The organism is Virgibacillus tibetensis, assembly GCF_036026595.1.
Classification (GTDB): domain Bacteria; phylum Bacillota; class Bacilli; order Bacillales; family Amphibacillaceae; genus Virgibacillus_P; species Virgibacillus_P tibetensis.
In genome coordinates this window covers 57672-173014 of the sequence record NZ_JARZFX010000003.1, presented here as the reverse complement: position 1 = coordinate 173014, position 115343 = coordinate 57672, and the positions used below count along the sequence as shown (strand labels likewise).

General features: G+C 38.0%; 112 protein-coding genes, 1 tRNA gene, 2 pseudogenes and 3 other annotated features (2 of these 118 cut by a window edge). Of the genes and pseudogenes, 75 read left to right on the top strand and 40 right to left on the bottom strand.

Features of this window, described 5'->3' with window-relative positions:
- The 7 genes from addB to QGM71_RS09115 all read left to right on the top strand — a co-directional run.
- Window positions 1-666, top strand: partial view of a helicase-exonuclease AddAB subunit AddB gene (addB, locus tag QGM71_RS09145; RefSeq protein WP_327607235.1) — the final stretch only. The gene continues 2841 nt to the left of window position 1, outside the view; 666 of the gene's 3507 nt are visible here — the last part of the coding sequence; its start codon lies beyond the left edge, outside the window; it ends in the stop codon at window positions 664-666.
- A complete protein-coding gene (gene addA, locus QGM71_RS09140) occupies window positions 650-4375 on the top strand; it encodes a helicase-exonuclease AddAB subunit AddA (RefSeq protein WP_327607234.1) in 3726 nt (1241 codons plus the stop codon). The genes addB and addA overlap by 17 nt, the downstream gene beginning before the upstream one ends.
- 691 nt (window positions 4376-5066) lie before the next feature.
- Entirely contained in the window at window positions 5067-5222 is a 156-nt protein-coding gene (locus QGM71_RS09135) for a hypothetical protein (RefSeq protein ID WP_327607233.1), read from the top strand.
- Window positions 5223-5242: 20 nt separating this feature from the next.
- Window positions 5243-5710, top strand: a complete 468-nt coding sequence (locus tag QGM71_RS09130) for a cytochrome c oxidase subunit II (RefSeq protein WP_327607232.1) — start codon at window positions 5243-5245, stop codon at window positions 5708-5710.
- A gap of 17 nt (window positions 5711-5727) precedes the next feature.
- Entirely contained in the window at window positions 5728-7407 is a 1680-nt protein-coding gene (locus tag QGM71_RS09125; RefSeq protein ID WP_327607231.1) for a cbb3-type cytochrome c oxidase subunit I, read from the top strand.
- A 97-nt stretch (window positions 7408-7504) separates the two neighbouring features.
- Window positions 7505-8137 carry an SCO family protein gene (locus QGM71_RS09120; protein ID WP_327607230.1) on the top strand — a complete coding sequence of 211 codons (633 nt, stop codon included), beginning with the start codon at window positions 7505-7507 and terminating at the stop codon, window positions 8135-8137.
- Between the two features lie 2 nt (window positions 8138-8139).
- On the top strand, window positions 8140-8697 hold the full coding sequence (locus QGM71_RS09115) for a hypothetical protein (protein WP_327607229.1): 558 nt from the start codon (window positions 8140-8142) through the stop codon (window positions 8695-8697).
- Between the two features lie 52 nt (window positions 8698-8749).
- Here the strand turns inward: QGM71_RS09115 and QGM71_RS09110 are convergent, their stop codons facing one another.
- The 6 genes from QGM71_RS09110 to QGM71_RS09085 form a co-directional block, all read right to left on the bottom strand.
- On the bottom strand, window positions 8750-8968 hold the full coding sequence (locus QGM71_RS09110; protein WP_327607228.1) for a spore germination protein: 219 nt from the start codon (window positions 8966-8968) through the stop codon (window positions 8750-8752).
- A 64-nt stretch (window positions 8969-9032) separates the two neighbouring features.
- On the bottom strand, window positions 9033-9401 hold the full coding sequence (locus QGM71_RS09105) for a spore germination protein GerPE (RefSeq protein ID WP_327607227.1): 369 nt from the start codon (window positions 9399-9401) through the stop codon (window positions 9033-9035).
- 12 nt (window positions 9402-9413) lie between these two features.
- Window positions 9414-9590, bottom strand: coding sequence for a spore gernimation protein GerPD (locus QGM71_RS09100; protein ID WP_327607226.1), 177 nt, complete (start codon window positions 9588-9590; stop codon window positions 9414-9416).
- Window positions 9587-10171, bottom strand: coding sequence for a spore germination protein GerPC (gerPC, locus tag QGM71_RS09095; RefSeq protein WP_327607225.1), 585 nt, complete (start codon window positions 10169-10171; stop codon window positions 9587-9589). Before gerPC ends, QGM71_RS09100 begins: the two co-directional genes overlap by 4 nt.
- 78 nt (window positions 10172-10249) lie before the next feature.
- The gene (locus QGM71_RS09090) at window positions 10250-10453 is read right to left on the bottom strand and encodes a spore germination protein GerPB (RefSeq protein WP_327607224.1); all 204 of its coding nucleotides are present in this window, start codon (window positions 10451-10453) and stop codon (window positions 10250-10252) included.
- 17 nt (window positions 10454-10470) lie between these two features.
- Window positions 10471-10683, bottom strand: a complete 213-nt coding sequence (locus QGM71_RS09085; protein ID WP_327607223.1) for a spore germination protein — start codon at window positions 10681-10683, stop codon at window positions 10471-10473.
- A 356-nt stretch (window positions 10684-11039) separates the two neighbouring features.
- Between QGM71_RS09085 and QGM71_RS09080 the strand changes: the two genes are divergently transcribed.
- The 8 genes from QGM71_RS09080 to QGM71_RS09045 all read left to right on the top strand — a co-directional run bounded on the left by QGM71_RS09080 (window position 11040) and on the right by QGM71_RS09045 (window position 19027).
- A complete protein-coding gene (locus QGM71_RS09080) occupies window positions 11040-11576 on the top strand; it encodes a TetR/AcrR family transcriptional regulator (protein WP_327607222.1) in 537 nt (178 codons plus the stop codon).
- A 280-nt stretch (window positions 11577-11856) separates the two neighbouring features.
- Entirely contained in the window at window positions 11857-12750 is an 894-nt protein-coding gene (locus QGM71_RS09075; RefSeq protein WP_327607221.1) for a BKACE family enzyme, read from the top strand.
- A gap of 8 nt (window positions 12751-12758) precedes the next feature.
- Window positions 12759-13694: a 3-hydroxyacyl-CoA dehydrogenase NAD-binding domain-containing protein gene (locus tag QGM71_RS09070; RefSeq protein ID WP_407703014.1), complete on the top strand. Its 936-nt coding sequence runs from the start codon at window positions 12759-12761 to the stop codon at window positions 13692-13694.
- Window positions 13695-13726: 32 nt separating this feature from the next.
- The gene (locus QGM71_RS09065; RefSeq protein WP_327607219.1) at window positions 13727-14197 is read left to right on the top strand and encodes a thioesterase family protein; all 471 of its coding nucleotides are present in this window, start codon (window positions 13727-13729) and stop codon (window positions 14195-14197) included.
- 67 nt (window positions 14198-14264) lie between these two features.
- Entirely contained in the window at window positions 14265-15467 is a 1203-nt protein-coding gene (locus QGM71_RS09060) for a quaternary amine ABC transporter ATP-binding protein (protein ID WP_327607218.1), read from the top strand.
- Complete coding sequence (locus QGM71_RS09055; protein ID WP_327607217.1) at window positions 15464-16294, top strand: ABC transporter permease; 831 nt, start codon at window positions 15464-15466, stop codon at window positions 16292-16294. Before QGM71_RS09060 ends, QGM71_RS09055 begins: the two co-directional genes overlap by 4 nt.
- 29 nt (window positions 16295-16323) lie before the next feature.
- A complete protein-coding gene (locus QGM71_RS09050; RefSeq protein ID WP_327607216.1) occupies window positions 16324-17187 on the top strand; it encodes a glycine betaine ABC transporter substrate-binding protein in 864 nt (287 codons plus the stop codon).
- 109 nt (window positions 17188-17296) lie between these two features.
- Window positions 17297-19027 carry a CocE/NonD family hydrolase gene (locus QGM71_RS09045; RefSeq protein WP_327607215.1) on the top strand — a complete coding sequence of 577 codons (1731 nt, stop codon included), beginning with the start codon at window positions 17297-17299 and terminating at the stop codon, window positions 19025-19027.
- A 174-nt stretch (window positions 19028-19201) separates the two neighbouring features.
- Here QGM71_RS09045 and QGM71_RS09040 read toward each other — a convergent pair whose 3' ends face one another.
- Window positions 19202-20398, bottom strand: coding sequence for an ornithine--oxo-acid transaminase (locus QGM71_RS09040; RefSeq protein WP_327607214.1), 1197 nt, complete (start codon window positions 20396-20398; stop codon window positions 19202-19204).
- A 161-nt stretch (window positions 20399-20559) separates the two neighbouring features.
- Between QGM71_RS09040 and QGM71_RS09035 the strand changes: the two genes are divergently transcribed.
- On the top strand, window positions 20560-20922 hold the full coding sequence (locus QGM71_RS09035; RefSeq protein WP_327607213.1) for a YisL family protein: 363 nt from the start codon (window positions 20560-20562) through the stop codon (window positions 20920-20922).
- A gap of 205 nt (window positions 20923-21127) precedes the next feature.
- Window positions 21128-22621, top strand: coding sequence for an alpha-amylase family glycosyl hydrolase (locus QGM71_RS09030; protein ID WP_327607212.1), 1494 nt, complete (start codon window positions 21128-21130; stop codon window positions 22619-22621).
- A 228-nt stretch (window positions 22622-22849) separates the two neighbouring features.
- Here the strand turns inward: QGM71_RS09030 and QGM71_RS09025 are convergent, their stop codons facing one another.
- The 5 genes from QGM71_RS09025 to QGM71_RS09005 form a co-directional block, all read right to left on the bottom strand.
- On the bottom strand, window positions 22850-23722 hold the full coding sequence (locus tag QGM71_RS09025) for an SDR family oxidoreductase (RefSeq protein WP_327607211.1): 873 nt from the start codon (window positions 23720-23722) through the stop codon (window positions 22850-22852).
- A 103-nt stretch (window positions 23723-23825) separates the two neighbouring features.
- A complete protein-coding gene (yppF, locus tag QGM71_RS09020; RefSeq protein WP_327607210.1) occupies window positions 23826-24011 on the bottom strand; it encodes a YppF family protein in 186 nt (61 codons plus the stop codon).
- 69 nt (window positions 24012-24080) lie between these two features.
- The gene (locus tag QGM71_RS09015; RefSeq protein ID WP_327607209.1) at window positions 24081-25298 is read right to left on the bottom strand and encodes a hypothetical protein; all 1218 of its coding nucleotides are present in this window, start codon (window positions 25296-25298) and stop codon (window positions 24081-24083) included.
- 368 nt (window positions 25299-25666) lie between these two features.
- Window positions 25667-27880 (bottom strand): beta-propeller domain-containing protein, encoded by a 2214-nt coding sequence (locus QGM71_RS09010; protein WP_327607208.1) that lies wholly within the window; start codon window positions 27878-27880, stop codon window positions 25667-25669.
- 906 nt (window positions 27881-28786) lie between these two features.
- Window positions 28787-29647, bottom strand: a complete 861-nt coding sequence (locus QGM71_RS09005) for a DegV family protein (RefSeq protein ID WP_327607207.1) — start codon at window positions 29645-29647, stop codon at window positions 28787-28789.
- A 164-nt stretch (window positions 29648-29811) separates the two neighbouring features.
- On the opposite strand from QGM71_RS09005, the gene QGM71_RS09000 reads away from it, so the two are divergent.
- Together QGM71_RS09000 and QGM71_RS08995 are read left to right on the top strand one after the other, a co-directional pair.
- Window positions 29812-30654, top strand: a complete 843-nt coding sequence (locus QGM71_RS09000) for a YitT family protein (protein ID WP_327607206.1) — start codon at window positions 29812-29814, stop codon at window positions 30652-30654.
- A 16-nt stretch (window positions 30655-30670) separates the two neighbouring features.
- A complete protein-coding gene (locus tag QGM71_RS08995) occupies window positions 30671-31129 on the top strand; it encodes a hypothetical protein (protein ID WP_327607205.1) in 459 nt (152 codons plus the stop codon).
- 79 nt (window positions 31130-31208) lie between these two features.
- Here the strand turns inward: QGM71_RS08995 and QGM71_RS08990 are convergent, their stop codons facing one another.
- The 4 genes from QGM71_RS08990 to QGM71_RS08975 form a co-directional block, all read right to left on the bottom strand.
- Window positions 31209-31472, bottom strand: coding sequence for a NifU N-terminal domain-containing protein (locus QGM71_RS08990; RefSeq protein WP_327607204.1), 264 nt, complete (start codon window positions 31470-31472; stop codon window positions 31209-31211).
- A gap of 182 nt (window positions 31473-31654) precedes the next feature.
- A complete protein-coding gene (locus QGM71_RS08985; RefSeq protein WP_327607203.1) occupies window positions 31655-31924 on the bottom strand; it encodes a DUF3813 family protein in 270 nt (89 codons plus the stop codon).
- Window positions 31925-32074, bottom strand: a complete 150-nt coding sequence (locus QGM71_RS08980; protein WP_327607202.1) for a hypothetical protein — start codon at window positions 32072-32074, stop codon at window positions 31925-31927.
- Between the two features lie 146 nt (window positions 32075-32220).
- Window positions 32221-33054 carry a Cof-type HAD-IIB family hydrolase gene (locus QGM71_RS08975; protein WP_327607201.1) on the bottom strand — a complete coding sequence of 278 codons (834 nt, stop codon included), beginning with the start codon at window positions 33052-33054 and terminating at the stop codon, window positions 32221-32223.
- Between the two features lie 139 nt (window positions 33055-33193).
- Between QGM71_RS08975 and QGM71_RS08970 the strand changes: the two genes are divergently transcribed.
- The 4 genes from QGM71_RS08970 to QGM71_RS08955 all read left to right on the top strand — a co-directional run bounded on the left by QGM71_RS08970 (window position 33194) and on the right by QGM71_RS08955 (window position 35426).
- Window positions 33194-33955, top strand: coding sequence for a prolyl oligopeptidase family serine peptidase (locus QGM71_RS08970; RefSeq protein WP_327607200.1), 762 nt, complete (start codon window positions 33194-33196; stop codon window positions 33953-33955).
- Between the two features lie 87 nt (window positions 33956-34042).
- Window positions 34043-34354 carry a metal-sulfur cluster assembly factor gene (locus QGM71_RS08965; RefSeq protein WP_327607199.1) on the top strand — a complete coding sequence of 104 codons (312 nt, stop codon included), beginning with the start codon at window positions 34043-34045 and terminating at the stop codon, window positions 34352-34354.
- Between the two features lie 75 nt (window positions 34355-34429).
- Window positions 34430-34963, top strand: coding sequence for a molybdopterin-guanine dinucleotide biosynthesis protein B (gene mobB, locus QGM71_RS08960; RefSeq protein WP_327607198.1), 534 nt, complete (start codon window positions 34430-34432; stop codon window positions 34961-34963).
- A complete protein-coding gene (locus tag QGM71_RS08955) occupies window positions 34953-35426 on the top strand; it encodes a molybdenum cofactor biosynthesis protein MoaE (RefSeq protein ID WP_327607197.1) in 474 nt (157 codons plus the stop codon). Before mobB ends, QGM71_RS08955 begins: the two co-directional genes overlap by 11 nt.
- Before the next feature lie 51 nt (window positions 35427-35477).
- On the opposite strand, the gene QGM71_RS08950 is transcribed toward QGM71_RS08955, so the two are convergent.
- The 5 genes from QGM71_RS08950 to QGM71_RS08930 all read right to left on the bottom strand — a co-directional run bounded on the left by QGM71_RS08950 (window position 35478) and on the right by QGM71_RS08930 (window position 38358).
- Complete coding sequence (locus QGM71_RS08950) at window positions 35478-35774, bottom strand: metal-sulfur cluster assembly factor (protein WP_327607196.1); 297 nt, start codon at window positions 35772-35774, stop codon at window positions 35478-35480.
- Between the two features lie 22 nt (window positions 35775-35796).
- On the bottom strand, window positions 35797-37041 hold the full coding sequence (locus tag QGM71_RS08945; RefSeq protein ID WP_327607195.1) for a hypothetical protein: 1245 nt from the start codon (window positions 37039-37041) through the stop codon (window positions 35797-35799).
- A 1-nt stretch (window position 37042) separates the two neighbouring features.
- Window positions 37043-37258, bottom strand: coding sequence for a DUF2249 domain-containing protein (locus tag QGM71_RS08940; RefSeq protein WP_327607194.1), 216 nt, complete (start codon window positions 37256-37258; stop codon window positions 37043-37045).
- Between the two features lie 5 nt (window positions 37259-37263).
- The gene (locus tag QGM71_RS08935) at window positions 37264-37506 is read right to left on the bottom strand and encodes a DUF2249 domain-containing protein (protein ID WP_327607193.1); all 243 of its coding nucleotides are present in this window, start codon (window positions 37504-37506) and stop codon (window positions 37264-37266) included.
- A 159-nt stretch (window positions 37507-37665) separates the two neighbouring features.
- Window positions 37666-38358, bottom strand: coding sequence for a Crp/Fnr family transcriptional regulator (locus tag QGM71_RS08930; RefSeq protein WP_327607192.1), 693 nt, complete (start codon window positions 38356-38358; stop codon window positions 37666-37668).
- A gap of 211 nt (window positions 38359-38569) precedes the next feature.
- On the opposite strand from QGM71_RS08930, the gene QGM71_RS08925 reads away from it, so the two are divergent.
- Together QGM71_RS08925 and QGM71_RS08920 are read left to right on the top strand one after the other, a co-directional pair.
- A complete protein-coding gene (locus QGM71_RS08925; protein WP_327607191.1) occupies window positions 38570-38809 on the top strand; it encodes a DUF2249 domain-containing protein in 240 nt (79 codons plus the stop codon).
- Between the two features lie 173 nt (window positions 38810-38982).
- Window positions 38983-40113: a TIGR04053 family radical SAM/SPASM domain-containing protein gene (locus tag QGM71_RS08920; RefSeq protein ID WP_327607190.1), complete on the top strand. Its 1131-nt coding sequence runs from the start codon at window positions 38983-38985 to the stop codon at window positions 40111-40113.
- Window positions 40114-40482: 369 nt separating this feature from the next.
- Here the strand turns inward: QGM71_RS08920 and QGM71_RS08915 are convergent, their stop codons facing one another.
- Window positions 40483-41304: an undecaprenyl-diphosphate phosphatase gene (locus QGM71_RS08915; RefSeq protein WP_327607189.1), complete on the bottom strand. Its 822-nt coding sequence runs from the start codon at window positions 41302-41304 to the stop codon at window positions 40483-40485.
- 97 nt (window positions 41305-41401) lie between these two features.
- Here QGM71_RS08915 and QGM71_RS08910 point away from each other — a divergent pair, with 97 nt between their 5' ends.
- A complete protein-coding gene (locus QGM71_RS08910; protein WP_327607188.1) occupies window positions 41402-41761 on the top strand; it encodes a hypothetical protein in 360 nt (119 codons plus the stop codon).
- Window positions 41762-41859: 98 nt separating this feature from the next.
- On the opposite strand, the gene QGM71_RS08905 is transcribed toward QGM71_RS08910, so the two are convergent.
- The gene (locus QGM71_RS08905; protein WP_327607187.1) at window positions 41860-42039 is read right to left on the bottom strand and encodes a DUF2929 family protein; all 180 of its coding nucleotides are present in this window, start codon (window positions 42037-42039) and stop codon (window positions 41860-41862) included.
- Window positions 42040-42158: 119 nt separating this feature from the next.
- On the opposite strand from QGM71_RS08905, the gene QGM71_RS08900 reads away from it, so the two are divergent.
- The 6 genes from QGM71_RS08900 to QGM71_RS08875 all read left to right on the top strand — a co-directional run bounded on the left by QGM71_RS08900 (window position 42159) and on the right by QGM71_RS08875 (window position 47586).
- Window positions 42159-42764 carry a hypothetical protein gene (locus QGM71_RS08900; RefSeq protein WP_327607186.1) on the top strand — a complete coding sequence of 202 codons (606 nt, stop codon included), beginning with the start codon at window positions 42159-42161 and terminating at the stop codon, window positions 42762-42764.
- A gap of 94 nt (window positions 42765-42858) precedes the next feature.
- A complete protein-coding gene (locus QGM71_RS08895) occupies window positions 42859-43818 on the top strand; it encodes a BMP family ABC transporter substrate-binding protein (protein ID WP_327607185.1) in 960 nt (319 codons plus the stop codon).
- 193 nt (window positions 43819-44011) lie between these two features.
- Window positions 44012-44950 (top strand): beta-ketoacyl-ACP synthase III, encoded by a 939-nt coding sequence (locus QGM71_RS08890; protein ID WP_327607184.1) that lies wholly within the window; start codon window positions 44012-44014, stop codon window positions 44948-44950.
- A 41-nt stretch (window positions 44951-44991) separates the two neighbouring features.
- Window positions 44992-46230: a beta-ketoacyl-ACP synthase II gene (gene fabF / locus QGM71_RS08885; RefSeq protein WP_327607183.1), complete on the top strand. Its 1239-nt coding sequence runs from the start codon at window positions 44992-44994 to the stop codon at window positions 46228-46230.
- A 184-nt stretch (window positions 46231-46414) separates the two neighbouring features.
- Window positions 46415-46621 (top strand): hypothetical protein, encoded by a 207-nt coding sequence (locus QGM71_RS08880; RefSeq protein ID WP_327607182.1) that lies wholly within the window; start codon window positions 46415-46417, stop codon window positions 46619-46621.
- Between the two features lie 203 nt (window positions 46622-46824).
- Window positions 46825-47586, top strand: a complete 762-nt coding sequence (locus QGM71_RS08875) for a YjbA family protein (protein WP_327607181.1) — start codon at window positions 46825-46827, stop codon at window positions 47584-47586.
- Between the two features lie 52 nt (window positions 47587-47638).
- On the opposite strand, the gene trpS is transcribed toward QGM71_RS08875, so the two are convergent.
- Entirely contained in the window at window positions 47639-48634 is a 996-nt protein-coding gene (gene trpS / locus QGM71_RS08870) for a tryptophan--tRNA ligase (RefSeq protein WP_327607180.1), read from the bottom strand.
- Between the two features lie 60 nt (window positions 48635-48694).
- Window positions 48695-48874: a binding site (T-box leader), on the bottom strand.
- Window positions 48875-49515: 641 nt separating this feature from the next.
- Between trpS and QGM71_RS08865 the strand changes: the two genes are divergently transcribed.
- The 8 genes and pseudogenes from QGM71_RS08865 to QGM71_RS08835 all read left to right on the top strand — a co-directional run bounded on the left by QGM71_RS08865 (window position 49516) and on the right by QGM71_RS08835 (window position 58350).
- Window positions 49516-50517 (top strand): Gfo/Idh/MocA family protein, encoded by a 1002-nt coding sequence (locus QGM71_RS08865; protein WP_327607179.1) that lies wholly within the window; start codon window positions 49516-49518, stop codon window positions 50515-50517.
- Window positions 50518-50580: 63 nt separating this feature from the next.
- Window positions 50581-51156 carry a thioesterase II family protein gene (locus QGM71_RS08860; RefSeq protein ID WP_327607178.1) on the top strand — a complete coding sequence of 192 codons (576 nt, stop codon included), beginning with the start codon at window positions 50581-50583 and terminating at the stop codon, window positions 51154-51156.
- A 225-nt stretch (window positions 51157-51381) separates the two neighbouring features.
- Window positions 51382-53718, top strand: coding sequence for an ABC transporter permease (locus QGM71_RS08855; protein ID WP_327607177.1), 2337 nt, complete (start codon window positions 51382-51384; stop codon window positions 53716-53718).
- 56 nt (window positions 53719-53774) lie between these two features.
- Window positions 53775-54542 carry an ABC transporter ATP-binding protein gene (locus QGM71_RS08850; RefSeq protein ID WP_327607176.1) on the top strand — a complete coding sequence of 256 codons (768 nt, stop codon included), beginning with the start codon at window positions 53775-53777 and terminating at the stop codon, window positions 54540-54542.
- A gap of 86 nt (window positions 54543-54628) precedes the next feature.
- Entirely contained in the window at window positions 54629-54997 is a 369-nt protein-coding gene (locus tag QGM71_RS08845; protein ID WP_327607175.1) for a 4'-phosphopantetheinyl transferase superfamily protein, read from the top strand.
- Window positions 54998-55245: 248 nt separating this feature from the next.
- Window positions 55246-55377: pseudogene (locus QGM71_RS21825) on the top strand (amidohydrolase); the annotation flags it as partial.
- 333 nt (window positions 55378-55710) lie between these two features.
- Window positions 55711-57093: an MFS transporter gene (locus QGM71_RS08840; RefSeq protein WP_327607174.1), complete on the top strand. Its 1383-nt coding sequence runs from the start codon at window positions 55711-55713 to the stop codon at window positions 57091-57093.
- Window positions 57094-57153: 60 nt separating this feature from the next.
- Window positions 57154-58350 (top strand): amidohydrolase, encoded by a 1197-nt coding sequence (locus QGM71_RS08835; RefSeq protein ID WP_327607173.1) that lies wholly within the window; start codon window positions 57154-57156, stop codon window positions 58348-58350.
- 182 nt (window positions 58351-58532) lie between these two features.
- Here QGM71_RS08835 and QGM71_RS08830 read toward each other — a convergent pair whose 3' ends face one another.
- Window positions 58533-59432, bottom strand: a complete 900-nt coding sequence (locus QGM71_RS08830) for a DMT family transporter (RefSeq protein ID WP_327607172.1) — start codon at window positions 59430-59432, stop codon at window positions 58533-58535.
- Between the two features lie 904 nt (window positions 59433-60336).
- Complete coding sequence (locus QGM71_RS08825; RefSeq protein ID WP_327607171.1) at window positions 60337-61263, bottom strand: NADP-dependent oxidoreductase; 927 nt, start codon at window positions 61261-61263, stop codon at window positions 60337-60339.
- Between the two features lie 289 nt (window positions 61264-61552).
- Here QGM71_RS08825 and QGM71_RS08820 point away from each other — a divergent pair, with 289 nt between their 5' ends.
- The 6 genes from QGM71_RS08820 (at window position 61553) to pepF (ending at window position 68810) form a co-directional block, all read left to right on the top strand.
- Window positions 61553-62767 (top strand): putative glycoside hydrolase, encoded by a 1215-nt coding sequence (locus QGM71_RS08820; protein ID WP_327607170.1) that lies wholly within the window; start codon window positions 61553-61555, stop codon window positions 62765-62767.
- Window positions 62768-62927: 160 nt separating this feature from the next.
- On the top strand, window positions 62928-63521 hold the full coding sequence (locus tag QGM71_RS08815; protein WP_327607169.1) for a GNAT family N-acetyltransferase: 594 nt from the start codon (window positions 62928-62930) through the stop codon (window positions 63519-63521).
- Window positions 63522-64152: 631 nt separating this feature from the next.
- Entirely contained in the window at window positions 64153-64548 is a 396-nt protein-coding gene (spxA, locus tag QGM71_RS08810; RefSeq protein WP_327607168.1) for a transcriptional regulator SpxA, read from the top strand.
- A gap of 344 nt (window positions 64549-64892) precedes the next feature.
- A complete protein-coding gene (mecA, locus tag QGM71_RS08805; RefSeq protein WP_327607167.1) occupies window positions 64893-65582 on the top strand; it encodes an adaptor protein MecA in 690 nt (229 codons plus the stop codon).
- Window positions 65583-65663: 81 nt separating this feature from the next.
- Complete coding sequence (locus QGM71_RS08800) at window positions 65664-66833, top strand: competence protein CoiA (RefSeq protein WP_327607166.1); 1170 nt, start codon at window positions 65664-65666, stop codon at window positions 66831-66833.
- Between the two features lie 165 nt (window positions 66834-66998).
- Window positions 66999-68810 (top strand): oligoendopeptidase F, encoded by a 1812-nt coding sequence (gene pepF, locus QGM71_RS08795; protein ID WP_327607165.1) that lies wholly within the window; start codon window positions 66999-67001, stop codon window positions 68808-68810.
- A 711-nt stretch (window positions 68811-69521) separates the two neighbouring features.
- On the opposite strand, the gene QGM71_RS08785 is transcribed toward pepF, so the two are convergent.
- The 3 genes from QGM71_RS08785 to QGM71_RS08775 form a co-directional block, all read right to left on the bottom strand.
- Window positions 69522-70412, bottom strand: coding sequence for a ClpXP adapter SpxH family protein (locus QGM71_RS08785; protein ID WP_327607163.1), 891 nt, complete (start codon window positions 70410-70412; stop codon window positions 69522-69524).
- A gap of 17 nt (window positions 70413-70429) precedes the next feature.
- Window positions 70430-70810 (bottom strand): globin domain-containing protein, encoded by a 381-nt coding sequence (locus tag QGM71_RS08780; RefSeq protein WP_327607162.1) that lies wholly within the window; start codon window positions 70808-70810, stop codon window positions 70430-70432.
- A gap of 141 nt (window positions 70811-70951) precedes the next feature.
- Window positions 70952-71518, bottom strand: a complete 567-nt coding sequence (locus QGM71_RS08775; RefSeq protein WP_327607161.1) for a CYTH domain-containing protein — start codon at window positions 71516-71518, stop codon at window positions 70952-70954.
- A gap of 420 nt (window positions 71519-71938) precedes the next feature.
- Here QGM71_RS08775 and QGM71_RS08770 point away from each other — a divergent pair, with 420 nt between their 5' ends.
- The 3 genes from QGM71_RS08770 to QGM71_RS08760 are packed head-to-tail and all read left to right on the top strand — an operon-like array spanning window position 71939 to window position 74319.
- Window positions 71939-72547 carry a GTP pyrophosphokinase gene (locus tag QGM71_RS08770; protein ID WP_327607160.1) on the top strand — a complete coding sequence of 203 codons (609 nt, stop codon included), beginning with the start codon at window positions 71939-71941 and terminating at the stop codon, window positions 72545-72547.
- Window positions 72548-72603: 56 nt separating this feature from the next.
- Window positions 72604-73404, top strand: coding sequence for an NAD kinase (locus QGM71_RS08765; RefSeq protein ID WP_327607159.1), 801 nt, complete (start codon window positions 72604-72606; stop codon window positions 73402-73404).
- Between the two features lie 30 nt (window positions 73405-73434).
- A complete protein-coding gene (locus QGM71_RS08760; RefSeq protein ID WP_327607158.1) occupies window positions 73435-74319 on the top strand; it encodes an RluA family pseudouridine synthase in 885 nt (294 codons plus the stop codon).
- Here QGM71_RS08760 and prpE read toward each other — a convergent pair.
- Window positions 74307-75047: a bis(5'-nucleosyl)-tetraphosphatase PrpE gene (gene prpE / locus QGM71_RS08755; protein ID WP_327607157.1), complete on the bottom strand. Its 741-nt coding sequence runs from the start codon at window positions 75045-75047 to the stop codon at window positions 74307-74309. The genes QGM71_RS08760 and prpE overlap by 13 nt on opposite strands.
- A 216-nt stretch (window positions 75048-75263) precedes the next feature.
- On the opposite strand from prpE, the gene mgtE reads away from it, so the two are divergent.
- From mgtE to QGM71_RS08740, 3 genes are all read left to right on the top strand, one after another.
- On the top strand, window positions 75264-76652 hold the full coding sequence (gene mgtE, locus QGM71_RS08750; RefSeq protein WP_327607156.1) for a magnesium transporter: 1389 nt from the start codon (window positions 75264-75266) through the stop codon (window positions 76650-76652).
- 300 nt (window positions 76653-76952) lie between these two features.
- Window positions 76953-77381: a cell wall hydrolase gene (locus QGM71_RS08745; RefSeq protein ID WP_327607155.1), complete on the top strand. Its 429-nt coding sequence runs from the start codon at window positions 76953-76955 to the stop codon at window positions 77379-77381.
- Between the two features lie 475 nt (window positions 77382-77856).
- Window positions 77857-78435, top strand: a complete 579-nt coding sequence (locus QGM71_RS08740) for a CotO family spore coat protein (protein WP_327607154.1) — start codon at window positions 77857-77859, stop codon at window positions 78433-78435.
- Window positions 78436-78517: 82 nt separating this feature from the next.
- Here QGM71_RS08740 and QGM71_RS08735 read toward each other — a convergent pair whose 3' ends face one another.
- Window positions 78518-78979, bottom strand: coding sequence for a CotY/CotZ family spore coat protein (locus QGM71_RS08735; RefSeq protein WP_327607153.1), 462 nt, complete (start codon window positions 78977-78979; stop codon window positions 78518-78520).
- A 252-nt stretch (window positions 78980-79231) separates the two neighbouring features.
- On the opposite strand from QGM71_RS08735, the gene QGM71_RS08730 reads away from it, so the two are divergent.
- The 3 genes from QGM71_RS08730 (at window position 79232) to QGM71_RS08720 (ending at window position 80899) form a co-directional block, all read left to right on the top strand.
- Window positions 79232-79468 (top strand): hypothetical protein, encoded by a 237-nt coding sequence (locus tag QGM71_RS08730; RefSeq protein ID WP_327607152.1) that lies wholly within the window; start codon window positions 79232-79234, stop codon window positions 79466-79468.
- A 178-nt stretch (window positions 79469-79646) separates the two neighbouring features.
- On the top strand, window positions 79647-79907 hold the full coding sequence (locus QGM71_RS08725) for a hypothetical protein (RefSeq protein WP_327607151.1): 261 nt from the start codon (window positions 79647-79649) through the stop codon (window positions 79905-79907).
- A 92-nt stretch (window positions 79908-79999) separates the two neighbouring features.
- Complete coding sequence (locus QGM71_RS08720; protein WP_327607150.1) at window positions 80000-80899, top strand: MBL fold metallo-hydrolase; 900 nt, start codon at window positions 80000-80002, stop codon at window positions 80897-80899.
- Window positions 80900-80928: 29 nt separating this feature from the next.
- On the opposite strand, the gene QGM71_RS08715 is transcribed toward QGM71_RS08720, so the two are convergent.
- From QGM71_RS08715 to QGM71_RS08690, 6 genes are all read right to left on the bottom strand, one after another.
- Window positions 80929-81636: a DUF421 domain-containing protein gene (locus tag QGM71_RS08715; protein WP_327607149.1), complete on the bottom strand. Its 708-nt coding sequence runs from the start codon at window positions 81634-81636 to the stop codon at window positions 80929-80931.
- Between the two features lie 166 nt (window positions 81637-81802).
- Window positions 81803-82168, bottom strand: a complete 366-nt coding sequence (locus QGM71_RS08710) for a GNAT family N-acetyltransferase (protein ID WP_407703013.1) — start codon at window positions 82166-82168, stop codon at window positions 81803-81805.
- A gap of 53 nt (window positions 82169-82221) precedes the next feature.
- Window positions 82222-82740, bottom strand: a complete 519-nt coding sequence (locus QGM71_RS08705) for a YjcG family protein (RefSeq protein WP_327607147.1) — start codon at window positions 82738-82740, stop codon at window positions 82222-82224.
- Window positions 82741-82887: 147 nt separating this feature from the next.
- A complete protein-coding gene (locus QGM71_RS08700; RefSeq protein ID WP_327607146.1) occupies window positions 82888-83613 on the bottom strand; it encodes an alpha/beta hydrolase in 726 nt (241 codons plus the stop codon).
- An 80-nt stretch (window positions 83614-83693) separates the two neighbouring features.
- Window positions 83694-85520, bottom strand: a complete 1827-nt coding sequence (locus tag QGM71_RS08695) for an ABC transporter ATP-binding protein (protein WP_327607145.1) — start codon at window positions 85518-85520, stop codon at window positions 83694-83696.
- Complete coding sequence (locus QGM71_RS08690) at window positions 85510-87240, bottom strand: ABC transporter ATP-binding protein (RefSeq protein WP_327607144.1); 1731 nt, start codon at window positions 87238-87240, stop codon at window positions 85510-85512. The genes QGM71_RS08695 and QGM71_RS08690 overlap by 11 nt, the downstream gene beginning before the upstream one ends.
- Window positions 87241-87653: 413 nt before the next feature.
- Here QGM71_RS08690 and QGM71_RS08685 point away from each other — a divergent pair.
- The 7 genes from QGM71_RS08685 (at window position 87654) to QGM71_RS08655 (ending at window position 95139) form a co-directional block, all read left to right on the top strand.
- A tRNA-Val gene (locus QGM71_RS08685) sits at window positions 87654-87725 on the top strand.
- A gap of 188 nt (window positions 87726-87913) precedes the next feature.
- Window positions 87914-88153 (top strand): DUF2642 domain-containing protein, encoded by a 240-nt coding sequence (locus QGM71_RS08680; protein WP_327607143.1) that lies wholly within the window; start codon window positions 87914-87916, stop codon window positions 88151-88153.
- Between the two features lie 54 nt (window positions 88154-88207).
- The gene (locus tag QGM71_RS08675; protein WP_407703012.1) at window positions 88208-89092 is read left to right on the top strand and encodes a manganese catalase family protein; all 885 of its coding nucleotides are present in this window, start codon (window positions 88208-88210) and stop codon (window positions 89090-89092) included.
- A gap of 589 nt (window positions 89093-89681) precedes the next feature.
- A complete protein-coding gene (locus QGM71_RS08670; protein ID WP_327607141.1) occupies window positions 89682-90860 on the top strand; it encodes a pyridoxal phosphate-dependent aminotransferase in 1179 nt (392 codons plus the stop codon).
- A 183-nt stretch (window positions 90861-91043) separates the two neighbouring features.
- Window positions 91044-91272, top strand: a binding site (T-box leader).
- Between the two features lie 48 nt (window positions 91273-91320).
- Window positions 91321-91549, top strand: a binding site (T-box leader).
- A gap of 127 nt (window positions 91550-91676) precedes the next feature.
- The gene (locus tag QGM71_RS08665; RefSeq protein ID WP_327607140.1) at window positions 91677-92750 is read left to right on the top strand and encodes a bifunctional 3-deoxy-7-phosphoheptulonate synthase/chorismate mutase; all 1074 of its coding nucleotides are present in this window, start codon (window positions 91677-91679) and stop codon (window positions 92748-92750) included.
- Between the two features lie 214 nt (window positions 92751-92964).
- On the top strand, window positions 92965-93621 hold the full coding sequence (locus tag QGM71_RS08660) for a ribonuclease H family protein (protein ID WP_327607139.1): 657 nt from the start codon (window positions 92965-92967) through the stop codon (window positions 93619-93621).
- Between the two features lie 345 nt (window positions 93622-93966).
- Window positions 93967-95139, top strand: coding sequence for a hydroxymethylglutaryl-CoA synthase (locus QGM71_RS08655; protein ID WP_327607138.1), 1173 nt, complete (start codon window positions 93967-93969; stop codon window positions 95137-95139).
- 129 nt (window positions 95140-95268) lie between these two features.
- Here QGM71_RS08655 and QGM71_RS08650 read toward each other — a convergent pair whose 3' ends face one another.
- Window positions 95269-96840, bottom strand: coding sequence for an alkaline phosphatase family protein (locus QGM71_RS08650; protein WP_327607137.1), 1572 nt, complete (start codon window positions 96838-96840; stop codon window positions 95269-95271).
- A gap of 138 nt (window positions 96841-96978) precedes the next feature.
- Here QGM71_RS08650 and QGM71_RS08645 point away from each other — a divergent pair, with 138 nt between their 5' ends.
- The 5 genes from QGM71_RS08645 to QGM71_RS08625 all read left to right on the top strand — a co-directional run bounded on the left by QGM71_RS08645 (window position 96979) and on the right by QGM71_RS08625 (window position 101928).
- Complete coding sequence (locus tag QGM71_RS08645) at window positions 96979-97599, top strand: TVP38/TMEM64 family protein (RefSeq protein ID WP_327607136.1); 621 nt, start codon at window positions 96979-96981, stop codon at window positions 97597-97599.
- A 191-nt stretch (window positions 97600-97790) separates the two neighbouring features.
- Window positions 97791-99359 carry a spore germination protein gene (locus QGM71_RS08640; protein WP_407703008.1) on the top strand — a complete coding sequence of 523 codons (1569 nt, stop codon included), beginning with the start codon at window positions 97791-97793 and terminating at the stop codon, window positions 99357-99359.
- A 32-nt stretch (window positions 99360-99391) separates the two neighbouring features.
- Window positions 99392-100489, top strand: coding sequence for a GerAB/ArcD/ProY family transporter (locus QGM71_RS08635; RefSeq protein WP_327607135.1), 1098 nt, complete (start codon window positions 99392-99394; stop codon window positions 100487-100489).
- A 30-nt stretch (window positions 100490-100519) separates the two neighbouring features.
- Window positions 100520-101701: a Ger(x)C family spore germination protein gene (locus tag QGM71_RS08630; RefSeq protein WP_327607134.1), complete on the top strand. Its 1182-nt coding sequence runs from the start codon at window positions 100520-100522 to the stop codon at window positions 101699-101701.
- On the top strand, window positions 101698-101928 hold the full coding sequence (locus QGM71_RS08625) for a hypothetical protein (RefSeq protein WP_327607133.1): 231 nt from the start codon (window positions 101698-101700) through the stop codon (window positions 101926-101928). Before QGM71_RS08630 ends, QGM71_RS08625 begins: the two co-directional genes overlap by 4 nt.
- 595 nt (window positions 101929-102523) lie before the next feature.
- Here the strand turns inward: QGM71_RS08625 and QGM71_RS08620 are convergent.
- On the bottom strand, window positions 102524-104437 hold the full coding sequence (locus QGM71_RS08620) for a vWA domain-containing protein (RefSeq protein WP_327607132.1): 1914 nt from the start codon (window positions 104435-104437) through the stop codon (window positions 102524-102526).
- A 15-nt stretch (window positions 104438-104452) separates the two neighbouring features.
- Window positions 104453-105328: an ATP-binding protein gene (locus QGM71_RS08615; RefSeq protein ID WP_327607131.1), complete on the bottom strand. Its 876-nt coding sequence runs from the start codon at window positions 105326-105328 to the stop codon at window positions 104453-104455.
- A 263-nt stretch (window positions 105329-105591) separates the two neighbouring features.
- Between QGM71_RS08615 and QGM71_RS08610 the strand changes: the two genes are divergently transcribed.
- From QGM71_RS08610 to QGM71_RS08575, 8 genes and pseudogenes are all read left to right on the top strand, one after another.
- Window positions 105592-107358, top strand: coding sequence for a glycerophosphodiester phosphodiesterase family protein (locus tag QGM71_RS08610; protein WP_327607130.1), 1767 nt, complete (start codon window positions 105592-105594; stop codon window positions 107356-107358).
- A gap of 56 nt (window positions 107359-107414) precedes the next feature.
- Window positions 107415-108374 (top strand): alpha/beta hydrolase, encoded by a 960-nt coding sequence (locus tag QGM71_RS08605; RefSeq protein WP_327607129.1) that lies wholly within the window; start codon window positions 107415-107417, stop codon window positions 108372-108374.
- Window positions 108375-108617: 243 nt separating this feature from the next.
- Window positions 108618-109658: an FUSC family protein gene (locus QGM71_RS08600; RefSeq protein WP_327607128.1), complete on the top strand. Its 1041-nt coding sequence runs from the start codon at window positions 108618-108620 to the stop codon at window positions 109656-109658.
- A 149-nt stretch (window positions 109659-109807) separates the two neighbouring features.
- Window positions 109808-111187, top strand: coding sequence for an OmpA family protein (locus QGM71_RS08595; RefSeq protein ID WP_327607127.1), 1380 nt, complete (start codon window positions 109808-109810; stop codon window positions 111185-111187).
- A 356-nt stretch (window positions 111188-111543) separates the two neighbouring features.
- Window positions 111544-112238, top strand: a pseudogene (locus QGM71_RS08590) (CoA transferase subunit A).
- Between the two features lie 23 nt (window positions 112239-112261).
- A complete protein-coding gene (locus tag QGM71_RS08585; protein ID WP_327607126.1) occupies window positions 112262-112936 on the top strand; it encodes a 3-oxoacid CoA-transferase subunit B in 675 nt (224 codons plus the stop codon).
- Between the two features lie 121 nt (window positions 112937-113057).
- Window positions 113058-114236: an acetyl-CoA C-acetyltransferase gene (locus tag QGM71_RS08580; protein ID WP_327607125.1), complete on the top strand. Its 1179-nt coding sequence runs from the start codon at window positions 113058-113060 to the stop codon at window positions 114234-114236.
- Window positions 114237-114562: 326 nt separating this feature from the next.
- Window positions 114563-115343 carry the 5' portion of a ZIP family metal transporter gene (locus tag QGM71_RS08575; RefSeq protein WP_327607124.1) on the top strand. The gene runs 35 nt beyond the window's last position, so 781 of the gene's 816 nt are visible here — the first part of the coding sequence; its start codon is at window positions 114563-114565; its stop codon lies beyond the right edge, outside the window.

Below are 115343 nucleotides of genomic sequence, written 5' to 3'. Positions count from 1 at the left end.
GATAAAGCGTTGAATGCAGATTCCTTGTTTTTAAGAATTATAGATTATAAATCAAGCGCTAAAGGTTTGAATCTAGTAGAAGTGTATTATGGGCTCGCGCTCCAGATGCTAACCTACTTGGATGTGGTATTGTCCCATTCCGAACAGTGGCTTGGTGCAAAAGCAAGTCCTGCCGGTGTACTGTACTTCCACGTTCATAATCCAATGATTTCCGGAAAACAAAAGATGGAAGATCAAGAGATTGAGTATGAGATTTTTAAAAAATATAAAATGCAAGGGCTATTGCTTTCAAACGAAGATGTTGTCAAACTGATGGATACAAATCTAGAGTCAGGGACAAGTCAAATTGTTCCAGCAGGTATGAAGAAAAATGGCGGTTTCTATAACAGTTCTAAGATCGCAGATAATGAAACGTTTTCCAACCTGCAAACCCATGTACATCAACTAATGAAGCAAGCTGGAATTGATATGACAGGTGGGGGCGTTCACTTGAACCCATATCAGCATAAGCAGAATACTGCTTGTACGTACTGTCCGTTTCATGCTGTCTGTCAGTTTGATCCGCTTCTCGAAAATAATACCTACCGTAAGCTGAAAGATATGAAAGAAGATGAAGTGCTGGAGAAAATAAGAGGAGAGGAGGAACCCCATGGTAAACTGGACTAAAGAACAGGAAGAAGCAATTTATACAGGGGGAAAAGACGTTTTGGTTGCAGCAGCAGCCGGTTCAGGGAAGACAGCAGTTTTAGTAGAACGGATTATTCAAAAATTGCTTAACAAAGAAACACCCGTTGATATTGACTCATTACTAGTCGTAACATTCACTAATGCTGCTGCGCAGGAGATGCGTAACCGGGTGGGATCAGCATTGGATAAAGCATTGGCGGAAGATCCGGCATCCCTGCATTTGAAAAAGCAATTATCCCTGCTTCAACGGGCATCGATAACTACTTTTCATTCGTTTTGTCTGGAAGTTGTAAGACAATATGCCTATCTGCTGGATATCGATCCTGCTTTTCGAATTGCCAATGATATGGAAACAGATTTGATTAAGCAGGAAGTAATGGAGGATCTATTTGAAGAATGGTATGGAACAGAAGGGGAAATACAGAAGCGCTTCTTTGCTGTTGTGGATCGTTTTTCAAGCGACCGAAGTGATGTAGAAGTCGAAGATCTGATTTTAAAGTTGTATACATTTGCTGTACAAAACCCTTGGCCGGATCATTGGCTTGATCAACTGGCTAGAGAATATGAAGTTCCAGAAGAATGGCAGGAGGCAGATCTGCACTGGTTAGCTATCATAAAACGGGAAGTGAAAAGTCAGTTTGAGGCGATGCAGCAGGAAATGTCCCTGGCTTTGCATGTTACAAGAGAGAGCGATGGTCCTTATCAATATGCCGATGCCATTGATGCAGATATGGCGGGATTGCACGAGGCATTAGCCTATCTTGATAGCTGGGATGACCTGCAGGCTTATATGACTGCAAGTTCTTTTGTAAAGCTCTCCTCAAAGAAGTCAGATTGTGATGAAGGAAAAAAGGAAAGAGTAAAGGTACTACGAGAGAGCTATAAGAAACGCTGGAATGATATGAAAAAAGGTTGGTTCAGCCGCAATCTGACGAGCCATATTGAAGATATGCGTGAGCTGGCACCGATCATAAAGCAGCTTACTGAATTAGTAAAACAGTTCAAAGTAAAATTCACAGAACAAAAGAGAGAAAAAGCGATCGTTGATTTTTCTGATCTGGAGCATTATTGCTTACAGTTGTTGGTCGATGAATCATCAACCACAGATCAACCAGTTCCGTCCAAAGTTGCACTCCATTTTCAAAAGAAGTTCAGTGAACTGCTAATAGATGAGTATCAGGATACGAACCTTGTTCAGGAAACGCTATTGTCGTTAATAAGCGATCAACTGGGGGACGGCAACAGATTCATGGTCGGGGATGTAAAGCAGAGTATCTACCGATTCAGGCATGCAGAGCCATCCCTGTTTATTCAGAAGTACAAAGCATTTGCCGATGAAGCCCATGCTGCGAAACGGATTGACTTAGCAAGCAATTTTCGTAGCAGGGAACACGTTTTAATTGGAGCAAATTATATCTTTAGACAAATTCTTAACGAAGAACTGGGCGAGGTTGATTATGATGCGAATGCAGAGCTTATTTATGGTAATAAAATGTATGACACATTACCATATTCGGACCCACATCCAGAGCTATTGATTATTGACCGTGAAGCAGACGATGAAGAAAAGGAAAATGGCACTGAAGACGAGGATTACCGCGATTTAGAGAAAGCACAATTAGAAGCAAGAGCATATGCGGAGAAGATTAAGGGATGGATTGGAAGCAAGGATACAAAGCCAATGCAGGTCTTTGATAAAGAATCTCAGGTTCAGCGGGATTTACAATACCGTGATGTCGTAATATTACTGCGTTCCATGCCGTGGGCACCAATAATTGTTGAAGAATTGAAAAAACAAGGTATTCCGGTCTATGCAGAGCTTTCGACTGGTTACTTTGAAGCAATTGAAGTAAAGATTATGATCAGCCTTTTAAAAATAATTGATAATCCGCGACAAGATATTCCACTAGCATCTGTTCTGCGTTCTCCGATTGTCGGTTTAAATGAGAATGATCTGGCTATGATTCGTCTAGCAGGCAAAAATCAGTCATTCTATGATGCAGTGAAGCAATTCAATCGAGAGAACACAGGCGAGTCAGCGGCAAATGTGAATCATTTTCTTGAAATGCTCGATCAATTCCGTTTAGCTTCCAGGCAAGGTGCGTTATCTGAATTAATCTGGGCGATTTACCGAGAGACAGGCTACTTTGACTTTGTTGGTGGGATGCCTGGCGGCCGGCAGCGTCAAGCGAATCTTCGTGCACTTTATGATCGTGCGCGAAGCTATGAAACCACATCCTTTCGGGGATTGTTCCGCTTTTTGCGCTTTATCGAACGAATGGAAGAACGAGGCGATGATCTGGGGTCTGCCAGAGCACTAAGTGAGCAGGAAGATGTTGTACGGATTATGACTATTCATAAGAGCAAGGGACTGGAATTTCCAGTTGTGATCTTAGGTGCGATGGATAAGCAGTTCAATCTGCAGGATTTAAGACAGAAGTATTTGCTGCACAAGGACCTTGGATTTGCCAGTAAATTTATTGATCCGGTCAAACGAATAACTTATCCAACCTTGTTCTACCATGCTTTACAGCAGGAAAAAACAAGGGAGCTGCTTGCAGAGGAATTACGTGTTTTATATGTAGCTCTCACCAGAGCAAAAGAAAAGCTTGTCATGGTTGGAAATGTCGCTTCATTTGAGAAAAAACAACAGAAGTGGCAAAAAATGGTCGACCATGCTGAATGGGTACTGCCAGCTCACTTCAGAATCGACGCTAAGACCTATTTGGATTGGGTTGGTCCTGCACTGATTCGCCATAAGGAAAATGCAATTTTAAGAACAGAGGAAATAGCAGACGCAGTTTTAGATGAAATCCAGATAGATCCTTCTAAATGGAATGTTTCGATTCTGCATGGCAGTTATTTGACGAATCTGGAAGAAACAACGGTAGAAGAAGATCTGCACCTCCAGGAGAATATTGTGAACTGGCAGCCTGTAGATGTACAAGATGAACGATTGAAGAAAATAGTTGATGAACGGCTTTCCTATCACTATCCATTTGCAGAGGCTGCACGCTCCAGAGCAAAACAAACCGTTACGGAAATAAAACGTCAACATGAAATGAAAGATGATTATAGCTCTGATCAGATCGTTGCTCCTTTTCAGGCGCCAATCGTAAAAAGGCCAAACTTTATGCAGAAAGAAAAAAAGATTACATCTGCTGAAAAGGGTACAGCTATGCATACTGTAATGCAGCACCTTCCGATGAAGAAGTTGACAAGTAAAGAAGTTGAAGTGCATGTAGAGGCTTTAGTAGAGAAGGAAATGTTAACAAGGGAAGAGGCAGAAATTATCAATTTCAAGGCTATCGAAAAATTTTATGAGACAGATATTGCTTCTTATATGATGGAAGTATCAGAAGTATATCAAGAGGTGCCATTCAGTCTTTCCTTACCTGCAAGTAAGGTCTATGCTTCCTGGTCGAATCCTGTAGATGAACAAGTATTAATTCAGGGGGTTATTGACTGTGTAATACCAAAAGATGATGGCTGGATTATTCTGGATTATAAAACAGACGCAATCGATGAGGAAGTAACCGACCTGGTTAGAAAAAAACTTCTGCAAAGATATGAAACACAGCTTAATCTATACAGGCATGCCATTGAACAAATATGGAAACAGCCGGTAAAAGAAACATATCTGTATTTCTTTGCTAAACAGATGCTTATAAGAGTACCAAGTAAATAAGTAATATAAATTGAAAAGGTCCACTTTCCTACTAAGGAAGGTGGCTTTTTTTAATGGGTAAGAAAGAAATTTTGGTTGCAATTAATTCTCACACTTAAACAGCCACGTCCAGCTCCAAGCGCCCATCACCTAGTGCCCTTCCGGTCTCTTCTTAATCTAACTCAACATAAACCAATTCGTTACACTCGGGCATACAGGATGTAGGTCAGTTCGACGATGCCACAGGATAAGGAAAGCATCTGTGAGATGCATCGCACGCAGGAAAAGTGCTTTTCTTTTTCAAGGACGTGGCGATCTTGTCGAACATCCTTTAACTAATATCTCATACGATTCCGTTCAGCGCATACGGTGATAACCGGGCGCTCTGCGCTTTTGTTCTTGGGAGAAATAACAGTTTGATTATTGTTCATTAATTCGCCATTATTTATTGATTATTTACACAGGATAAGTGAACCTGACAGCAAGCTATCCCTTGCTGATGTTTAACACTTTATAAAGCGTAGATACGTGAGTAACGCCATAAAATAAGAGTTTTTGTTAAAATTCAGCCATTTACAATTAACAAGAAATACATAATAATCATGAATTTACTGTGTTAGTAAAATCACATGCCCGTGTGATTTAGTTCACTTTGACAGAGTGCCTTTCAACATATGATAGAAGTAAGAAATAAACAAGGAGGGTGATTTAAATGGAAGCAACAAAAGTTAACAGCCCTGAAGAAAAGTTAGATCAATATGAGGAAACTTCCTTAAAAGGTACTTTGTTTTCCTCACTGGTGTTTGTTGGAGGCGGAATTATCTTTTTTATCGTATTACTATTTGTAGTTTACATGATAAGAGTTTAAGAGTTTAAGGAGGGAAAATAATGAAATTACATCGAACTGAGGAAATATGGCTGATCTTAAGTGTTGGGGTTCTCATTCTATCAATGGTAATTACCGGGTATCAAACATTTGCCTTAGGTATGGGACCACCAAGTAATACGGAAACCATTGATCCGCAAAAAGTAGATGAAACGGCGCCGTTTGATAATCCAGGTGTTTTTGAAATAGGAGATAACGAATATGAAGTTGTTATGACATTACAGGCATTTGGTTTTAGTCCAAATCAGATTGAAGTTCCTGTTGGAGCGGAAGTTCACTTTACAATGACTTCAAAGGATGTTGTGCACGGGTTTCAGGTACCTGGTACAAACCTTAATGCAATGGTAATGCCAGGCCATATTCAGAAAATCTCACAGACTTTTAATGAACCAGGTGAATATTTAATTTTATGTAATGAGTATTGTGGTGCAGGTCATCAGGTAATGAGCACGACAATCACGGTTAAATAAAGGAGGGAGGAAATATAATGGAAACAGCAGTGAAAGAAACGTATAAAGAGAAAACATATAAAGCATTAGGAATGAATCCAGAAGATAAGCGCATTTCGTTAACCTATTTATCATTAGCATTTATCGTATTGTTTCTTGGAGGAGCTCTAGGATTACTTCAGGGGCTTAATCGTGCAGGACTTCTGGAATTACCTGTATGGCTCGATTATTATCAAGTCTTAACAGCACACGGGATTCTTTTAGTACTTGTATTTACTACTTTGTTTATGGTCGGATATTTTTACGCCGGAGTGTCCCACACACTGGGGGGACTTCTTCCCAAGGTTAGGAAGCTGGCATGGGTTGCATTAGGTTCCATGCTGCTTGGTGTAGTTATGGTAGCTGTAACGGTATTCATGGGCGAGGCGTCTGTTATGTACACATTCTACCCGCCAATGCAGGCATCTCCTTGGTTCTATATCGGTTTAGTATTTCTGGTACTCGGTATTTGGCTAGCTGCCCTTGGGGTATTTATCAACGCAGCCAGCTGGAAGAAAAGAAACAAAGGTCAACATTTGCCACTGTTTTCTTTCTTTGCAGTAGGGGGATTTCTTCTCTTATTTCTTGGAAGTATTGGTGTTACAGTTGAAGTTCTAATGTTGATCCCTTGGGCTTTCGGATGGACTGAAACGGTAAATGTAATGCTAAGCAGAACATTATTCTGGTCATTTGGCCATACTGCAGTAAATGTTTGGTATTTAGTAGCAGTCTCTGCATGGTATGTTGCGGTACCAAAATTTATCGGTGGAAGATTATTCAGTGACACATTAGCACGATTAGTAGTTATCCTATCTGTTGTTTTAAACGTCCCGGGTGGTTTTCACCATCAAATAATTGACCCTGGAATCACAGAAGGAATCAAATTCATGCATGTGTTTATGAGCTTATCAATTTCACTTCCATCACTACTGACTGCCTTTGCAATGTTCGCAGTATTTGAGCGTGCTGGAAGGAAAAAAGGTGCGAAAGGATTATTGGGCTGGATTAAGAAATTACCATGGGGTGATGTTCGCTTCTTGGCACCAGTAATTGCAATGATAGCATTTATTCCAGCTGGAGCGGGAGGAATTGCACAAACAAATAACCAATTAAATCAAGTAGTTCATAATTCGTTATGGGTAGTAGGTCACTTCCATTTAACGGTTGGGGTAACCGTTGCATTGACATTCTTCGGAGTTATGTACTGGTTGATACCACATTTAACAAAACGTGTGCTAACACCCAAATTAAATAAATTAGGTATTATCCAGACATGGATGTGGGCGGTAGGTATGCTCTTTATGTCCGGGGCCATGCACTGGGTAGGTGTTCTCGGTTCACCTAGAAGAACTTCTTACTCCACTTATGGAGATAATGCAACAGCATTAAGCTGGGATCCATACTTGATGTTTTTGGCAGTAGGAGGAACACTTTTATTTGCAGGAGTCGTTCTCATGGTTTATATCGTATTCCATCTCATGTTCAGAGCACCAAAAGGGGATACAGAATTTCCAATTGCAGAATCAGAAGATGACGCACATAAAACACCAGGATGGACAGAACGCTGGGGGCTTTGGATTGTTATTGCGGTCGCAATTATTGCGATGGGTTATGTTGTACCAGTGGTAGACATGATCATGAATGCACCTCCAGGATCACCACCATTCAAAACCTGGTAGTCAACACTATAGAGAGATAGTCTCTGATTTTCAGACTATCTCTTTGAACTTCATTGATCACTGGTCGAACACAAATCAGATCAAGGACGTGATCTATATGATCAAAAACCAGCATAACAACATAGCAATAATACTTGTTATACTGTTTGGCAGTCTGCTGTTCTATGTAGGTACAGATGGATTCAGTGCTTATACAGCAGAAAGTGCCAGGACAATTAAATTGATAGAGGAGAAACCGGAATTCCCTGATGTAGTGCTTGAAGATAGTCAAGAAAGAACGTATTCTTTTTCTGAATTTGAAGGCAAATATGTAATGCTGACATTTATCTATACAGCTTGTACAGATGTCTGTCTTCAATTAGAGGTTAATTTAGGTGAAGTTTACGGTCAAGTTCCGGATGACTATATAGGGGAAGACATTGTTTTTATGAGTATTAGCTTTGATCCGACTCGGGATGATCCGGAAACATTAGATAAATACAGAAGCTACTTTGAAAGTGACGGGGAAACCTGGAGAATGGCAAGAATTCCTGATCAGAATGAATTAGATAATTTACTTGATGAATTCGGAGTAATTGTTATCCCAGATGAGAATGGCAATTTCATGCATAATTCTGCATTCTATTTAGTTAATCCAGAAGGTAAATTAATTGATGTCATGGATTATACGGAGACTGATGAAGCAGCTGATAAGGTAATATCCATCCTGGAAAATAACGAGGGGGAATAAACATGAAGCAAGCAATGTATGGTTTAGCGTTGTATATATTCCTGATACTCCCTCCTGTGGCAACATTAATGGAATCAGTCATGGCTATTCATATGCATATGCAAATGCCGCTTTTAGTTATAGCCGGCATGCTTATGGCAAAGTTCTTTCAAATAAAATTTCCAGCTTTTTTTGAGAAATGGAACAGTAACGGGGTTCCTGGGCTACTGTTATTCATTATTATCTGGACATACTGGATGCTACCGAGAACAATGGATGAGGCGTTAACCCTTCAATCCATAGAAATATTTAAATTTATAAGTTTGCCATTTTTAGCCGGAATTTCGCTAAGAGATAGCTGGAGGAAACTTGATAATAGAGGCAAGTATAGCATTTATATTTATTTAATTCTTTCTTCCATTGTGATGGGGTGGCTGTATATTGCCTCGCCAGAACAGCTTTGTAATAACTATCTGATCGTTGAACAAAGAGCACTTGGGTGGAGCTTTGTTATAGTTGGTGCCTGTGTCCTTGCCTATTTCATCCAACTTCTGTTTTATGATCCGTCAGAATATGAATAAAACAAAGAGATAACCCAGGTCCAGGTTATCTCTTTGCTGTTATGAAAAGATACTAAACATTTCCAGCTAAATTCTGATCCGCGACATCTGGATCAAAAGGGCTCGTTAAACTCATACCGTTATTTGTACAAATGAAATCCCCTGTATTGATTGATCCCGAACCAGTATTTGTTTTCTCATTGCTTTTTGGAGATAGATAAAAGGAGTCTCCAAAGTTAATAACTCCTCCTCCAACATTGTTAATCTTGATTGGTCCTACAATCGCTGGCATAGAAACACCTCAAAAAATAATATCATAAAACAGCATATGAGCGAGTTGGAGTAAAGGTGTATATTCAAGCACGAAATTTCCGGAAATGCTTTATTCTCGATTCAGTAACAATTTTATTGATACTACCAACCTGTAGCACAGAAGAACTACTTACACCGATAAGAGACACTTGATTGACATGAATGACATCAGAATGGTGAAAGGTCGCAGAAGTAGCCCTACTGGCTTGTTTAGGCCAATTGGCTCGCCTTTTGAATAGTGAATAATCATCAAACTGCGGTTCCTCTGCCTTGTGGAAGACCGCTCCTTGTTGTTGGACAGCAATAGCTCTTGATTTTTGATTCGTGGCAGCTGTGTCACCAATATTAAAAATGGAACTGAATCCAATTGAATTTGCCGTAATATTATTTACTGCAGCTGTACGCTTTTGCATAGACGATCCCTCCTATAAAGGAGCTAGTGGAACAATTTCCCCATACGTGACTGATTCAGGTGGAGTGTCGAAAAAGGAAGATAGCATAATTTCTTCATTATCTCCAATTAATACTACAGACGAGGAAGTAGCATTATCCACTCTGATCGTACCTACATTCAATCCCCAATTGTGAACTTCTATATTCATTCTTCTTCTCCTTTTTGCTCATTTGTTTGCATATATGTCAGTAACGACTGATAAATTTCATTTTTGATTTCTTTTGTTATATACTGTCGAAGTTGTTCAGCGTTTCTGTTCCGATTAGTTTTGACAGACTCTTGTTCATAAAAGGCTATACGCTGCGGAAGCTGTTTCTGAATATCATCCAGCAGAATAGACTGATAAGCTTCATCGAATGAAGTGTTGTACTGCAGGGCTAAATCTTGTATTAGAGATGGGCCGCTCTCCTGCAGATAGGTGCCCAACTCAGAAACCAGTGATTGCTTGAGAGGTGGTGGATAGCTGGGCTGGGTATGTTGGTTAACGCCCAATCCGTCTATATTAGCTAAATCATTAGGGGATAAACCGATGTGAAGCGTACCGTCCAAATGTTCTATTTTTAATTGGTCAAATTTATATTCAATTTTTTCAATATTATTATTTTGTTTGTTCTGCAAGTCTTTTTCAATTTGTTCTATTTTAGTTTCAAGTAGTTTTATGATTTTATCTTGTTTTTCCATATACTGATGCAGGTTATACATGTAAGTAGTCCAATCATTACCGTTCACGTGAATAAACCCCCTTGCCAAGTATAGACAGATGCCTATAACATTTTATGCACAGTCAATTAGGTTGTGCTTGTTTATTCACTGCGGCGCTAAAGGAACGAGTGGGACAACAGTACCGAGGGGCTCTACTGGTGGAATTGGTTCCGTAAACTCTCCCGTGTTATAAATATCGGATTGTGCCTGCATGTTTCCAGCACTGCCAATCTGTAAAATAGATGAATTGGATATGACCCCGATTTTTATCATATAAATGCTTATTGTTTGATGCACCGTGATGTTCAAGTTTCTCAGCTCCAATACTAGGATATAGTTTGATCAAGTTGATCTGAGTCATAAACATTCGTACTTGATTTGGTAAGGTCTACCCGAATTCCATCCCCTGTGTTGAATGAGCCACCGCCAGCATATGTTTTCGCGGAACTTACCGGATTCATTGTATACACATCACCAATATTAAAAATGCTTGATGATGATACTGTAATAACTTTAACTGCACCCACTTTCGCCGGCATCCTGACCCCTCCTCACATTAGTTTATGTAGATTTAATAATTTGTTGAAAAATTCAGCAGGATAAAATGATTTTTATATAGTACAGTGGGTTATTACAGATATTCCGAACGAGAAAGCCCACTCCTATGGGCAGTAGGAGTTGATAATTGCACCATGGGGACAGATAAAAGGGCTGAAATTAGATAACTAAGGAAACGCATGAAAAATAAAATTGAGAAAAATCCAGCGCTAGGAATAGGAACTTTGAAGAGATCTTAGAGTGTAAGAAAAGTCATATTAATTGTAAATTGATTTGAATGTAAACCGTCCAGGTGGTATAGTGAAAACTATATAATTTTGTAAAAGAGGAGATTGGAATGGGCAGAAATTCAAGGAAAGTTGATATTCTTCATGCTGCATCAAAGATTGTTAGTGAGAGAGGTATTTTCAATTTAACCTTAGCCGCTGTGGCGGTCGAAGCAGGTATAAGCAAAGGCGGACTGCTCTATCACTATCCATCGAAAGAGGCTCTGGTCGAGGGCATGGTTGAACATTTAACAAATAATTACCGAGATAAAATAGCTGATAATGCTCAGGCTGACCCTGTTGAGAAAGGGAAATGGGTTCGTGCTTACGTTGATGTGACATTTAATCAGACTTACCATTATAAGGATATGAACTCAGGCTTACTTGCTGCCAAGGCAGTCAATGCTAAGTTACTGGACCCTATTCGTGATCTGTATACTTTTTGGCAAAATGAGATCGAAAACGATGGAATTGATCCGGTAAAAGCAACTATTATTCGATTAGCAACTGATGGAATTTGGTTATCGGAGTTATTTGATATTTACCATATAGAACAAGATAAAAAAGACCTTGTATATGAAAAACTAAAAGCATGGGCTAATGAGTAATTTAATAATGGAATTCTGTTAAACATCATCTGAAATGGATGATGTTTTTTTAATTTTTTAATTTACTTTTGTAAAAAAGTAATAACTGTTGATACTACAACTATGCTGTACATTTATTTATGGCAAAAACCATCATTGAAAACGCTCGCAATGACTATTTCACCTTGCAAACATAACCGTCCGGATGGTATAGTTTTAAACGTAAATAAAAAGACCGTCTGGTTGGTACACTAAATGCAACATACAAATACTTAGTAAAAAGTGAAAGGAAGGATATGTAATGGCAAAGAAGATTTTGTTAACAGCAGCGGTAACAGGAGCAGGAGATACAACAGCAAAAAGTACTCATGTCCCAGTGACCCCAAAAGAAATTGCAGAATCAGCAATTGAGTCAGCAAAGGCTGGAGCAACAGTAGCTCACATCCATGCGCGTGATCCTCAAACAGGAGGAATCAGTCACAATGTTGATCATTACCGCGAGATTGTTGATCGTATTCGCGAGTCAGAAACAGATGTTGTTATCAACATTACTGCTGGAGGCGGTGGCGATTTTATACCGAGTTTAAATACACCAGCTGCCGGTGGAGATGGAACAGATATTCAAACACCAGAAGAACGGCATAAACCAGTAGGTGAATTGCTTCCGGAAATGTGTACGCTCGACTGTGGATCAGTTAATTTTGGCAATACAATTTACATGAGCCCTACCGATTGGTTGAGAGAACAAGCGAAGTTAATCCAGCGGAGCGGTGTAAAACCTGAATTGGAATGCTTTGATACAGGCCATCTTCGGTTTGCTAAACAGCTTTATGCTGAAGGATTAATTGATGATAACCCAATGTTTCAATTCTGTCTAGGTATCCCTTGGGGAGCAGAAGCGGATGTGGAAACTATGATCTACATGAGAGATCGTTTGCCAGAGAATGCCCACTGGTCTGCATTCGGTATTGGAAGAATGCAGATGCCAATTGTAGCTCAAACAGCAATGTTAGGTGGGAATGTCCGCGTAGGATTAGAAGATAATCTATATTTATCAAAAGGTGTATTTGCTCGTAACGACCAACTTGTTGACAAAGCAGTTCAAATGCTGTGGGGCAACGACTTAGAAGTTATGACACCTGAGGAAGCTAGACAACAGTTTGGGCTAAGAAATCCCAACGGAGGTAAAAAATAATGAATGAAATGAAAAAAGTGGCAGTTATTGGAACCGGTGTTATTGGTAATGGTTGGATTGCTCGATTCCTGGGACAGGGATGTGACGTAATTGCTTTCGATCCGGCTGAAGGAGCAGAAGAAAAAACACGTCAGGTCGTTAAAAGCGTCTGGTCCTCATTAGAAAAATTAGGTCTTGCTGCAGATGCATCGATGGACCGTTTAACGTTTGTTTCAACAATCGAAGAGGCTGTTCAAGATGCTGATTTGATTCAAGAGAATGTGCCGGAACGTGTAGATGTTAAGAAAAGTGTATTAACAAGCATTGATCAATATGCAAAGCCTGACGCAATCATTGGTTCCAGTACATCTGGGATTATGGCTACTACGTTACAAGAGGGTCTGCAATACCCTGGGCGTGTGATTGTGGCACATCCATTTAATCCTGTTTATATTTTGCCTCTTGTTGAACTGGTTGGTGGAGAAGCAACGACTGCTCAAATAATAGAACAAGCGAAGTCTTATTATAAATCTGTTCAGATGAAACCATTAGTTATAAATAAGGAAATTGAGGGACATGTTGCAGACCGCTTAATGGAAGCATTATGGCGTGAAGCATTGCACCTAGTTAATGATGGGGTAGCAACCACAGAAGAAATTGATGCAGCAATTATATATGGTGCTGGCTTACGCTGGGCACAAATGGGACCATTCTTAACGTTCCATCTAGCAGGTGGTGAACAAGGCATGCGTCACATGCTTGAGCAATTTGGACCAGCACTTAAGCTTCCATGGACGAAGCTTGAGGCTCCTGAATTAACAGATGAGTTAAAAGAAAAGGTAATCGAAGGCTGTGAGAGTCATGCTGGAGATGTAACTATTTCTGAATTGGAAAGTAAACGAAATGAATTTTTAGTTAAATTACTTGATTTGGTTGAAGACTACTGGCCTGAATCAAACGTATAATGAAAAAAATCACCATCGAGGAGGCGCGGCAAATGGCAGATCAGCCGTTTCTATATCAAGATCATGTACAAAGCGATTGGGTTGATTATAACGGACATATGAACGACGCAGCGTATGCAAAAGTATTCAGTCTGGCTGCGGATAGGTTAATCGAGTTTATCGGTTTGGATGCAGAGGCACGTAATCATTATTCCTATACAATTTTCACACTGGAAACACATTTAAGCTATTTGCAAGAGGCTCACAAGGACGAACAGCTGTTAGTAGATTTACAACTGATGGATGTTGATGCGAAACGCCTGCACGTATTCTTTACAATGAAAAATGCGAACCACGATGTAATCGCAACAAGTGAACAGATGCTAATGGGAATGGATACAAAACAGGGCAGACCTGCTGCTTTTCCGAAGCCGGTTACAGAAATCATTGAAAAAATCTGGAACGAACACAAGCAGTTAGAGACTCCAGCACAAGCAGGAAGACGAATTGGAATCAAGAGATAAATATTGACCCGTCGCGAACAGGCAGGCGGAGCTTAGATAATAAATCTATTAGAATAGAGGAATGTTGATGAATAAGATTGAAGTGAAAAATCTGACGAAGATCTTTGGATCTCATCCTCAGCAGGGACTTAAACGTTTAAAAAACGGAGAAGAAAAGGATGATATTCATAAAAAGACAGGAATGACTGTTGGGGTAAATCAGGCATCTTTTTCCGTTGAAAAAGGAGAGACTTTCGTAATCATGGGGTTGTCCGGTAGTGGAAAATCTACATTAATCCGATTAGTTAATCGATTGATTGAGCCAACAGCCGGGGAAGTTTTAATTGACGGTGAAGACATTACTAAAATGAATAAAGCAGCCTTGATTGAAACTAGACGTAAGAAGCTTGGAATGGTTTTTCAAAAGTTTGGTCTATTACCTCATAGATCTGTACTGAAAAACGTTGCTTACGGACTGGAGATTCAAGGTGTAAGTAAAGAAGAAAGAGAAGAAAAAGCAATGCAAACCATTGATGATGTTGGGCTGAAAGGATATGAGGACAGCTATCCAGATCAGTTAAGTGGAGGGATGCAGCAGCGTGTAGGTATAGCACGTGCCCTTACGAATGATACAGATATTCTATTAATGGATGAAGCATTCAGTGCATTAGATCCAATTATTCGAAAAGAAATGCAGGATGAATTATTAAAGCTGCAGGATAAACTAGGAAAAACAGTACTATTTATAACGCATGATTTAGATGAAGCTTTAAAACTGGGTGATCGGATTGCAATTATGAAGGATGGAAGAATTGTACAAATCGGAACATCCGAGCAAATCCTGGAGAACCCTGCTAATGATTATGTATCTAGCTTTGTTAAGGATGTTGATCGTTCGAAGGTACTGGAAGCATCACATGTCATGAAAAAACCGGAAGTGCTAATGACATATAAAGATGGTCCTCGTGTGGCCGTTCGAAAGATGGAAGAAGTAGGTGCATCAAGTATCTTTGTTGTGGATAAAGAAAAAAACTTTAAAGGTCTACTAACTATTGATGATGCTATTAGAGCATATAAAGAGGATATACCTATGGAAGATTTTTTAATTGTTGAAGCTATTCATTCAACTACTAAAGAGACACCATTAAACGATTTAATTGGAATTGCGGTTGATGCAAAATACCCAATTACTGTTATAGAAGATGGAAAGTTACTTGGCATAATCTCACGTGTTTCTATACTTTCAGGATTAGTACTCGGTAAAGAAAAAGATGAGGTGATATCAACATGAATTATTTCCATTTCCCACTAGAAGAGTGGACAAACAATTTTGTTAATGGGTGGTTACTTCCTGAAATGAGCGGTTTTTTTGATAGCATCAGTTTAGCACTTCGCTCCTTCGTGGATGGGGTTACGAATTTGCTTATTGCTATCCCACCAGAGCTTTTCACTATTTTATTAATTTTAATAGCTTGGAAAATTTCGGGAAAGGGCATCGCATTATTTACGTTGATTGGTTGCATTTACTTAGGTTCTGTAGACCTTTGGGTAGAGACAATGCAAACAGTTGCAATCGTTATCGTTAGTACAATTATATCAGTGATTATTGGAGTTCCAGTTGGAATTCTGAGTGCAAAAAATAAAATTATAGATCAAATTGTAAGACCAGTATTGGATTTCATGCAGACCTTACCTATTTTTGTTTACTTGATTCCAGCAATTCTACTATTTGGTCTGGGCGGTGTACCAGCAGTAATTGCAACATTTGTTTTTGCAACACCACCGGCAGTAAGAATGACTAGATTAGGAATAACGCAGGTCCCTGGGGAAGTAGTTGAGGCATCGAGGGCATTTGGTAGTACTTCTGGACAATTATTATTTAAAGTTCAACTACCCCTAGCCATCCCGACAATTATGGCAGGTATTAATCAAACGATCATGCTAGCCCTTTCCATGGCCGTGGTTGCATCGATGATTGGAGCCCCTGGGCTTGGTTCTTCTGTGCTAACTGGAATTTCAACTGTTAATGTTGGTCTTGGATTAACCGGTGGTCTAGCAATTGTTGTTGTAGCAATAATTCTGGATCGAATTACGCAAAGTTTAGGTCAAAAATTATAACAAATAACTATCTAATGAGGAGAGTTAAAATGAAAAAAATATTATTTACTACAATATTATTATTAACATTAATTGTTGGTTGTTCACAGGGTGAAGATAGTTCAGCGAATGAAGAGGGTAACGGGAAAACAATTACATTTGGTGTAACACCATGGACAAGTACAGTACCACCAACAGAAGTTGCAAGTCTTATTTTGCAGGACATGGGCTATAACGTAGAACAGACCCAGGCTGATGCCGGAAGTACTTATATTGGTCTTTCGCGTGGAGATATTGATGTATTTATGGATGCATGGCTTCCAGTTCATGAAACGTATTTAGATAAATATGGTGATTCAATTGTGGATACTGCTGTAAGCTATCCGGAGGCTGATGCTGGCTGGGTCGTCCCAACGTATATGGAAGATATTAATTCAATTGCTGATATAAAGGGAAAAGAAGACTTGTTTGATAATGAAATGTACGGTATAGAAGACGGTGCAAGTGTAACAGCAATTATTGATGACCTAATTGAAGGGTACGAACTGGATATAAAGCAGGTTAATTCTTCTGAAGGCGGAATGATTGCACAGGCTATGCGTAAAATGGAGAATGAGGAACCAGTTGTCTTTTACGGATGGCGCCCACATACCATGTTCAACAAGTTTGACATAAAAATTATTGAAGAGGACCAAGGCTACTTCGAAACAGCTTCTGTCCATGTAATTACCAACAGTGAGTTAAAAGAAAATGCTCCTGATGCATACGAATTCTTAAGTAACTGGAGTATTCCGATCGATGATGTGGAAGATATGATTGTACAAATTGATGAAGAAGATATGGAACCGGAAGAAGTAGCTCAAAACTGGATTGATAATAACCAGGATAAAGTAGATGAGATGCTTGGTAAATAAGTACAGGATAAGTCTGTGTTGACAGTTTGTCAGCACAGACATCTTTTTATACGGGGAATTTTTAATAATCAAACGTTTGAACAACTGTTAATAGGAAAGGAAGATAATAGTGACTGAAATTAAACAGATACTTATAGATAGAGAAGTTCCATGCACTGTTAGGGATGGGGTTACGCTGTATGCGAATGTCTACCGTCCATCCGAGGCTGGTAAGTACCCTATTCTTTTGTCTCGATTACCTTATAATAAGAACCTTCCTGATTTTTCTCATCGGTATATTGATCCTATAAAATTGGCTATGGAGGGATACGCAGTAATCATTCAGGACGTAAGAGGACGTTTTGCCTCTGAAGGGGAATTTGAACCGTTTGCGCAAGAAGGTAAAGATGGTTTTGATACGGTAGAATGGGCTGCCAGACTACCTTATTCTAATGGGAAGGTAGGGATGTTTGGTTTATCCTATTATGCTTTTACACAATTATACGCCATGATGGAACGCCCTCCATCTTTAAAAGCAATCTTTCCAGCGATGACCGGAAATATATTTAAAGAGGCTTTCGGGAAAAATGGTGTAATGGAACTGGCCGCTGCAGAAACATGGGTGTTGGACTCTATAGCTCCTGATTATTTAAAGAGAAAACAGGGAAGCGAATATGCCGAAACGATTAAAGAAATAAAGAGTGATTTAAACAAGATTGAACAATGGCATACATATACCCCATTTAAAGAATGGCCTCCTGTCATGAAGCATCCGGAACTCAGGGAGATTTACAGCACGTATATTAAACAGGAATTTAATAAGAAGGCACTTTCAAATGCCAGTTATAAAGATCTGGGTGTAATAGACTTACCTGCCTATCATCTTGCAGGCTGGTATGATAATTTTCTTGGTCAGACATTATTAAATTATGAACAAATGAGTGAATCGAACACAAATCAAAAGTTAATTATAGGTCCATGGGGCCATGGGATGTTTCACTCTGAACTCGGGGAACGTTCTTTTGGTATAGATAGTGCCGGAACTTCGATTGATGGCAAAGATGATATTACTTCACTTCACATTCAATGGTTCAATCATTGGTTAAAAGAGGATAAAGAATCACCTGCAAACAGTGAAGATCCGGTGAAAATTTTTGTAATGGGTACCAATGAGTGGCGTTCGGAAAAAGAATGGCCACTTAAGCGTACGGAAAACACACCATATTATTTTCACAGTGATGGACGCTCAAATATTGATCTATCTTCTGGCAGCTTAACAACTGTGCCTCCTGAAGATGAGCGGCATGATCAGTATACGCACGATCCGGAAAACCCTGTGCCGACGAATGGTGGGGGCGTGTTATTTTATAATGGCAGAGGTGCGGGTCCATACGATCAAAAGGAGATAGAGAAAAGAGACGATGTACTTGTATATACTACTGAACCTTTGGTAATGCCATTAGAAGTAACTGGATGGATTAAGGTTGTATTATGGGCTTCCACAGATGCAAAGGATACGGATTTCACAGCTAAATTGGTCGATGTTTTTCCAGATGGGAGAGCCTACAATCTAACGGATGGAATTATTCGTGCGAAGTACAGATATGACAAGGAAGTACAACCAGGCTTAACTGGTGAAGTTGTTAAATATGAGATTGATTTATGGGCAACGAGTAACGTATTCCTGCCTGGGCACTCGATACGAATTGAAATTGCATCAAGTGACTTCCCAAGATATGATGTTAACCCGAATACGGGTAAAACAACGGCAGACACAGTCGATATGGTAAAGGCGACACAGAAAATCTATCATCAAAGAGAGTACCCGTCTCATGTTTTACTTCCTATTGTACCAAATTAGTTCTGTGTCTATTTTACAAACTAAAACAGCAGATGAAATAACAATATAAATAACTAAGTCATATGCAGAGAAGGTTGAGGAAAACTACAACTAGAATTAGAAAAGCCTAAATCGATATGCGATTTAGGCTGCTAATTTATGCTGTTTCATATGTGTAACATAGAGAGGTAGTAGTTAGGCTTTTAATACATCTTTAATATGGTTTAGGGCCCACTCCAGATCTTCTTTTTTAATAACAAGAGGTGGAGCAAAACGAATGACATTTTCATGTGTTTCTTTGCAAAGTATGCCCTTTTCTTTTAATGCTTCACAATAAGGACGTGCCGCTTCAGTGAGTTCAACACCGATAAACAGCCCTTTTCCACGAACCTCGTTAATGATGGGGTTATCGATACTTTTTAATTCTTCCATCATATAATTACCAAGTTCCAATGAACGATCAGCAAGCTTCTCTTCTTCCAGTACTTCTAATGAAGCAGTGGATACTGCACAAGCTAAAGGATTTCCACCAAATGTTGAGCCATGAGAGCCCGGATTGAATACACCAAGAATATCTCTGTTTGCAACGATACAAGAGATTGGGAAGACACCGCCACCTAATGCTTTTCCAAGGATCAGGATATCTGGTGTTACATCCTCCCAGTCACAAGCGAACATCTTACCACTGCGCGCTAATCCTGCTTGAATTTCATCAGCAATATAGAGAACGTTGTTTTCTTTACATACATCATATGCTTCTTTCAAGAAACCTTCTGGAGGTATAATAATACCTGCTTCGCCTTGAATTGGTTCAAATAAAAACCCTGCTGTATTTTCGTTTATAGCTGCTTTTAATGCTTCAAGGTCTCCATAAGGAATAATCTTAATACCAGGCAGCATAGGTCCGAATCCGCGTTTGTATTCTGCTTCTGATGATAGGGAGACAGCAGTCATTGTTCTACCATGGAAGTTACCTTCGCATGCGATGATTTCTGCCTTGTTTTCTGCAACTCCCTTTACATCATAGGCCCAGCGTCTTGCTGTTTTAACAGCCGTTTCAACTGCTTCAGCTCCTGTATTCATTGGCAGTGCCATTTCTTTATTAGTTAGTTTACAGATCTTCTCATACCACGGCCCCAGTTGATCATTATGAAAAGCTCGTGAGGTTAGTGTAACTGCGTCTGCTTGTTTTTTTAGTGCATCGATAATCTTTGGGTGGCGATGACCTTGGTTTACAGCTGAATATGCACTCAGCATATCCATATAACGATTGCCTTCCGGATCTTCAACCCAGACACCCTCAGCTTTAGCTATCACAACAGGGAGCGGATGATAATTCTTTGCTCCATATTCCTGTGTTTGGTCGATAATTCCCTGGCTGTTATTAACCATACTATCCCTCCGAATTTTAAAAAATGAACGTCAAATTAAGTATAACAGGTTTGTTTAATTATTACTTCTTATACAGTGTACAGAATTGATACATATGATTTTTTAACCCTTTCATGGTATGATATGATATTGATAGCTAATTGAACAAGGAGGAAACATGAATGACGCATATGCATATTACAGCATGGGTTCTTGCATTAATTCTATTTATTGTAGCTCTTATGATGTACAAACAAGGAAAAGCTAAACCAGCAAAGATCGTTCATATGATATTACGACTTGACTACTTATTTATTTTATACACCGGTGGAAGTCTTATTACTAACTATTTTACAACTGAAGGACTAAGCAGCTATATGCCTGAAGCGATCGTTAAGGCCCTTGCAGGTGTTTGGGTTATTGCTGCACTGGAAATGATACTTGTTAAAGGCGGCAAAGGTAAACAAGTAAAAAGCATGTGGATTCAACTCCTAATTGCTCTAGTGATTACATTAGTCCTTGGTTTTTGGCGTTTACCAATGTAATAAAATGAAATAATTGTGAGTTAAAAGTTGCCTCCTCTATAGTTGGGGGCGATTTTTTTTTGCAGATTTCAGCCTTGGTCAACGAAAAGAGTTTCCAAGGGCAAAATATGAAGTATTTTCAACAATATCCTTATTATTATTGACTATTTTAGTGGAAGGTTAATAATAGAACAAGAACTAATATTAAAATGTTGGGGGAACAATTATGAAAAAGATGGCATTCCTGCTTGTGACGATCGTGCTGGCCACGTTAACTATAGAATCCATTGTTGTAGCAGCTGAAGAAGATGAACAGCTGCAAGAGGAAATTATTTATAACATCGTAGTGGATCGCTACAATAATGGTGACTACAGCCTTGATAAACAGGTGAGAGTTGATGATCCCACTGCTTATCAAGGTGGGGATCTTCAAGGCATTATTGCAAAATTAGATACATTTGACGAGCTAGGTTCCACTACACTGACTCTTTCTCCAATCATGGAAAATGCACCGGATGGCTATCATGGTTATTGGATAGAAGACTTATTCGAATTAGAGGAGCAATTTGGTACGATGGAAGATCTCAACACATTGGTAGAGGAAGCGCATAAAAGAGACATGAAGATAGTACTTGAATTTGTAATAAATTATGTTTCAGCTAGTCATCCCTTGGTTACCGATCCTGAAAAGAGCGATTGGTTTTCAGAGAGCAATGATTTAACTGCCGATTGGGCAGACGGTATAGTCGTATTAAATCAAGACAACGAGGAAGTAGAAGACTATCTGATTGAAGCAGCTGCTTACTGGATGGAAGAAACTAATATAGATGGGTTCAAGTTGCATGCAGCTGATCAAGCATCGGAATCATTTCTTGAAAATTTTACCACACATATTAAAGGGCTGGATCCGGACTTTTATTTGCTGGGAGACATTTTGGATAAAGATGCAGATACGGAACATCTAAAAGAAAACACAGCTATTCAGGCGATTGATAACAACATGCTCTTTGAGTCAATGAATGACGTTTTCTCTGAAGCGGGAAACCCTGTGTCAGACTTATATGAAGCATGGGAAGATAATGACCAATACGGAGGATTGCTGTATGTGGATGACAAGTATACGAAGCGATTTACTCAGGCATTTGCAGAAAATGGGCGTAACGCATTAACTACCTGGTCATTAGCGTTAACATATATGTATACAACACCTGGGGTACCTTCCATATTCCAGGGGTCAGAAATTCCCATGTATGGAGCTGATGCAGAAGAAGCGCAACGGATTGTACAATTTAACAGTGGAGATTCGGATTTAAAAGAATTTCATAATCGAATATCCTCTCTTCGTGCTAACTTTCCAGTTTTATCTTATGGAGACTTTGAAATAGTAGGTTCCAGTGGAGCAATGAGTGTATTTAAGCGAACTTATGAAGATGAAACGATGTATATTGCAATCAATAATGATGAGGAGTCTCAAGCAGTTTCTGTTACTGGAATTGATTCTGGGATGCAGTTAAGGGGCTACCTGGGAGATAACATAGTTCGTGAGAATGACCGCGGGGAATTTAAGATAGGATTGGCACGTGAAAAAGCTGAAGTTTTCGTTATAGAGCCGGATACCGGTTTAAACTGGCTGTTTATTGGCTTTGTTGCTGGGGTTTTTCTACTATTTATAATTGTTATTTTTATGTTAAGTAGAAAACAGAAAAAACAATCAGTATAACAGACTTGAGAGATTACCAATACGAAAGAGAAAGACCATTAGCCGGCAGGTTTAATGGTCTTTTTTAAAGGTAAGAAATTTTTGGCTGCAATTAATTCTAACACTTAAACAGCCACGTCCAGCGCTCAGGGACTAGCGAGACTTCCTTCGACTAACAACGCTGCTCCCGAGCAGCAATGTCAACCCACCCGCGGGTGCGCGGGGGCAGCGTACGATGATAAAAGCCTTTTAGCCGGCAACTATAATTCCCCCATTAACATGGATCATCTGACCCGATACATAACTGGCATCTTCACTTGCTAAATATACGTAGGCAGGGGCTAGTTCCTGAGGCTGGCCAGGACGCTTCATAGGCGTGTTCCCACCAAAGGACCCAACCTTCTCCTTGCTGAAGGAAGCTGGTATGAGAGGGGTCCAAATTGGTCCTGGGGCTACACCATTCACGCGGATGCCCTGATCAGCCAGGTTTCCTGCTAATGAACGAGTCATCGCTGTGATGGCACCTTTTGTAGCAGAATAATCAATAAGATCCTCACTGCCTTGATAAGCTGTAATTGATGAAGTATTTATAATGGTACTGCCTTCTTTTAAATTAGGTAGTGTTGCCTTTGTCATATTAAATGTTCCTTGAATATTTGTGCGGAACGTTTTCTCAAATTGCTCGCTGGTTATATCCAGTAAGCTGTCCTGTGGATGCTGCTCGGCAGCATTATTAACTAGAATATCAATCTTTTTAAATTTATCAAGTGTCTCTGTAACTGCTGCTTCACAGAACGAATGATTGCCAATATCGCCACTGATTGTTATGCATTGCTGCCCTTCTAGTTCTACCAAGTTTTTTGTTTCTTTCGCATCCTCATGTTCATCCAAGTATAGAATGACAACATCAGCACCTTCCCTGGCGAAGTGGACACTGACTGCTCGACCAATCCCGCTGTCACCACCAGTAATTAAAGCAACTTTTCCTTTTAATTTATTGCTTCCTTGATAATTTTTCCGTATATATTCTGGTTCCGGATGCATTTTAGACTCGATTCCTGGCTGCTTGTCCTGATGCTGCTCTGGCGGTGTTAGCTTACCATTTTTTTTATTCATTCCCATACTGAATCCTCCTTCATTGAAATCAGTTACTATCCATCTTTCCCGATTTAACCTGTTTCAATCATTTAAAAAATCAAAAAAAGCCCTAGTACAGGACTTTTTGTCAGATGAATTCATAGGCGGAAGTAGCACCTTCTTCATTTAAAAAATAATAAATCTTTCGGTAATAGTTAATATCAATTTCTCCTGTAATGTACTTTTTTTGAAAAAGATCGAGTAAATCGTTCATCGTCTTAGGCGCTTGTTTTCGTTCCAATTTATAAACAGTAATTAATTCGTCAATCAGCATGTATTTCTCCTCCGTCCATTTATTAGTACAGTCCCTATTAAAAATGTATGAGGAGACTTTCTATTACATTCAAGAATTTTTATTAAAACAACGAGAAATCCAGAGGAGGGTGATGCCGGTTAATAATAATAAGCTGGATGCAAAGAGTCCCTGTGTGTGGAAAGTAATCGGCTGCAGCCTCAGCCATTGCATTAATCCATGACTAAATAAAAATAATTCGTTCAGGACAAAACCAGTTAGAAACAAGGCGAAACCATATATTGTGTAGGTGTTAACAGTAAGTAAGTGAACCATTTGGTATTGTGCCAGTATGAAAATACTGACAAAACCCAAGAGCGTAAAATGTAAATAGCCGATTATAATACTTCTCGTGTCATATATAAGTGAAGCCAGTGTCGGTGAAATTAGCCCTAATTCCATAGTGCTCTTGGCAAATAGTAAACTGAAGGTGATACTGAGTAAGACGATAGTCAGGGTGGAAAAGCTTTTTCTAACGTGTCTCCTTGAACCTGTAAATGCCAGTAGGGTACATAAAATTGCTACCCACTGTCCAATACTCCCAGCCGTAGCAAGAAAGTTGTAGATACCTCCGTTATCAACCCATAAGATTGATAGAAAATACCCGGGAAATAAAGAAATAAAATATAGCCAGAAGCCGAATGTAAGTAACCGTTGGTTTACAGGGATCTTTTTTGAATGCAAAATCAGTAAAAATAGTCCGATCAAAATTAAATACAACCAACCGTTATATTGGAAATGCAAATAAAAGTAGATGGCCATATCCGAAATATAAGATTCATTAAGCCCTGCTGCAGAAATATATCCAAGGGAAAAAGGGCCTATCGATGAAATGACCAGTGTAAGTAACGAGCCTTTTATAAATAGGAATACTGTTGATGGAAGGAACCGCTGTGCTTTGCTTTCACGATAAATAAAAACCGCTGTCCAGTATTCCACAAAAATGTGTACGACAGACAAGATAATTGAATAAATGCCATAACCCTGATATAAAAAAGCTATAAACATAAGGAATGACGTTATAAATAAGCTGATAAGAAGAACAACAGCTTGTCGAGGTTGTTTAATCGTTGGCCACAAAATAGTAAGAAAAACAATAAAAACCCCTGTAAAAGTCCATCCCAATATAGCTATATGCGAGTGAGCATGTAATATGTTTGTATAAGGAAGCGTACTGCTAGAAAAAAAGGGAATTGCTCGCATCCACACTCCGGAAACAGCTGTAAGTACAAAGAAAAAGAAAGTAAAATGAATGAAGACCTTAGGCATAATGAATCCTCCTGACAAACCCTTCTATAAATATAATTGGAATAGGCAGCAAGATCAATGCTTTTACAAAACTGTCAATAAAATATAAGAATGATATGACTAAAATAAGAACAAAAGAAAGAGGTTGGGACAAGAGAGGGATTATTCAGGAAAATCCGAACATTAACGCCTGAGCAAATGTACCGCTTCGGCAAAATACTTCGCTTTCCGTGGGCACGGCTTCAGCTAACTGTGTGAAGAAGAGCACTTCACACAGTGGATCTTCAGCTCGTGCTGTTCCCACAGGAGTCTGCGTATTTTGCCTACGCTAAGTTCCGATTGTTCGGATTCTCGTTCTTCCCATTTAGTTATGTCCCAGCCTCTTTCAGCTAATAAATTAGTTCAGGCAGAGGTATTGTCTTCATTATATTTTTGTCCTTGATAGTATACACTTTAAATTGGTTATTAGAGAAGGTATAAAGTGTATCATCGACAGATACTATCCGTTTAATTTGAGAATCCCACTCTGGGTACTCGCTACCCTCACTCTGATGGGTTATGGTGTCCTTTATTTTAATCCCATCCTCAGGCGTTATTTCGTAAAGTAATGCACCCTCATAAAGAAACTTTTCCTCCTGGTAGGTAATATCTTCTCTCTGGACGGTTTTTGTTTCATAAAGCGTAGCAGGGAATCCAAATAAATTTTCATCCGGATGCTTATAAAGTGATTTATGGTTATGATTCAGTTCGCTGTATGAGCCACCCTGACCGATCGTTTCACTGTATTTCTCCATGGGATTTGCAGGATCACTTACATCGAATAGAGATATTTTTAAGCCATTCATCAGTACTTGGGGTTCAGTTCCTTGTGCATTTTCAATCAACTTTGTATCTTGCCCAAACCCGATAACATGTGTATCGTCCAATGGGTGCAAATAATTACTGAAACCTGGAATTTTTAATTCACCCAGTACTACAGGATTACTTGCGTCTTTTAAATCAATAACGAATAAAGGATCAACTTGTTTGAAGGTAACCATATAAGCGACGTCTTCCATGAAGCGTATACTATAAATTCGCTCACCCTCTGCAAGTCCTTCTACAGATCCCAATGGATTTAAATCCATATCAAATGTAAATAAATTGTTGGTAGACGGTTCATCGTCCTGCCACATATTGCCTTTTGTTGTAGCTACTCGAAATACATTATTTCGTTCATCCATTGCAAACTGATTGATTAACGTGCCATCAACTTCAGTGGATGCTTGATATGTGATCAAGCCATTATCAATACTAAATTGGGTTATTTCAGTATAAGATGCAGTTCTTGCGATCATGATGTCCGCTTCACCATCTGTATTTGTTTTTTCGTCATCGTACTTGTTTACAGCAAGGTAAATATGGTCCTCTGACATATACAACTGGTTAGAAGCGCCTAAATAAGATTCTGTTTTTGCTTCTTCATCGAGCTTATTCAGGTTTATAGAGGTTAACAGCATAAAGCTGCTGTCATCACTCTCAGGGAAAAAGTACATTCTATCAAAACTTACAGGTGCACCCGTGTCACTTACAGCAGTGTCTTTTACAAACGGTCTAGCTTCCATATCTACATCCATTTCTTCCATAATGTGAAAGGGGGGCTGTTCATTTGCCACCAGATAGATATAATCATCCGATTTTCTTGAGGCTGTAAAAGAGCCCTCAATGGTTACTTCCCTGATCTTCTGAGGGTTGCTCCTATCGGATATGTTATAGAAAAATGCAGTCGTTTGGTTATGATGATTTGGGTAAATAGTTGTTTCTGCAAATTCATCTTCCTTAGTTGGCTTTTCACGTATAGATTGGTACGTATGTCCTATGCTTACTAAATAATCATCATGGATGTATAGCTCGATGGGGTGAAAATCTTTTTCATCAATTTTACTAACTACTTTACTTTTATCTTTATCACTAGTAGCAATGACGATATCTGTGTCGCGCGCAAAGTAAATGAAACTGCCATCATTTTTTATGATGTCCCCTTCATCAATTCCATTAACTTGAACATTCGTTTCAGAGGCAGATGCTTGTTCACCATCTGCGCCCATGTCGCTGGATTCGTCACTCATTTCCATTGTTGTCATCTCGGCTGAAAACAGCTGACTTCGAGCCCTCTCAGCTCGTTCTTTTAAAAGCGTCATAAGCTGATTTTCGTCCTTAATTCCAGGTAGCCCCGATGCTACTGCAGTAAATGTGTGTTTGAAAGAATCGGATAATTTCTTTCCACTAACTGTCTGTACGTCACGAGAAATAGTTATCAGATAGGTTTGATCAATTGTATAACCGTTTTCTGGAGGCTTTACTGTTAAAATGGTGTTTGAATCATTCCACTCAAAGGAAGCAGATAGATGCTCATTTTTTGCATCAGTTACAGATACAGTCTTATTTGTAAATGTATCTGGATCCATTTCTTCTGAGAAGTGAATAGTCCAATCTTTGAAGGTGGGTGCATAACTTGATGCAGATGGAATCTCGGCGGTAGTTGTGTTGGATAATAGCATGAAGCCTAATGTAGTTAAACCAATAATGCTAATTACACTAATCAGGGCTAATTTCTTTTTCATACGAACACCTCAGTTTCTTATAAGAAAATTTTTCCTTTAATCTATAGTCGAACAAGAGATGAGATTTGTTACATAAATGTAATAAATAATTCATTTCTTAGATTTTCATTATTTCTATTAAATACGACGTAAATCTGGAATAGACCCGTTAGCTGCCACTACGGAAAATACACTACGCTTTCCACGGGCGGTCTGCAAGCCTCCTCGAACTTCACTGTCGTTTCGTTCTGTGGGGTCTTGCTAGCCTCGCTTTTCCCGCGGGAGTCTTCGTGTTTTTCCTCCGCTGGTGTTTTGCTTGTTATAATATTTATCCATTGATTTAGTGAATAAATACGCGCTATTTGTGATTGTTGATTTTCGCTGCGGACAGTCGACTCCTGCGAAAAGCATCAACTGAAGACCCGCAGTAAAGCTTCGGCCGTATTACATCACACGAATAGAATGCGGATGTATTTTTGAGGCGTCTTGCATTTCCACAGCTAGAAAATCAGAAAACCTTTATCAGCGCAGGCAGAATACGTAGACTCCTCGAAAATATAAAGCGATTTTCTTCGTGCAAGGAAATTTCACTGAAGCATTCCTTATCCTATGGGAACAGCACGTGTCCGAAGACCCCGGATACGCGTTCTTTGCTTCTGAGGAGGCTGAGGAAGTGCCCATGGAAAGCGAAGTATTCTGCCGAAGCGAATCCAACCACTCAACCTTCTTTAGAAAGAGAAAAAGTATCACTAAAGAGAATTTTCACTACGTCGTCATGCCGCTGTTAACAACAAAATGCTTCAGTGAAATACAGTTATGCTTTTGTATCGAAATTGCAAGTGCGGGTACAGTTTCATTCTTATGGAAAACAGTTTAAATAATAAAAAAACTGATTCACAAGAATCCTCTTATGAATCAGTATCATACTTAGTTATGAGGTTTATCTAAGAAAAAGAGTGCGATTGTTCCTGGACCTGAATGGGAACCAATTGCTGAGCCTACCATTTCAATGACAATTTCCTGAACACCAAATCTTTCTTTGATCATGGAAGCCAGTTGTTCGGCTCTTTCAACATCGTCGCCATGACTAATTCCTATCGTTTGGTTCTTAAAATCAGTCCCGCGTTCATCCATTAATTCCAGCATCCGATTAAATAGTTTTTTGGATCCTCGGATCTTCTCGAGAGGAATTAGTTTTCCACCTTCGACGTGAAGAATGGGTTTGATTTTTAGCAGGGAACCAACGAAGGCGGCTGTTTTACTTACGCGGCCACCACGGTAGAGGTATTCCAAGTCATCTACAGTAAAGATGTGTTCCATGTGCTGGGTCTGGTATGTAGCAGATTCGATAATTTCTTCTAAGGATGCGCCTTCCTTTGCAAGTTTAGCTATCTGTAAGACAATCAGACCATACCCAAGAGAAGCACACTTTGTATCAATGACATGAATTGGTGCGTCCGGGTATTCATCAATTACTTCCTGCTGCATGATTTTTGCTGCTTGATAAGTGCCTGACAACTCGGAAGATAGAGCTAAGTATACTAAAGGTTGATTTTCTTTAGCATAAGATGTAAAAATAGTCTTAAACGATTGTTGAGATACTTGAGATGTCTTAGGACTTTTTCCTTCTCTCATCGCGTCATAGATCGTCTTGGGGTTAATTGTAACTGCATCTTCATATTCCTTTTCGTCTAAGTGAACAGTTAATGGTACCAATTCAATGTCATATTCGTTATAATGTTCCTTTGACAAATCACTTGCAGAGTCGGTAAGAATCTTTACATTCATCATTTCACCTTCATTCCTTTTCAAATACTTGTATTCCTTCTAGTTTAATGCTAGAAAGAAGGATAGTCAAAGTATAGTTTGGTAATATTTCAAAAAGTATAAAAGTAATAGCGAAATCAATTGAATGAAGGTCTCTTTTTTTCGTTGAGAGGTGGTAGGTAATCATGTTTATATTTGAAGCAAAACGAATTATTGTCGTAATATTTGGTGCTATATTAAATGCAATCTCACTGAACTTCTTCCTAATTGGTGCGAATGTTTATGCCAGCGGTTTTACAGGGGCAGCACAGTTGGTATCCAGTGTGTTCAATGATTTTGTTGGGGTTGGTGTGAGTACAGGTATATTACTCCTGTTATTTAACATACCTGTTGCTATTCTGGGGTGGTATAAAGTAGGAAAGGGTTTTACTGTTTACAGTGTTATTTCCGTCATGTTTACAACTGTTTTTCTTGAATTATTACCAGTAGTTGAATTATCCCAGGACATTATATTAAATGCTGTATTCGGTGGTGTCTTAGGTGGTATCGGTGTTGGGCTGACATTGAAAGTAGGGGCCTCTACAGGAGGGATGGACATTGTAGCTATGGTATTATCCCGAATGAAGGATAAGCCAATTGGAACTTACTTTATGATGTTAAACTCAATAATTATAGCAATGGCAGGCCTTTTATACCAACCTGAAAATGCATTGTATACATTATTAACGTTATATGTAACCACTCGTGTTATTGATGCGCTTCATACTCGACATGAAAAGGTTACGGCAATGATTATTACCCACAAGGCGGAAGAATTACAGCAGGAAATTCACAAAACGATGGTACGCGGAATTACAATTATTCCAGCTAAGGGCGCGTACACAAAGTCAGACAAAAATATGATGTATCTTGTTATTACACGGTATGAATTATATGATCTGGAAAGAATAATAAACGAAATAGACCCCAATGCCTTTACAAATATTGTGCAAACAACTGGTATTTTCGGGTTCTTCAGACGAGATTAACAAAAGGAGAATAAATGTGAAACATAATATATTACTATTATTAATGGTACTGCTATTATCTGCTTGTACTAATAATCAAAATGAAACTGAAACCGAAACCGAAACCGACTCAGCAAGCGAAGCGAATACTGAAAGCGAGGAAAGTGCGGAAGCAGAAGAGACAGCATCCGTAAACTTTAGAAATGTGGAAGTGAATGTAGACGGTAATCAAGTTATAATGACTGGAGAAGCAAATGCTACGGAAGGTGCAATTTATTATACTTTGGAACTAGAGGAAGATCTTCTCATAGAAGAGGAAAAAGTGACTTTGGAGGAAGGAAGCTCGGTCTGGAGTACATTCGAAATAAAGATGACCCTCCCAGTCGAAGCATCCGAAAGTGCTGATACTTTTATTGCTACATTATATGGGAAAAATAATAATGGCAAGGTTGTTAATCCGAATTACATTCCAGTGGATTTAGCTACTATGTTCTAAAAAAAACAGGAGGTCAGATTAAGTACTGATCTCCTGTTTATGTATTTACATACTGAATACAGGGCCTGCGCTTTTACGCTTAATACCCGTGTTTTTCGAACAATTCCTGAACCTTGGGAGATACGTCATCCCACTCTGCGTCGAATTGTTTATTTACAGTAATAAAATTTTGATAACCAAAGACGTTGTCCACACCTTCAACTTTCATCAGGTCATTTAAAATGTCATGCTCACTAGTATCTCCAGGCATAACAGAGATACTGTTGGTACCTTGGAAAATCACTTTATCCGTTGTAAACTTTAATGCGTTTGGATTTGGTGTTGCCTCAGCTCGAACTGCCATATTATTCCCTCCTAATCATACTTATCTACATCTTATCAGAATTAGGTATATTAAAAAAGAAATTAAGCACTGAACTAGCGGGTAAAAAGAAAGCCCCCATATAAAATGGGGGGTACTTAACTTTATAGTAAATCCGTTTCATTAAAAATAATGAAGTGGTAATTACACATGCAAGTATCTAATTACTGTATCTGATTATGCTGCCTCAATTGGTTTTCCAACTGCTGTAGCTCTTGCTTTTCTTCAGGAGAAGCTTCATTATATGCTGCCTGTATCGCATTTTGTGCTGCCTGTTGGTCTGCTTGGTTTGCTTCAGCGTACATACTGTTCGTTTGCTGATTTGCATTCATGGTTGCATTCTGGTTTTGGTTCTGCCCTTGATTTTGGTTGCCTTGTCGGTTCAACAAATTATTGACAGCATTTCTAGCCTGTTGAAATAGGTTATTCTCCAATTAAAACCCTCCTACTGTGTGTTTATCTGCTTCCTCTTGTTTCCGTTCAGCATCCGTGAAACGTGAACGATAAGGAAATCGCTCATCATGTTTTTTTACAGAATCAGCGCTCTGTTGACTAAATCGCTTTGACTTACTGCGTTTTCCCACGATGAAACCCCCTAAGAAAAAATTCATTCGCATGTAATTGCAAATGGTTTTTCATACTGGAAGTGAATAAAAAAGTGAACGCTTGAATATGCGTTCACTACTAGTATTGCTTATACCTAAATTTATATAGGAGGTAAATATCGGAATTAAGTTGTCTTCGTCTTAATTTTTAAGTAATTTTCAAGAAAAATACCGACACCGTCTTCTTCATTCGTATGAGTAACATGCTTTGCAATCGATTTTAACTCATCAATCGCATTACCCATAGCTACACCTACACCTGCATAGTCAATCATTTCCAAATCATTATCCTCATCACCAAATGCAATGATACGGTCCTCAGGTATATTAAAATAATAGGCAATTTTTTGTAATCCAACTGCTTTGTTCATGCCCTTTTTAACAATTTCGATAATATTCCAGGGAGCACCCCATTTACGATGCTCTATAAGCTCCGCATGATAATCATTTAAATGACTTCGTAATTGCTGGATATGGTCCTCGCGGGGATGTATTAATACAGATGTTGGATCATCTTTTAATTGATTTTTTATATTTCCAATTTTAAATGGTGGATCATTTTGTGTTGATTGAAAGATATCGATTATTCTTTCATCATATTGGTCAAGATATACATCATCCATAACTTCAGCTAAGATATTGTGAACATCCAATTCATAGCAGGCATCAACAATTTTATGTGCAGTTCTAATTGGCATCGGATTATGAAGCGCATCCCATTTATTATCTCTTGGATGGTGGATAAGTGCGCCATTAAAGTTGACCATTGGTGTATTTAAACCAAGGTTATGATAATAATTAATACTTGCTCGATGCGGTCTTCCTGTTGCGATTACAACAACATGACCCTCCTGCATTGCTTTTAATACAATCTGCTTCGTACGCGGACTGATTTCTTTCTTATCTGTTAATAATGTTCCATCTAGGTCAAGAGCAATTAAATGTTTTTTCGTTTCCATAATTTTCACCTCATCTACAATAGTCTATAAGGGATAGAATAATATGTAAAGTGATAGTAAGTTAACAAAGGTTGCAATAGGACTAAACTAACTACTAAAATGTAAATTAACTAATAAATGACGTAAGGAGATAATAAAGATGATAAGTGTATATAAAGAATATATAAAAAATATACCAAGTTTAATTGTGGTTGAAGCCAACAGGAAAGTCGAAGCGCTACCTATCATTACGTATTTTCATGGTTTTACAAGTGCAAAAGAACATAATTTGCCATTGGCATACCTCTTAGCTGAAAAAGGATACCGAGTAGTACTCCCGGATAGTGAGTATCATGGGGAACGTGAAATTAAAGCCTCTTCCGAAACAAGACAATATGCTTTTTGGGAAATCATCATTCAAAATGTAAATGAACTAAAGGATATAAAGGAATATCTTGATGGAAAAGGATTGGTGCAGCATGACCGATTCGGTGTTGCCGGAACAAGTATGGGTGGGATAACCACTTCAGCAGCCCTGACTCAGTATACCTGGATAAAATCTGCGGCAGTTCTGATGGGCACACCTAAAATCACTGCCTATGCAAAAGCACTTGTAGATAATCTAACAAAGTCAGGTGATTTACAAATCACTGAAGAACAGGCGAATGAATTATATGGAAAGCTTGAACAATACGATTTATCAAAACAGCTGGAAAAACTTAACCAACGTCCCCTTATGTTTTGGCATGGAGATAAAGATAAGGTTGTTCCGTTTGACCATTCCTATACATTTTACGAAGAGGCAAGCAGATTATACAAAGCAACGGATACCATTAAATTTTTAAAAGAGTCAAATCGGGATCATAAAGTAAGCAGATTTGCTGTTCTGGAAACAGCCAAGTGGTTTGAAAAACACTTGTAGACATTTTCAAAGTGTGAGTTAAATCATTTAAAAGTGAAGGTAAATATGTTTAAATGGATATAGGAACTTTACGAGGAGGTAAAAGTTATGGATGAAGCGTTAAAAGAAAATATGATAGGTGCACTTGAGAACGTAATTGACCCTGAGTTAGGTATTGATATTGTCAACTTAGGCTTGATATATGATGTTGATTTAGATGACGAGGGATTATGTACCGTTACCATGACACTGACATCGATGGGTTGCCCTTTGGCTGGTCACATTGAGCAAGATGTAAGAGGTGCGCTTTCAGATATACCAGAAATTAAAGAAATAAAAGTAGATATCGTTTGGAATCCACCATGGGGCAAGGATAAAATGTCCCGTTATGCTAAAATTGCATTAGGAATTCCTGATTGATCAAGAAATAGAGAAAGGTTGATCCACTTGGGTTAACCTTTTTACTTATTTAAATCTAATTAATGAGGTATTTATATGCAAATTAAGAATCCTCCGCTTATTTTCCAAGTAGTTGGTTATAAAAATTCAGGAAAAACCACACTTATGGAGAGGTTAATCAGCTATCTTTCGTCAAAAGAGTTACAAGTAGGTACACTAAAACACCATGGGCATGGTGGAGAACCAGCATCTGTTAAGGAAACGGACAGTTCGAAGCATCTACAGGCAGGATCCAGTATCAGTGCTGTACAAGGGGAGAGAGAGCTTCACATAACCGTAAAGGATACAACTTCATTTGAGTTAGACGAACTCCTGCAATTTTATACAGTGCTGCCATTGGATATTTTATTAATTGAAGGATATAAAAAAGCAGATTATCCGAAAATAGTTATCCTAAAAGATGAAAAAGACATGGCCCTACTGGAACTGTCCAATATTATTGCAGTTGGCTGCTGGAATGAGGTCCTCGCTGAAAATAGTGACTATTATACATTTCCTTTACAAAAAACCGAAGAAAATTTACCGGCATTAATAGCCTGTATGGTGGGGAGGCAATTAAATGAAAACTGATTATTGGATTACAAACAAGCCAATTGAAATAACCGAAGTAGTGGCCAAAGTAACTCGTCCAGAAGCCGGAGCTGTTAATACGTTCATTGGTACAGTAAGAGAATTTACAAAAGGTAAGCGGACATTACATTTGGAGTATCAAGCCTATGTTGCTATGGCAGAGAAAAAGCTTGCACAAATAGGCGAGGAAATAGATCAAAAATGGGATGGAGCAAGAACAGCTATTGCACATCGTATCGGTAGGTTGGAGATCTCTGATATTGCTGTGGTAATTGCAGTCTCAACACCGCATCGCAATGATGCATTTGAAGCGAGCCGTTATGCAATAGAGCGAATAAAAGAAATCGTTCCAATCTGGAAAAAAGAACATTGGGAAGATGGAACTCTTTGGATCGGTGATCAGAAAGAGAAGCAATCCTACACAGAGAACATACCTGCCGAAGACGACATGAAAGGCAAGTAACTTTTGTCTTCGTAACACGAGGAGGCCATTCTTAATAATGGCCTCCGGCAGCTACAATCCGAGACTCTCTCTTGCTTTGTTACTCATTTTACCAGGGTTCCAAGCAGGGTCCCAGCTGATCTCTACCTGCACATCAGATACACCGTCCACCTGACTGATTCGATGCTCTACACCAATTCTAATGCTATCATGCATGGGACAGCCGGGAGTGGTCAAGGTCATTCTTATGATCACAACAGTTTCCTGAATGTCTATGCCATAAATTAGACCCAAGTCGACGATATTAATCCCCAGCTCTGGATCGATCACGTCGGATAATGCAGCATTTACGTTTGATTCAAGTGACATGATTATTCTCCTTTCCTCTTACTTACATAAAATCCGCACAATAGTTAAGGCATAGGCTAGTGAGGTAGCTGCTAATAAACCTTGGAAAAATGAGTACAGCAACCCCAATCTGTAATAAAGCGCCACTGGTTAAGCCGATTACACTACCTGCAAATAATAGAAATAAAACAACACTAAACCGCTCATTGATCATCTCTTTTAAAGTGGGCACTTTTTCCTTTCCAATTTTATCGGCGTATTTATGAGTCCACCAGAGGAATGGAACAATTTTATATAGATAGCCCAAGATACTAAAAATAATCCAGCACATAATGTAAAGAAAAAGAAGCCAGCTCCAAACAGCAGCATCGTTAACACTGAGTAAATGCAATACTAAAGCTAAAAAGTGAAGCATTAAACCATTTAGAATAGCAACTAACGAGAAGATAAAAGGCTTATCCAACTTTTTCTTTATTCTTTTAATTAAAATCTCTTTTACGTCTAATACAAAGTAAACAAATCCAAGGAAGAGAAAAAACCATCCAACTGTTTCCAAATAGATAAAGCTCAGCCAAAGTGAACTGATAACGAGAAGAAGCCCAGTGACATAAGTGAAAAAAGCTTTCTTCATCCATTTCAATGAATAGCCATGAGAAAGGCTGAACATTGGTACTAATTTATAGGAAAAACCAAAAATAAGTAATGTGAACCAGCCTGTAATCCCTAATAGAATATGGGTATATAAAATAGTGTTATGGCTGCCAATACCACCATAAGCAATGTTCCAGGCCAATAAGAAACCAGCACCTACAGTTAAGAAAAAGCTTGTAATAGCAGCTAGAACAAAATAAGTCATCATGCTTTTCTCTTTTTGTTTGAGGATTGTTTTTGTCATCTGAAAAATAAATAATATAATTCCGGTTATCGCCAGTATTCCTCCATAAATCGCGTCAGCTGGCTTCATTCCGAGTAAAATTGAAAAAAGTGTAATTCCAACAGCAGTTATAATGAATTGAAGGTACCCCAGCTTCTGACTCCAGATAGGGGTAAGAAAGGCAACGGGAACAAGTTGATACATGGCTCCCATTGCGATCATTACTGCGTAACCCAATAAAAGAAAATGCGCTCCCATCCAAATATCCGGGATACGAAACTGTCCAGCTGCTAACGAGTCACTGTTAAAAAAAAGAATAAATTGTGCAACTACTAATGCAGCAAGAGCATACAGGATGAACGCTAATGGAAGTTTGACATTGGTATCTGACTTCATGCTGACTCCGGGGATCATATTAATCACCTGTCTTAGTTATTATAATTTTAAAGCTTCCGTCTTCCAAAGCTACTGTTTCGTGCACGTACCCACGCTCGTCTAACTCCTCATATAAAAACATTGGTCGGCGATCATTAATAATTGATAGCTGTTCATTTGTAAGCAGCTTATCTAATGCTTTTAGTGTTCTCATCATTGGTTGGGGAGGCTCTAACCCACGATTGTCGATCATCATAAACGTTAACCCTCTATCCTTGTATAAACTGTTTTCCAATGCTTTTTATCTACCTTTTCGGACTTATTTTCAAAACCCTTTCTTCTTAAAACAGCATGCAGTGGCACTGGGTTAAAAGGGGCATGCAGAATAAAATCCTGCCCTTCCTCCAACTGCTTTATCGTGCTCATAATTTTATCAAATGGTTCCTTTTTTAATCGTAAATCTTCACGTACATCCAATTCTAAGAAAGCTTCTTTTATCGCCATATTGATCACCTCTTTCATTTTATATCTATATGATAATCATTTTCAATTAGCTGTGTAGTGATTAGAATCACATTAGTGGATCTGTATAAATCATGATTTAAATATAAAATAAAAAAGCAAACTGCCATTAATAACAGTTTGCTTTGAAAAGAGCTGTATTTAAAATAATTCATCTTCCAACGCTTCAGGTTCTACCAGGATATACCCATCTTTCGTTGTGCTGATTAAATTCTTTTTTTTCAATTGGGTTAATGTCCGACTCACTGTTTCACGACTCGATCCTATCATATTTGCCAGTTCACGGTTTGTAAACTGAGTAGTAATCCGAATTTGCCCATCGCTTAATTCTTTCCCATAGCTTTTAGCTAGTCGAGACAAAAGCATGATAATTTGATCGTATGTATTAAGCAGAATCTTCTCTTCAAGTCGGCTTTGCAGGTCTACAATCTTATCACCAAGTACACGAAATAGTTTTACACAGGTCTCCGGATGAGTGATAAGGAAGTTCTCGAACGAACTAATAGGTATATATATTAAAACGGCATCTTCATGCACCTCAGCATGTGCCGGGCAATCATCCTGTCTGAAGAACCCTTGGTGCGGAAACATATCCCCCTTCTGGAGTACATTAACAATCTGTTCTTTTCCATGGACGTCTGTTTTATAGATTTTTACTTTTCCCAGGTGGATGAAATAAACATTAGTTAACGGGTCGCCCTGCATAAAAATATGTGTGCCAGAACGATAGGTCCGATTTTTGGCAATATCAAGAATTGGTTCCATCTCAAAGTCAGTTAGATCTTTAAATAAAGGAAATGATTGCAAAAGCTCTTGTACGGATTTTGTATTCATTAAAACGCTCCTCTCTTTTTGGAACTTATATGAAGTAATGCTCTTCTCTTCTTCTAGTTTATCATGTTTAAACCGGGTACATCAGTTAAAAAGTATACAGCGTGATTAAAATCATATGTTTATGGTGTTTTTTCTCACAGCTGCGTTCAGTTCCAGAGGATAAAATATAGATGTCGAACAAATAGTACCATAATAATGGGGGGTTAATATTATGAACGAAATACAGTATACCGTAAAATTACACGCACCTGATATTGAGCCGAGATTTAGACATCCACGGATATTTGAGGTATTTGATGAGCTTAATGCAGGAGAATTTATGGAGTTATCCAACGATCACAACCCGAAGCCACTGGAGTATCAATTTATGATGGAAAGAGAAGGTACTTTTATTTGGGAATACCTGGAGGAAGGTCCGTTGCTATGGAGAGTGGCAATTGGAAAGAAATAGAAGCTTACTAGTTGAAGACCTCTGAAGTTTTACACTTCGGAGGTCTTTTCCTATAGGTGATAAAATAGCCACGTGTGACGATTTATTGACAATGCCACACTAAGTGAAAAACATCACAGCCATGGGAAATGGAGTATTATACAATGAAGACAGAAATTAATAGGAGGGGTCATATGTTTCCTCGAGATTATAATGAAAATCCATTTATTGTTATTTGGGAGCTGACACGTGCTTGCCAATTAAAATGTTTACACTGCCGTGCAGAAGCACAGTACCATCGGAACCCATTGGAAATAACGTTTGAAGAAGGTAAAAAACTAATTGATGATATATATGAAATGGATAATCCTATGCTTGTTTTTACAGGTGGAGATCCATTAGAACGTCCAGATGTTTTTGATATTGCTGAATATGCTGTAAAAAAAGGTGTACGTGTTTCCATGACACCATCAGCGACGCCTAATGTAACAAAAGAAGCGATGCAAAAAGCAAAAGATGTAGGTTTAGCGCGTTGGGCATTTAGTGTGGATGGTCATTGTAAAGAAGTTCATGACCATTTCAGAGGTACCAAAGGCTCGTTCGACTTAACGATGAATGCAATAGAATACTTACATGAATTGGAAATGCCTCTACAAATAAACACGGTTATTTCAAAATATAATTATGAATATTTAGATGAAATGGCTGAAATGGTTGAAAAATTAGGAGTTGTCTTATGGAGCGTCTTTTTCCTTGTTCCTACAGGGCGGGGTAAAGAATCCGATATGATTTCACCTGCCGAACATGAACGTGTACTGAGATGGCTTTATAAGCTTTCGAAGCGTGTTCCATTTGATATAAAAACAACAGCAGCACAGCATTATCGCCGTGTTGTAATTCAAAACAAAATGCGTGAAGCTAAAGGTATTAGTGATAAAGACAATATTTTCTATGAGGATGCACTAAATACAGGTAAAATTGGACAAATTGATGGATTAGGTCGTGCACCTAAGGGTGTGAATGATGGAAACGGTTTTGTGTTTATTTCACATACTGGAGACGTGTATCCAAGTGGACTTTTGCCGATAAAAGCAGGTAATATCCGCCAAACTCCGTTAGCAACAATCTACCGTGAATCGGAAGTTTTCCAAAACTTGAGAAACCCGGATAAGTATAAAGGGAAATGCGGTGTTTGTGAATTCCGGCATGTATGTGGAGGCTCGAGGTCTAGAGCCTATAATGTTACCGGAGATTATATGGAGAGCGAACCATATTGTGTGTATATTCCAAAAGCAATGCGTAAACAAAAAAAGCTGAAAGTATAAACAAAAGCTTCCAGAAGGATATTCTGGGAGCTTTCACCTATTTATGGATGGTGGTATTATTCTTAGCTGTTAGCAAATTGTTTTCACGGTAAGGAACTTTTTCTTAAACAAAAAACAGGTTGGGACAAAAGAGGAAGTATTCAGGGAAATCCGAACATTAACGCCTGAGCAAATGTATCGCTTCGACAAAATACTTCGCTTTTTAGTGGGCACGGCTTCAGCTAACTGTGTGAAGAAGAGCACTTCACACAGTGGATCTTCAGCTCGTGCTGTTCCCACAGGAGTCTGCGTATTTTGCTTACGCTAAGTTCCGATTGTTCGGATTCTCATTCTTCCCATTTAGTTATGTCCCAGCCTCTTTCACTTTAATTATAAGAATAAGATTACAAGGGTACCTACAATAAAACAATAGAAAGCAAAGTATTTAAGGTTTCCTTTAGCCATAATATTGATAAACCATTTTAAGGCGTAAAATGAAGCAACAATGGACGCCATAAATGCGATTAAATAAGGAATCATTAATGCTTCAAAATCAGGATCCGTGATAATATCCGTAAATTTTAAAACGGTAATTCCCAGACTTACTGGAATGTACAATAGAAACGAAAAACGAAGTGCAGTTTCCTGTTTCATTCCGACCAGCATTGCAGCAACGATCGTAGCCCCTGAACGGCTGATCCCCGGTACTAAAGCGGCTGCTTGTGCAAAACCAACGATTAAAGCATCTCTAACTGTTAAATCACCATCATTTTTCCTGCCACGCAGATTCCGGATAATCCATAATGCAGTACCTGTGATGAGAAGGGTTATTCCAACGACGGCAACAAAACTAAGCGCATCTTCAATATAATCCTCAAACAATAAACCGATAATGCCTGTAGGGATTGTGGCTACTACAAGAAATAGAATAAATTGAAAATCGTCTTTGGCTGCTTCTTCCTTTTTCGTCAAAAAACGAAAGAAATTTTGGGTTAAACGAATAATATCTTTTCTAAAAACAAGCAAGACTGCAATTAGCGATCCGAAGTTAACAAGGATCTCAAAAGAAAGTCCTTTTATTTCTATTTCAAACAGTTCACGAAGAATTACCAGATGGCCGCTTGATGAAATAGGTATTGGTTCTGAAAATCCTTGAAATAAGCCTAAAAATAAATAGGTAAGTAATGTCCATAGTTCAGTAATGTTGTCCATGGGCTATCCTCCTGTTACGTAATACATTTCATTTCATAGATAGAACAAGTCACCAACCCATAGGCTACTGAATAGTCTAATTGGGGAGGTTGATAATATGAATAATGATTATCATCAAATATACGAGTTATGTAAAAGTCATATGCATTCCTACGTACTTGCTGAGATGGTTGATGGTTCGAAAGTAGATGGAATCATAACTGGATTGGATGACGAAAATGTTTATTTTGCAGTACCTTTAGATCCAAGTGAGCAGCAATACGCAGGCTACCACGAAAATATGCCTCAAACTCATCACCGTGAAGAAAGATACGGAGGGTTTGGTGGTTATCCGGGTTACGGTGCACCAGGGTTCGGGTTCCCAGGTTATGGATTTGGCCGTCCACCCTTTAGATTCAGACGGCTTGTATTACCATTGGCTGCACTAGCTGCATTAAGTGTTCTGCCTTGGTATTAATATAGATCAAATCCTGCATAAAAATGAAACCCTTGCCATTTAGTTCCTTAAACGGGCAAGGGTTTATTCTACATGACTACTACTTTTATGTACATTGTTTAGTTAGTGTCTTCTTCTTTTAAGACGCCTTCTCCTAATATTACAACGGCAACTACAAGAATAGCGGCAAGAACCAGTGTATTCACTAAGCTAAACGCTTCATTACCCATACTGGATAAAACATAAGAGATAACACCACTTATTAGAACTGCCCACACTATTGTCATTATGTAACGCATAGTTAACACCTCATCTTTTTTTACAAGTAACCTTAGTTTTTCTTAACATTCTCTTATAGTTTACCAAATCAGTACATAAAATAAAAGTATAAAATTTATTTAAGTAAAGGAGGATCTACATGACTTATCTGGTTGTGAATTGTAATCAGTGGATTGGTTTCCATATTACAGAATCCCTGCTTGATGATGGACGGATGGTTCACGGGGTGATAAATGAAACTATTGATGACAGCCTAACCATGTTTTTTGGTAGAAATAGTTCCTTTACGCTTGCTGAACCAGTAACTAGCGAATTCTATGAGAATGCAGTTATCATTCATGATGTTAAAGATAATACAGAAATTCAAGCCAAACGTAAGATTTTTATTGATCCTAGTGACCGAGTAAAAGATAGTGACAGTATTGTGTCAATTAAAGCTCCTCTGCTCTTTGGTGAATGGATGCCAATGAATGAAAATGGTCTGTACAGTAATAATAAATTTATTCGCTTTGATTCACCTTATTTTAAACAAAACGCAGTATACATTAAAGACTTTACAAAATCTCTGTTGAGCTGGCTTGAAAAAAGTAAGCTGCAATCAGAAATAGTGGTAAAATCATCAAGTAATAGAACAAAAGAAGATGTAAAACTTGAAAATTCGATCTACATTCGTGACAATGTACCTACTGAAGAAAATTTGGAGAGAGTTCTTAACCATTTTAAATTGTATAGTAAATTTTACTAATGATACAAAAACGTAACGGAATCTATTATTTACTCATCTTCAGCAAGGGGATACAATATCAGTAGTACACAGAATAGGTAGGATCCAGATTGGAGTGCCCAAATTGAAAAAGTTATTCGTTTTATTAATTGGCACATTATTACTCGTAACGGGATGCGGTAATTATTTTGAAGGCAACCAGATTCAAAATGTTGGCATGCTCATGGATGGCACTATCGAAAATCAGGCATGGGCAGAAAAGGGTTATAATGGATTGGTGCAAATTGGTGAAGACTATGATGTAGATATATTTTATAAAGAGGAAATAATAACTGAGCAAGAGATTTCAAATGCGATTGAGGCGTTTGTTCAAGATGGTGTTAACCTCATATTTGGCCATAGCAGTATATATGGAAAGTATTTTGTTGATCTGGCAGAATTGTATCCGGATGTTCATTTTGTCTATTTTAATGGGGGTTATTTTGATGAGAATGTCACCAGTTTAAATTTCAGTGCACATGCCATGGGATTTTTTGGTGGTATGGTCGCTGGTAAAATGACTTCAACAAACCATGTTGGAATTGTTTCCGCATATGAGTGGCAACCGGAAATAGAGGGTTTTTATGAAGGAGTAAAATATCAAAATAGTGAAGCAGTAGTACATATGAATTTTATCAACGACTGGAATGATACAAAGACAGCGGGAGAAATGTATGAAAAGCTGCGAGACTATGATGTGGATGTTTTTTATCCAACTGGAGACTCCTTTACGTCAGATATCATTCATCGAGCTAAAGAAGATGACTTATATGCTATTGGCTATGTTTCGGATCAATCAGATACGGGTGATCGAACGGTGTTAACGAGCACGATACAGCATGTGGACAAGCTCTATGAGATGACAGCGAAGAAATTTAATAAGGGTCAGCTTGAAGGTACAATTATGACGTTTGATTTCCAAGAAGAAGCGATTTCCTTAGGCGAATTTAGCCCGGATGTTCCTAAGTACTTTCAAAAGCTGGTTAATGATGCAGTTGACAGATATATAGAAACAGGCTTATTGCCAAATGAATAATATAAATTCTGTTACAGTAAGTCATCCGGCTTTTAATAAATTGGTCTTAAATTTTCAAGTCTATAAACTGTTCGGAATTTCCATTATTTAACATAAATGATTTTTAGTACTTGCAAGAAAAACAAATATACATTAAAATTAGTACCAAGTCATAATAATTGCTATTAACATTAGTATATAAGGAGATGGGAATATGGGTGTTGGTGTATTAGGAACTGGTCACTATCTTCCAACAAAAGTTATTACAAATAAAGATATGGAAAAAATTGTGGATACAAATGATGAATGGATAAGAACAAGAACAGGAATAGAAGAACGCAGGTTTGCAGAAGATGATATTAATACATCAGACATGGCATTCTATGCTGCAGAAGAAGCTTTAAAAGAAGCGGATGTAAAGGCAGAGGAAATTGATTTAATCTTAGTTGCGACTGTCACGCCAGACACTCCTTTCCCTTCTGTAGCCTGTATGATACAAGATAGACTGGGTGCTTCAAAAGCAGCAGCAATGGATATCAGTGCTGCATGTTCCGGGTTTATGTATGGAATAGTTACCGCAAAGCAATTCATTGATACAAAAGCTTATAAGAAGGTTCTCGTAGTTGGAACGGAAAAGTTATCTAAAATCACAAACTGGGAAGACCGTGGTACTTGTGTACTTCTGGGGGATGGCGCAGGAGCAGCTGTTATTGGCGAAGTCTCTGAAGGAAAAGGGATTTTATCATTTGAATTAGGGGCCAATGGAGCAGGGGGCAAAGAGCTCTACCAAGATGAAAATGATCATTTAGTGATGAATGGTCGTGAGGTCTATAAATTTGCTGTTAGGCAAATGCCTGAATCAACCGTTAATGTGATAGAAAAAATAGGTTTCAGTAGAGAAGATGTAGACTATTTAATTCCACACCAGGCAAATATCAGAATTATGAATGCCGCACGTGAACGGTTGGGGATTTCTGAAGATAAAATGGCTACCACGATTAAAAAGTATGGTAACAATTCTTCAGCATCTATTCCTATGGCATTATCAGAATCTGTTAAAGATGGTAAGATTAAAGATAATGACCTAATTGTACTGGTCGGTTTTGGTGGTGGATTAACCTGGGGCGCTATTGCGATGCGCTGGGGAAGATAAGCAAGTAAACAATATTGTTCATGTTAGAGGAGGAGTGCCATATGGAAGCAAGAAGAGTAGTTGTAACCGGACTAGGGGCTGTAACCCCAGTGGGAAATAACGTTGATCAAATGTGGGAAAACATTGCTGCAGGAAAGTCAGGTATAGATTTTGTGACCCGTGTAAATAAAGATGACTTTCCTGCAAAGGTTGCAGCAGAGGTAAAAGACTTTGACCCAACCCAGTATATGGAAAAGAAAGATGCAAGGAAAATGGACTTATTCACACAATTTGCAGTAGCTGCAGCAAAAATGGCAGTTGAAGACGCAAAGTTGACGATTGATGACAGTAATGCACATCGTGTAGGTGTATGGATAGGTTCTGGAATTGGCGGTATGGCAACATGGGAAGATCAGCATCAAAAGTTTCTGGAAAAAGGACCAAAACGTGTAAGCCCGTTTTTTGTGCCAATGATGATTCCAGATATGGCTGCAGGTCAGGTGTCTATTCAACTTGGTGCAAAAGGAATTAATTCCTGTAGTGTTACTGCATGTGCATCCGGTGCCAATTCAATAGGTGACGCATTTAAGGCTGTACAGCGTGGCGACGTTGACTACATCATTGCCGGCGGAACGGAAGCCCCAATTTCAAACATGGCTTTTGCCGGGTTTTCTGCAATGAAAGCTTTGTCACTTAATGAAGACCCTCAAAAGGCAAGTCGTCCATTTGATGAAAATCGCGATGGCTTTGTTATGGGGGAAGGTTCTGGAATATTAATTCTAGAAACATTGGAGAGTGCACTTGAGCGTGGTGCCAAGATTTATGGTGAAATTGTTGGCTATGGTGCCACTGGAGATGCTTTCCACATTACCGCTCCGGCAGAGCATGGCGAGGGAGCTGCACGTGCGATGCAGCATGCATTAAATGATGCAGGTATTTCTCCTGATGAAGTTGATTATATTAATGCTCATGGGACTAGTACGGCATTAAATGATAAATATGAAACAGAAGCGATAAAGACTGTTTTGGGATCACATGCTCATAAAGTGGCTGTATCCTCAACTAAATCAATGACTGGTCATTTATTAGGAGCAGCGGGTGGTATTGAGTCTGTAATTTCCATTAAAGCAATTGAGAGCAGCTTAATCCCTGCTACTATCAATTACGAAACACCAGACCCTGACTGCGACTTGGATTATGTTCCAAATGAAGCGAGGAAACAGGATGTTAATGTAGTTGTAAGTAATTCCTTAGGCTTTGGCGGGCATAATGTTGCACTGGTTTTTAAAAAATATCAATAATTATAGCTAAAACGAAGAAGCTGATCAGATCAATCTGGTCAGCTTCTTCTAATTCTCGTTACTGTAAGGAAAGCGATTAACAAAACCATGTACCGGCCACTCCAATTAGTAATCATTTATTAAGTGGTACAAGCATAAAATAGAGTACTAGTGTGCAGGACTAGCTGGGAGTGGTGCGGTACTTATGGGGTATATATTTTTATTTTTAATTGGATTTGGGCTTGCTGTATCTGGGGGCGTAACCATCATCGCATATATGAACTTCTTGCCAGCAGGATTAACTTGGATGGAATATTTCAATTTTATAATAGGAAGATTAGAATGTTATTTCCTACCAATCGGTGTTTTACTAATGTCGCTCGTGCTATATCGTTTTCCAAACAACCCTTAAAATTTACTAACTTAGAATATTTTTCTAAATGATGGTCATAATGTATTTTAAGTACGTGTTCAAAATGTGGATAAAAAGACGGCCGGTTAATTCGAATATATCCTGCATCAGGGGGTACTTGTTGATAGATAAATTCGAGCAGTATTTTTACCGCGATTTTTGAACATTTCCTTTAAGTTTAGTTCTAAAAGTGAGGGTTGCTTATGTTATACATGCACGATGTTTGGGTTAATTGGTTTGAAGGAGAAGAAAATGGGTACAATGTTTGTTATTTTCATGAGTGGCGCAAAGAGGATGGAATAGAATTATTAGATCAGGTTCCATTACTATACATAACAGAAGAACTATACAACTTCATTGAAAATGATATGCATGATTTGCCGAAAGCTTTACTCGATGCAGTTTATAAACGCGCCTATACACGTAAAGGGCAGGAAAGGTCTGTACTGGACTATGCAGGTATAATTACAAATGGGAATGATATTATGGCATTTGATACGATAGGGTATCAAATTCCGATCCGTAAAAGCAGGTTAATACCAAGGCAGGAGCAGCTCGTATTCGACATGATCCAGAGTACAAAGGCACAATCCTTTAAATTTGATAACAGTTTATACAAAAAAGAATACCACATGCTTTCCATGGCCCCTGAACTTGTCTTTGGTTTAACAAGAAGAGAACGTCAATTAAAGCAACTGCTTATGATGGCACTCGATCAGCTCAGAACAACAAATAATCCACTCGAATTAAGATATTGGCTAACAGAATGGGATCCCAAAAAGTACCCGTCCATACGTTTTATGAATGAAGAAAAAGTTTGGGGCGCCTTGTATAATGGGGTTCGGCAAGGATGGAGTTCATCACATGAGGAATTATGTGCGAAGTTAATTAAGGGTCAGCCTTTCCTGGAAAAAGTTTGGGAAATTGAAACTGGTCAGGAACAAAGTACGACAAATCAAAAGTGAAAAGGCTGTATAGTTAGAGGGCACCTGGATCTCCAGATGCCCTTTTGTCTTTCTATTTTTTCTTTATGACTCTTCCTAATCCCATTGCCTTTTTTGCTTTTGCAACGGTTTTGTTAGCAGTAAATGAGGCTTTTTCCGCTCCTGCATCAAGGATATCATCCAGTTCATCGGAATCAATTAAAGCAGCATACTTTTCCTGAATAGGTTTTAATACACCTATTACAGCACTAGCTACACCCTGTTTGAAATCACCGTATCCTTTGCCGTCGTATTTTGCAGTGAGAGTCTCAATGGACTCCCCTGTACAGCTGGAATAGATGTTCAGCAGATTGGATACGCCTGGTTTATTTTCCTTATCAAATCGAACGATTCCTTCTGAATCCGTTACTGCACTTTTAATTTTCTTCTCAATTTTCTTCGGTTCATCAAGCATGGAAATGTATCCTTTTTCATTCTCATCTGATTTACTCATCTTCTTTGTCGGCTCCTGTAAGGACATGATTCGGGCTCCAACTTTTGGGATGCGTACTTCAGGTACGGTAAAGATATCATTAAATCTATTGTTAAAACGTTGGGCAAGGTTTCTGGTCAGCTCTAAATGCTGCTTCTGATCTTCACCTACAGGTACAAGGTTGGTGTTATAAAGCAGGATATCAGCTGCCATTAACGATGGGTATGTCAGCAAACCAGAAGAGACACCTTCTTTACCTGTCGATTTATCCTTATATTGTGTCATTCGTTCCAATTCGCCGATATAGCTGATGGATTGAAGCATCCATCCTAATTGGGTATGTGCTGGTACCTCTGACTGTATAAATAGTGTAGAGTCCTCAGGATTAATGCCTGATGCCAGGTATAATGCTGCCAGCGAGCGGATGTTTTGGCGCAGCTTTAATCTGTCTTGTGGAACTGTAATCGCATGTTCATCTACAATACAAAAGTAGCATTGATAATCATCCTGTAATTGAACGAACTGCTGTATTGCACCTAAATAATTCCCAATGGTTAATGTACCACTTGGTTGTATACCGGAAAAAATAGTTTTCACTTTTAAACCACTCCATTTTATTTTAAATTTGTCCATTAAAAAAAGCCCATTTATCCCTAAGACAGGGACGAATGAACCGCGGTGCCACCCTAATTATTCTGCAATTTTGTTGCAGAATCACTTTACTAGTTAATTAGCTCGAAAGTCCAATTCCAATGTACCTTGATGCTTGTTTCCACCAACCACAAGCTCTCTTAAAATCAGTGGGTAATTGTACTACGCCTTTGTCGTTGCTAGTTTATTGACTTTTTTATATTATATATAGTCTTTTGGGGAATAGCAAGTAGAAATATTAGAAAGGAGACAAAGTTCGTGAAAGAGATTATCACGGGTATAAAGTGAGCAAAAGCAGGTTAGAAAGGTCCGAGATATTACTAAGAAACAAAGAAAACTTATTAGAAAACGTGATAATGGAATGTATATAAATCTTTTGATGAACCAGACAGAAGGACCCACAATGTGATCTTACTTCACTCTTAACTCACCTAATGTTTGTATAGTTAAGGGTAAAACAGGTGATAATCAAAATAAAACCCTTTACTTTTCCAATATACAAATATGTAGTAAGATTAGGTAAAAAAGTTAGATTTTTCAATTTACTTATTATTTTCAATTTAGAAAGGAATGGTATCTTTAAAAAATATAATCTTTTATGGTGGGCTTTATTTCTGCAAATCTTTATTTTTAATACAATTTAAAATTAAAGAGGAGGTTATTAAAATGAGTAGATCTAAAAATTAAATAGCTTTAATGTTATTTTTTTCTTTCAATAGGTTCATTTATTGTAGATGGAGCAGCACGCCAATACACTTTTAATAATAAAATTCTGCTATTAAGTTGGATTTTTTGATTATATATCAAATTATAGAGGGAGATTTTAGATGAAAAAGAAAACCAGGATCGCACTGATAGGGCTAGGTTCTTTTGGTCGGAAGATTATAAACCCATTAAGATATTTTCATATACCCAATGAAGTAGAAATTGTTGCCGTTTGTGATACTAATAAAGGTATTGTAAAAGAAGTTGCAGAGGATATAAAGAAAGATAATCCAAATATACAATGGTTTACTAATCATAAAAAAATGTTTGAAGAAACTACAATAGATCTGGCTTACATTGCAACTTCACCATCGAGCCATAAACAGATTGTTCTGGATGCTGTTAAAAAGAACATACATGTTCTCTGTGAAAAGCCCCTAGCACACACAGCCCAAGAAGCAAGTGAAATAGTAGCAGAAACAAAAATATCAGGTGTGATCAACGCAGTACACTTTCATCTGAATTATTCACCCGCAGTGAAGAAATTCAAACAATTAATAGATGAAAATTTCTTAGGAGAACTTAAAGGAATTAATATCAACATGTACTATTCTCAATGGCCACCAGCTTGGCAACAAAATTCGTGGATAAATACAAGAAATGAAGGTGGCTTCATTCTAGAGCAAGGTGTGCATTTAATACAGATGATTATTAAATTGTTTGGAAGCATAGATAGGGTTCAAAGTGAGATCACATATAAGGATGATCGCACTAGTGAAACAGGAATTATTGCGAAAATGTTTCTTAAATTAGGCACTCCTGTATTACTTGATGGGTTAACGGAGGTTTCTGCAGAAGATACAATTAAAATTACGGCAATAGGGACAAAAGGAGTTATTGTGTTTGAAAATTGGAAGGATCTAAAAGCTGGAACTACCGGTCAACCAATTGAAAATGTAGACTTACCTCATCCTTCAACATCACCTTGGATAATGAGACATGTAATTGATGCAATTCACAACAAGCCATCCGAAATCTACGGATTTGATGTAGGGTATGAGGTACAAAAAGTTGTAGATGCCTTAAGATCAGAATCCAGTGATTGGATTACAATAGAAAATTAATTTAGGGAAGTAAATATTGTTCAGATGTGTGAAGGAATACTAAATATAAGTAGTTAGATAGTTTTGGATAAAAATAAAAAATTAAAAGATATAATATTTTTGAATAAAAAAGAAACTTATCTCAAAGCAGTGGTCTGGGCAGCTAATCCTCCTGGACATGGCGGAAGCAATCTTGAACCCTTGCATGATATCAGGAGTCTTATTGGTTTGTACTATGAAGAATTACAAGAAATTATCAAACCCCAAAGTGTTTTTTTTGGGCATAGCATGGGAGGGATTGTGGCCTATTTTCTTTTACAACGCATGCTAGATTCGACTAAGCATAATATAGAAGGTATCACGTTGGTATTATCTGCTTGTAATACACCTAAAGAATTTAAAACTACAAATTACTCCAATTTGTCGGACGATAAATTGATAGATCATTTACTCACCTACGATGGAATCCCTGATGAACTTATCCATGAAAGAAATCTACTAAACTTTTTTCTACCTGTGTTTCGTGCTGACTTTAAGATATTGGAAAGCTCTCCTATGCATGATTTTACACCTTTAGAGTTACCTGTATATTTTCTATGGGGTGAAAATGATAGAATCGTTCCCATGGAATCAGGTTATTCAATGGTCAACATATTTTAAGAGTGAATTAAACATTGCAACTATTGAAAACGGTTCCCATATGTTCATCCATGATAAATCAAGTATCGTTACTCAATATCTTGAAGATATTATATTCAATCATGTGCATAACTAAGAAAAGAAATAGTAATTATTACTATTAATAAATGGAGGTAAGGATGGACGATAATTAGAACTAGAATTAAGCTGTGGGTAAGATGTTTTTCTTGAGAGGAGCAATTCAAAATGCTAAAAAGAATGCTAAAGAAAGACCTTTTAAAAAACAAGAGCATAACAATTATATTATTTATCTTCATTTCGTTATCATCTATTCTAGTTGCTAGTGGAGTAGGCATGATTAGCGACTTAACTAATTCATTGAATGCCTTGTTTACAAAATCAAATGCTCCTGATTTTGTCCAGATGCATGCTGGAGAGATTAATCAGGCTAAGATTGATCAATGGTCATCAAAAAATGAACTTGTAAAAAATGTACAAGCAGTCGAGATGATTAATATTGATGGAACAAAGATTGATTTTGGCAATGATGGATTAATCGAACATAGTATTATGGATAACTACTTTGTTAAACAAAATAAAACATTTGATTATTTGCTTAATCTAGATAGTGAGATCCTTCAGGTTTCAGAGGGAGAAATTGCCGTTCCTATCTATTACATGCAACAGAACGACGTAAAGCTTGGGGATACAATTAGAATAATGGATCAAGGGTTTGAAATGGAATTTATTGTGACAAGTTTTGTCCGTGATGTTCAAATGAATCCATCCATCATTCATTCTAAACGTTTTGTAGTAAATGGTGCTGACCTGGAGAAGCTGAAGAAAAACATTGGTGAGCTTGAGTATTCCATTGAATTTTTATTAACTGATTTAAATAAACTAAATGAATTTAGAAATATGTATGAGTCTTCTGAACTACCAAGTAAGGGCCCCGCAATTGATTACCCTCTTTTAAGAACATTAAATGCTATTACAGATGGTTTGGTAGCTGCCATAATTATATTAGTGAGTTTTTTTCTTAAAATAATTGCAATTTTATGTATCAGATACACGATATTAGCAGCAATTGAAGAAGATTATAAGGAAATAGGAATAATGAAAGCGATTGGAATACCACTTAGAACTATTAAACGAATATACTATATTAAGTATGTTGTTCTTGCATTGGTAGCTACCATAATTGGTTATGTAGCATCTCTATTTCTTAATAGACTGTTTACATCGAATATGATGTTATATTTAGGCTCAGCACCTAAGAGCATTTTTTTGCATATTACACCACTCCTTGGAGTCGTTGTGGTGTTCTTGATTATTCTAGTTTTTTGCATACTAACATTTAGAAGATTTAATAAAGTATCTACAATAGAAGCTATGCGATCAGGTAGCCTTGGCGAAGGAAAAGCGAATCGTAGAATTCTATCTATTCACAGGTGGAGAATTGTTAATGTTAATATTTTACTAGGTATTAGGGATGTCTTTGCTAGATTTAAAATGTATATCTTACTGTTTTTTGTGTTTCTAATTTGTTCATTTATTATTATCGTTCCAGTTAACTTTTTAAATACCGTTCAATCATCTAGTTTCATTAAGTATATGGGGATAGAACGAAGCGATCTTCGGATTGATTTACAAAAGTCTGAAAATATGCAGGAAGAATTTAATAGTATGGGTGATTATTTAAGTAACGATAATGATGTTGAAAAATTTTCTTTATTAGTTACAAGTCGGTTTAAGTTTATTAATAATGAAGGGGCCATTGAGAATTTAACTATTGAAACAGGGGATTTCACTACATTTCCATTGGAATATTTGGAAGGTGTTCCACCAGAACAGGATAACGAGATTGCCCTTTCCTACTTAAATAGCGATGAAATGGGAAAAGGAATTGGTGATCATTTAAGCTTAATAGTCCAAGGGCAAGAGAAAGAAATGGTCATTACAGGTATTTATCAAGATGTAACAAATGGCGGAAGAACTGCAAAAGCAGTTATACCATATAATCAGGAAACAGTACTATGGTATGAGGTTAGTTTAGATTTAAAATCACAAAGTAATCTCAGTGATAAGATCAATGAATATGAAGAAGCTTTTTATCCTGCAAAGGTTACGGATCTAGCTGGGTATTTGTCTCAAACCTTTGGAAATACGATTAAACAGTTACAGACTTTTACTATAGTAGCAATCGCTATTTCCCTTTTAGTTGCAGCACTTATCACTTCATTGTTTTTACGAATGTTAGTTGCCAAAGATTCAGCACAAATTGCGATTATGAAAAGTATAGGATTTTCACTAAATAATATTCGTATTCAATATATAACAAGATCATTATTAGTACTAACTATCGGTATTATTCTTGGAACTGTTGTTTCAAATACGTTAGGACCAAGCATGGTTAGTATTCTATTATCTATGATGGGTGCATCTAATATAGAATTTGTTATTAACCCTATTGAAGCCTATATATTATATCCATTTATAATATTAAGTGTTGTGACGGTTACTACCTTGTTAAGCATATATTCCATTAATAAGTCAAGTATCGTTGAATTAAATGCAGAGTGAATATTCTCAAATCAGCAGATTCCTAGTTTCAAATAGAAATTGGAAGGAGAGGTTCTATGGAAACGTTATTAGAAACAAACAATTTAAGTAAAACCTATGTGGTCGGAAAGGATAATCAGATTAATGTCCTCAAAAATGTGAATATAAAAATCAATGAGGGTGACTTAGTGTCGGTGATGGGACCATCAGGTTCTGGCAAATCAACCTTACTCCATAATATCAGTGGAATGGACAGACTCACCTCTGGAAATGTCAAATTTTGTGGTGAAGAGCTTGTTAATCTTTCCGAAGCGGAATTGTCTAGCCTTCGGTTGAAAAAGATGGGTTTTATATTTCAACAAATTCATTTGCTGAAGAACTTAAACATTTTTGATAATATCATCCTCCCAGCTTATTCAGCTAAAATGGAGAGTAGGAATAAAATTAATAAACGAGCTAAAAAACTAATGAAACAAACAGGTATTGCTGATCTTATACATAACGATATCACTCAAGCCTCGGGTGGGCAACTACAAAGAGTAGCAATTTGCAGGGCCCTTATAAATCAACCAAATATTATATTTGGAGATGAACCAACAGGTGCACTCAATTCTAAATACGCTAATGAAATCATGGAACTATTAGCAGAAATTAATCAGACAGGGACTGCGGTTTTATTAGTTACACATGATATCAAAGTGGCAGTAAAAACAGAGCGTGTAGTATATATGCTGGATGGAAGTATTGTTGGTGAAATAAAGCTTGGAAGATACTTGCGGGAGAATCATGATATGGAAGTGAGAGAAAAGAAGCTTTCTACATGGTTAATGCAAATGGGATTCTAATTTTTATTGAAAATTATGTAGTCAGCAATATGCAAAATATTTTCAGTAAGGATATGTAAAACTTAATTTATGAGTGGGGAAAAAGAATGTCTCAACTATATGCGGTTCCATTAAATTATTCTAACTTGGAAATTCAGGATTTGAATAAGCGGTATGGAAAAGACAAACTAGAATATTTCTATGATATATGGGCGCTAAAGGAAAGTTATATAAAAATGGTTGGAAAGGGACTTTCTATCCCATTAAATTCCTTTAGTTGTAGTGTTGTTAACAAACAATTTATGTTTAAATCAAGAATCGAACAACAACCTGTCTATCTGAAGAAGTATCATATTGATCCAAAATATAAATTAGCTGTTAGCCAACATCATGCCTATTTTCCTGAGCATATTCATCAAATTTGTCTTATAACTTGGTTAAAGAGTTTAATGAACGGTGAGGAAAATTATATATAGTTATAATTGAAGACAAGTCTTGTGGTTTATTCCAAACTAGAGTATCCGGAATAAGAGTGTTTTGGAGATACTAGATGCCTTGTAAGTTCCTGGAATACTCGGTTGAAGTCTTTCTATGAAGATGTTTATGAAATTAATGGAAACTGGCTTAATCATGAAGTTTTTAATGAGATAACCCAGATTTCATTATTATAAGAATACGATAAAAAGCGAGTGACTAATACTCGCTTTTTTGCTTGTCTTGTTCTTATTTTTATATTGGTTGTACACCATAGGGAGTAAAAGAACCATATTTCAATTATCATCCTAAATTTGATATTGATGAGGATGCGATTCTTGTCGCAGCCAATTCAGTGGGATATGTTATTTCCAATTATTTAAAATGGAAAACGATGAATCAAGAGACTAGTTTTGAAATAGACCCAGAATATTGCACCAAAGCGGAAATTGAAACGTAATCCGGCAAAGTATGTTTCAATTTTTTATGGTGGCGAATTTTTAAATATAGAACCTGGTCTTAATCATCTTGTGTTTTCTAGTAGGTAAGGCCCAACTAAAATAAAAATAGCTTAAGGAATTACTAATAATTTTTTAAGACAAGTGCATAGTAATATTATTCGCTTTAAAGCTTTTCTGTATTAATAATGTAACAAAGTTGAAGTCTATATTCTCTACTTCAAATGAAGAGCTTAGGAGGATGAAGGAGGATTTATATGGAAGCTGCAAACTATAAAGGTACGAATCAAATGATTATCGGTATTGTATTCGGTGTAATAACGTTTTGGTTATTTGCCCAAGCAATGGTAAATATTGTTCCAGTAGTCCAAGAAGATCTGGGTGTCGATTTAGGTGTTATAAATATAGCGGTAAGCTTGACTTCTCTATTTTCGGGCATGTTCATTGTAGTTGCAGGTGGACTGGCGGATAGAATCGGACGGAAGAAAATCACCTATGTTGGTTTAGTATTGAGTGTAGCTGGTTCGTTATTAATTGTGCTGGCACAGGGATCGGTCCTTTTAATAAGTGGAAGGGTTTTGCAGGGTTTATCTGCTGCATGCATTATGCCAGCTACGATTGCGCTACTGAAAGCATATTTTGAAGGTGCGGAAAGACAGCGGGCGATTAGCTACTGGTCCATTGGTTCATGGGGTGGTTCCGGAATTACTTCGTTTGCCGGGGGTGTTATTGCTACGTATATGGGATGGAAATGGATATTTATTTTCTCTATCATTGTTGCTTTGCTTGCTATGTGGCTCATCAGGGATGTCCCCGAAAGTAAAGCCAAAACAACTGGAAAATTTAGATTCGATTATGGTGGATTGGGAATCTTTATCATTACGATGCTGGCGATTAATATCTTCATTACCCAAGGTTCAGAATTAGGATGGACGAGTTTAACAACGTTAGTTTTAGCTGTTGTATCCATTCTTGGTGTCATTGTATTTATTTACTATGAGCGTAGAAAAAGAGATGCTCTTATCGATTTCAAGTTATTTAAAAATAAAGCCTATACAGGTGCAACGGTATCGAATTTCTTATTGAATGCTGTTGCGGGTACGCTAATAGTTGCAAATACGTATGTCCAAGTAGGTCGTGGATTTACCCCATTTCAATCTGGTTTACTTTCACTAGGTTATTTAGCTGCTGTTCTTTCCATGATTCGTGTTGGAGAAAAACTCATGCAACGAACCGGTGCAAAAAAACCGATGGTCTGGGGGTCATTGATAACGTTAATCGGGGTTGCCATGATGGCGTTGACTTTTTTACCTGATATTCTTTACACGATTATTGTATTTGTTGGATTTATCTTGTTTGGTTTAGGTCTTGGAATGTATGCTACGCCATCAACCGATACAGCCGTCTCTACTGCTCCTGATGATAAAGTCGGAGAAGCTTCAGGAATTTATAAGATGGCAAGTTCTTTAGGAAACGCATTTGGTATAGCCATTTCAGTAACCGTATACAGCACAGTTGCATCAGTAAGTTCTGTTCATGTTTCGGCGACGGTTGGAATTATTACGAATGTAATATTTGCTGCTGTTTCCCTAATTTCTATCCTTGTACTTGTTCCAAGTACAATAGATAATAAAAAATAAGTAGGCAGGCAGTTTAACCCAGGTATCCTGCCTACTCAGTTTTGAAAGGAGATTTTATTAATGAAAGACAAATTAATGAATATGTTGGAAGAACGGGAAGATGAAATGGTTGAAATACGCCGTTATTTACATGAGAATCCGGAACTTTCTTTTAAAGAGGAAAAAACGGCAAACTATATTGCTGATTTCTATAAAGATAAAGATGTCGAAATAGTAACGAATGCTGGAAATGGATATGGCATTGTTGTAACTATAAAAGGGGGGGAGCCAGGTAAAACAATTGCTCTTCGGGCTGATTTTGATGCGCTTCCCATTAAAGAGGAGGCAGAGGTTCCGTATAAATCAAAAAATGAAGGTGTAATGCATGCTTGTGGCCATGATGCACATACAGCATATCTTTTAGTGTTAGCCGATTGCCTCATTGAATTAAAAGATAACATTAATGGGACCGTTAAAATTATCCACCAACATGCAGAGGAGCAACCACCCGGTGGCGCAAAAAGCATCGTAGAAGAAGGATTTCTGGATGATGTAAATGCTGTTTTTGGTATTCATGTTTTACCAATGGCTCCTGCTGGTACAGTTGGTTATCATAGTGGATATTCTTTTAATGGTCGTGCCTATTTTAAACTACGTATACAGGCAAGCGGAGGACATGGTTCATCTCCACACAAGGCAAACGATGCTATTGTCGCAGGATCCTATTTTGTGACAACTGTACAGACTATTGTTAGTCGCAGAGTGGATCCGTTTAATGCGGGTGTAGTGACTATTGGTTCATTTGATGGTAAAGGAACTTTTAATGTGATTAAAGACAGCATTGAGCTCGAAGGGGATATACGCTATTCAAATGAAGAAACAAAGGGTGTTATTAACAAAGAAATACATCGGATTGTTAAGGGGATCGAAGAATTGTTTGGTGTAACTTGTGAACTTACGTATGAACCTGACTATCCACCATTATATAATGATCCTGAACTGACTGCGTTTGTAGCGGATACCTTGAAAATGGTTAAAGATAAAGATATTAAAGAAGTAAAAGAATTCCCTAAAATGGCACCATCTGATGATTTTGCGTACTTTCTGGAGAAAGTTCCTGGTTCTTATTTCTATATTGGTTGCACTCCAAAGGGTGTAGAAGAACCTTACTTCAATCACCATCCTAAATTTGAAATTGATGAAGATGCAATTCTTGTCGCAGCCAAATCAGTGGGACAAGTTTTATGCAGTTATTTAAGCATGGATGAAATTGGTTAAGAGACTAATTTTGTAACAGGAATAATAAAACGAAACGTCATCCATAACTTTTTTGTGGGTGGCTTTTTATTAAAAAATTTTAAAAAAACCTACTTTATGCAGTTTGTTGCAGGTTTAACAATAACGTATTCCTCTAGATGTCATTTATCTTAACCTTATATCAGTTACTTCTTCTTACTTACTTACCTGACTCCTGTTCGGTTGTATAATTTTTTCCGTTGATAAGTAGATAGAATGACTCCCCCCACAATAAATAAGGAACCCAATATTTCTGCACCTGTTATCGGCTTGTAAAGTAATATTAATCCCATAAGCATTGCTACAAAAGGTTCTAAATTAGATAATATAGATGCCTTTGAGGCATCAACATGTCTAATGTTGATATTCCAAATTAGCGTAGCTATACCATGTACAACAACGGCTGTTCCGATTAGAAAAGCCCAATCAGAAATTTCAACACTTACCCGTAAAGGATTGTCTAGTGAAAAAGCAAAAGGAATAGACACAATAAATCCTACAGTATTCGAATATAAAGTAAGTGTAAGTGGATCAATTGATTTAGAGAGCATTCTAGTCATAATGATCATTATGGCAAACGTTATCATCGTTACAACAATCCATATAATCCCTTTGTCAATGTCTATAGAGGATAAGCTGCCTTTCGCTACGACAAAATAAATACCTAATATCGCAACAATAGACCCCATCAACATACGAATCGTTAATTTTTCTTTTAAAAAAATGGCTGCTAAAAATCCAGTTAAAATTGGAGTTGTTGCTAGAATCAATGCAGCTGTTGTTGGATCAGCAGTTTGTAATCCAACAAAAAAAGACCATTGATTTATAAATACACCAATAACCCCTAGGAAAAAAATTGCAGGCAAATTTGTTTTATTTAAACGTTTTATACGTTTAAAATATATTTTGTTAGAAGATAATCCAATTAAAAATAACACAATAAAGAAAAGTCTTAGTGATGTTAACAGAGTTGGGGAGAAATCTTGAACTAAAATCTTTCCAAATACAAAATTACTTCCCCATACGACTACACAAAAAGTTACCCAAGTATAAGCTTTTACCATATTTGTTACTCTCCTATAAATTAAAATGGCAACTTTTTTATTTTAAACTTAATAATCTGTTCTGTATACAATTTTGCTATGTCAGTTTTGTGAAAATCCTATCAGAAAATGTTTATATAAAACTAAATAGAACTATAGTGGTTTTTATTATCAAAAAAAGCAGGTTCTAATTACCTGCCTGCTAACGTAATTTCTATATTATTGTCTCTAAAATATCTATTATTATTAAAATGATTTGTCGGTTTTTGTATAGCGTCAAGAAAGTATATTGGAATTATAGAAGAAGAAATTGAAAATTATCTAAAGAGTTTTATTTTATAATAAGTATGCTTCAGGATGAAATAGAAAGATATACAGAAGGCAAAAGAAATGACGCATATCTATTCAAGAGCCAGAAGGTGGATAAACCAATCACCACAACCCAGGTGAGGGTAAATTATGAATGAATATTGCAATACAAAACACGGAACGAATCAGTATTAGATGATCCGTTCCGTGTTTTCAATACTAATTGAAAATATTTTTTAGACAGTTCTATTTACTTTCTTCATTGCTAAAGAAATTATTTAGGGGAAATATAATAATACAACCTATAAGAAGCAAGATTGAAACTAGATTTGATTGAAAACCATTTTCCCAATTTTTATAGATTGCGTATATTAGAAAAACACTTAATAAAATAACACCCAACTTAAATGGTAAAGTTTTTATGTTTATCACCTATTTCTTATAAGATTAATCACGTACACTGTTTCTGTATTTGACATTCCCACCTTTAAAATTAACGTATTTCTTATTCAACTCTACTTCCCTATTGTATAAATTCAACAAAAAAGGTGCTTCTCCTTCTGGATAGCACCCTTTAGTTTTACACAAACTATTTTACATTATCTTCAATCTCTTTTTATTTAACTTTTATCACAATTTTTCCAGCTGCATGTCCTGATTCACTTAATTCATAAGCTTTCTGTACACCGTCTTGGATAAATGGATAGACTTCATCGATGACAACTTTCAAATCGCCACGAGCTACTTGATCGACTAAGTTTTTTAATTGATCTGTATTTATTTCATAGGTAATTCTATCAATAGTGATATTTCTTTCTGCAGCTTTGTCATCTGATATAGGAGTTGCTGGCGTTAATGCTCGACCGCCTTCAACTACAACAGGTAATGTTTCAGTACCTTGACCTACTGTGTCAATTAACATATCTGCTTTATTTACATAAGCTTTTGGAACATCTTCTTCTTTATAATTAACAACTTGGTCTACTGCAAGTGATTCAAGAAGTTCTTTATTTCTGCTAGTTGTAGCAATAACATGTGCTCCGTTCTGTTTTGCAAACTGGACTGTGTATGTTCCTACACCACCTGAACCACCTTGCACAAAGACAGTTTCTCCTTCTTGTACTTGATATAATTCTTTATTAACCAGTTGATATGCAGTAAGTGCTGCGATACCTAGGGCTGAAGCTTCTTCGAAAGTAACCTTTTCCGGCTTTTTTATTACATATTTTTCAGGAATAGATACAAACTCTGCCAGTCCACCACCACGATTTACCTTATAAGAAGTAAATACTTCATCGCCTATTGAAAAATCTGAAACATTTTCACCAACTTCAGAAACAACGCCAGAAATATCCGTACCTAAAATCATAGGAGACTTTAATTTAAATGGCATTTTCCCTTTACGTATTGCACTATCTACCGGGTTAATTGAAACAGCATGGACTTCAATCAACACATCATCTGCATTTACTTTTGGTTTATCTACTTCTTTTTCTACAAAATCTTCTATATTACCAGCTTCTTTAACAACAATAGCTTTCATTAAATACACCCTTTCTACTTTAAGTCTATGTTAATATTAAGGTGTAATATAAAGTATTTCAAATTTTCCAACTCCGTGTGCATTTTTATTTAAATTTATTTTTCGGTGCCACCACCGAATTTCAAGTCCTTTTTACTTAATTCCTCTTCAACTCTTCTGCCCCGATAGTTGAACAAGTTTTGGGAAGAGGATACAAAATAAAAAAACGACAAATTTTAGGATTTTAATACAAATAGTGACCAATTTCCTTTATACTAGATTTAAAATAGATATGGGAGATTGATAGTTTATGGAGAAAAAACAACGCAGGATTTTTACATTTTTTGGTATTCTCCTACTTAGTATGAGTATTCCTTTAAGTAGTAGTGCAGAAGAAAGTCAGACGGTTAGCTCTCATAAAGAAAGACAGACAAACATTAAACCAATTGATATAAATGAAAACATGAAACGTTTTACATATGATTCCGGCTATAACTTTGAATATCCTGATGCAGTGCGGGGGATTTATGTTACTGGCAACTCAGCAGGTGGAAGTCGATTCGAAACACTGTTGGACTTACTTGACACAACAGATTTAAATGCAATGGTAATTGATATAAAAGAAGACCATGGAAACTTGACGTTCAAACCAGAAGAAGGTTCTCCATATGAAGATATTGCACGGAACTTCATCAGCGATCCAGAAGGTATGATGGAAGTTCTGGAGGAAAAGGAAATATATCCAATTGCCAGAGTAGTAGTTTTTAAGGATAATGTTTTGGCAAAAGAAAGACCAGATTTGTCATTCACTGAAAACGGTAAAGTATGGGTGAATAATAAAGGAGAGGCATTTGTTAACCCGTTCGAAAAAGAAGTTTGGGAGTACAATGTAGAAATCGGCAAAATGGCTGCGGAAATGGGTTTTCAGGAAGTTCAATTTGACTACGTTCGATTCCCTGAAGGCTTTGAACATCGCGATGAAGAACTTGACTATTCATTAGGTGACTTTAAAGATCTGGATATGAATAATATTAAAAAGCGTGTGAAGGCAGTTACAGACTTCGTCGCTTATGCAAGGGATGAGCTATCGGATTATGGTGTAGATGTCTCTGTTGATATTTTTGGTTATGCAGCAACGATCGAAGAAACACCTGGAATTGGTCAGAACTTCTCGGAAATATCGAATAATGTAGATGTTATTTCTTCTATGATCTACCCAAGTCACTGGACGTCTTACTTTGGTATAGACAAGCCAGATGAGGAGCCATATAAACTTGTAACTGAATACGCTAAAGTGGAAAATAAAGTGTTAGGTGCGCTGGAGGACCCGCCAGTATCAAGACCATGGCTCCAAGACTTTGAGGCACCTTGGTTGTATAGTGGAGCGACTAAACAATATGGAAAAGCGGAAATGGAAGCCCAGATAAAAGCATTGTATGAGAATGATATTTATGAGTTTCTATTATGGAATTCGGGAAATGTATATACAGAGAATGTTAATTATAAAATTGGCATCGAGGAGTAAAATAAAGCAGATTCTCTAATTATAGAGGATCTGTTTTATTTTCAGGTGTAAATGGAGCAGAATGGGCATATTATAAGGAGATACACTCTGAAGCCGATTTAACAAATCAACTGTCTTTCGTTATAATAGACAGGACTACTAAAAATTAAGGAGTAGATCAATGAATTGGTATGAAAAGTTAAATGAGTATTTTCCAGTAGAAGAAATGAAGTCAAAAGAGCATATGGATATGCTTTTAAAAGAAAAGGGCGATGTCTATTATAAAGACGAAAGTCCCCTGCATGTAATGATGTATGCTGAGTTCGATACATTTATTTTTATTGATTATGTATGGGTTTCATCTGAAGCCAGAGGGCAAGGAACCGGACATAAACTAATGGAAAAACTTAAATTAAAAAATAAACCAATTATATTAGAAGTGGAACCTGTTGATTACGAAGATACAGATACAGAGAAACGACTGCATTTCTATCACAGGGAAGGATTTAACCACGCACAGTGCATTGGTTATAACCGCCGATCATTAGCCACGAATGAGGAAACCCCTATGGAAATATTATATTGGTCTCCAAATGAAGATACAGAGGATAGTATTTTCCAACAAATGAAAAAAATGTATGAAGATATTCATACCTACAAAGATGAAGAGATATACGGTAAATCCTATCAACCTGTAGATGAAGTATTGAGTTTTGATGAAAACCGAGATACTGAAGATATTCTTGATGGTTTAAATACAACTGAGAAAGCATAAAATCAATTTAATTTTCCCCTTATCGTGGTCGGATAAGGGGAGAATTTTTTACGTATATGTAACTTAGTTTAATCAGTAGCCAGATCAGCGGGAATGATACTATCAACTTCAGTCCAAGTAAACGTTTCTTCACGCTTTTTGCAGCGGTCTTTCCAATAAAATCAATTGGTCAGTATAAGCAATAATAGCATTATCATTAAAAACCATACCATGCTGTGCTTACTCTGTATTTGCTTATAAATAGTGTATAAAGTAATGGTAATAGGATAAGCTTTAAAGAACAATACATTTGTCACACTCGTAAAAGAGAAGATTGGGATAAAAATACGTTGTTAGAAAGAAAGTTGTAGTGAACCATACAAAGCAGACAGGCGTCTGCACTTGACTTTTTAATGTTTTTTCAAATTAAAGGTTTAATTAAAAATGAAATGGGGTAACTTACAACTATACAATTAAAAACATTTTGTGAACATTTATAATTAACCTGCATTTTCTAGGATATACCCTACCTTTTGCTTGACAATTGTAGTATAATTTACATATAGGGTTAATTAAACTTATTGTTTATCTAATAAGTGATTCAATGTTCATAAAATGAAAATCCACATTCAGATTGAGGAGTGAAGTTTCAATGGTAACACTTTATACCTCACCAAGTTGTACATCTTGCAGAAAAGCAAAAGCATGGTTAGAAGAACATGACATACCGTTTACGGAACGCAATATCTTTTCCGAGCCACTATCGTTGGATGAAATAAAGGAAATATTACGTATGACGGAAGATGGAACTGATGAGATCATATCAACACGCTCAAAGGTTTTTCAGAAATTAGACGTTAATATTGATCAAATGCCTATGAAGGATTTATTCAATTTGATTCAAAAAAATCCAGGTTTATTAAGAAGACCGATTATCTTAGATGAAAAACGTCTGCAAGTAGGTTACAACGAAGATGAGATTCGACGTTTCTTACCGAGAACAGTTCGTACATTTCAATTACGTGAAGCACAACGTATGGTCAATTAATTATATTGGAAATAGGTATAGACATGATAATAGGAAAAACGCAGATCACCCATCTAAAGGTCTGCGTTTTTGTTGTATTTCAAAAGTTGGGACAGGCAGTTTAAAATATAAGGATGACAAATCGATTATAATGAGTTAAAATATTATATTAACTATTCGTTTATATATAGGCATATTAATTTCCAAAAGACAGTATGCTGTCATACAATGAATTATAGATACACGAATGGTTAAGGATTGCTCATGGAGGGTACTGGATTATAAAGTATATTCTTTATTAAATATAGATTAAGGTGAAGCGTCTCTTCCACCTAACTTATTTAACAGAAGGGAGAGAAACAAAGATGGAAATAGAAAGAATCAATGAGAATACAGTTAAGTTTTATATTTCCTATATCGATATTGAAGATCGTGGTTTTGAACGTGAAGAAATCTGGTATAACCGCGAACGCAGTGAACAATTATTCTGGCAAATGATGGATGAAGTGAATTATAAAGAAGATTTTAATGTGGAAGGTCCGTTATGGATACAAGTTCAAGCAATGGAAAAAGGCTTGGAGATTTTAGTTACAAAAGCACAGGTTTCCAAAGATGGAGATAATATTGAACTACCTGCAGAAGATGGTAGCACAATTGATATTCCTGTCGATAAAAAGATAGAAAATATTTTAGAAGACAAATTCGGGCAATCAGCAGAAAATAAACAAGATGAAAATGATGACGCTGAAGAGAACCTATGGGTTGTTGTTAACTTTAAAGACTTTGAGGATGTTATTCAGTTAAGTCATTATTTCCAAGAGTTAGATGGTATCACAGAAGAAATACTCTATCATTATGCGGATAACTATTATTTATATATTGAATTTTCAGAAGAAATACTTGATGAAAATCTGCAAGAAAACTTAATTAGCCAAATACTGGAATTTTCGAGCGACTCCGATGCAACCATTTATTTTCTCGAGGAGTATGGAAAGAAGATTTTTGAAAAGGACACCTTTGCTCAAGTCAGGTCTTACTTCCCGGTTAATACTTAGGCACTCATAAACAGGGTGTCTATTTTTTTTGCAGGATTTCTGCCACTTCTGTCGAATAGTATTTATTGGAGGTGGTAATTTATGCTGCAGGCAAAGTCAAAAGAAGGAAGACTGGTTACGCTTGCTACATTAACAAAGCTTGAAATTAATAAACTAAAGCAGGTAAAATTTTATTGCCCAGCCTGTAACCAGAGAGTCATCATGAAGGCAGGCTCTATAGTAATTCCACATTTCGCTCATCAGTCGATTCAGAAATGTCCAGCACATGAAGGAGGGGAGGGGCTATATCACGAAAAAGGGAAATTACTGTTATATCAGTGGCTCAAAAAACAAAATATCCATGTTGAATTAGAAGTTTATCTGCCGGAAATCAATCAGCGGCCGGATCTATTGCTTAGGTTAAACACGAAAATAATTGCAATTGAATACCAATGTGCACGAGTTGCTATCGAACAAATAAGGGAGCGGAACAATGGGTATCGAAAAGCAGGGATAATACCTATTTGGATTTTGGGCGCCACCCTATTAAAGAGGAAAATGAGCTACCAACTGCAATTGGACCAGTTTTCACTTCAATTTACCCATCAATTTTCTCCAACCTACCCTCTAACTTTATTTTACTTCTGTCCGATAACAAACCAGTTTGCAAGTGTCCGAAACATCTATTTAACAAGCCTGGATAAAGCCATTGGCAAGTTCTATATTCAACGTCTGAACAGCATGTCGTTCATAGATATCTTTCAAAAGGAACTACTGAAATCATCCCATCTGTATCAGTTATGGAGGAAAGAGAAAGAGCGGTTTCGGATGAGACAACCGAAACGTTTGTATGGTAAAGAACTGGCATGGGCCAAATGGCTGTATGAAAAAGGAACTCACAGAGAGCATCTCCCCTCGATCATTTATCTTCCAACTGTTTCTCAATACCTTATGAATTCAGCTCCCTGGGACTGGCAGAGTCGATTATGTATCGATATATTATGCAATAAGCCTCTTGGTACACAAATTTCCCTGAAATCATGTGAGCGCATAGTAAGACAGCAGATGCAGGACTCCAACAGCTTCCCCCTCATTTACACCGGTAAAAACCCAATTATAGAATATTTAATGCTTTTGTCCGAATTAAATATACTGACAAAGCGAACACCCCATTCCTTTTTGATAATAAACCCTATTGACTTTTATAAAAATGTCGAGGAAGCGTTAACAGGAGATAAAATTATTATGGATCAGCTCGTAAAGCAAAATTGAAGCATGATTCAGTACTAATTCGATATACTAATAACATAGGCAGAAGCGACCGGACAAATGAATCTTATCTGAACCGGCGAGTTTTCTTATAAAAACAGTTATTTAAAGGATTTTGCAAGAAAATCTAGAATTAGTAAGTATAAAGGTTCAAAGGAGGAACATGATTTGGCAAAAGCAACGAAAGAATTACCAAAACGTACTGATTTACCTGTAAATTTAACTTGGAAACTGGAGGATATCTTTGAAACAGATGAACTATGGGAGCAAGAGTTGAATAAATTAAAAAAGGATATACCTCAAGTGGAGAAGTATAAGGATAAGTTATCTGATTCTGCTGAAACGTTAGTAGAATTAATTAAACTACAAGATCAGCTTTCTGAAAGATTAGGCAAGTTATTTACATATGCGCATATGCGATATGATCAGGATACGACGAATTCATGGTATCAGGGACTAAATACGCAAGCGGAAAATGTACTGACACTGGCATCAAGTTCAATGAGTTTTATTGTTCCGGAAATTCTTGCGATTGACGAAGAGAAATTAAAAGGGTTTATTGACAAAAATGATGAATTGAAAAAATATAAAAAGACGTTGGATGAAATTACCCGTCAACGGCCACATGTGTTGAGCCAACGTGAAGAAGTATTGCTGGCGGAAGCTTCGGATCCACTTTCAACGCCTTCACAAACATTTGGAATGCTTAACAATGCAGATTTAACATTTCCTTCTATTAAAAATGAAAATGGGGAAGAAGTAGACCTAACACATGGCAGATATATTGGTTTTCTGGAATCGAAAGACCGCAGTGTTCGGGAAGCTGCATTTAAAGCAATGTATAAAACATACGGAAAGTTTAAAAACACTTTCTCCTCTACATTGAGCGGAAATGTTAAAAAGGATAACTTCTTTGCTAAGGTTCGTAATTATGAATCAGCAAGGCAGGCAGCACTGGATAATAATCATATTCCTGAACAGGTATATGATAATCTAGTAGAAGCAGTAAATGAAAAGCTGCCACTATTGCACCGCTATACAGAATTGCGTAAGAAGGTATTGGAGTTAGACGAATTGCATATGTATGATTTATTCACGCCGCTGGTAAAGGATGTGGATATGAAAATTCCATATGAGGAAGCCCAGCAGCATGTCTTAAAGAGCCTTTCTCCGCTTGGTAGTGCGTATGTGGATATAGTTAAAGAAGGATACGAAAACCGCTGGATCGATGTCGAAGAGAATAAGGGGAAGCGAAGTGGTGCGTATTCATCAGGTTCATATGGAACAAATCCGTATATATTGCTGAACTGGCAGGATAATGTAAATGACATGTTTACGTTAACACACGAACTTGGTCATTCTGTACACAGCTACTACACAAGAAAGTCCCAACCTTTCCGTTATGGTAATTACTCCATATTTGTAGCAGAGGTAGCATCGACATGTAATGAAGCATTATTAAATGATTATATGTTAAAGCAAATGGACGATGAAAAGAAGAAGTTATATTTACTGAATCACTTTCTGGAAGGATTCCGAGGAACGGTTTTCCGTCAAACAATGTTTGCTGAGTTCGAACATGACATTCACGTTAGAATGCAAGAAGGTGAGGCACTCACAGCTGATAAGCTGACCGAGATTTATTACGAATTAAATAAGAAGTATTATGGTGAGGCTGTCGTGTCAGATGAGGAAATTGGCTTGGAATGGGCCAGAATCCCACATTTCTATTACAATTATTATGTATATCAATATGCAACTGGCTATTCAGCAGCCACTGCTTTAGCAAAAGAAATTCTTGATGGTACAGATGGAGCAGTTGATCGCTATCTTGAGTTTTTGAAGGCAGGCAGCAGTGATTACCCAATTGAAGTGTTAAAGAAAGCTGGAGTAGATATGACATCGAAACAGCCAATTTTGGACGCATTAGCAGTATTTGAAGAAAAATTGGACGAAATGGAAAAGTTACTATTAAAATAAAAGCTTATATAGCTAGCTGCTATGGGAATAAAGAGAAAAGCACCGCTGATTTTAGCGGTGCTTTTCTCATCTCATACCACGATATACACGCTTGTGTGTGAAGGAGTAGATGGTTAAATAAATAGATAAAAATAATAACGGCAACGTAATATACAGAGGGATAATTGCCATAAGACCAAGAATATTTAAAAAGAAAGCAAATAAAGTTACGAGTAAAAAAAGAAGAGGGAGAAGTTGTGGCATAACTATTCACCCCTAACCGATTTATTAAACTTATATTTTAGATTATGTTACCGACTATCAAATTAGAAGTGACACTTTTGTGAATGTATGAACAAACTTATTGATATACAAAAAAAATCTTGGTATAGTGTACTTGTAAGTTAAAAAACAAACAAACCCCTTTGTTTGAAGCATGAAACTTTCTCCCATCCCCCTTTGTTTATATATAACAAAGAAATAAAAGGATATACGCTGCCCCGTATATTCTTTTTATTTTATTTAGTAGCCCCTGTGCCTCGTTACAGTACATAATAGATCTAGTGTAGTAATACACATGTCGGCAATTCCTCACAAGAATCACAGGGCGTCCGTTTATCACCGTATGCGCTGGAGCTAGACGTGGCTAGATAGATTAATTTGTTATCCACGGGCCTCAACTTTTATAGTTCCTAGACAATAAAAAAAGCCTTTCAAAAAAGGCTCTAAAAATTAAATATACTGCCAGAAAGATCCATACTTTACTGGAATTCGTTTTACTTTTTGTCTTAACTGTAACTTTTTCATTTCTCTCTCCGTCTTTGAAAGTGTCCAATCATAAACAACGGAAATCTCTTTGTTGCCAACTGTTCCATAAAAAGCTAGAAAGTCTTCCAATGGTGGCTTTTCTGACGGAATAGGGTCTTTCTGCAAAATCTCTTTTAATACGCGTACATAAATATCGTATGGGTATAATCCAGAGATTTTAATTCCTTGTTCTTCAACAAGCTGGTTAAAGAACACAATTGTAGGAATATAGTCAACTTCCATTTCCTGAGTTAATTTTAAATCACACTGGAGTGCTTTTTTAGCTGAAGTTGAATAAAGATCATTTCTAAATTCACTTATATCCAATTTTGCCTCTTCCGCGCATTTTATTAAGACATCTTCGTCAGATATGTTTTGTTTATTAAGAAATACGTTTTCTTGTACTTTGCGCAGAAAAACTCTACCAGCTTTCTTGCCTTGAAGTTCTGCTGCCTTTATTGCTAATGATGCAATCCATGGAAAAGAGATAGGATTTTCTATCCATAAATCACCGTCACAGCTCATGCCAGTCCGCTTTGCCGTTTTTTCCCAAATATCCTTTAGCTTTCTAGGCTTATCGAATTGATCTTTATTTAATGTATTTAAATGCCCACTGATGATCGGGCGAATAGTAAAGAAGCGTCCAAAATCGATTGAAAGCTTTTTTAAATAAGGTTCTAAAGACCAGCATTCGGGACATAGGGGATCAATAAAAACATAAATTTCGATGGGCTTTTGAACAAAATCAAAAAAACTATAGCTAGTCGATGTATCATTTTGAATGGAGATATTAAGTCCAGTGTGATTCAAACTCACATCGATTCTCCTTTCTCTCATTCTGGTGTGTTCATCATGTGGTTTGCGGTCAGGCTTAATTTGTCATATATAGCTGTACGGTAAGGTTCCTCTATACCAGCCTCTTCCAGCGCCTCTGCCATGCATGCTAACCATGCATTTCTTCTCTCCGGAGTGATAACAAACGGTAAGTGCCTTCTCCTTAACATAGGATGCCCGACTTCTTGAGAATATAAATTAGGTCCTCCAAAAAACTGTGTCAGAAACAACTTCTGTTTTCTTGCTGTTTCTGTTAAATCTTCAGGAAATATAGGGATTAATTTAGGATGTTCTCCAACGCGTTTATAAAATGCAGTAACAAGTCGTTCTATAGAATCAAAGCCTCCAATAGCTTCATACATAGTTCCAGGTTGTTTCATAGTAGTTCTCCTTATTATAATGTGCGAGTGTTTTACTTTAACTCAATAAAAGGCTCACCTAATTCTTAGTTTGTCTATATTGTAGCAACGTAACGAAAGGTGAGCAAATTATCTGATTGTGGGCAAGCAGGAATATTAGTTCTACAATGTGTTAAAAAATCGCTTTATTTTGTTCGGTGTTTTTCGTTTCGGTATTGCATATGTCTTTAAAAGATAATCAAATTCACTTAACCCAGTTTCGACTGATGGTGCTTCTAATTCCAGTTCGAAATCTGCTTGCCCGTTATAGGTGCTGTAATCGAGCACGAGCAATACATCCTTATAGTTCAATTCCCGTCTTACCGTTGTTAAGCTCCCAAAGTATATTAAATCTTCTACATTTATACCGAAATCTTTTAATTGTCTGCCTGTGTGTTCTTTTTCTATTTTGCTGCCTTGAATCCACTGTGAAGCTTCTTCTTTTGTTAAATTGTCATGGGTCTCGAGTAGACCATGCTGATGGGGCTCTTTCAATGTTAACTGATAGGCATTGTTTTTTTCTCTAATCCGCAGCGCGCAGCCTGATTTTTTAAGTGAAAAATTCTCAGTCTCGAAATAATAGTTGATCTGTGTTTTACCCTGCTGTGGAAAAGGTAAGTGAGCTAATAAGCTATGAAATTCTGTTTCCTTTAATAAATTTTTATATTCAATTTCAATTTCCTGTGCCATAATAAACCCCCATATAAGTACGTGTTCAAAAAGGAGGATGAAAAGGACCGAGAAGTTCGAGGCGGCGCAGCTTTGAGTACTGGAACGTATGCTATTTATACGTGAGGAACGAAAAAAGCAAGCCAACGAAGAAATTCGAAGTGTCCTTTTTACCGGACTTTTTGAACAACCTCTAAAAAGTAAAATTAGGTTATTTTTGATTATGGCTAATTAGTAGCAAATATGCAAAGATTAGCCATTGAAGTAAATAATGGTCAGTTAACTTGACCAGTACATTCAATGCCTTTATTTAAATTGTTCCCTGAACCCAGACTAAAATTACGATAATTTCCCAGGTCCTCAGTTGAAGCTTTTACTTAACTGGAAAACTGAGGTAAACTAGTAGGGGTTATAGTTATCCGAATATAGGTGGTGTTCGTTATGAATTGGGGAGCGGTGTTAGCACCTTATACACAGGTGGTTGAGGAACTTAAAGTAAAGCTTAAGGGAATGCGTGCACAATTTGAATATGATTCCAGACACTCACCAATCGAGTTTATAACTGGTAGGGTGAAACCAATTTCAAGTATATTAGAAAAAGCAGAAAGCAGACAGATTCCTTTGAAGTATATAGAAAAGGAACTTCAGGATATTGCGGGATTACGCGTAGTATGTCAATTTGTTGATGATATTTATACGGTGGTTTCCATGCTGCGATCACGAAACGACTTAACCATTATAGAAGAAAGAGATTATGTTTCTGAAAAAAAAGAAAGTGGTTATCGTTCCTATCATATTATTATTGAATATCCAGTTGAAACGATCGAAGGAATGAAGAAGATTGTAGCTGAGATCCAAATTCGAACTTTGGCAATGAATTTCTGGGCAACAAACGAGCATTCATTAAATTATAAATATAAAGGACGGATTCCAGTTGAAATAAAAGAAAGATTACAGCGCGCTGCAGAAGCTGCCTTCAAATTAGATGAAGAAATGTCTAAAATTAAAAACGAAGTTCAGGAAGCTCAACGAATATTCCGCAGTAAATAAACATGGACAGTAGATTAGTAATCTAAAGATTCAGCAATTAAGGGGATGATTTTTCAGTGAAATTCGCAATTGTATCTAAAGGCGATCAACGTTCTAATAAAATAAAAGCTACGATGAAGCAGTATTTAACAGACTTTGACCTGGTATATGATAAAGAAAATCCTGACCTTGTTATTTCGGTTGGAGGAGATGGAACATTTCTTGAAGCATTTCACAGATATGTTCATCGTCTTAGCACAACTGCTTTTATTGGAGTACATACAGGACATCTTGGCTTCTATGCTGATTGGGTACCGGAAGAAGTAGAGAAACTTATTATTGAGATCGCAAAAACGCCATTTCAAATTGTTGAATACCCCTTGTTGGAGGTTACCATACGTGCTAAATCAGGTGGTAAGGAAGACTGTTTCTTTGCTTTAAATGAAGCTACTATTAAGACGGCTGATGGTTCTGTTGTATTTGATGTAGAGATAAAAGGGGAGCACTTTGAAACGTTTCGGGGAGACGGTTTATGCGTTTCAACTCCTTCTGGAAGTACAGCTTATAACAAAGCACTAGGTGGAGCTATTCTGCATCCTTCACTGGATGCTATACAGCTGACGGAGATGGCTTCGATAAATAACCGTGTATTCCGAACCATCGGCTCCCCCCTGATCTTGCCAAAGCATCATACGTGTTTATTAAAACCAATGGTTGAAAGGAGTTTTCTTATAGCAATTGATCATTTCACAACAAATTACACCAATGTGAAATCGATTCAGTGCAGAGTAGCGGATGAACGAATCCGATTTGCCAGGTTCAGGCAATTTCCATTCTGGAATAGAGTCCGCGATTCCTTTGTTTCTGAAGGAGAATAAATACAAGAAGACTATTGAAGGTGAAGTTTAATGAAATGGGTAATTGATAATGAGCATAGTGGCATGATCATTCGTGAATATCTTCAAGCGATTCATGGTTTTTCAAGGAGATTGGTGAAAACTGTTAAGCTGGGTGGGGGAGAGATACTTGTAGATGGTGTTCCCCAAACAGTCAGATATACGTTGACAAGTGGTGAAAAGCTCACCTTATGCTTTCCACCTGAAATCCGTGGAAATCATATGAAGCCTGAACAAATGGAACTAGCTATTTTATTTGAAGATGAAGCGATTATGATTATTGATAAAGCTCCATATATGGCAACAATTCCTTCGATTACCCATCCCTCAGGAACAGTCGCCAATGGAATTCTGGGCCATTACGACCAGCATAAATTACCCTATACTGTGCACGTCGTTACAAGGCTGGATCGTAATACTTCTGGTTTATTACTCATTGCAAAACATAGCTACAGCCATTCCATACTAGCTGCATCTCAAAAATCAGGAAATGTGAATCGAAAGTATCAAGCTGTTATGGAAGGGCATTTAACTGACAAGCAGGGGACGATAAATGCTCCTATTGGCAGAAAAAAAGGTTCCATAATTGAGCGAACGGTAAGTGAGGCAGGCAAAACTGCTGTCACTCATTATCGCGTGTTAAGAGAAGAAAATACTCATTCGCTGGTCGATATCGAACTCGAAACAGGTAGAACGCACCAAATTCGTGTTCACTTTCAACATATGGGGCATCCGTTGGCAGGCGATGACCTGTACGGGGGATCGACCGCCTTGATCGAGCGTCAGGCATTACATTGCTGCTTCCTTAGTTTTGAACATCCGATCAGTAAGAAGGTAATTCAATTTGAATCTGCACTGCCAGCGGATATGCGCACGCTTCTAGACTACTCAAAGTGACTGAATTTCTCTTCAACGAGCGGTTGACTGGAAGGGACTGAAACAAGCTGTTCTTCGGGTAAACGAAAAGCGGACAATGCATTACCAAATACACAGCCAGTATCAATATTAACTGTTTTGTTAATAAAACGGGCTTCTTTTACAGGAGTATGTCCGTAAACAACCCATTTGTTTCCAGTATATTCCTTTGCCCAGTCTCCACGTATGGGACGCCCATCAGCTTGTACTTTCCCGGTTATATCACCATACAAAACAAACGTCTTTACCTTCTTATCTGTTCTGCCAATATAGGATTCCTTTATCCCTGCATGGGCTATAACAGCATTTACTTCAGGTAAGTTTAAATAGAGTGGGGCCTGCTCGTACAATGTAATGAATTGATTACATATACTATCCTGTTGGGCATCTGATAAGGCCTTATACTCAGCCACGGTTGTTTCCAAGCCATAACGCTGCTGAACGTTGTTACCTAAAAAGAAACGGTATAACTTATTGCAGTGATTACCAGGGACGTAGTGTGCCTTATTATGTACAACGACCATTTCGTAAACAAGCTGCACCACCTGCAGGGAATCTGGCCCTCTATCGGTGATATCTCCGAGAAATACAGGTATCCGTCCATCAGGATGTATGTAACTATTCTCCTGTTGTTCATAGCCTAACGTATGAAGGAGCTCGAGAAGTTCTTTGAAACATCCATGAACATCTCCAATAACATCAATTTTCATCGCTAACATCCACCTTATACAGTAAGATTTGGCATTTTTTAAAATGAGAGTCTTTCCAACAAGTGTACAACATTTCGTTGGCTATTTCACTTTCAGTTAAGTTTCATTATATTTCCTGGAGGGAATTAATTCTTAGTCCTCAGGAAAAGGTTAACAAGCAGTGGGGTTAGATTTCCATATAATCAAGTTATATTCTATATGAAAGGGGTGCGAACAATGAAACCGACGTCCACAAATAAATATGACGAAGATTATGAAGTACAATATAAAGCTCATTGGGACCATTTGCAGGCAACATTGAATGAAGAGAATATAGAAGGATTTCGTATAGAATTTCTGGACATGCATCCATATGATCAAGCGATATTTTTTAAAGACCAATCCAAAAAAACGAGACTTCAGATTTATGCTTACTTATCACCAGAAGAAATTGCTGAGATCATGGAAAATATTGAATTGGAAGATAGCGAATTGTTTTTCTCAGAAATGGATCCACGTTTTGCATCGATGGTATTTGCAGAAATGCCAGCAGATGATGCAGTCGATATATTGAATGAACTTAATAAAGATAAGGTCGCTAGTTTCTTAACAATCATGGATAAAGAAGCAGCAGATGAAATTAAGCAGCTGCTTCATTATGAAGAGAAAACAGCCGGTAGTATAATGACTACGGAGTATGTAGCGATTTTTAAAGCACAGACTACTAAACAAGCCATGACGCAACTTAAAGAAGATGCTCCAGATGCAGAAACGATCTACTATTTATATGTACTTGACGAAGATAAACGATTGGTGGGAGTCGTCTCACTCAGAGATTTAATTATTGCAGAGGAAGACGAATTGATTGCTGATATTATGAGTGAAAAAATCGTTGCAGTCTCCGTGGGTAAAGACCAAGAAGAAGTTGCACAAATGATGCGCGATTATGATTTCCTTGCAGTACCTGTTGTAGATTTTCAAGATCATTTATTAGGAATCATTACGGTAGATGATATCCTGGATGTTATGGAGGCAGAAGCAAGTGAAGACTATACCAAACTGGCGGGTGTTTCTGAAGGACATAAGCCAGATGATACTGCAGTAATTTCTGCAAGAAAAAGATTACCATGGCTGATTATTCTGTTGTTTTTAGGCATGTTCACAGCAAGTTTAATCGGCCAATTTGAAGAAACGTTAGATCAAGTAGCCATGTTAGCCATCTTTATTCCATTAATTGCAGGAATGGCTGGGAATACAGGAACGCAAGCACTAGCTGTTGCAGTAAGAGGGCTTGCAACCGGTGAATATGGAAAGCAAAATAAGCTAAAGCTGGTTATGCGGGAAGCAGGCACGGGGTTTATTACCGGATCGGTATGTGGAATAGTTATCACGATAGTTATTTTTCTATGGAAGAGCGATCTGTTTCTCGGCATGCTTGTAGGGATTTCCATTATGGCTACACTAGTGGTGGCAACATTATCAGGATCGCTTATTCCGTTATTAATGGATCGATTTAAAATTGACCCAGCAGTAGCCTCGGGACCTTTTATAACAACAATAAACGATATTATTTCCATTCTGATCTATTTTGGTATGGCAACGGCATTTATGGGCTTGTTACTATAGATGTATCGTGCAAGATCAAACGAACTTATGAACGTATATCGGATTGGGTGAAAATAAAGCAGGTTAGGGCATCTTTCGATTCATTATACCGGCAAGGGACTTTTATGAAGGTATAAGCGTGAAACAAAAGTAATTTAGAAAAGTAAAATGGTTGCTGGCATAGCTAGCAGCCTTTATTTTTATTGATTTTAAATCCTCATAAATGAATTTTCATTTTAAAGTTTTAAAAGTAAACGGGAAAAGTACCATCTTAGCCTAAATTCAATATGATAGTAAAGACACCACAATGGAGGTGAAGTGATGGCAGTAGTAAAGGCTACGCAAGCAGATATTGATCTTTTGGCACGTTTACTAAGAGCTGAAGCAGAAGGTGAAGGCGACCAGGGGATGTTAATGGTCGGGAGTGTAGGAATAAACAGAATACGATCAGATTGTTCGGACTTTATTGGTTTACGAACAATTCCGAATATGATTTATCAAGAATATGCATTTGAAGCTGTTCAAAAGGGATATTTTTATCAACGGGCAAGAGAAAAGGAAAAAAGGTTAGCTCGACGGTCTGTAAATGGTGAAAGACTTTGGCCTGCAAAATACAGTTTATGGTATTTCAGGCCACCAGGGGATTGTCCAGCTACTTGGTATGATCAACCTCATGTAGGGCGTTATAAGCTTCATTGTTTTTATGAGCCAACATCAGAGGAGTGCGAAAATATTTATAACACCTTTTAAGTTTCTTTGAGTAAAATGTATGCTATTACAGCGGCCAGTATTAGAGAACTGGTCGCTGTTTTATCGCAGGTTAACGGGTAGGCCAACTAAAATATTTCTGTGCCCTCCCATCTCCTAAATATACTGATTATTATTTGTAAATCTAGTAAAAAAAAGGAGATTATTAAATGTTGTAGAGGTAGGAAGTTCATGGAAAACAAATTAAAACAGCAATTACTATTTTGAATTAATCGATAATACCTTCCCGGTTTGATGACGGGGAGGTTTTTTATGAATAAAAAAAGAAGATAGGCAACATTGGCGTACCCGTCATGGGGCAGCTAACATATGGGCTGGTAGAACGTGTACAGGTGCCGGTTACAGTATATCTGATTGGTCAGACCTGTATCAAGAACAGCTATATTATAGAACACATATCAAATCTTAGGTTCATATAATGGGTTGAGCAATTTTTAAATAAAGGAGAGATTACCATATGGGAAGAAAGAAATTTGCCAAGGATCCATTGCTTTTTATTCACCAGTCCAATATTCGGAAACCAAATGCCCCCATGCAATCGAATTACATGTCTCCAAAAAAATCCCGGGAGCTTCAGCAACAAGAAGGCGCATTTGCTGCATCCAATTCTAAAAAGTCTGTAAAAAAGAACGCTTTTGAGATGGAGCTTGATAAATCGAATCATGGAGTCCAAGAAAAAGAGCTTGATAAATCGAATCATGGAGTCCAGGAAAAAGAGCTGCTGGATACTGAAGAGGAGAATGAACCTTCAGAAATTGAGAGTGAACCTGACTCGAAGGAGGAAGAAACAGTTAACGAGAAAGCAGAGAATCCGAAATTTAAAGATATGACACTGGAAGAAAAAATAACTTACTTTGTCAGCACATCTGATTATGCGCCGAAAATGAAGTGTATAGTAAAAACGGATAAGAAAACGTATCGGGGTATAATTACAGGCACTAAAGATAATGATGTCACCATGCGTGTTGGAAACAGATCGTCGAACATGTTGATCCCGATCGCTGATATAATTGAAATTAAATTATTAGGTTTCTAGTTTTACCAGGGTAAAAGGAAAAATACACCTAGGAAAAGAGTCCGGATCTTTTCCAATGGTGTATTTTTAAAGTTAGTCAGTATTAACGAAGTGCATCAATAGCTGGTAAACAAGTTACATGACAAATACAGCTAAGATCAACAGTCATACAAATACCTGTAGCCCGCAGATCATCCGTTTTCTGGTCTACTGGATCTTTAGGATTCAGGTCAGCATCACTTGGATCTCTTAAGAGTTCGAGGATTGCACAGCAATCATCATCCACACTTTTCACTCGGAAGAAAAAGCTTCCTACTACACAACCTACGTCATTTGGAAGTGCACCAAACCCTTTAAATGGCTTACAGTCACCCTTACAGTATAGAATTACTGGTACTGTATCCAAGCCGTTCCCAGGATCAGTCTCTCCTAATAAATCACTAATTGACTGCTCGCAACTAGTGTCACAACAAATATCAAGAACATCATTTTGTGCATCGGCGATCTCTCTTAGAATATCGCACACACAGTTACCTGTGTGAAAATCTTTTCCACAACCACCCATAAATTATTTCTCCTTTCAACATGTTATTGACTTAGTAGTCTTTACTAGAATATGTAGTGCTTTAATGTTTGTGTAGGCATCCATCTTAGATACCACTATATTTATATCAAAGCATTTATCACAAGCTGTTTGCCTAAAAAATCAGATTAGCAACTCTGCTATTAATTACCTAAAAAAGGGCGTGTGACCATATCCTAATTAAAACAACTACATAGACTATTAACGAAGAAATTTATGAAGGAGTGATATGGAATGTCTGATGAAAAACCAAAACAAGTGATACATGTTAAGGATCTAGTGATAAAAGCAGATAATGTTCATATTCAGGAAACGGAACGCCGCCGACGATATGATCCATTTTTGGGTAGACCAAGAATGCGGGGAGATGACTTAGAGTCAGCAAGCGACGACCTTAGTCCTGACCTTGATGCTACGGAAAGCAAGGATAGAACGGATAGAACGGATAGAAGACCGTTTCCATGGTTTTAAATTATCCATATATCCTAGTTGACGAAGCAGCTAGTTATTAGCTGCTTTTCATTTTTTGTCGAATGTTTAATTAGTTATAATAAAGGGAATAAGTAAATTGATGGAGAATAGTTATAAATATCAGATTAGTTACGAATGTATATAAATGAAATCAAATTACATAAGGAGGGCGTTTTCAATGGGATATATTTTGCCAATACAACATTATCAGTATAATGATTATCAGAATCGTATAATTAAAGATAAACAAAATTACTTTATGATTGAAAAACCATTTAAGGTTATTTTAGAAAAACAACATCAGGAAGTCGAAAATCAATATAATTTTTTGATAAACCCAAATGAAAGCGCTTTGGTAAATTCACCTGGTACGTCTGCTTCAGAAAGTGTCTATGGAACTTTAACTGGAAAAGGAAAAAACTTCAGCGAAAGTATATAACAGCGGATAGTGATCATTTATCGTTTATTGCCATAAATAAATGCCCCGGTCTGTAAGTCAGAGCTGAACGAATAGTTAGAGGAGCTTCCTGAATGAATTTAATAAAACTTACGAACGAATGCTATTATTTTGATGCCCCGGTAAACATAGGATATGTCCATCATGGTGAAAAAGGGATGCTGATCGATGCGGGAATTGATGATTCTGTTATGCGAAAGGCACTGAAGCAGCTTGCGGAAAAGAATTTACCTATAACACATTTATTTATCACTCATGCCCATGCTGATCATTATGGAGGCGCCAGTTTTTTGCAAAAGAGCCATCGGATACATACGATGGCTCCCATATTTGAAGCTGCTATATTAGCTAACCCCACACTTGAACCTTTGTATCTCTTCTCTGGTAATGAACCACTACCGGAACTGAATAATAAATTTTTGCAGGGAAAGGCCATCCAGGTTGATCAGACTTTAGATGAAGGAGATCATGAAGTTGATGGATTTACCTTTAAAACCTATCTCCTTCCAGGCCATAGCTATCGTCAGCTGGCAATGGAAATCGGAGGGATCTTATATGCTGGAGACAGTTATTTCAGTGAAGACCAGTTGTACAAGCATAAGATCCCGTATATTACCGAAGCGAGCCTAACCATTGAAAGCTTGTATAAACTATTAGATGTATCATGTGACGGAGCTGTACCTGGTCATGGTATATTTGAAAAGGAATTTAAGTCTACAGTAAAGAAGAACATCACTTATCACGAAGAATTACTGGGATGGCTGTATGATGAGATTAAATCCCATGCAAATGGGATTTCACATGAATCAGTTGTTGCAAACATGTGTGAACATTATGGAGTCCAAAGTCCTGGCTTATCTCAATGGTTATTGTATCGTACAGCAGCTACAGCCTATTTGGTGGGGCTAATTAAGCATAAAAAGATCAGCCATACAATAAAATCCAGCAAATGGATTTTTCATGCTGATACGTAAAAAGATACGAAGGATGAACGCATTCGCGCTCAACTTTCGTATCTTTTATGAATTCTGTTCTCAAAGGGGAATAATAGAAGGTCTTGGCCTTTGATGTATTCTGCGTAAAATATATCCTTAACATCGGTGTATCCCTGCTCGTGCATTTGCTCATAAAGCCATCCCTCTGAGATTCCTTTCTCTTTCAAATTATCATAAATAATTTCTCCATCATTTATAAGGGTAACCGCTAGATTTACTTCATGAGATGGAAAATTCATATCACCTTTGTTTGGTGTTTGAAAGGAAGACTTCTTTAAGACAGATAAGGTCCCATCAGTTTCTAATAACGCGTATTCAACCTCCTGAATAGAAAAAACATCCTTTGAGCGCAAAAGGTTTTGAAGCTGATTAATATCAAGCTTGTTCTTTTTCATGATGTCACGAATTAATTTTCCTTTATGGATTATGATGGCTGGGCTTCCTTCTATTAGGGAGCGTGTTCTTTTATACTTTTGGGAAATAATTTCGGTAATGTAAAGCAGCGATCCCCATAATACAATTACAAATGCTATTTCAGGAATGCCTGCTTCTTTATCAAATAAAGCATTTCCAACCAGCTCACCCAAAATTATAGCTGAAATAAAATCAAAGGCAGTTAATTGAGAAATTTGGGTTTTACCTAATACCTTAGTCAAGATAAACAATGCCGTGAACCCAAATAAGGTTTCGTAAAACATCGGTAAAAATTGCTGCATCTGTTGTCCTCCCTATAAAAAACATCACAATTTAGCATAACCAATTAAATGAAAAGAATTCAGTTTGTAGGGACATTATAAGCCAAAAAAAAGAGCGTCCCGATAGTTAGGGGCGCTCTCATTTGAATAGTTTGTATAGTAATTAGCAAAAACTAATTCATGTTTGTTATAAGTCTTTAACCATGGTTACATGGGGGATGCCGGCATCCAGAAATTCTCCGGATATTGTTTTATACCCCAGACGTTGATAAAAGTTTTCAGCATGTGTTTGTGCATTCAGTTTAGCTTTTGAATAGCCTTTAGATGAAATTAATTTTTCCATTGCTAGAATGATTTGTCTGCCATGGGATTTACCACGGTGGTTTTTAAGAACGCAGATTCGTTCCAGCTTCCCATAACCTTCAACAAACCGCAGGCGACTTGCGGCGATAGGTTCGTTATTTTCATAGCCGATGAAGTGGATTGCTGTTTTATCATGTTCATCAAGTTCTTCTTCGGGAGGAACCTTTTGTTCTTCTACGAATACGATCATCCGAACATGATAAGCTTGTTCTTTCTCTTGTTGTGTATCAACGACCTTTACGTTCACACGTGTTCCTTTCCGAATACGAATGTTTCATAAACGGTCCATGACCCATTCTCTAACTGATATAATAATTGGAAACGATCAATTTCATCTTCAAACTGAATTTTCTTCATCTGCATGCTGCCGAATACATCAGAGTACTCGTCATGTACTAATTTTTGAGCCACTGTAATATGGGGCACAAACGAATATTCCTGATTCTTTGGAAAGTTACCCTGATGCATTTTTTCGTATAAATCAATAAGCTCCTGAATAGGCTCTACCTTAAAATAAATAGTATTCGTCGCAGGAGCGAATGTGCTGACCTTATTAATATTAATTGTGAATGGGTTGGTGTCATTTGCTATATGTTTTAATTCTGTGACTAAATTGTCTATTGTTGTATTATCCGCCACAAACGCTTCCTTTAACGTGATGTGTGGTGGAATTAATGCATAATGAGGATCATAACGCTTTCTGTATGAATTTGCTTCATCTTGAATAGACTTTGATGGGAAAATGGCTATACCGTATTTCATAAATGAAAACCTCCTATTTATATTTTCTTGTTACGTATAAATATGGTGCACATCTGTACATCAATATCGGTTGTATTCTTTATTATAACAAAAACGTAGTCTAATAAGGCTTTATTTTGTAATTTTTTGAAAAAAGATACATTGGACCTAGTTAAACATGGTTGTTAGTAGGCGTTTCATATCCTTTTGCCAATACTTCCATGTGTGTTCTCCATCTTCCAATTCATAATAAACATAATTGGCACCTTTTTCCTGAAGAAGTGCTTTTAATTTGCGATTTGGATTTAAGAAGTCTACTTTCTTGCCATCAGTTGTATCAACATCAGTTTCTTCTGTACCGATGGTGTGGTACAGATCGATGGAATGAATACTGCTGGCATTTTCTACTGCGTTTAGCACGGTATCGTCCACATAGGGTGACTGCATAATCACTTTTCCAAACGTATTTGGATATTTAAGTGCAGTCATCAATGCTAATGTACCTGCAAGGGAGTCTCCCATTAATGCACGTGATTGTCCCATATGGTAGGTTGGAAGCATATCATCCAATAGGGGGACAACCTCATTTACTAAAAACTTAATATATGCATCCTGCTGCTCTCCACTTGGATGATACTTCTTTTTACGGTCGTATTTATCCTGGTAATGAATGCCAACAAAAACAGTATTCGTAATTTCCTGACTGTCGTGCAGTTTGTCACTCAATGTGGCTACTCTACCCATTTGGTAATAATCGTTTCCATCCTGCATAATACAAATATTATATTTATACAGTGGGGAGAACGACTCTGGCTGGTACAGTTTTAGTTTCATGGTTTCTTTCAAATAACTGCTTTCGATCTCTTTTTCAATCATTGAACCTTTTCTGCCCATTACGTACACCTCAATTAAAATATATGTCTGTTAGCATTTCTAAGCTGTGTCTAATCTATTACAGCCCCATTATAATCCTATTAAGTTGCTTTTTCTAATAATTGCCCTTTATACAGTTCATAATATTTCCCATACTGATTTAGGAGGTTGTCATGACTGCCTTTTTCAATAATTTCACCATCCTCCAGCATGATAATATTGTCCGCTTCCTGGATTGTATTCAGGCGATGTGCAATGACAAAACTTGTTCTTCCGTGCATTAGGCGTTTTAACGCATCCTGAATCTTAAGCTCGGTGATGGTATCAATATTACTTGTAGCTTCATCCAGGACAAGAATGGATGGCTCTGCGAGAAGGGCTCTTGCGATGGTTAACAGCTGTTTCTGTCCCTGACTAATACCGCTTCCCTCCTGGTCCAGAACCGTATCATAGCCATCAGGGAGACGCTCAATGAAATCATGGGCATTCGCATCCTGAGCAGCCTGAATTACCTCTTGATCCGTCGCATCCAAACGACCATACCGAATATTTTCCCGAATGGTATCGTGGAATAAAAAGGAATCCTGTAGAACAAATGCCATATGTTTACGTAGGTTCGATCGTTTGATATTTTTTAAATCGATGCCGTCTAATGTTATTTTCCCGCTGTCATAGTTATAAAAACGCGAAATGAGATTAATAATCGTTGTTTTCCCGGCACCTGTGTGACCTACAAAGGCCACAGTTTCACCCGGATTAGCTTCAAAACTTACTTCTTTTAAAATGGGTGTATCCTCATAAGCGAAAGAGACGTTGTCAAAGATTACCTTTCCAGTAGTGCTTGGTAATTCCTTCGCATTCTTTTCATCTGTTTCTTCCTGCGTTTCGTCCATTACCTGAAACACACGTTCAGCTCCCGCCACAGCAGAAAGAAGTATGTTAAATTGATTAGAAAGTTCATTTAACGGTCTTGTAAACTGACGTGCATACTCTGTGAAAATAACAATTATACCTACAGTCACAATTCCTGTTCCATTAATAGCCAGAATACCACCGACCAATGCAATTAAGCCAAAACTGAGGAAGTTAAGCATGTTCATGACTTTCGGAATAAAGCCTGAGATGGTTAAAGCCCAGAATCCAGAACGGTTCAGTTTCTTATTTCTTTCTTCAAATTCACGGATAACACGGTTTTCCTGGGAAAATGTTTTTACAATATGCTGTCCGGAAACAATTTCCTCTACATAGCCGTTTACTTCTCCCAAATCATTTTGCTGCAATTTATATAATGGGCCGGTTCGTTTCGTTATCCATTTCATCCCGAGAAACATAAATGGAATAATCGACATGGTTACTAATGTTAAGATCGGGCTTAGATACAGCATAACGGAAACGGTACCAACCAGCGTTAAGATACTTGCAAAAATCTGAATAACCGATTGGTTTAATGTGTTGTTCACATTATCAATATCATTCGTAACACGACTCATTAATTCACCGTGCTGCCGTTTATCAAAGTAGGAGATGGGCAGACGGTGAAATTGGTGAAATAAATCGGAACGCAGTGTGTAAACTGTATTCTGTGCAATCCCGACCATCCAGAAATTTTGCAGGAATATTGATAAGGAGTGGAATAAGTAAATAACCACTAACCAAATCAATAAGATACCTAACCCGGCACTTTGCTGTGTCACAATAAAATCATCAATGGCCATTCCGATCATAAAAGGGCCGAGTAAGCTTAAACCAGAGCTGATCAGAACCATAAAAATAACCAGCAGCAGCTTCCCTTTTTCCCTTGCTAAATACGTCCAAATTCGTTTAATGGTTCCTGCAGTATTTTTGGCTTTCTTTTTTTTATCAGTTGTTATTTTTTCCAATGGAATTTTTTCGTATAGAAAAGGCTCTTTCAGCTGGTTATTTCGCATTTGCATACTCCTTTCCAAACTGGGATTCCACTATTCGCATGTAAAGGCTTGATTGATTTAATAGTTCCTCGTGTGTGCCAATTGCAAGCACTTTCCCATCATTCATTAATAAAATGCGGTCTGCGCTGATTGCTGTTGATATTTTAGAAGTGATGATCATCGTTGTGCAATGGTAATGCTGTATCGCTCTTAAAAGCTCTGATTCTGTTGCTAAGTCCAGCGCACTGGTACTGTCGTCCAGCATCAAGATTTTCGGCCGGCGTATTAGTGCACGAGCAATGGAAATTCGCTGTTTTTGACCACCGGATAAATTAACACCTTTTTGGCCAACACGGGTATCGTATTGGTCTGGAAGGTCCATGATCGTGTCGTGGATTTGAGCATCCTTTGCAGATTGGATGATTTCTTCACGGGTTGCGTTTTCCTTGCCCCAGGCAATATTATCTCTAATTGATCCAGTAAAAAGAAGCGGACTCTGCGGAACGTAGCCAATGCTCCCACGCAGCTGATCTAAGGTATAGGATGTAATTGGCTTTTGATCTATATATAATACTCCTTTTGTTACGTTATAAAGACGTGGTATAAGCTGGAATAACGATGTCTTGCCGGCACCAGTCGCACCGATAATCGCCAGTTTTTCTCTTGGGTTTACAGTAAAGCTTACATCAGTCAGCACTGGCTCATCTGCTGTTGGATATGTAAATGCAACATGCTCGTATTCGATCTTCCCATCTATAACCTCCGTAGCTTCCTTTGCGTCGTTATGATTAATTAAATCAACATCTACCGTCAGTACTTCGCTCAAACGGGAAGCGGAAGCCTTCATACGTGAAAAGGCCATGATAATGAATGTGAACATAGAGATAGCCATTGATACTCGCAGCGCATAGTTAACGATGGCAACGACGTCCCCGACAGATGTTTCGCCCGCGATAGATTGCATATTGCCAAACCAGATGATGAAAATTAAGCTCAGGTTCATGACAAATAAAAGAATCGGCATGGACGACTCAACAAAACGGAATGTCGTACGTGTCTGGTCAGCTAATGCTGCGTTTGATTTAGTGAAGCGGCTTTCCTCATGATTTCGTCTGACAAACGCTTTGATTAAACGCATGCCTGCAAGATTCTCCTGCATGACTCGATTTACACTGTCTACATTCTTCTGTACTCTATCAAACATTTTGCTGGCAACTTTCAATACCCAAAGTAAAAACCCGATCAGAAGCGGAACAGTAATCAGGAAGATCACTGCAAGTTTCGCATTAACAACAAATGCCATAATAACGCCACCAATTACAATCAGTGGTGCTTTTGACATAATTCGCAAAGCCATGAAAATGGTATTCTGAATCTGGCGTACATCATTTGTAAAACGTGTAACAAGACCGGAAGTAGGGTATTTATTTAAATTAGCAAATGAAAAGGCCTGGATTTTTTTAAATAACTTTTCTCTAATATCAAATGCGAAACCCCAGCTGACATGGGAAGCGTAAAATGAATTAATTATTCCAGCAGCAAATGAAACCAGTGCGAGGCCAATCATAATACCGCCCCACATGATGATCGTACTTAAATCTTCATTAATAATCCCATCATTAATCATTTTTCCAAGAAAAAAAGGAAGCAGCAGCTCAGCTACAAGTTCAACTAGCATAAGCGTGTAAGCAATGCCAATAGGAAGTTTATATGGCTTTAAAAACGAAAAAACTTTTCTCACGATGACCCTCCATACGTAAATAGAAACAATTTTTATACTATTATAATAGTATTTGGGGATTTAATCCAACTTTTTATTTCGGGTTACGAAGCTTATTTTTGCCGATGGGTGAGAGGAAGATGTTATCCCGGTAGTCAGGCCTCAAAGACAGCGACCGCAAAAAACAATTGGGAGCGCAGAATTAACTATATTATGCGCAGAACGATCGGTGTTAACCACTCTAATTTGCTTTCCGGGCCGCTGGGAAAACAGTTGGAAAAGCGGAATACTACCGGCTTAGCAGCACTCCTTCGGGAAGTGACAGGAACCGTATTAAGCCGTAGTTAGTATTGACAGAAATAAGCACATTCTATATAGTAGTATTATTGTTATTTACTCACTCGATAGTCTAAGAGTGAGTTCTATTATATCATGAGCCGTTAGTTCAGCGGGAGAATACTTGCTTGACAGGCAAGGGGTCACTGGTTCAAATCCAGTACGGCTCATTCGTGTAAAGCCACTTACTCAATTGTTTTTTTGAGAAGTGGCTTTTTGTGTACCCTGAAAAAGCTCGGGTACTTTTATTGAATTACCTTTTAACTTAACAATTGCTGGTTATAAGACATGCTTATTCTGAAATAGACTAGATGTTGAAGGGGTTTTTTATACTGCGAGAGCAAAAGGAGGTTCATGGATGAGCGCTTCAAATGACGAGGAAAGACATGTGCAAGCACCGCAAATGATGACACACGTTGACCCGTATTTGTATCAAATGCTGCAGCAATGTATGGATAGAGTAGTAGTTGTGCAAACAATTAAGGACAGTGTCCGCGGTACGTTAAAAAGTGTATACCCGGATCATGTAGTTGTAGAGGTTGAAAGGCGTTATTTTCATATACGGATGCAGCAGGTAATTTGGGTTCTACCTGAGTAACCAATTTTTAAGAAGCATAGTAATGAAGGAGGGGAAATAAATTTGATCGAACGAATGGATCAAATTGCCATCGAATTACCACGACCGAAGGAAGCAGATCCGGATGCCGCCTCTGCCGTACAAGAGCTCTTAGGCGGAAGGTATGGCGAAATGTCGACATTAAATAACTATATGTACCAGTCATTTAACTTTAAAAATAAAAAGAAGCTGAAACCTTTTTACGACTTAGTTGCCAGTATTACAGCTGAAGAATTCGGGCATGTTGAGCTTGTCGCTCATACAATCAATATTATGATGGAAGGTAGCACCTTTCCGGGAGATCCTGATATTGCCCCGATGCGAAATGCAGTAGATAAACGAAGTCATCACCATTTTATTGATACAGCACAAAGTGCCAAACCAGGTGATTCCCATGGGAGAGCATGGACTGGGGACAATGTATTTAATAGTGGAAACTTAGTAGTTGATCTATTGCATAACTATTTTTTGGAAATAGGAGCACGTACACATAAAATGAGGGTATATGAAATGACTGACCATCCTACCGCAAGAGAAATGATCGGATACTTGCTAGTCCGTGGTGGGACACATATTGTTGCTTATGGAAAGGCACTTGAAGTAGCAACAGGTGTTAATATAACAAAAATGCTCCCGGTCCCAAATCTTGATAATAGTGTATTTGATACAACGCGAAAGTTTGAAGCGGAAGGTGCGCATCGCAGGCTCTACACCTTTAGTGAACGGGATTATCGAGATATTAGTCAGATTTGGAAGGGGACGCATCCCGAGACTGGGGAGCAACTCGAAGTCATTCACGGAGTACCAAAGGGGGCACCTGTTCCAGATTACGAAGCGGTACCTGAGGAATTTGCACCTGGTATTTCACAGGAGGATTTTATGGAAATTGCCAGACGGTTGCAGAAGTCGGCTGGGTTATAGGTTGTTAAGGGGATAACTTTTAATAGAGTTATCCCTTATTTGGCAGTAAAGAAAGCATAACCATATTTCTTTCTGCATAAGTGCAACTAAGGCATCGCCCAAAGGCTTGGCGAATGCCAAGTTTTCTAATTATCTCGTGGCTAGGGGAAGGGCTAAATCGCCATTCAAGAAATTTATCCAGTGACCAAATTAGAACTATTAGATTTAACAAACTGTCTCACTCGTAGAGGAATGGGGCAGTTTTTCAATAGAGCGATCATTTATTTGCTGCATAATTCATGGTGACATGTTTCTTATCCTCGCCGTTCCACTTAAGGCATAACATTTTAAATGAATTATTTGTTGCTTATTGCGATTCACAAGCTGGTTGGATTGTTCAACTATGGTGGTGTTCGTCGGACTATCACTCTCGTACATACATAGTTCAAAAAATTAGCATTACACAGAAGCGTACTACACTGATTCAGTTGACGAATTGGTAAAATAATGCGAAAGTTAAAATTACGATATAATAAGTGTGATATTATTCGACAAAAACCGGGAAGTGACAGGCACCGGGAAGTGCACCTTCCCAAAAGGAGTGAGAGTTGTGCAGCGTTTTGAGTTTTCGGATACGTTGAAGCGGTTGCCGCAGCAGTTTTTTGCTAATCTTGTCAATAAGGTTCAGCGGTTAAGTAGTGAAGGTCATGATGTAATTAATCTGGGACAAGGAAATCCTGATTTGCCTACTCCCGAACATATTGTAGAAGAGTTACAAGTGGCTGCAAGTAATCCAGCGTATCATAAATATTCGCCGTTTACAGGGCACACGTTTTTGAAAAAGGCTATTTCATCCTATTACAAACGTCAATATGAAGTGGATATAGATCCTGAAACCGAGGTTGCTATTTTATTTGGAGCTAAAACAGGTTTAGTAGAGCTTAGCCAATGTTTGCTTAATCCAGGGGATTTAGCATTACTTCCTGACCCTGGCTATCCGGATTATATGTCAGGTATAGCATTGGCGAATGCGCGAACTGCAATGATGCCTCTTTTAGAAGAAAATGATTTTTTACCAGATTATAATAAGATCGATAAAGAAGATTTAGACCAAGCAAAGCTGTTGTTTTTAAATTATCCAAATAACCCAACAGCAGCTACGGCTAATCAGGCATTTTTTGATGAAACTATAGCACTTGCCAAGAAGCATGCTATTTGCGTCGTCCATGACTTTGCCTATGGTGCAATTGGTTTCGATGGTGATAAACCACAAAGCTTTCTGCAGTCTGAAGGTGCGAAGGACATTGGGATAGAGATGTATACCTTATCTAAAACGTACAATATGGCTGGATGGCGTGTCGGATTTGCTGTTGGTAACCGTTCTGTTATAGAAAGCTTAAATCTTATTCAGGATCACCTGTATGTCAGCTTGTTTGGGGCAATCCAGCAAGCTGCGGAAAAAGCTCTGCTAGGGGATCAGTCGGCAGTAGAACAATTAGTGAATACATATGAGAAGCGACGTAATGTTCTTGTAGAAAAGCTCCATGAGATTGGATGGAAAGTTCCAAAGCCAAAGGGTACCTTCTTCGCCTGGTTACCTGTCCCAGAAGGATATACGTCAATATCGTTTGCTGATTTGCTTCTAGAAAAAGCTCATGTTGTAGTTGCTCCTGGGAGTGGATTTGGAGAATCAGGAGAAGGGTTTGTTCGGGTTGGATTACTTGCAAGTGAAGAACGTCTTGCAGAAGCGGCTGAGCGAATCGGTAAATTAGGAATATTTAAGAAATAACTATTGACATATTATAAATGTGATTTATGATTGATATAATCAAATAAGCAATCTCATGGTTATGATGCTTGAAAAACAAGAGATTATGTGAGAATTCTAAAATTAATTTTTAAAAAGGGTTGACAATTGAATGGTAAGAATCATATAATATGAAATTATAACATTCAATAAAATATTTTATATAAACCGGCGACGAAAGGAAAATAGTAGTGTCTTATCTCCCTGTATTAGAGAGCTGATGGTGGTGTGAATCAGCCAAAGATAAACACGAAATTACATTCCTGAAGCTTCTTTTTCGAAGTAAAGAAAAATCTTTATGTAGAAAAAGACGGTCATTTGATCGTTAACAAGATAAAGTGGTGAGTATAGTACTCACAACTAGGGTGGTACCGCGATAAAAATCGTCCCTACTGATCAATAAATCAGTAGGGATTTTTTTATTATAAAAAATTAAATAAGTTTGTAAGCGAAGAAAGGAAAATAGTAGTGTCTTATCTCCCTGTTTTCAGAGAGCTGATGGTGGTGTGAATCAGCCAAAGATAAGCATGAATTACAGTCCTGGAGCTTCTTTTTCGAGTAAAGTAAATTCTTTATGAAGGAAAAGACGGTCATTAGATCGTTAACAAGTGAAAGTGGTGAGCAGATCTGTTCACAATAAGGGTGGTACCGCGATACGAATCGTCCCTGTCGTTTTAAACGACAGGGATTTTTTTTATAGGAGGCGATAATTTCTGATTAGAAAAGTAGCGTGTTTATAAGCAAAAACTAATAAAAACTAAAATTAAATTATGATTATATTACAGGAGGAATTTACTAATGAGTACACACGACTTGACGGAGTTACGTAACAAAATTGATGATATTAACCTACAGATCTTAGCCTTACTAAATGAGCGTGCAGGAATTGTTCAGGAAATCGGTACAAAGAAGCAACAAGGAGTAAACCGTTTTGATCCAATTCGTGAGCGCCAATCGCTTGATTTGATACTGAAGAATCACGCTGGACCATTTGAAGCCTCAACCATTCAGCACATTTTTAAAGAGATCTTTAAGGCAAGCTTGGAGCTTCAGGAAGATAATCATCGAAAAGCATTGTTAGTTTCACGAAAAGCTCAGCCGGAAGATACTATTGTCGATATCAATGGTGTGAAGGTTGGTAATGGCAACCAGCAGTTTATCATGGGTCCATGTGCAGTGGAAGGCTATGAGCAAGTAAAAGCTGTTGCTTTAGCAATGAAGAAACAAGGACTTACTTTATTGCGGGGTGGAGCTTTCAAACCTCGTACATCACCGTATGACTTTCAGGGCTTAGGAATAGAAGGTTTACGAATTCTGAGAGAGGTTGCAGATGAAGTAGGAATGTCGGTGGTGAGTGAGATTCTTACCCCGCATGATGTAGAAGAATCATTAAGATACGTCGATGTAATTCAAGTAGGTGCTCGTAACATGCAGAACTTTGAGTTACTTAAAACGGTAGGAAAGGTAAAGAAACCCGTTTTATTAAAACGAGGACTTTCGGCGACGATTGAAGAATTTATAAATGCAGCGGAATATATCATTTCTCAGGGGAACGACCAAATTATTTTATGTGAGCGAGGAATTCGCACATATGAGAAAGCCACAAGAAACACATTAGATATTTCAGCGGTACCAATTCTGAAGAAAGAAACGCATTTGCCGGTTATTGTTGATGTAACCCATTCTACAGGCAGAAAGGACTTACTATTCCCAACTGCAAAAGCTGCTTTGGCAATTGGGGCTGATGCAGTTATGGCAGAAGTTCATCCAGATCCTGCAGTGGCGTTATCTGATTCCGCTCAGCAAATGGACATTCCTGAATTCAATGCGTTTATCAATGAGTTGAAATTATTTAAAGAGAAGTTAAAATAAGATAAATATTGAATGGGAATGAAGGCTGGTCCATTGATTAAGATATGGATAACTGGCATATAACAGGAGGGGGCGCGGTAGAAACTTACCTAGCTCCCCTTTGCTATTTTCCAGCATAATTCCTTTTCAAGAATATTCTTGATAGCTGACTGGGTATAATGGATCTTAGTAGAAGAACGGGTAATCACGAGAATTAAGTATAGGTGGTTTTACTATGAATGTCAGAATTGAATTTACCTATCGAACCCCCAAAGGAACAGAATCAGTGTTCAGCTCGGAAGAAATGCCTGCCAAGAAGGCATTATTGCTGGTTGAGGATTTAGAAAGAACGAAGCGGATGAAAAATTTAGTATTCATTGATCGCCATGAAACTGCATGGAGCTTGAAGGAACTAAAGAAGCAGATGGAAGAAATTAAAACAGAACCCCACCATGTGACGGTTTATTTTGATGGTGGCTTTGATTTGAAAACAAAACGATCAGGGCTTGGCTGTGCTATTTACTATGAACAGAATGACAAATCATTTCGCCTTCGAAGAAATGCATTAGTAGAAGAATTAGAAACAAACAACGAAGCAGAATTCGCTGCGTTGCACCTAGCATTACAAGAATTGGAGATTTTGGGTGTCCATCATTTACCAGTAACTTTTGTTGGAGATTCGCAGGTGGTAATTAACCAGTTGCAAGAAGACTGGCCTTGCTATGAGGAGGCGTTAGTCAATTGGGCCGACAGGATTGAAAATAAAATGGATCAGCTGGGAATCGATGCTGTATTTGAACTCGTTCCTCGTAAGCAGAATAAGGAGGCAGACCAGTTAGCCTCACAAGCCTTGAGTGAAGTTGAAATAACGAGCACATGGGAAATAACATGAGGGGGGACTTTATGCATAAATTCAGATATAAAGCCCCTGATTCCACAGAGATTTGAGAGTTGCCAGCACGGGGATGTAACACCTTTTGTAAGTGTTTGAACCAATCAATACTAGAATTCGTTTGATGCTGAATTTTCAAATTGATAGAATATAATAGAAGAGACAGGTCCCTTTGTGATAATATAGTAAAATGGAAAGTGAACACAAGACGATGGATAATACTAGGTTCATCTCTTCCTGACGGCGGCTAAATAAGTTAGGAACCCTTAGTATGCAACGAATCTTCGTCAGTTACTTAACCACTTTAGAGCACTAGGGGACAGCCCCTGTAAAGGAGTAGCACACATGAAAATAGGAATTGATAAACTAGGTTTTTATGTACCTCATTTATATGTTGATATGAATAAATTAGCGGTTGCCAGAAATATTGAGCCCGCAAAATTCACGATAGGGATCGGGCAGGAAAAGATGGCGCTTGCACCTATCACGCAGGATCCGGTTACACTGGCAGCAAATGCGGCATTGGGAATCTTAGACGAAACGGATAAAGAGAAGATTGATTTCGTTATATTCGCAACAGAAACAGGTATCGATCACTCCAAGTCGGCAGCTGTATATGTTCACCATTTAGTCGGGCTTAATCCACATGCCCGCTGTATTGAAGTGAAGCATGCATGCTATGGAGCGACTGCTGCTATTCAAATGGCAAAGGGTCATGTTGCATTGAATCCGGAAAGCAAGGTACTGGTATTGGGCTCCGATATTGCAAGATACGGTTTAAATACCTCTGGTGAAGCAACACAGGGAGCAGGCGCTGTTGCAATGGTAATCAGTGCCGACCCGAAAGTAATAGCACTCGAAGCTCAAAGTACATATCTGACAGACGATATTATGGACTTTTGGCGTCCAAACTATTCGGATAAAGCCTTTGTGGATGGAAAATTTTCAAATGAACAATACATATTGTTCTTTTCAAAGATGTGGGAGCAATATAAAGAGAAGACAGGACTGGATTTAAACGACTTTGAAGCGCTCTGTTTTCACCTTCCTTATACAAAAATGGGAATGAAGGCGTTAAAAACTGTCTTGGATGAAGGAACGGAAGCTACTCAGCAACGATTAGCAGCGAACTATAAAATCAGTGCAGAATACAATAAAAATGTTGGAAATATTTATACCGGGTCCTTGTATTTAAGTTTACTTTCACTGCTAGAACAAAAAGAAGACCTGCAGGCAGGTTCACGAATCGGATTGTTCAGCTATGGATCCGGGGCAGTAGGAGAGTTCTTTACTGGTATCCTGCAAGCTGGTTTTCAGGATCATTTATATGTTGAAGAACATAAAGGTTTATTTACATCCAGAACAGAAGTATCTGTTCCAGAATACGAAGAAATTTTCCAGGAAACCTTGCCGACGGATGGTTCAAACATCGAGTTTAACATCGATAAAGACCCTGCAGCAATTTGCCTGGTAGGAATGACTGACAACATGCGTAATTATGTTAATAAGTTAAGATAGGAAATAAAAGACTCAGGGGAGATTATAATTTACCCCCTGAGTCTTTTTAATGAATTATAGTCACCACTTCACAAATTGCATTTTATCTAATGTTGTTTGTGTAGTTTTTCAATTGAACGCGTAATACAATTATTCAATTAGCTCTAATAACCATGCTTTAAAGTCTACGGCACGCTTATGAGCAGGTTGTGTGTCGGTGCCTGTGATAAGAAGCGGTGTGAGTGAATCCTTGGCATGTAACGAGCCATGTCCGCCACCTCCTACATGGGTTGGGGAGTGTTCAGCAATAAATTCATAACCTGGCTTTGCATCAACAATGAGAAAACGGCCTTTATGAGAATGGAGCGCGCCGTGGAGTCGTGCGAGTGCGTCAGGGTATTCTCCATAGTCCATTTCATTTTTGTCGTTTGTGGATAAATCTAGAATAGAAAGATCACCATGCATACCCCAAGTTTGATTATACGGATCAGTAAAATTTCCATCAGGTTGAAAAGTAAATAGTTGATTTGAACCTTCAGCTGTAACATAATTCTTTTCCTCATCTTTCCATGCTATGAAACCAATTCTGGGGTCATCCATCAAGTCTGAAACCAAATCCATATAGGTAAGATTGTCATCCAATAAATGAATATATGCCATCCGTTCATTAACAGCCAACGCGAGCTGATCTTTCGTTTTCACAAGTTCTCCCAGTTCAGCAAGCTGATACATTTCAAAAAGTGCTGGTAAATCAATAATGGCTTCATTCCGATCTTCACCGATAATTGCTTGGCCGCTGTCACCATACACAATCAGAGTCATATTTTCCAGGGCATCTTCCCATGTGGGGAAAGCATCCAAGATCGTTTGCAGGTGCTGGTCAATTTGCTCAATTCCATTTATCTCGGCAGGACCATTTTCATGAACAGGATGATCTAGATCAGGAAAATAGCCAAGTGTAAAAGAGGGGAGACTCTCATTCTGAATAAGGTAAGTTATTTCTTCCGCCGTAAAAGCATCATTCATTCCCAGGTCCTGCCAGACTCTATTATGTTTATTATTATCTGGACTATATTGAGAGAGGCTTCCCATAGAGAACAATGTCGGGCCTTTTACAGTAAAATCCTTCGGTAGCAGATTGAATGCTGAGGCAATTCTCGGTACATGCAGGTTATGTTTTTGATTTCCACGGTAGACGAGCCCGTTGATGGAGGCTGATTGAATTTGTCTGTCATCTAAATCTTCATATATAGTTGCTGTATTTTTGCTTAAATGCTCTTGGTTCAGATTGGACATACTGTCTTTTAAAACTTGCTTTACACCACCATGAAATATTTCCATTTTACCACTTCCATAGCTGATCAACCTATTTTCTTCTTTATTGAACCAAACAAGCCCTGGCAGTTGATGCTTGTCTGCATAGACTCCTGTTAAAAGGGTACTGTCAATCGTAACAGACATCGTAGGGTAGGAGCTTACAACACGATCCACATACTGCCCTTGTTCAGATAAGAATGTCAAGGCAGGGGCACGTCCTTCCTCCATTGCTTTTTGCATGGGCTCATCCATCAAGGAATCAATGATTAGAAAGACGACGGGTTTTTTAGAGGGAGAAATGGAAACGCTATTAATGTCTTTAGTTGGTGTAGAAAATCCATACCAATTAATTGCAAAAAGGAGTAGAGCGATACTCAAAAGTGTAATTACTATTTTTTTAATCATTTGTGGATCATCCTTTAGGTTAGTTTTGTTGAAATCTCTGTAATTTAAGTTAGTTATAGTATTCATATGAAGCGTTCAATCTATTTACTGTCAGTCGAAAATAAAATTTTAAAAAAGCTTTTCTAAGGAGCCACTAGTATGAAAAAAATAATAATGATTGGCATCATTTATGGAATTAGTATTTATATTGCTTTTCTATATCGGGACCCCTTGCTGAACTGGTTGAACCAAAGTGATTTATCACAGCTTCCATTTATGTTCTTTCTGAGTATCTTTTTCGGTGTTATCCCCATCGTTCCATTTACTGTATTTGCAGGGGTGATGGGAGCGAAGTATGGAGTATGGGTGGGGGCGATCATTAACTGGACAGGTTCAGTTGGAGCGGCGGCTGTGTTTTTTGTACTAGCACGTTACTTTTTTGTGAGCCAATTTCAAAATTATATAGTACGATTTAAAAAGATTAAAAAGTTTGAACTAATTATTAGTAAAAATGCATTTATAGCTATCCTATTCAGCCGAATGATTCCAATTATTCCTCCACCTGCAGTAAATGTGTATTCTGGATTAAGTTCAATGTTATTTAAGACTTACATTCTGGCGACTGCTCTCGGGCAAATACCTGGAATGCTGGTCTATGCCTACTTAGGAAATCAACTCTTTGTTTCGCCTCGTTCATTTGCTGCAGGTATTTTATTCTATCTCGGTTTTATTATTATTATCCTATTCATTTACCGCTGGTGGTATAAGAAAAAAAGTTAGTGATGATTTATAAATCCTTTGACAGGGATTAACGTAGATAGATAAAGAACAGCCCCACTGGTTTTGCCATATATTCCTTTTAAAAAGGTATAAAATTCCTTGCATAAAACCAAGCTATAAAAAATGTCTCAGATGAATTACAAAAAAGGTGGTAGGGATGCAAACCGCGGGATGGGGGGCTGGAAGATTTTATGATAAAACGGAGAAAACAATATAAAGCAAGTAAAAATAAAAAGAATAATATGCCTGGAAAAGAACAATCGACTATCGAACAGTCGCAGTTATCTGGAAACCTGTCAGCGGATGAAAATAAGCTTCGGGACATCTATAAAAATAGTTCGGACGTAGTTTTCCGGTCTTTTTACATAGGCGAAAATGATAAAGCAATGCTTATCTACATTGAAGGAATGTCAAATGTTCAGGAAATAGATGAGGGCGTACTGTCGCCGTTGATGAATGTAACAAGAGATACAGGCACTGCAGTAGATTCATTGATCGATAAGAAAGTAGCTGTATCCGATGTGAAAAAGGTGAAAGAAATTTCAGAGTGTGTTAAAGAAATAGCTTCTGGAAATCCGGTCATCCTTGTGGATAAGCAGAATACAGGTTTTGCACTAGGTCTCTCCAAATGGGAGAAACGGTCTGTGGAGGAGCCCCAGGCAGAAATGGTTGTCCGGGGACCGCGAGAAGGATTTGTTGAAACCTTATCTGTTAATACTTCTCTACTAAGAAGAAGGATTCATAATCCCAAGTTAAAAATGCAATCAATGGCAGTAGGAAGGTATACCGAAACAAAGGTGATAATTGCTTACATTGAGGGAATTGCTGGACAAGAATTAATTGATGAGGTTGAAAAAAGGATTAAGCGAGTGGATATTGACGGCATAATAGAAAGTGGTGTATTGGAAGAATTTATCGAGGATGATCCATATTCCCCCTTTCCGCAGGCCTTAACCACCGAGCGCCCCGATGTGGTGACAGCTAATCTGCTGGAGGGGCGTGTCGCTATATTGGTTGATGGAACGCCGATTTCGATGGTCGTACCTACAACACTTTATACTCTACTGCAATCACCTCAAGATTACTACAGTCGCTTTTTGGTAGGAACATTAATCCGCTGGCTTCGTTATATGTTTTTCCTGGTATCATTGCTGTTCCCGTCTTTGTATGTAGCACTGCTCACCTATCATCATGAAATGATTCCGACGGCGCTTTTAATCAGTGCAGCAGCTTCACGTGAGCAAGTGCCCTTTCCGGCCCTGGTTGAAGCATTAATCATGGAAATCACCTTTGAAGCATTAAGGGAAGCAGGTGTGCGTCTGCCAAAGCAGCTTGGAGGAGCTGTAAGTATTGTTGGAGCACTCGTAATTGGCGAAGCAGCAGTTTCTGCAGGAATAGTCTCAGCACCAATGGTAATCGTTGTTGCTATTACAGGGGTAGCTTCCTTTACTGTACCAAACTACGAGGCGTCCTATGCGATTCGCATGCTCCGATTTCCAATTATAATTTTGGCGGGAACACTTGGTTTACTTGGAGCTATGCTGGGTATTCTTCTTATTATTGTTCACTTAGCGTCATTGCGTACTTTCGGAGAGCCATACCTGAGTCCTATGGCGCCAATGAAGGGTAAGGACATGAAAGATATTCTCGTACGCGCCCCGTGGTGGAAATTGAACACAAGACCGCATTCTACTGGTAAAAGTAATACAAATCGCCAATCTAATAACCAGAAACCGAGTCCGATAAGAGGGAAGGAATGAACTAGCAACTATGTATAGGGAGGTGGAAGCAGATGGTTGAAAAGGGGAAGATTAGTGCTTTACAGATGGCTTTTTTGCTCTATCCGACAATTACAGCAACAGCTATCCTTCTCGTACCAGCCATTACGGGAAAGTATGCAAAGCAGGATTTATGGCTGTCTCCGATATGGGCTTCGTTTGCCGGAGTTTTGGTAGTCTTTCTAGTCATCCAATTAAATAAACGGTTTCCCGAGCAAACAATTATCCAATATGGAGAAAAAATTACTGGGAAGTTCTTCGGTAAATTGCTTGGGGCTGCTCTTATATTCTTTTTATTTCATTCAAATGGCATGATTATAAGAGAATATGGAGAGTTTATCGTTGGGAGCTTCCTTCCTGATACGCCAATGGTGGTCATAATCGGTAGTATTCTGTTCGTCTGTGCACTTGCAGTAAGGGGAGGAGTGGAGGTTCTTGCTAGAAGTGCAGAAATAATCATACCTGTCGTAGCATTAGTATTTATCTCTACACTCCTGCTGCTTCTTGCTGAAACGGATGTTACGAATATTTTATCTGTATTTGAAAAAGGGATTACACCTTCTTTAATGGGGGCGGTCGTACCTTCCGGCTGGTTTATGCAATTTTTCATGCTATCCTTTTTTCTTCCTTTTCTCAAGGATAGAAAAAAAGGAATGAAAGTAAGTATGTTTACCTTAGCAGCTGTTATGTTTACATTGGTGATTACAAATTTAGTAACGGTGATGGTGCTCGGGAAATTGACAGAAACATTTACGTATCCGGTAATGGAAGCTGTAAGACAGATAAATTTGGCTGATTTCATTCAGAATTTTGAATCGATAGTAATGGCGCTGTGGGTAGCCACAACCTTTATCAAAATCACCGTCTTTTACTATGCAATTGTCCTTGGCACAGCACAGTTACTGAAATTGTCTGACTACCGGCCGATAGTTTTTCCGATAGGGTTCTTACTGGGTGGAATGAGTATTTGGTCGGCAACCAGTTTACAGGAGCTCAGTTATATCTTAAGTCATATATTTCCATTTTATGGCCCTATCTTTTATGTTCTAATTCCTGTTCTATTGTTTTTACTTGCTGTTTTCCGTAAAAAAACTTCAAATAAATCTGCGTGAATAAAGCGGAAGGAAGAGGTGATGAAAATAATGTTTATAATACTTAAAAAAACGCATATTTTTTGCCTAGGTATTATAGGAATGCTCTTTCTTGCTGGATGCTGGGACCGCACGGAGGTTAATGATATAGCAATTGTTTTAGGGGTAGGGCTTGATAGAGCTGATGAGGATCAGTTGGAGCTTTCCGTACAGATCATAAATCCCGGAGCATTAGGGGGCGGTCAGGCAGGAGGTGGTGGTGAAGGAGGAGAAGTGTCAACTGTCCAAAGAATTACGGGCAGAACCATCTTTGATGCCAGCTCTAAACTTCAGCAAGAAGTTTCCCGCGAGTTGTTCATCGGGCACAACCAAGTGGTTTTTATTGGGGAAAAACTGGCTGAGGAAGGTATTCATAAATATATAGACTATTTTGCAAGATCACCTTTTCCAAGACTGCGAATGAATGTATTTGTGACTAAAGGAGGTCCGGCGGATTTTCTCAACATCAAACCAGACTTAGAGACAAGTTCTGCAGAGTTTGCCAGGAAATTAGCCAACTTTGAGATTGGTGTAAATATAACCTTAAAAGATTTGATGGAAATGTTATCTAGTAATGACAGTGGTGCTGTATTGCCAATTGTAAAGATAGTATCCGATTCCCCTGAAAAACCTGGCCTGCGTACGGAAGGTACAGCTGTATTTGATAAGGGAAAAATGGTTGGAGAAATCGATGAGAAACTAACGAGAGGACTACTATGGCTGAGAGATGAAATTAAAACTTCTACGGTAACCATTGAACCAGAAGAAGCAGAGGGATTGATCTCTTTTTATATATTTGACGCCAGTACGGTGTTGAAGCCGGAAATTAAAAATGGTAAATGGAAAATGGTCGTGGAAGTGGAGTCGTTTGACGATGTAAGGGAGAATGAAACAAAACTAAATATGGGGGATCCTGCAACTCTAAAAAAAGTGGAAAAACAACTGGAACAAGAAATTGACGAACGAATTCGTTTGACGCTAGAGCTTGTTCAAAAAGAAATGCAAGTAGATATAGTTAACTTTGGTAAAGCCTTTCGACGTCATTATCCAAAGGAATGGAATAAGGTAAAAGATCAATGGAAAGAGAAATTCCCAGAAGTAGAAGTGGAAATTAAAAGTAGGGTGGAAATTCAGAGACCAGGGAGTTCCACGTCCCCTCAAAGCGTTCCAGAAGAAGAGGAGGCTGGTCAATGAAGTTGGGATATGTGTTTGTAATCCTAGTTATCGCTGTCCTTATTACATTATATGAATGGCCAAAAATAGATAAAAACCTTCGGAAGGAAAAACAATTTTTTATAGTGTTCACAGTAGGAGGCGTTCTTTTGGCAATTCTTCTCATCTATTTTCCAACAATGCCGGGACCGTCTCAGTTGGTTGAAATTGTATTTAAACCTCTTGGTAAGTTAATGGAACCAAAGTGAAAATTGGTACACAAACTCTTCACATTTGGCATAGAGTAAAGTTAAAACTTTACTCTATGCATAAGAACAACGAGATCATACAATAAGCCATATCACTACTTTACGTGATATGGCTTATTTAAAAAGTAAGAACGAGTATAGAGGGAGTATAGAATAAAAGTTGTTTTCTAAAAGATATTGCATTTGATAAGCTAATATTATTGCTGGTGTGCAACGCTTCAGTCCTGTTTCTCGTTCACGTTCGCAAGTTCATGCTCACTGTGGGGCGCTCATCAGCCTTATGAGAACACAATCTCTTGCTTTTTTATCTTGTTCGGCGCTCATCAGCTTTATGAGAGCACAATCTCTTGCTTTTTTATCTTGTTCGGTAGCTCATCAGCTTTATGAGAGCATATTCTCTTGCTTTTTTATCTTGTTCGGTAGCTCATCAGCTTTATGAGAGCATATTCTCTTGCTTTTTTATCTTGTTCGGTAGCTCATCAGCTTTATGAGAGCACATTCTCTTGCTTTTTTATCCTGTTCGGTCGCTCATCAGCTTTATGAGAGCCCAATCTCTTGCTCATTTATGTCGTTCGACAAGAACCAGTAAGGTCCATTACATTGCTTTTAACAACAACTTTTTAAGCAATGGTGTGAAATGCTCAGGAAGTTCTGCAACGCTTGGGATTATCACACGTTCTCTTCCGTAAATATTTTTCATCATTTGGTCTTCTTGCTCTTCAACTTCGCCATCAGCTAGAAACATACCAATGACATCAATTCCTTTTTTACGGGCCTCCAATACAGCTTCATGGGTATCGACAATGCCGTTCTCATTATAGTCGGAAGCAGCTGGTTCGCCATCTGAAAAGACTAGTAGAAACTTGTTCTTTTCACGGCGTTCTTCCAACTCATGTGTAATTGCACGAATGCTGAAGCCATCCCGATTATCTTCCTGTGGTTCCAGCTGCATAATCTTCGGACCATTATTTTTATAAAAGGAATCCGTGAAGGAATGGATTATGTGGGAATAATTTGGCTGGTAGCCTTCCTTTACATCATTTGCATCCTCCCAAAACCCAACGATAGAATGGGGAATTTTCAAGTGCTTGAGAACTTCATGAAAGAGAACAATTCCTTTCTTTGTTTCGTCCATTTTATTATGCATGGAGGCTGAACAATCAATAAACAGGTTGAAAACGGCATCGATTTCGTTGGATTCCTGATTTTTTTTATAAAAAATTCTCCTTTCATCATCGATCATGATTGGTAAGAGTTTTCTAGATAACCGGCCAAACAGTAGATCCTTGCGTGGAGAGTTTCGTTTATGCTCCAGCATTTTTTCAATTGTTAACGAAAGCTTCCGTTTATAAGGCTCCATCTCCAGGAAGAATTTTTGGTATAATTCGATCTCATGACTAGTTGGTGTGTTGGCTTTTTTAATTAGGTTTACTGCATCTTTATTTTCCACACCATAGGTTCTTCCTTTCATTTGTTTCCCTTGATTTTTTTCTTTCTTTTGCATCGATTCCATGTCGGAGTAGTCATTTTGTTTACTATCACCAGAAGTACCCTGAATGGAAGCCATCGCTTGGTCACCTTCCTCTGTTTCTCTTGCACCCTCACCGATTAAACTTGTTTTTGTACCTTGCTCCAGCTCAAATTGCAAGAAAGTGTTATTTCCATCGCCATTTTTATTCTCGTGATGCCATGTCGAAAATTTTTCATCAATATACTCACTTTTATCCTGATCTACTTCTTCATAGTCGTCGTTTGCCAGGCTATCTGTTCGTGTTAACTCATCAAATAACGTGTTCCTTGTAAAATGTTCAATATGGGCGATAGGGAATATAAAATACTCATTTATGCAATCCCGAAATTCTCCTTCTGTTTGCAATACAATCTGCTCAGAAATCTCTGCAATGGCTGCGGTGCTTCTCGCTTCGAAAACCGAATAGAGAAGAGGAGTTACCCTTTTCAATTGCTCCAGTGTTTTGTCGTTTGCCTGTGTAAAGACAGGATCAGGATGATCGGATTGCAGTTTTAAATAAAGGAGACAAAATAATTCATCCAGCATATAACTTTTGGTAACATTTGTGGTTAGCTGTGTTTCAAAATAATGCCTTAGGTAGTTTTTTCGAATTTGAAAGACTGCCTTTGTGCCCGGACGTTCTTTTTTCACGATTTCCTCCAAACGGAGATCCTCTAATAAGGTAAAGAGCTGAATGGCAAACTTAGGCAAACTGGAGGATTGAATACGCTCCAAATAGCCTTTCATGGCTTGAATGGAAGAGTAATGCAATGTTCCAATGATTCGCAAATATAAATCAGATTTTAAACCTGGCTTCTGAATTGCGGGACTGCCAATATTCCAAACAGTACTCGCGGTCACCTTTTTATCCACAACATCAATATAGGACCGATAACTGTATTCAAACTTTAAGTCGGGATCTTCTGATAATACAGTGGCCAGGTCCTGCAGCTGCAGAAAAAGATTTGTGTCGATCTTCGCGTTATGAAAACGATACATCTGACATTCTCCTATCTAGAACAGTGTTTCTGCTAGGTTCTTTACAAATTCTTTTTCTCTCTCTTCGTCCAGCTTATCAACAATTGAACGTTGAATGGCTCGTTTCGGTGGAATCAAAGTACTTAAATCACAAGCATCGAGCAATGCGCGAATAGAAGCAGCATCTTCGGTCAGTTTACCTTGGTGGACGGCTTGAATCAGATCGGAGGATAACTTAATAAACAAATCCGTTGTTGATTCGTCATGAAGCCTCGTATTCGCTTGAATCACTTGCTTAAGCTGATCACCTTCAATATAAGGAACCTCGATGACGATGAACCTATTTTTCAAAGCTTCATTAAGTGGAACAGTCCCAATATAACCCTCATTAATTGCGGCAATTACACCAAACCCATCTTCAGCAGTAATGATTTCATTCGTAAATGGATTTGTAATCGTTCTCCGGTAGTCAAGAACTCCATTAATAAGTGGTAACGTTTCCGGCTTCGCCATGTTGATCTCATCGATATATAGAAAAACTCCATGTTTCATGGAATTGGTTACAGGTCCGGGGATAAATTGAATCACTTGTTTGTCTTCTTCGTATGCTAATGTCTTAAATCCCAGCAGGCTTTCCGCATCCAAATCAACGGAACAATTGACACTGAACATAGGTTGATTAAATAAGCTGGAGAGCGTCTCAGCAAACTTCGTCTTACCTGCACCTGTTGGCCCTTTCAATAATATGTTCTTTCCCATACTCAGAGCTGTTATCGCATCGGTGAGTAAATTAATATCTGGCGGGACATAACCACCATCTCTTATCAATTCTGTAAATGATGTTGTTTGTTTCCGTCTTCCCGCAGTTACTAATTCGCTTATATTATCTGGGAGCTTATCAACTAAATTCATGTACGATCATCCTTTCAGAATTAGTGTAGTCTTTTTTTGATAGAATAACAAAAAAATACGGTTGTAAGGATCAAGTTCTGTTAAAAGTAGTATAATTAAAGGAAACACTTTACATCGGGGGATGGCTTTGTTTTAGTTGAACTTCTGTACTGTGGGTGCAATAATCAATTTATTGCGCAACTTACTGGTAGTAAGACTCCTGCCGATTGGAAATTTACCAGATCAAACCAGGAGACAGGCGCCCGCTCGGAAAGGATGCAACCATGTACAATTTATTTACAAGTAGTTTACGAGACTTTTCATTTTCCTATAAAAAATATTTGTCCTTTGAATTAATATACGCATTACTGGCAAGCCTCATTTTTGTTCCGTTCCTTTCCTACATTTTTAACCGATTGTTAATGGTAATGGGGGCAAGTTCACTTTTAAATACAGAAGTATATAAGCTGGGTTTAAGCTTTACGGGAATGACTGGTATTCTTTTGATAAGTTTTTTTGCTGTGGCTATTTTATTTGTGGAGTTTGGTGTTCTAATTATTATTGCTCAGAAAAGGTTTTTTAATCACAGTGTTTATGTCGCTGAAGCAGTTGTTACGACACTTTCCAAATTACCTAAGCTGCTTGGGTTTGGAATTTTTCAGTTGTTCTTTCTCCTGTTGCTTTTTATTCCTTTTATAGATTCATCGACATTGCCTCCAGTACTCGATTTTAATGTAACCATTTTTCTGACGGGTATATTATATGAATCGTACTTGTCGATGATCATTTACTTCACTATCCTAATACTATTTGGTTATTTGTTTATTCGGTGGATTTTTGCACTTCATTTTATTTTTATCGAAGACAAGTCCATTTGGGAAGCTATGAAAAGCAGTTGGACAGTTACCAAGTATAATAAATTGCGCTTGATTTTTTATCTTTGTCTTCTGAATCTGCTGTTTTTTGTATTTGTGTTTATAGTTATGAGTCTGGTATCCCAGACTGCAACGCTGCTCGATGTGAAATTAATTGGTAATTTCATTAAAAATTACTTACTGACATTCTCAAGTTATTTGACGCTCATTTTTTCGCAGTTTTTGATACCTGTTAATATCATTATTTTGACAAGGTTATTTTACCAGTTTCAACAAAAAGAAGATTTTTTAGTAAAAGATACGTTAAAATTAAAGAGAAATCATCATTTAACTAATCTTGAAGAAGGAATTAGCCGATATTTTACAAAACGGAAATATACTTTAACAGCTGTTGTCGCTATTACGTTAACAGGGATGTTTATTATTAATTATGCAGTAAATGATAGTATCGTTTATTTAAAGTGGGACGTGGCAGTCGCAAGTCACAGAGGGGACATGAAGGAAGCACCGGAAAACTCGATGAGCAGTATTCGGTCTGCGATTGAAAAAGGGGTGGATGCTGTTGAAGTGGATGTCATGATGACAAAGGACGGGGTACTCGTCTTGAATCATGACTATGACCTGCAACGAACAGCAGGTGTAGCAGAAAGTATTAAGAACATGACCTATGAGGAAGTTTCACAAATCGATATTGGACGACATTATGATGAAGCCTTTACAGGGGAAAGAATACCAACATTGGATGAGGTTATACAAGAGGCTAAAGAGAATGATACGAAACTTATCCTCGATTTAAAGGCTGTGGATCCTAACACGGATTTTGCCGGGGCAATTGTCGAGTTGGTTGAGAAACACGAGGCTGACAGCCTTACCTATGTTCAATCCTTTAACTATGATTTACTACAGGAGATCCGTAACAAAAATAACACAATAAAGATCGGTCAGATCCTGTTTTTATCTGCTGGTAATTTAGCGAATTTGGATGTGGACTTTTATACGATCCGGGAAAGCATGCTGACGAAACGGTTTATTAGAAATGCCCAGAACCTCAATCGCGAAGTATGGGTATGGACGGTGAATATTGAAAGAAATATTGAGGAGGTGCTGACCTATAATATTGATGGAATTATTACAGATTATCCAGAACGGGTCCAGCAGGTGCTGGGGATAAGATAGAGTAAAGACCGTTCAACATAAAACGGGAAGTGCACTTTCCGACAGGGGGAACAAAGATGAAAAAGAAACTACTGGTGATTGCCAGCAGTATTATTGTTGTTTTGCTGATAGGATTGGTTTTTGCGGGGAATTATTTTTATGGCCAAGGAATTAAGCGAGGAACGGATGTTGAACTACATAGTGAAGATGAAGCCGTAAATACAATGGCAAGTGCGCAGGATCAAAAGCTGTTTGATGATGCGGAGGATTGGTATGAAAAGCAGAATCCTGAAGTTGTAGAATTGACAGCCTACGATGACTTAAAATTAAAAGCGAAATTTATCAAAAATGAAGCGGCCACAAATAAAGCGGTTATTTTAGTACATGGATTTCGAAACATAGGTGATGACATGGGGAAGCTTACGAAATTTTACTATGAACAGGGGTTTGATATCCTGCTTCCTGACGCAAGGGGCCATGGTGATAGCGAAGGGGATTATATCGGCTACGGCTGGCATGATCGGCTCGATATGGTGGACTGGACAACTATGCTGATCGATGACTTTGGTGCAGAGGGAATTATTTTGCATGGGAATTCCATGGGGGCTGCAACGGTTCTCATGACAAGTGGCGAGGAGCTTCCGGATGAGGTGAAAGGTATTGTTGCTGACAGTGGCTACAGTACGGTAAAGGAAGAATTAATGCATCAACTCGATCATATATACAATCTACCGTCATTCCCACTACTCAATGTTACAAGTGTTATTACGAAGATACGGTCAGGTTATACGTTTACCGAGGCATCCTCCATTGAACAGGTGAAGAAAAATAACCTGCCATTATTTATTATTCACGGAGACGCAGATGATCTGGTTCCGACTAAAATGGCCCATGCGATTTATAATGCAGCTGGCGGGGAGAAGGAATTATGGATTGTTCCTGACGCCGGACATACCAAGGCTTTTGATAATGTAACAGGGGAATTCAAGAAACGGGTGACAGCTTTTATTGAAAGTGTATTTTATCTCGATGAGTAGGGGTATCGGAGGAGAAGGTTGATTTGAGTTGATGTGGAAACGAATTGTAAGTGAGGAATCTGTATTGTTGGTGAGGAATAGTAAACACAGTCTCAATCATTTACAGAAAGCTTTTTGTAATCAGTTGCACCCAAATGGTAATTTGTTATTCGTACAAATGGAATGCTCCACCTATAAATGATACTATTAAAATAGACTAAGAGTGCGTGTTGAAAAAGGTTGTATTTGTAGGAGGAAACATAATTGAACTTTAATATAGGGCCAAGAATGATGAAAACTGGGTTAGCCGTGGCACTATCCATTTTAATAACAGAAAGTATGAATTTAGAGCTGGGCATGGTTGCTGTCATCACAGCAGTATTAACGATGCAGCCTTCAATCATGCGCTCGATAACATACATTAAGGAAACAGCACTGTCTACCCTTATTGGGATTGTGTTCGCATTGGCAGGTGCCTATACACTCGGCTTACATCCGATTTCAATTGGAATAACTGTCATTGTTGCGATAGCAGTCAACATTAAAATGGGCTGGGTAAAAACTGTACATATCACGATTTTGACAATTGCAATTATCATGCTTTCTCCAGATGACGGTATTCATCTGATGTATCTGCTTGAGCGTTTATCTTTAATCTTAATCGGAATTTCATCGGCGTTTTTTATTAATGCGTTTATCTTTCCGCCTAACCATCAAAAATTGCTTTATGACATGATTAAGAAATCATTGGATAAAACCAGCTTTTTACTTCGGGTGATCCCTAATAAAACAATGAAAGTAAGAGAGCTTAAAAAGCGTGAAGAGGAACTGAAAAATGATATCAACGAAATAAATGATTACCTGGGTATTATTAATGATGAAAAAAGCAGAATGTTCATCCGTAACAGATACCATTTCATGCGTGATATCGTGATTTTTAAACAGATGCTCAAAGTGGTCGATCTCGAATCAGATCTGATAGAAAACCTGGAATTAAAAATGGATAAAATCGAGGAGATTTCGCCTAACCAGTCATTTTTGGTTAAGAAATTAGTTGGCAAGATTGTGGAGTACCATGAAAATATTATTTTGACTTATGAAGATAAAATACTCGTACAAAAAGAGATGCAGAAGGAAAGCTTTACTGCAATGAATTTGACAATTAACGACTTAATCAATGAATTACAGCAATCCGAAATTGAAAAGTGGATTGAAATATTCCCTGTAGCAAGCAGTATTGTAAAGCTGATGGTAGAATTGGAAAAGTTAGATAAATATATACGAAAACAAGAAAAGATGTTTTAGCGTGTTTTAGGTGGCAGTTCCTCACAGACTTACTTGTACTGTGAGGGGCTTGCCGCCTTTTTACTAGTAATTAAATTTGCTTTGAAGTAAATATGGTAGAATGTATATTAAACTGGTTTTGTAAAATAGGATCACTGGAGGGGCTATACTTGAAGAAATTACTGATTATTTTAGTAATTGGCATGATTCTCGCGGGATGCAGCAAAGATGAGGATAGTACGAGTAAAGCGAACGATGAAACGGAAGAGGTGAAAGAAACCGAAGAGGAAAGCACGGATATGAAGACTACGGAAGAATCAGAGACGGAAACGGAAGCAGAAGAGATACCTGGGCTCGGAGACTTAGAAATAAAGCTTCACGGGAAAGCAATTATTGATGAAGATAAAATAATCGTTGAAGGGGAAAGTAATCTGCTGCCAGGATCAAGGCTCTTTTCAAACGGAATAAGTGATGACGGCTTTGCCTCTGCAACATTTATTGACGGTGCAGAAGTAATGGATGACGGCTCTTTTTCCTTTGAATTTTCAGGGGTAGGAAAAAGCACAACAGTAAAACTTAAAGTAGTTAATAATAGGGAAGAGACGATAGAACAATACGGGGAATTCCTGGAAAACGCTACAGGACCGCAAGTTTATTTAACGGATACACATGGTGTTTTTGAGGTGAAAGTGGAATTTCACATTGATGTAATGGAAGAAATGCCGTACACTATTCCGATCGAAATCCCGGAGTGGAACGAAAAACCAGATAATTATGGCGAGCCAGAGGTATGGATGGAAGCGGAGGTAGACAGTGACCACCGTTATCTGTATTTTCATGGTACTAGCAATTTAATGGAAGGTGCACAGGTTGGAGGAAATCTGATGCATGAATCAGGAATAATTGTTCCATTCTCTTTTGGGCATACGAGGGTTAACCCGGATGGAACATTTGAGTTTCGTGTTCCCTACACCACATTGAGACAGGGGATGTACATGCCGATACGCTATCAACCAGACCGGAACACCTGGGAAGATGTAATCGCTGTATATGGGGAACAAGGTGAAAATTTGAAGGGTGATTTGATTGAACAAGACGGAGATAGCCAGTACGCAGAATTAATAGTTAAGCTGGATGTACCCGATTTTGAACCACCGGAAGATGTAGGTTTAACTGTAGAGGAAGAAGAAGTGAAAATCCAAATGCCAGATGATTTATTGTTTGACTTTGATGACAGTGAATTGAAGCCAGAGGCAAAAAACACGCTTGAAGATGTAATAAAAGACCTCCAGAAATTGGATGCCGATACGACTATTGAGATCAACGGTCATACAGATAATGTTGGCCAACCAGATTACAATATGGAGCTTTCAGAGAAACGTGCAAACGCCGTATGGGATTATTTGAAAAAGAATGGCAACGTATCTGGATTAGATGTTGAAGTAGCAGGTTATGGAGAAACAGAACCTATTGCATCAAATGAGGATAAAGAAGGTCAGGATAGAAATCGACGCGTAGAAATTGTTATCAATCCCAAAAAAGGAAATTAACTACCAAACAAACCCCTGTTCTGATCAGAGCAGGGGTTTAGTGAATAGCAGGAGAAAAAGGAAGATCAGCATACATGCTCACAATTGGTAGGTTTAGTTCTAAAAGTGGAAAAACCGGCGTTTAACTGGTTCCGTAACTATGGAATTAATTCCGTGTTCCCGGAAAGAATGATTCAAACAAGCTGCAGCAATGAATCGGCTGAAAATAAATGTGAAAATTGAAACCTTTATTCCGCAAAACAGGAATAAAGGTTTTATAATTTAATCCGGAATCCGGCTTTGTCTGCAATTACAACGATTTTAATAGTTGGCATACTTTTTGCTAATAATAGTAGTAAGGAAGGGAGTGTAACTAAATGAAAAAAATATATACATCATTTAATGAAGCAGTTAAGGATATTAAGGACGGATCGACGATTATGGTAGGTGGATTTGGCCTTGTCGGTATCCCCGAAAATCTTATTCTTGCGTTAGTAGAGTCTAAAGTAAAACATTTAACAGTAATCTCGAATAATTGCGGGATAGACGATTGGGGGCTTGGATTACTGCTTGAAAATAAACAGATAGATAAAATGATCGGTTCCTATGTTGGAGAAAATAAGGAATTTGAACGTCAGGTTTTATCTGGAGAGCTGGAAGTTGAGCTTACTCCACAAGGAACGCTGGCTGAGAAAATTCGCGCAGGAGGGGCCGGTATACCCGCATTTTATACACCAGCAGGAGTAGGAACACCAATTGCAGAAGGTGTGGAGGTACGCACGTTTGATAATAAAGAATACTTGCTGCAAACAGCATTAAAAGCAGACTTTAGTCTTGTAAGAGCATCTAAGGGAGATCACGATGGCAATCTGTTTTTAACAAAACCGCCCGCAATTTTAATCCAATGATGGCCGCAGCAGGAGAAGTAACAATTGCCGAGGTAGAACAACTGGTAGATACAGGTACTATTGATCCAGAACATGTACATACACCAGGAATTTACGTCCAGGGACTAATCGAAGGACAACAAGAAAAAAGAATTGAACGTTTAACAGTCAGAGAAGAAGCATAAGCTTACAGGGAGGTAATGATTTCATGGTAAAACAGGTCGATAAAAAATTAGTCAGAGAGCGGATTGCAAAAAGAGCAGAACGAGAAATTACAGATGGTTCCTATGTTAACTTGGGAATAGGGATGCCAACCATGGTTGCAAATCATATTCAACCAGGGAAAAAAGTTGTTCTTCAATCAGAAAATGGTTTACTCGGTATAGGAAGATCCCCATTAAAAGAAGAGGTAGACCCTGATTTAATTAATGCAGGAAAAGAAACAGTGACTGCAGCAGAAGGTGCGTCCTATTTCAGTAATGCAGAATCATTTGCAATGATTAGAGGAGGCCATTTGGATCTTGCTATACTTGGAGGCATGGAAGTATCTGAAGATGGCAATCTTGCGAATTGGATGATACCAGGTAAAATGATCAAGGGCATGGGCGGCGCAATGGACATCGTCCATGGAGCAAAGAAAATAGTTATTATTATGGATCATGTAAATAAGCAAGGTGAGTCTAAAATATTGAAGCAATGCCATCTTCCTTTAACTGGAGAAGGTGTCGTAAATCGGATAATTACTGACCGTGCAGTAATTGATGTAGAAGCAGATGGCCTAGTGCTTATCGAAATAGCAGAGGGATGGACTGCAGAAGAGGTTGTTGCATCTACGGAAGCAGAGCTGCGTTTAAGTGAAAATCTCCAGGTAGGAACGTATTAAGGAGAAGGCTTCCTATACATGGTAGAAGGTAAAGTAGTATTTATCACAGGCGAAAGGTGTTACTGGTCAATCTATTGTCCTTGATGGAGGATATACTGCACAATAATAAAGGAGTGAGAGAATGAAGAATGTATATATTTTAGAAGGAGCCCGTTCTCCTTTTGGATCTTTTGGTGGGAGCCTGAAGGATGTTGATCCAACTGATCTGGCAGTTACAGTCAGTAAAGAAGCGATTCTAAGGAGTAAAATAAATGCTGAGGATATTGACTTTACCGTCCTTGGTAATGTAATTCATTCAGCGAAGAATGCACCATATCTTGCCAGACATATAGCGTTAGCTGCTGGTATCCCAATGGAAAGTCCTGCACTTACTGTCAATCGACTTTGTGGATCTGGTCTTCAGTCAGTTGTCTCCGCAACCCAATCCATCATGCTGGGCGATGGAGATGTTGCACTTGCAGGCGGAGTAGAAAGTATGAGTCTCTCTCCTTATGCTTTACGAGGAAGCAGATTCGGTACAAAACTGGGAACACCGCAAGTGGACGATATGTTGTGGGCTGCTCTGACAGATGAACATATCGGTTGTGGAATGGGAGTAACCGCTGAAAACCTTGCTGAAAAATATGCTATTTCCCGCGAAGGTCAAGATGACTACGCTACACAAAGTCATCAGCGTGCAGCAGCAGCTAGAAAAGAAGGGAAGTTTGCCGAAGAAATAATTCCTGTGGAAGTAAAATCCAGAAAAGGGACAATAACGGTAGACACAGATGAGCATATACGCGAGGACACAACAACCGAAAAACTATCAAAGCTTAAGCCTGCCTTTAGGAAAGATGGCAGTGTTACAGGTGGTAATGCCAGTGGCATCAATGACGGAGCAGGAGCAGTAGTTCTTGCAGGGGAAGAATATGTAGAAGCAAAAGGATTAAAGCCATTAGCGAAAGTAGTTTCATGGGCAGTTGCTGGTGTAGACCCATCCTATATGGGAATTGGTCCGGTTCCAGCTATAAAGAAGGCGCTTGAGAAGGCAAACTTAACTATCGATGATATGGATCTTATTGAAGTAAATGAAGCCTTTGCTTCCCAATACCTAGCGGTCGAAAAAGAATTAGGTCTTGACCGTGAAAAAGTAAATGTTAATGGTGGAGCTATTGCTTTAGGTCACCCAGTTGGGGCAAGTGGGACGAGAGTATTGTACTCTCTGATAAAAGAACTAAGAAGAAGAGATAAAAAATATGGAGTTGCTTCCCTGTGTATTGGTGGAGGACAGGGAATCGCTATGGTTATAGAGATTGTATGAGTAAGCAATAGGTAGAATTAAATAGTAAGAAGAAGCTATATGATATCATACTCAAGTGGAGGTGGTACCGTATAGCTTCTTTTAACATATGATAAAATGCTAAAAAATGCTAAACTAATTACTACCAGACATTCATCAAAAATGCTATGGGTTATCCCTGAGCATTATTAATTAACAGTATGTTTCAAACGAATTCGAAAAGGGGAGTTTTAGGATTATGCTTCCCGTTGATTAGAATACATAGTTCAGATGAATGAATAAATAATAGTAGACAACGATAATAAATAATGGTTATCATACCTCATAACCAAAAAGGAGTCTCCATCATGATTGATTATTTTTTAAATCTTAACCCAATTGCTCAGGCTGCGATTGCGACATTATTTACATGGGGAATGACAGCGCTAGGTGCTGCTCTGGTTTTTACGACAAGAGGATTTAATCAACGATTCATGGACAGTATGCTGGGTTTCGCAGGTGGTGTTATGATTGCGGCAAGTTTTTGGTCATTGCTTGAACCGGCAATCGATATGGCAGAAGGCGGACCTGTACCTGTCTGGGTTCCAGCAGCAGTCGGCTTCTTACTTGGTGGCTTATTCTTGTGGAGTGCCGATAAATTACTCCCACATCTCCATCCCACCTCATCGATTGACCAAGCAGAAGGAATAAATCCAGAGAAAAAGAAGCGCAGTACGCTACTGGTTTTAGCTATTACATTACACAATATTCCTGAAGGTCTTGCGATAGGCGTAGCTTTTGGGGCAGTTGCTGCAGGCTTGCCAACAGCATCTATTGCAGGAGCGATTGCATTGGCAATAGGGATTGGCATTCAGAACTTCCCAGAAGGTCTCGCTGTTTCCATGCCGCTTCGGCGCGAAGGAATGTCACGGAGAAAAAGTTTTATGTATGGTCAGGCATCCGGTATGGTTGAACCGATCGCTGGTATAATTGGCGCAATGGCAGTAATTTTTATCCAGCCACTTTTACCATATGCACTGAGCTTTGCTGCTGGAGCCATGATATTTGTTGTAGTGGAAGAAGTAATTCCTGGCTCCCAGGAAGAAGGGAATAAGGACCTTGCTTCCATGAGCCTTATGATTGGATTTA

Bases quoted from the DNA above. Each gene is read 5' to 3' on its own strand.
- addA (WP_327607234.1), top strand. From the start codon at position 650: ATGGTAAACTGGACTAAAGAACAGGAAGAAGCAATTTATACAGGGGGA.
- QGM71_RS09135 (WP_327607233.1), top strand. From the start codon at position 5,067: ATGGAAGCAACAAAAGTTAACAGCCCTGAAGAAAAGTTAGATCAATAT.
- QGM71_RS09130 (WP_327607232.1), top strand. From the start codon at position 5,243: ATGAAATTACATCGAACTGAGGAAATATGGCTGATCTTAAGTGTTGGG.
- QGM71_RS09125 (WP_327607231.1), top strand. From the start codon at position 5,728: ATGGAAACAGCAGTGAAAGAAACGTATAAAGAGAAAACATATAAAGCA.
- QGM71_RS09120 (WP_327607230.1), top strand. From the start codon at position 7,505: ATGATCAAAAACCAGCATAACAACATAGCAATAATACTTGTTATACTG.
- QGM71_RS09115 (WP_327607229.1), top strand. From the start codon at position 8,140: ATGAAGCAAGCAATGTATGGTTTAGCGTTGTATATATTCCTGATACTC.
- QGM71_RS09110 (WP_327607228.1), bottom strand. From the start codon at position 8,968: ATGCCAGCGATTGTAGGACCAATCAAGATTAACAATGTTGGAGGAGGA.
- QGM71_RS09105 (WP_327607227.1), bottom strand. From the start codon at position 9,401: ATGCAAAAGCGTACAGCTGCAGTAAATAATATTACGGCAAATTCAATT.
- QGM71_RS09100 (WP_327607226.1), bottom strand. From the start codon at position 9,590: ATGAATATAGAAGTTCACAATTGGGGATTGAATGTAGGTACGATCAGA.
- QGM71_RS09085 (WP_327607223.1), bottom strand. From the start codon at position 10,683: ATGCCGGCGAAAGTGGGTGCAGTTAAAGTTATTACAGTATCATCATCA.
- QGM71_RS09080 (WP_327607222.1), top strand. From the start codon at position 11,040: ATGGGCAGAAATTCAAGGAAAGTTGATATTCTTCATGCTGCATCAAAG.
- QGM71_RS09075 (WP_327607221.1), top strand. From the start codon at position 11,857: ATGGCAAAGAAGATTTTGTTAACAGCAGCGGTAACAGGAGCAGGAGAT.
- QGM71_RS09070 (WP_407703014.1), top strand. From the start codon at position 12,759: ATGAAAAAAGTGGCAGTTATTGGAACCGGTGTTATTGGTAATGGTTGG.
- QGM71_RS09065 (WP_327607219.1), top strand. From the start codon at position 13,727: ATGGCAGATCAGCCGTTTCTATATCAAGATCATGTACAAAGCGATTGG.
- QGM71_RS09060 (WP_327607218.1), top strand. From the start codon at position 14,265: ATGAATAAGATTGAAGTGAAAAATCTGACGAAGATCTTTGGATCTCAT.
- QGM71_RS09055 (WP_327607217.1), top strand. From the start codon at position 15,464: ATGAATTATTTCCATTTCCCACTAGAAGAGTGGACAAACAATTTTGTT.
- QGM71_RS09050 (WP_327607216.1), top strand. From the start codon at position 16,324: ATGAAAAAAATATTATTTACTACAATATTATTATTAACATTAATTGTT.
- QGM71_RS09040 (WP_327607214.1), bottom strand. From the start codon at position 20,398: ATGGTTAATAACAGCCAGGGAATTATCGACCAAACACAGGAATATGGA.
- QGM71_RS09035 (WP_327607213.1), top strand. From the start codon at position 20,560: ATGACGCATATGCATATTACAGCATGGGTTCTTGCATTAATTCTATTT.
- QGM71_RS09030 (WP_327607212.1), top strand. From the start codon at position 21,128: ATGAAAAAGATGGCATTCCTGCTTGTGACGATCGTGCTGGCCACGTTA.
- QGM71_RS09025 (WP_327607211.1), bottom strand. From the start codon at position 23,722: ATGGGAATGAATAAAAAAAATGGTAAGCTAACACCGCCAGAGCAGCAT.
- yppF (WP_327607210.1), bottom strand. From the start codon at position 24,011: ATGCTGATTGACGAATTAATTACTGTTTATAAATTGGAACGAAAACAA.
- QGM71_RS09015 (WP_327607209.1), bottom strand. From the start codon at position 25,298: ATGCCTAAGGTCTTCATTCATTTTACTTTCTTTTTCTTTGTACTTACA.
- QGM71_RS09010 (WP_327607208.1), bottom strand. From the start codon at position 27,880: ATGAAAAAGAAATTAGCCCTGATTAGTGTAATTAGCATTATTGGTTTA.
- QGM71_RS09005 (WP_327607207.1), bottom strand. From the start codon at position 29,647: ATGAATGTAAAGATTCTTACCGACTCTGCAAGTGATTTGTCAAAGGAA.
- QGM71_RS09000 (WP_327607206.1), top strand. From the start codon at position 29,812: ATGTTTATATTTGAAGCAAAACGAATTATTGTCGTAATATTTGGTGCT.
- QGM71_RS08990 (WP_327607204.1), bottom strand. From the start codon at position 31,472: ATGGCAGTTCGAGCTGAGGCAACACCAAATCCAAACGCATTAAAGTTT.
- QGM71_RS08975 (WP_327607201.1), bottom strand. From the start codon at position 33,054: ATGGAAACGAAAAAACATTTAATTGCTCTTGACCTAGATGGAACATTA.
- QGM71_RS08970 (WP_327607200.1), top strand. From the start codon at position 33,194: ATGATAAGTGTATATAAAGAATATATAAAAAATATACCAAGTTTAATT.
- QGM71_RS08965 (WP_327607199.1), top strand. From the start codon at position 34,043: ATGGATGAAGCGTTAAAAGAAAATATGATAGGTGCACTTGAGAACGTA.
- mobB (WP_327607198.1), top strand. From the start codon at position 34,430: ATGCAAATTAAGAATCCTCCGCTTATTTTCCAAGTAGTTGGTTATAAA.
- QGM71_RS08955 (WP_327607197.1), top strand. From the start codon at position 34,953: ATGAAAACTGATTATTGGATTACAAACAAGCCAATTGAAATAACCGAA.
- QGM71_RS08950 (WP_327607196.1), bottom strand. From the start codon at position 35,774: ATGTCACTTGAATCAAACGTAAATGCTGCATTATCCGACGTGATCGAT.
- QGM71_RS08945 (WP_327607195.1), bottom strand. From the start codon at position 37,041: ATGATCCCCGGAGTCAGCATGAAGTCAGATACCAATGTCAAACTTCCA.
- QGM71_RS08940 (WP_327607194.1), bottom strand. From the start codon at position 37,258: ATGATGATCGACAATCGTGGGTTAGAGCCTCCCCAACCAATGATGAGA.
- QGM71_RS08935 (WP_327607193.1), bottom strand. From the start codon at position 37,506: ATGGCGATAAAAGAAGCTTTCTTAGAATTGGATGTACGTGAAGATTTA.
- QGM71_RS08930 (WP_327607192.1), bottom strand. From the start codon at position 38,358: ATGAATACAAAATCCGTACAAGAGCTTTTGCAATCATTTCCTTTATTT.
- QGM71_RS08925 (WP_327607191.1), top strand. From the start codon at position 38,570: ATGAACGAAATACAGTATACCGTAAAATTACACGCACCTGATATTGAG.
- QGM71_RS08920 (WP_327607190.1), top strand. From the start codon at position 38,983: ATGTTTCCTCGAGATTATAATGAAAATCCATTTATTGTTATTTGGGAG.
- QGM71_RS08915 (WP_327607189.1), bottom strand. From the start codon at position 41,304: ATGGACAACATTACTGAACTATGGACATTACTTACCTATTTATTTTTA.
- QGM71_RS08910 (WP_327607188.1), top strand. From the start codon at position 41,402: ATGAATAATGATTATCATCAAATATACGAGTTATGTAAAAGTCATATG.
- QGM71_RS08905 (WP_327607187.1), bottom strand. From the start codon at position 42,039: ATGCGTTACATAATGACAATAGTGTGGGCAGTTCTAATAAGTGGTGTT.
- QGM71_RS08900 (WP_327607186.1), top strand. From the start codon at position 42,159: ATGACTTATCTGGTTGTGAATTGTAATCAGTGGATTGGTTTCCATATT.
- QGM71_RS08890 (WP_327607184.1), top strand. From the start codon at position 44,012: ATGGGTGTTGGTGTATTAGGAACTGGTCACTATCTTCCAACAAAAGTT.
- fabF (WP_327607183.1), top strand. From the start codon at position 44,992: ATGGAAGCAAGAAGAGTAGTTGTAACCGGACTAGGGGCTGTAACCCCA.
- QGM71_RS08880 (WP_327607182.1), top strand. From the start codon at position 46,415: ATGGGGTATATATTTTTATTTTTAATTGGATTTGGGCTTGCTGTATCT.
- QGM71_RS08875 (WP_327607181.1), top strand. From the start codon at position 46,825: ATGTTATACATGCACGATGTTTGGGTTAATTGGTTTGAAGGAGAAGAA.
- QGM71_RS08865 (WP_327607179.1), top strand. From the start codon at position 49,516: ATGAAAAAGAAAACCAGGATCGCACTGATAGGGCTAGGTTCTTTTGGT.
- QGM71_RS08855 (WP_327607177.1), top strand. From the start codon at position 51,382: ATGCTAAAAAGAATGCTAAAGAAAGACCTTTTAAAAAACAAGAGCATA.
- QGM71_RS08850 (WP_327607176.1), top strand. From the start codon at position 53,775: ATGGAAACGTTATTAGAAACAAACAATTTAAGTAAAACCTATGTGGTC.
- QGM71_RS08845 (WP_327607175.1), top strand. From the start codon at position 54,629: ATGTCTCAACTATATGCGGTTCCATTAAATTATTCTAACTTGGAAATT.
- QGM71_RS08840 (WP_327607174.1), top strand. From the start codon at position 55,711: ATGGAAGCTGCAAACTATAAAGGTACGAATCAAATGATTATCGGTATT.
- QGM71_RS08835 (WP_327607173.1), top strand. From the start codon at position 57,154: ATGAAAGACAAATTAATGAATATGTTGGAAGAACGGGAAGATGAAATG.
- QGM71_RS08830 (WP_327607172.1), bottom strand. From the start codon at position 59,432: ATGGTAAAAGCTTATACTTGGGTAACTTTTTGTGTAGTCGTATGGGGA.
- QGM71_RS08825 (WP_327607171.1), bottom strand. From the start codon at position 61,263: ATGAAAGCTATTGTTGTTAAAGAAGCTGGTAATATAGAAGATTTTGTA.
- QGM71_RS08820 (WP_327607170.1), top strand. From the start codon at position 61,553: ATGGAGAAAAAACAACGCAGGATTTTTACATTTTTTGGTATTCTCCTA.
- QGM71_RS08815 (WP_327607169.1), top strand. From the start codon at position 62,928: ATGAATTGGTATGAAAAGTTAAATGAGTATTTTCCAGTAGAAGAAATG.
- spxA (WP_327607168.1), top strand. From the start codon at position 64,153: ATGGTAACACTTTATACCTCACCAAGTTGTACATCTTGCAGAAAAGCA.
- mecA (WP_327607167.1), top strand. From the start codon at position 64,893: ATGGAAATAGAAAGAATCAATGAGAATACAGTTAAGTTTTATATTTCC.
- QGM71_RS08800 (WP_327607166.1), top strand. From the start codon at position 65,664: ATGCTGCAGGCAAAGTCAAAAGAAGGAAGACTGGTTACGCTTGCTACA.
- QGM71_RS08780 (WP_327607162.1), bottom strand. From the start codon at position 70,810: ATGAAACAACCTGGAACTATGTATGAAGCTATTGGAGGCTTTGATTCT.
- QGM71_RS08775 (WP_327607161.1), bottom strand. From the start codon at position 71,518: ATGGCACAGGAAATTGAAATTGAATATAAAAATTTATTAAAGGAAACA.
- QGM71_RS08770 (WP_327607160.1), top strand. From the start codon at position 71,939: ATGAATTGGGGAGCGGTGTTAGCACCTTATACACAGGTGGTTGAGGAA.
- QGM71_RS08760 (WP_327607158.1), top strand. From the start codon at position 73,435: ATGAAATGGGTAATTGATAATGAGCATAGTGGCATGATCATTCGTGAA.
- prpE (WP_327607157.1), bottom strand. From the start codon at position 75,047: ATGAAAATTGATGTTATTGGAGATGTTCATGGATGTTTCAAAGAACTT.
- mgtE (WP_327607156.1), top strand. From the start codon at position 75,264: ATGAAACCGACGTCCACAAATAAATATGACGAAGATTATGAAGTACAA.
- QGM71_RS08745 (WP_327607155.1), top strand. From the start codon at position 76,953: ATGGCAGTAGTAAAGGCTACGCAAGCAGATATTGATCTTTTGGCACGT.
- QGM71_RS08740 (WP_327607154.1), top strand. From the start codon at position 77,857: ATGGGAAGAAAGAAATTTGCCAAGGATCCATTGCTTTTTATTCACCAG.
- QGM71_RS08735 (WP_327607153.1), bottom strand. From the start codon at position 78,979: ATGGGTGGTTGTGGAAAAGATTTTCACACAGGTAACTGTGTGTGCGAT.
- QGM71_RS08730 (WP_327607152.1), top strand. From the start codon at position 79,232: ATGTCTGATGAAAAACCAAAACAAGTGATACATGTTAAGGATCTAGTG.
- QGM71_RS08725 (WP_327607151.1), top strand. From the start codon at position 79,647: ATGGGATATATTTTGCCAATACAACATTATCAGTATAATGATTATCAG.
- QGM71_RS08720 (WP_327607150.1), top strand. From the start codon at position 80,000: ATGAATTTAATAAAACTTACGAACGAATGCTATTATTTTGATGCCCCG.
- QGM71_RS08715 (WP_327607149.1), bottom strand. From the start codon at position 81,636: ATGCAGCAATTTTTACCGATGTTTTACGAAACCTTATTTGGGTTCACG.
- QGM71_RS08710 (WP_407703013.1), bottom strand. From the start codon at position 82,168: ATGATCGTATTCGTAGAAGAACAAAAGGTTCCTCCCGAAGAAGAACTT.
- QGM71_RS08705 (WP_327607147.1), bottom strand. From the start codon at position 82,740: ATGAAATACGGTATAGCCATTTTCCCATCAAAGTCTATTCAAGATGAA.
- QGM71_RS08700 (WP_327607146.1), bottom strand. From the start codon at position 83,613: ATGGGCAGAAAAGGTTCAATGATTGAAAAAGAGATCGAAAGCAGTTAT.
- QGM71_RS08695 (WP_327607145.1), bottom strand. From the start codon at position 85,520: ATGCGAAATAACCAGCTGAAAGAGCCTTTTCTATACGAAAAAATTCCA.
- QGM71_RS08680 (WP_327607143.1), top strand. From the start codon at position 87,914: ATGAGCGCTTCAAATGACGAGGAAAGACATGTGCAAGCACCGCAAATG.
- QGM71_RS08675 (WP_407703012.1), top strand. From the start codon at position 88,208: ATGGATCAAATTGCCATCGAATTACCACGACCGAAGGAAGCAGATCCG.
- QGM71_RS08665 (WP_327607140.1), top strand. From the start codon at position 91,677: ATGAGTACACACGACTTGACGGAGTTACGTAACAAAATTGATGATATT.
- QGM71_RS08660 (WP_327607139.1), top strand. From the start codon at position 92,965: ATGAATGTCAGAATTGAATTTACCTATCGAACCCCCAAAGGAACAGAA.
- QGM71_RS08655 (WP_327607138.1), top strand. From the start codon at position 93,967: ATGAAAATAGGAATTGATAAACTAGGTTTTTATGTACCTCATTTATAT.
- QGM71_RS08650 (WP_327607137.1), bottom strand. From the start codon at position 96,840: ATGATTAAAAAAATAGTAATTACACTTTTGAGTATCGCTCTACTCCTT.
- QGM71_RS08645 (WP_327607136.1), top strand. From the start codon at position 96,979: ATGAAAAAAATAATAATGATTGGCATCATTTATGGAATTAGTATTTAT.
- QGM71_RS08640 (WP_407703008.1), top strand. From the start codon at position 97,791: ATGATAAAACGGAGAAAACAATATAAAGCAAGTAAAAATAAAAAGAAT.
- QGM71_RS08635 (WP_327607135.1), top strand. From the start codon at position 99,392: ATGGTTGAAAAGGGGAAGATTAGTGCTTTACAGATGGCTTTTTTGCTC.
- QGM71_RS08630 (WP_327607134.1), top strand. From the start codon at position 100,520: ATGTTTATAATACTTAAAAAAACGCATATTTTTTGCCTAGGTATTATA.
- QGM71_RS08625 (WP_327607133.1), top strand. From the start codon at position 101,698: ATGAAGTTGGGATATGTGTTTGTAATCCTAGTTATCGCTGTCCTTATT.
- QGM71_RS08620 (WP_327607132.1), bottom strand. From the start codon at position 104,437: ATGTATCGTTTTCATAACGCGAAGATCGACACAAATCTTTTTCTGCAG.
- QGM71_RS08615 (WP_327607131.1), bottom strand. From the start codon at position 105,328: ATGAATTTAGTTGATAAGCTCCCAGATAATATAAGCGAATTAGTAACT.
- QGM71_RS08610 (WP_327607130.1), top strand. From the start codon at position 105,592: ATGTACAATTTATTTACAAGTAGTTTACGAGACTTTTCATTTTCCTAT.
- QGM71_RS08605 (WP_327607129.1), top strand. From the start codon at position 107,415: ATGAAAAAGAAACTACTGGTGATTGCCAGCAGTATTATTGTTGTTTTG.
- QGM71_RS08585 (WP_327607126.1), top strand. From the start codon at position 112,262: ATGGTAAAACAGGTCGATAAAAAATTAGTCAGAGAGCGGATTGCAAAA.
- QGM71_RS08580 (WP_327607125.1), top strand. From the start codon at position 113,058: ATGAAGAATGTATATATTTTAGAAGGAGCCCGTTCTCCTTTTGGATCT.